The sequence below is a fragment of the Wohlfahrtiimonas sp. XWW7 genome (assembly GCF_056716055.1).
In genome coordinates this window covers 670,343-785,685 of record NZ_CP168032.1, presented here as the reverse complement: position 1 = coordinate 785,685, position 115,343 = coordinate 670,343, and the positions used below count along the sequence as shown (strand labels likewise).

Genomic DNA, 115,343 nt, shown 5'->3' with positions numbered 1-115,343 from the left:
TGCTTTTTCAATGCGCTCAGTGCCTTGCCCATGCATTTTTAATAATGCATTATCACAACTTGGACATTTATGTGGTAAAGGTTCGCTGTGCCCACAATGATGGCAACGTAAATTATGACTTTTACGGTAAACCGTTAACCGATATTCACATGCTTTGCATTCAGGCACCCAGCCACAAACTTCACACATCAAAACTGGTGAATAGCCACGACGATTAATATAGATGATTACTTGCTCTTTTCGCTCAATCGTCGCTTCTATGGCATTTAATAACTCTACAGAAATACCATCCATCACCATAGATTCATTCATATCAATGATCTGCCAATTAGGTGTTTGTCCTTTAGCACGTTCATTCAATGATAATAGCTGATAGCGCTTGCGTTCTACATTATGCAATGTTTCTAGAATGGGCGTTGCGGAACCTAATACTAATGGGATTTTTAATAAATGGGCTCGCTGAATTGCTGCATCATGTGCGGAATAGCGAACAGTATCACGCTGACGATAAGAACCATCATGCTCTTCATCAATCATGATCATGCCCAAATTATCAAATGGCGTAAACAATGCTGAGCGAGTGCCAATCACTAATGGTACAGTATGATGTTTAGCCGCTTCCCACGCTTGCATCTTTTGGTTCTCATTCACTTCAGAATGCACAACTACAAATGGAATATTCAGAATCTTTTGTACACGATCGATAAATTGTGGTGTTAACCCAATTTCTGGCACAAGAATTAAAACTTGCTGCCCTTTTGCTAAAACGCGTTTCACAAGCTCCAAATACACAGCTGTTTTTCCTGAGCCTGTCACACCTTCTAACAATGAAACTGAAAAACTTTGCAGCGCTATAGCATCAACAGCCTTGCGCTGCTCGTCATTCAAAATATAAGGTAACTCAGGAAAAGCATGTTCTCTGAAATCTACAGATTCCGCATAACGCGCGATATGTACAACAACATTATCAGCCATTAAAGCTTTTTCATGAGACTTAAAATTACTGAACAATCCACAAAACCTTGATCGTTCTACGGGCACATATTCCGCGAGCTGCTCAACCAAAGCCACGCGAGCTCTTTTATTTTTATTCTCTTCAATCCATGTGGAGAAATCATCAGATAATGTTAAATACGTTTCGCTACTACGCTCGTATGATTCACTCTTACGAAGCTTTTGTGGCAGCATCATACGAAAAACTAAGCCAATCGGTGAATGATAATAACTAGCAATCCATTGCCCTAATTGCAATAAATCGGCTGTTAAAATGGGGCGTTCATCTAATAGTTTTGCTTTTTTAAGTTTTTTATACTCACTCGATTCAACCACAGCAAGTACAACGCCCACTAATTGCTGTCGACCAAATGACACACTGACTCGACAACCAATCGGATCAATATCGCTTTCTAATTCATAATCAAATAGAGAATAGAGCGGACTTGGAATTGCAATTTGAACAATCATTTAAAAACTTTAGGCGCACCGCTATCAATATCTAGATCCAATTGGGCTAAATGCTTAAAGCCGAATAAACCTGCAATGATATTCATCGGAAACGATTCTCGATCAATGTTATAAAAAGTCACGCTGTCATTATAAGCCTGTCTTGCAAAAGCAATAGTATTTTCGATATGTACCAATTCCTCATGCAAAAGCTTCATTTGCTGATTCGCTTTTAACTCAGGATATGCTTCCACGTTGGCAAAAAATCCCTGCAATGCAGATGAAAATCCTACTTCGCTTTGCAATAACATCTGCATTGCAGCCAATGAGCCAATATCATCACGTGATGCATTTAAACAGTCTGAAGCACGCTGACGAGCACTGATGACCTTTTCTAATACAGCGGCTTCATGATCCAAATAACCTTGTGCAATAGAAACTAAATTAGGTACAAGATCATGGCGCTTCTTCAGCTGAACATCGATCTGTGCAAAGCTATTGCGACAATAATTACGCTTACGCACCAAGCGATTAAAAATCGCGATAATTGTCACAACAGCAAATGCTGAAATGATCCAAATAATAGTTGATGTCGTCATAGCTTTCCACCTTCTCTATTTTTATTTAATAAGAAAAACGAGATTGAATTTTTGCCAATACTTTTAACGCGCTTGAACGTAATGTTTTGCGTTCTACATAACCGACATGAATCACACGAAAACCATCCAATTTAGAGAGCAAATAAGCATCGCTTGTTTGTAATTCATCTACTAAATTTAACGTTAAAGCTTGTGAACCTAACCAATGTTCACCTGTTGCAATCTCATCGATGTTCACTTGTGGGCGATGCTGATTCACATACGCTTTGAAAATTGTATGAATATCTTCTAATTCTTCTTTAAATTTCTCACGGCCTTCCTCAGTATTTTCACCAAACATTGTCACTGTGCGCTTATATTTTCCTGCTGTAAACTGCTCATAATCAATGTCATATTTTTCCAATAGACGATGGAAATTTGGTAACTGAGCAACAACGCCAATTGAACCAATAATCGCAAATGGTGCGGCAACGATTTTATTCGCCACACAAGCCATTAAATAACCACCGCTTGCAGCAACTTCATCCACAGCAACCGTTAGGTTAAAATTCTTCTCTTTAAAGCGTTCTAATTGTGCAGCAGCTAAACCATAGCCATTCACAACACCACCTGGACTTTTTAAGCGCACAAATACTTCATCATTTTCTTTGGCAACACTCAGTACAGCATTCACTTCTTGCTTCAAGTTTTGTGCTGCATTTGCGGCCATATCACCATCAAAATCAATCACGAATAATTTCGGTAATGGCTTAGCATCTTCATCTTTGTCTACCGCTTTCTTTTTCCAGAATTGCCACCATTTTTTCTCTGATTTTTTGCTCGCTTTTTCCTCTTCTTCTGATTTTTCATCCGCGATGAGATCTTCATAAGATTCTTTCAATTCATCAAATTCATCAGACAAATCTTCAAAACAGATTGTTCCCTTTTTCTTTTTAAGATCTTTGCCACCTTTAATCACAATAAGAATGATTAAAAATGCCACTAAGATTGTGATGAGCTTGAAGAAAAACAAAAAGTAATTGGCTAAAAAATCCACTATATTCATTCCTAAGTACATAATAATAAAAAAGCCCAAATCAATGATTCAGGCTTTTGCAGTATTGATTTTATCTGAGCTTATTGAGCTTTATATTCAATGTTAATTTTTTGCTGAATCCCTTCGATTTTATCACGAAGTTGGTTAGCAATTAGAGAATCTTTGATGCGCTCTTTAGATACATCCAAAGAATCGATTGGTGTTTCACGCACTTCTTCCAAGTTAATAATGTGATAACCAAACTGAGTTTTAACTGGCTCAGCTGAAATTTCACCTGCTTTCATATTTTGTAATGCTGCACCAAATTCAGGCACCATTACTTGTGCTCTAAACCAACCTAATTCACCACCGTTCTCTTTTGAACCTGGATCTTTAGAGAATTTTTGGGCTGCTTTTGCGAATGACAACGGTTGTTTCTTGTCCTTTAATTTCGCCAAAATGTCTTTTGCTTCCGCTTCTGTTTCTACCAAAATATGCGCTGCACGATACTCGTTTTTATCAATCGCTTTGACTTGCTTGTCATATTCTGCTTTTACTGCTTCATCAGTGACTTTAATGTCATCGACAGTTTTCTTTAAAAACGCTTGTGACAAACCTAATCTTGCAGCATGCTCGATGAATTTTTTGTATTCATCTGTTTGATCTAGACCTTCTTGCTTAGCTTTGCTCGCCAACTTATCTTGCAATGCCAATTGAGAAATTAATTCATTCAATTGTTGCGCACTTTGAATAAACTCCAAATTATCTACGCCAACGATTGGTTCAACTGCTGCTTGAAAATTTGCTTTAGATAAAGGCTTGCCATCGATGACAGCAACAGGATCTGGAATCTCAAAAGTTTGAGCCAGACTCATTGAGCCTACAATACCACTCACAACTAATGCTGCACTAATTAACGTTTTTTTCATACTGAACGAGTCCTTTTATTTGTTTGGTACGGAAGCCTCGATGCTTAATGCATGTATATCGCTATGCATCATCGAATCTAGTGCTGCGTACACCATTCTATGACGTTGAACCAATGTTTTGCCTACAAATGCTTCAGAACAAATTTTTACAGTGAAATGTCCTGCACCATTTTTTGCTCCTGCATGACCAACATGATGGTGACTATCATCAATAATTTCAAGTAAATCAGGTGAAAAATTTTCACGAAGCAAAGACTCCATGCGCACTATTCTTTCTGCATTCATTACAATTCCCTTTAATGCTCGTTCTTTTCTGCCAACTCTCTATAACGCTTACTTTCACGATATAAATTTGCAATCATAATGACAGAAAATAATGTGGCTAAAATTGGCCCAATGATTGTTTTATAAATCACCCAGCCTTCATTAGAGATATTCAATACAACCAAAGCTGTATTGATCAATCCACTGATGAAGAAATAAACCATCCAAATAATATTTTGACGCAACCATACTGAATCAGGCAAATCTAATTCTAAATGCTTAGCAAATAAGTATTTGAAAGGCATAGTTTTAGAATAATACATCACAGCCAAACCAATACATAAAACTGCATTGATCACTGTTGGACGCCATTTAATAAATGCCTCATTATCAAAATACACAGTTAAACCTGAGAAAATCAATAAGCTGCCAAGCATTCCCCAAGTTTTCCAATTAGTTTTGCGCCAAAAAACTGCACAAAGAACAGCAGCAACAAGTGTTGCGCCTAACAAAACTTGGGTGGCAAAAATTAAGTCTTTACCACCAAAAAAGAATGCTAACAAAAAGGCAACAGATGTTAAACCCAGTGCAGTTTGTGGAATATTGATCTTATCCAAGATTTGTTACAACCTCATTTAATGATGTTTCACCATCAATGTTGAAAGATGTTGCTTCTTTGTTAATGCGCTTTGTTAAGCCCGTTAATACTTTACCTGGGCCACATTCAACCAATCTTGTAACGCCATTAGACATCATAGATTCAACTGTTTCCGTCCAACGCACAGGTTGATATAACTGCTCAACTAAACTTGCTTTGATCGCTAAAGCATCATCATGTGTTTTTACATCTACATTATGAATGACGGCAATGCTTGGAACAGCAAATGATAAGCCTTCCATTTCCACAGCTAAACGATCCGCAGCAGGTTTCATCAACATGCAATGTGATGGCACTGAAACTGGCAAAGGCATTGCTTTACGCGCACCTTTATCTTTAGCCATTGCACTTGCTCTTTCTACCGCTTTTGCAGTACCTGCAATCACAACTTGGCCAGGTGAATTAAAGTTTACAGCTGATAAAATTTCACCTTCCGCTGCTTCCTCACACAATGCAACCACTGCTGCATCTTCCATGCCCAAAATTGCAGCCATCGCACCTTCACCAGGTTGTACTGCTTCTTGCATGTAAGTCGCGCGTTTTGACACTAATTGCACCGCATCTTTAAAAGATAAAACACCTGCCGCGACTAAGGCAGAATATTCACCCAAGCTATGCCCTGCTAAAACTGCTGGGCGAATCTCACTTTTTTCACACCACAAACGCCACAAAGCAATGCTCACGGTCAAAATTGCAGGTTGTGTAATCACAGTTTTGCCCAACTCTTCTTTTGAGCCTTCCAAAATGATTGTGCGTAGATCATAACCCAAAGCATCATTTGCTTCTTGTAATGTCGCAGCTACAACTGGTTCATTCACAACATCAGCCAACATACCTTCTGTTTGCGAACCTTGGCCTGGAAAAATAAATGCTAAATCTTTCTGAATCATAAAAACCTCTATATTACATTCTGATCAAGGCTGAGCCCCATGTAAAACCACCACCAAATGCTTCTAATAGCACCAATTGACCTTCTTTCACACGGCCATCACGGCGTGCTGCATCTAATGCTAATGGAATGCTTGCTGCGGATGTATTGGCATGTTGATCAACGGTGATGATGATCTTGCTAGAATCTAACCCCATTTTTTTCGCTGTCGCATTAATAATGCGTAAGTTTGCTTGGTGAGGAATCAACCAATCCACTTGATCAGCTTCAATATTATTACTGGTTAATGTTTCTGCAACAATTTCATGTAATTTAGAAACTGCGTGCTTAAATACTTCACTGCCTTTCATCTGAACATAAGGATTACCATCCACATCGTCCGTATAAGGGCGATCGACTTGCAACAAATCTGCATGACGACCATCTGAATGGATATGTGTAGATAAAACACCTGCCTCTTCACTTGCCTCCAAGACAATTGCTGCGGCACCATCACCAAATAAAACACATGTCGAGCGATCATCCCAATTCAATAATCGAGAATATACTTCTGTACCAATGATCAATGCTTTTTTTGCTGATCCTGCTTTAATAAAGTTATCTGCAACGCTCAAAGCATAAATAAAGCCTGAACATGCTGCCGTTACATCAAATGACGGTGCACGACGATTACCTAATTCTGCTTGGATCAATGTTGCCGTTGAAGGATAGACTTTATCAGGCGTTGATGTTGCAACGATGATTAAATCTAGTTCTTCAGCATCAATACCTGCATTTTCTAAAGCAGAACGTGCAGCATTCACGCCAAAGCTTGTCGCTGTTTCGCCCTCTGCGGCAATGTAACGCTGATGAATTCCTGTGCGCTCAACAATCCAATCATGACTGGTTTCGATCTTTTTTTCCAAATCATAATTCGTGACCACATTTTCAGGCAAATAGTGACCTGTGCCAATAATCTTAGAGTACATGCCTAAACCCTTAACTTTGTTCCGAATCGGATGTTATACCATCTTCTTTTGAAAATTGCTTCTCGATTTGACCAACAACATCTTGCTCTGCAAGCTTCACCGCGATGTTGATAGCATTTTCAAAAGAGATACGATCAGCATTACCATGAGATTTCACAACAATGCCACGCAAACCTAATAAACTAGCACCGTTATAATTTCTTGGATCCACTTCTGCTTTCAATGAATTTAAAACAGGTTTTGAGATCAATGCTGCCATTTTAGTGAAGAAATTTTTCTTATAAGAGCGCTTTAAATATTCCGCAATTAACTTACAAGAACCTTCCAATGTTTTTAATGCAACATTACCTGAGAAACCATCACAGACAACAACATCCACATCATCAAAAAAGATGCCATCACCTTCCACAAATCCGATGTAATTCAAATCCGTCTGCTGCAACAGCTTGGCAGATTCACGGATTAAATTGTTGCCTTTGATGGCTTCTGAACCAATGTTCAACAATGCAACCTTAGGCGCTGGATTCTTATCCATCGCAGATGCTAACAGTGATCCCATAATTGCGAATTGTTGAAGGTGCTTCGGTTCTTCATCCACATTTGCACCTAAATCCAACATATGAACATGCTTATGTTTAGATTTTAACGATGGTAGAACTGTACAAATCGCAGGTCGATCAATGCCTGGCATGGTTTTCAACACAAAACGTGCTGTCGCCATTAATGCACCAGTATTTCCCGCAGAAACACATGCAGATGCCTGACCTGTTTTCACAAGATTAATGGCAACACGCATCGAAGAATCTTTTTTATTCTTCAACGCGCTTTGTGGTTGTTCATCCATTTCTACAACTTGTGTTGCATCTTGAATCTGAATTCGCCCTTCTTTATAAAGAGGATGCGCACTCAATTGCGCTTTCAATTTCTCTTCTTGGCCAACCGCGATCAACGTTAATTTTTCGTTGTTCATTGCAACGGAGATGACAGCGGGAAGAAGCTCTTCAGAGCCTTTATCACCGCTCATTACATCTACTGCAATCGTAATTTTCTGATTAAGTGACATATTATCCAAATAGAATTGTTCTAATAAAAAAACCCACGCGAATATAATCCACGTAGGTTTTACTTTATCAACTTTTGAGTAAAATTACTCTACTGTTGGTACGTTTTTATCAAAGTTCAATACTTGGCGACCACGATAAAAGCCATTAGCAGTGATGTGGTGACGACGATGTAATTCACCGCTTGTCGCATCTGTGCTTAATTGTGCGCTTGTTAAAAAGTCGTGTGCACGACGCATATTACGCTTTGAACGTGTAACTTTTGATTTCTGAACAGCCATGTTTATTTCCTCTTAAAATTTACTAAAGAAAAACTATTTTTTTAGTAATTCAGCAAGCTCTGCAAAAGGTTGTTTCTTTTCCTCTTGTGGTTTGAGCTTTTCTAAATAATCCTTCCCTTCACAATCATCATTTTGATCATGCTTTGGCACTAATGGCAACGTTAATAAAATTTCATCTTCTAATAATTCTAAAAGATTAATTTCATCACCTTCCACCAATAGAATTGCCTCATCATCACCAATTGACTCTTGATCAGACTCATCTTTGACAGGGATCCAGTGAATCGGTAGATCAAAATTCATTTGAAACGGCTCTAAGCATCGCTGACATATCATAGATAAATCAACTGCTACATTACCTTTAACCTCTTTCTGTCCTAACGGATTCGTTTCACCTTGAACCCGAAAACGAATGGGCGAATCGACAGAATGAACTGCCTCTTTTAGCCGAGGAAAATGCTCTACAGAGAGCGAATCTTCGTAAACTCGTCCTTCATTGACAGTTTTCTTGAGGGGAAACTCTGCGTATTTCACTTAAAATACCCTGCTAACAATCTCAAAAAAGATTGCTATTCTAATCTTTGCTGAATTTTTTGTCAAAATTTCTTCACTTTTCAGTACGTTTATAATGACCACTCTTACCACCGATCTTCTCAAGAAGCTCGATATTGCTGATCACCATTCCTTTATCGACAGCTTTCAACATATCATACACAGTCATTAATCCAACTGAAACACCAGTGATTGCTTCCATTTCAACGCCTGTTTTACCCACAGTTTCTGTTTGTACAATCATTTCCAAAGTACGATTTTCTAGATATTCAAATTCAACAGAAACATGCGTCAACGGCAAAGGATGACACAATGGAATCAATAAAGATGTCTGTTTTGTGGCTTGAATCGCCGCGATTCGCGCAATCCCTAAAACATCACCTTTTTTACTTTCGCCATTTTGCAAAGCATCGAAAGCAATTTGATTCATGGTAATAAAACCATGCGCAACTGCAATACGCTTTGTATCGCTTTTATCCGCAACATTCACCATGTGCGCTTCGCCTGCTTGATTAAAATGCGTTAATTCATGACTCACGCGTAAAATCTCCATCAATCATATAGTAGTGCAATGGCTTTTTCGTATCTTTCTCATGAATCAGTTGATGCTTAGAGACATCCACAAATTCACGCACTGTACTACGATCACCTGTTAATAAATAATGCCACTCTGGCAATGCTTGATCACGATAACGACGTGCATAAGCACAAGTTTCTGGCAGCCAATCAATCGTTGCCACCATTCGATATGTTAATTTAATGCAATCTGGTACGAATTTTTTACGATTCATATAGTTAGAACATTGGCAAGTTTCTAAATCAAGTAAATCGCATGCAACACGTGTTGTGTAAACTCGACCTGTATCCATGTCTTCAATTTTATTTAAACAACATAAACCACATCCATCACACAAAGCTTCCCACTCTTCTGCTGATAACTTTGCTAATGGTTTTTCCCAAAATGGACCTTGACTGTCCAACTTATTTCTCCTTATCCGTTTGAATGTTTCTTACGATCCATTCTTCACCATATTTATCTTTGGGTGAAATTGTTACCGTAATTGATGCAGGCACATGGCATTCGCCCTCTATTTTATTCGTCAATAATTGATGTGGATATTGCAACAAACAGGTTAAACGATTACCAATTAGTACAATTAACCATGTCAAATCCATCCAAATAAAGAACAAAATTACACTCGCAAAACCTGAGTAAATGCCAGAATATTTAGTGGATGTCGCAATGAAATCTGCAAACATTTTCCCCATAAATTGCCATGCGATCGCTGCAACTAAACCACCAATCAATGCAGGCACAATTTTAACTTTTGCATTCGTTAAAAAGAAGTAAAGCGCTGATAAAAAGAGCGTTAACACAACAACTGTCATGCCTTCACTGACGTATTCTGTTAACCAATTAGGTAAAGGGATCGAAAATGCTTTGAAAATAACAGCGCTAGAGATCATGGAAATTAATGAAAATATTAACACTGGTCCTAACAAAACAATCACCAAATAGTAGGAAATTCGCTGAGAAAAACTGCGGTTTCTTTCCACATTCCAGTTACCATTGAATGCAGCTTCAACCGTGCTGACCAAACTCACCACTGTATAAAAAAGCACTACAAAACCAATACTTCCCAGTAAACCTACTTGCACATTGTCCACGAAACCAATCAATGTATTCATGATAGTTTCATCTTGAATGCCTGTTGACTCAAACATTTTATTCAATGTTGGGATAAAGTTTTGATAAACCCCAAAACTTTTCAAAATCGAAAAACTTACCGCCATAAACGGTACAATCGATAAAATTGTTGTGTAAGCCAAAGCTTGAGAACGCGTGCGAATCCCTTCTTTAGAAACACTTTCGATTAAACGATAGATCAATCGACATAAGAATTTAAAAAAGTTACTGGGTTCTGCCCATAACCAAGCACTTAACTTATTCACTAAACTCATACTGCGTAATTCACTAACTCTGCGCGAATCTCAGCAGCTTTTGCTTCTAATTCTTCCCCATCATACATCAATGGTGCATCAAATTTACCCCAAATAGGTCCTGGCCATGCACCATCTTTTTCATAACGTGCAACAACATGAATGTGCAACTGCTTCACAATATTTCCTAAATTGGCCACATTCAATTTATCTGGATGAAATTTAGCCTTCATTAACTTAGAGACAATAGCAATCTCTCGCATCACTTGCTGCTGATCTTCCTCAGAAAGATCAATTAATTCAGATGCATTTTCTCTACGTGGCACTAAAACTAACCATGGAAAACGTGATTCATTCTGTAAATAAAGATTACATAAAGGCAATTCTGCAACAAAACATGTGCTGGTCAGAATTCGAGCATCAATGATCATGATCAAACCTTTTGAGACAATGCTTCATCTAACTTGTCATTCAATGAATCCACTTGCCCAACCCACTGTGAACGCAAGTTTTTTAATGAAGTTTCAGACTGCAATAATTCATCTGCCAAATTCAAACCTACCATAATTGCAGCTTGTTCTATAGACATTTTGCCACTTGAGCGCATCGTTGTTAATTTAGAATCCAACAACACAGCAGAACGCTTCAAAGAGTCGATTTTATCAGCGGGGCAACTAATCTTATAATCAATGCCCAAAATAGTAATTGTAATGAGTTCCATACATCCTTCCCCTTATTGAACACCTAAAGATTCTAAACGGCTCATAATCTTCTTCAAATGCATTGTTAATTCTGCATTGCGTGATTGAATCAATTCATTTTCATCTTGTAGATTCTGCACCGTTTGGGCAGATTCTGTTTGCAGCGTTTCCAACGCTTGAGATGATGCAGCCTGCAATGTTGCTAATGCTTGTGCAGATTCTGTTTGCAATGACTCAATTTTCTGAGCTGATTCAGCTTTAAGTGTTTCAATTGTATGACTAGATTCTGTCATACATTGACTCAAACTCTCTTTTAAAAGCGATAATTCAACTTTTAAACTCTTATTTTCTTCCAATAATTTGAAAATATTTGATTCTAATGTTTTGAACTTTTCTTCAATCATTCTTCATGGCCCTATTCATATCAAGGTTTAACAAATTTTGGAACATCCCCATAGTAGCCCATGGCAAATTTTGCCAATTCTCTTTTACCCAATGGAATCTTATCCGCCACTGTTAACCCAATGTTACGCAATTTATTCATCACAAAGTGGTCAGATCCACCGCTTCGCTTAAACACATCCATAGCGCCCATAACTAGCATATTATGCTTTTTACGACGTTTTTCGTACTGTTTCAATACCGCATCATCTGACAAATTCAAACCTTGTTCTCGAGCTTTCAATAACTCTTCTACCAATGTTGCGGCATCCAAAAATCCAATATTAACACCCAATCCTGCTAAAGGATGAATATTATGTGCAGCATCTCCTGCCAAAACAAAATGGTCACGATAATAATTACGAGCATGATTGAGTCGCAAAGGAAATGCTCCCAAACTCCAATCTGCATCAATGCGACCAAATCTTCCACCAAATGCATCAGTTAAACGCTGGCTAAACGCTTCTCGATCCAAAGCCAATAATTCATCTGCTTCTTGGTGCGTTGTATGCCAAGCCAATGAACAGCGGCCATCATTCAACGGCAATAAAGCCACAGGACCATTGGTTGTGAATTTTTGCCAACAAGTATTATCATGTCCGCGTTCAGGTTTGACTTGTCCAACAATTGTTTTTTGCCCGTAGCTCCAACCTGTACACGGAATATTCGCCCAATCACGAATCAATGAACGACCGCCATCTGCACCCACAACCAATTCAGCTTCGTACTTTTCACCATCATCCGTTTGAACAACTACACTGCCTGCTAGATTTTCAAAACTCACCAATTTACGCTGATCTAATAGTGTAATATTCGGCGCAACCTTAACGCGATCCAACAATGCGCCTTGCGTTGCTTCGTTATCTAGAATCCAGCCTAGTGCATCTGATCCTGTGCCATCTGCATCAAATTGTAATGCGCCATCACCAGCGCCATCCCAGACATACATATGCAAAAATGGTGTCATTCTACCGCTGTGTAATAACTGATCCCAAACACCAACATGCTCCAACCATTTGCGACTAGAAGGCGTGAATGCAGAAACTCGTAAGCCATAATCATCTTTAGGATACAATTTTTCAATGGGTGCAAACTCAACGATTAATATCTTCAACCCTGATTCAGCCAACGCTAAACCAATGCTTGAACCTACTAAACCTGCGCCATTAATGATGACATCAAATTTCTGCATATTTAATCTCCTAATAACCCATGCCGATCGTTGCTATTTTCTTTTTCATAAACGGCAAAGTTTTAACGCCCAACAACCCTAAGGAACGAGCTGTTTGTGCCATTGTTCCTTTCACACCAAATGCATTGACGAGAAAGTCTGTCGCGCCGACAGTTTTAATAATATCTTTGCGGCGCACTTCATTGAACTCGGCTAATACTGATTCTGTTGGATAGTGATGATGATTAAAAAGCTCAATGATCGCTTCGCAATCACGAATCCCCAAATTTAATCCTTGTCCTGCAATCGGATGCAAACCATGAGCGCTATTACCTGCCAACAATAATTTACCTGCCACCACTTTTTTGGGAATCATCAGTGTTAATGGCCAGATTTGACGATCACTCACTTCCGTAATATTCCCCAATCTTGCGCCAATGCGCGCAATGATTTCAGCAGCATAAGTTAAATCTGAAGCTTTTTGCCATTTGGCTGTTTCACGGCTATCTGCAATCAAAACAACGGCCATTTCACAATCATTCACAGGTAACAAAGCTAAAGGCCCTGATTCTGTAAAGCGTTCATAAGCTGTGTTACGATGAGGTTTTTCAAAGGCTGCACGCGCAATGACAGCCACTTGATCATAATCACGCGAAAAAGTTTCAACGCCAAAATTATTGCGCAGTACAGAATTAACACCTTCAGCAGCAATCAGCCAATCAAATTGTTGTGTAATGATTTCGCCATTTTGTTGGAAAGTAACTTCACCACAATTTAAACTGTGAGTTGGTATAATTTTACTGCCTAAAGATAAAGTCACGTTGTTTTGCGTTTGTAACTGCTCATACAATGCCAAAATCACTTGACCTTGAGGCACTAAAAAGCCGAAATGGTCAATGTCCTGCTTTTTAGCTTGCATCAACACTTCGACTTTACAGTGCTTCTGTGAAACATGAACAGCATCAATCGCTGTTGCATGTTCACTCATTGCATTCCAAACACCCAAACGTTTGAAAAACTCAACCGTTCGATGCGATAACGCCAACATACGACGATCATCCACCAAAATCGCTCGATCAATACTACTTTTTTGATCCAAAAGCGTTACTTGATGATTCGATTGCCCTAATCCTAATGCCAACGCTAATCCAATTGGACCTGCGCCTGAAATACAAAAAGAGAGTGAATGATCCGTCATAATATTATTGTCTTGGTAATGTTAAAATTTCATATCCCGTTGCTGTCACAAGAATTTGGTGCTCCCATTGTGCTGACAATGAGCGATCTCTTGTCACAACTGTCCAATGATCCCCTAAAACCTTACAAGTATGCTTACCAACATTCAACATTGGCTCAATAGTAAAAATCATACCTTCCTGCATAATGTCCGTCACTTTTGGTGAATCATAATGCAATACTAATGGTGCTTCGTGGAACTCAATGCCAACGCCATGACCACAAAAATCTTCTACAACAGAAAAATGGTTAGCATGCGCATGTTTTTGAATCACTTGACCAATTTCACGGAATGATGCACCAGGTTTCACAACCTCGATCCCTTTCATCATACATTCGTATGTTGTATCAATTAAACGCTTCGCTAATACAGAAGGCTCACCTGCTGTATACATACGACTGTTATCACCATAATAACCATCTAAAATCACTGTGACATCAATGTTTAAAATGTCACCTTTTTTTAGTGCTTTATCGTTAGGAATCCCATGACAAACAACGTGATTCAATGAAATACATGTATATTTAGGAAAACCTGGATCACCATAACCATAACACGCAGAAACAGCACCATGATCCACAATAAACTGATTCATGATGTTGTCTAATTCTTCAGTTGTGATGCCAACTTTAACGTGCTCACCGATCATATCCAAAACATCAGCCGCTAAACGACATGCTTTACGAATACCTTCGATTTGTTCTGGTGTTTTAATTCTAATGTCAGACATTACTATCCTTCTATTACGTTCTTGGTAGTGTTACACCCGTTTGACCTTGGTATTTACCACCACGATCTTTATAGGATGTTTCACAAATTTCATCAGATTCAAAAAAGAGCATTTGTGCCACGCCTTCGCCCGCATAGATTTTTGCAGGTAATGGTGTCGTATTAGAGAACTCTAATGTTACATGCCCTTCCCATTCAGGCTCCAATGGCGTTACATTTACAATAATCCCACAACGCGCGTAAGTGGACTTGCCTAAGCAAACCGTCAATACGCTACGTGGAATGCGGAAATATTCAACTGTTCTAGCCAACGCAAATGAGTTCGGTGGAATGATACAAACATCCGAAACCACATCCACAAATGTGCCATCTTCAAAGTTTTTAGGATCAACGATTGTGGAATTAATGTTTGTGAATACTTTGAACTCATTGCTACAACGAACATCATAACCATAGCTTGAAGTACCATAGCTGATGATGCGATTGTCATTGTCATCATAACGCACTTGGTTTGGCGCAAAAGGTTCAATCATGCCGTACTTTTCGGCTTGCTCACGGATCCAACGATCAGATTTAATGCTCATAATTTAGCTGTTCTCTACAACAATTTTAGGGAATTTGCCTGCCACATCTTTTGGTCTCTGTGACAAATGTGAAACCATTTTAAGTGCAATCTCTTGATAACGCAAAGCAATATCCGAATCATTTAGCGTTTGAACTTCACCATTATCCAATGCTTTACGCACACGAATATCTAATGGTAATTGACCTAATAATGGTACATGGCTATCTTGCGCTAACAATTTACCGCCATCTACGCCAAAAATTGCCTCTTCATGACCGCAGTTAGAACAAACATGTGTGCTCATATTTTCTACAACACCCAAAATTGGCACATCCACTTTTTCAAACATATCAATGCCTTTACGTGCATCAATCAATGCAATATCTTGTGGCGTTGTCACAATCACACTGCCAGCCACTGGAATTTTTTGTGACAATGTTAATTGAATGTCACCTGTTCCTGGCGGCATATCAATGATTAAATAATCAATGTCGCGCCAATTTGTATCATTCAATAATTGTGTTAAAGCACCCACAGCCATTGGTGCGCGCCAAATCATTGCATCTTTTTCATCCACTAAGAAACCAATGGACATTGCTTGCATACCATCGATTTCAATCGGCTCCATGCTCTTATTATCTTTCGATACGGGTTTATCTTTCGTGCCCAACATTTTTGGCATACTTGGACCATAAATATCCGCATCTAGAATACCCACGGAGAAACCTTCATTTTTCAGAGCATTCGCAATATTGATAGACGTTGTTGATTTACCAACGCCACCTTTGCCCGAACCCACTGCAATTATATTTTTAATATTTTTTAATGGTTTCAAACCATTTTGAACTTTATGCGCAACGTTTTTCGCTTTAATCTCAAAACGAACACTTTCGCCTGCTTTCAAAAGCGGCTGAATTGCTTCACCGCATGCCTTGAGTAAAGCATCATTGTAAGTTTTGCTTTCAAAATTGAGAGTAATCACTACAACATAAGTTTGATCTTTTTCTAACCAATCTACAGATGTAATGCGCAGTAAATCGCCAAGCTTCTTATTATCAAAGATAACTTTGACATCATTTAAAGCATTCATGATCTGTTCTTTCATACAACCCTCAACATAATTTTAGACAATTGCTCTTATTCTAGCACGGCTCAAGTCATCTAGACGAACTCTCAGGGCCTGATATTTATCACAAATATTACGAGTTATATGAATTGACGATTAAATTCAAATGATTGATTGTTTTTCCATGATATAATTTTCTGAATTACAATTTAAATCACCATAGATATATAGAGACAGGATAATTATGAAAAAAATAATCCCTTTGAGTATGGCAAGCTTAATCGTATTGTCTGGTTGTATTTGGCCTGCTGTAGATGGCGCCCCTGTTTACGGTGTTCCTTATAATCAACCCATCGCTGAACAACCAAAATACGATTATGAAAAATATAATGCATGGGAAGTTTCTGCCGTAGAACGCAACTCTTTAGACAGAGAAGTTGCTGATTTCAACCAGAATTCTTCTTATAAAATGCAAGAAACCTTAAGAAAATCTATTGTAGAAGTTAAGCAAAAATATCCTTTATTATTTAAAAAGCAAAATAATATTTTTGAAAATGATGTGTTCTTAGTCGGTGCATTAGTCAATGCTAAAGACATCAATAAAAGCGAAAAAGCTGGTCGCATCGTTGGCATGGGCTTAACAGATGCCATTGGTAAGACAGCGCGCGCTAAATACATTCGCTACAAACGCGATATGATTGCGGTACAAAATAAAATGGTTGTACCAACTGCGGAAGCATCAAGAGCTGCTGCGACATTTAACGCAGATGTTATCGTAATGGGTGCTTATACTGTCAATGCGGAAGATATTTCGATTCGTTACAATTTCTATGATGCAAAAACACGCGCCTTCTTAGCAGAAGGCAGTGCTGTGATTCCATTAGATCGCAATACAACTAAATTCGCATCAGACATCTAACATAGATATAACTTGTTGCCCAATCTTTGATTTGGGCAACAGTTGCATTGATAAGCTTTCTGCTCTTTCTAAAACTAATAATAAATCAGGTTCAGGCAAGGATTCCCCACCTTTTTCAGGCCATTCGATCAACCATACTTTATGATCATCTTCCAAAAAGCCTAAATCATACAGATCTTCTTCTTCAATACGATATAGATCAATGTGATCAATATTTAAATCACCCGCAACATAGCTTTCAATAATCGTATATGTTGGACTCTTAATGGTTTCTTCAACACCTAAAGCTTTCAAAAAATATTTTGAAAATGTTGTTTTCCCAGCGCCTAAATCACCAGATAAATATAACTTAAAGGCTTGTAAATTTTGTGATGCGATCACTACTGCAAGTTTTTCCGCAACTGCAGCAGTATCTGCTTCACTGAATAATTCAATTGTTAATGCGTCCATTCTAATCCTTCAATTGGGCGATGGCTTTTGGTAAGAACTCGATCACATCTGTCGCAATCACAGAGCGATAACCTTGTCCTGCACATAAATCCCCAGAAAAACCATGCAACCAAACACCTAAACGTGTTGCACGTCTCAAAGAAACGCCTTGCACAATTAATCCTGCAATAATTCCACTTAATGCATCGCCCATCCCAGCGCTTGCCATTGCAGGGTTGCCCGTTGTATTAATGCTTAAAAAGTCTGAATCACACACTAAAGAGCCTGCACCTTTTAACACAGTGATCCCAAATTTTTCTGACAATTGATAAGCAGAAACCAAACGATCTGCTTCCACATCATTCACAGTGCCATGCAATAAGCGTGCTGCTTCGACAGGATGCGGCGTAATGACATGATTATCTTTATTCTCTTCTAGTAGTTCTTTGGAAATCTTATCCTGAGCAATCAAATTCAAACCATCTGCATCGATGACGATTGGTTTGCCCGATGCCAATACCGCATTCATCAATTCAATGGACCATGCATCTGTCCCTAAACCACAGCCTAAAACGATACAAGTTGCAACTTCTAATAATGGCGCTAAATCTTCTGCGCCATACACGCCTCGCACCATCAATTCAGGATGATAAGGAATAACCGCTGTCGCATGATGAGGATGCGTTGCAATAGAAACTCTACCAGCACCAATGCGTAGTGCAGCATGACCTGCCAATAAAGCTGCACCTGCCATCCCCATATTTCCGCCCACGACGAGAATATGACCAAAATTACCTTTATGATTAAACTTCTTACGATCAGGAAACCACTCTGCCATCGTTGGTAGATTAAAACAACATGATGCCGCATGAATGGATTCAAAACACTCTTCTGGAATACCTAAATCAGAACAAATGACTTTACCCACATATTCAGGGCCTTTACCTGTATATAAGCCAGGCTTCTGTGCAATGAATGTAATGGTTTCTGTTGCTTTTACTGCTTCACTCAAAATGGCGCCAGTATTTGCATTTAAGCCTGATGGCACATCCAATGAAATCACAGGTTTTCCGCTACGATTAATTAACATCGCAGCACCCAACCATTCGCCAGATAATGCGCGGTTAACACCTGTTCCCATCATTGCATCGATGATTAAATCTGCATCATCTAAACAACTGGAAGAGAAAGATTCGCAAGGTACGCCCATGCCTTTCGCCGCTAAATAAGCCTTACGAACATCGTCCACCAAGTTATTGGGGTCTGCTAAATAAAATATTTTAACTTCAAATCCTGCACTCAATGCTTGCTGAGCAAAGAAATAACCATCACCACCATTACGGCCAGCGCCAACAATCACTGCAATTTTTTTAACATCTGGATAAGACTTATATAAGTAACCTAGCACAAAAAGCGCAGCACGCTGCATGAGTGTGATAGATGCAATATTGAGCACTTCTAGTGCGCGTTTCTCGATATCCTTGATGGCATGAATGTCATACAAAGGTGTTGAAGCGTTCTTCATAATACTTAACAATCCTATAAAATATGTGATTGAGCTAATTTAGAAACCTATAGGCCGACTAAAATAGTCCTAAGATTTGGAGCTGTATAGCATTAGAGCATTTTTTATACAGCGAACAGTGCTAATGTAGCGAAATGTTTCGGACATAACATAGAAATCAAAGTTGTCATTGACTTATGTCAAACCATACATCTGCCTCATTCGCTTAAACTGCCATTGCAAGCGTAAATTCGACAAAATTGCAGAACATGTTAAGCCCACAATCAATCCAATCCACACACCTTCTGCTTGCATATCTTTCGTTACAGCTAAATGATAACCAATTGGCAATGCAACTAACCAATAAGACGTAATCCCAATCACCATCGGTGCTTTTGTATCTTTCATACCACGCAAACAACCTGCTGCTGCAATCTGTAAACCATCTGGCAATTGGAAAATAATAGAGAACAACAACAAATGTGTCGTTAAGCTCAGAATTTCAGGATCATTCGTAAACACCATTGGTAAATATGATTTCAATGCAAATAGATAAATACCTGTGCAAATCATAATACCAAAACAAGTCAAACGCCCCATTTTTGCAATTCTAATCGCACCTTCATAATCTTTTCGACCAATTCTTTGGCCAATCAATGCAATTAAGGCAAACGAAGTACTGAGCGGCACCATGAACGTCAAACTTGTAATATTCAATGCAATTTGGTGACTATTGATCACAATTTCACCAAAGCGCCCCAAGATTAAACCAGAGACAGAGAACATTGCGATTTCAGCAAAAATAGATGCACCATTTGGCACGCCAATTTGTAACAATGCTTTCACTTGTTTAAAAACGCGGGCTCGGTAGCTGAATAGATTCAACTTCTTCAACCGTGGTTCAACGCGATAAAACATCAGCATACTCAATAGCATACTCCACATCGCAATTGCTGTACCTAAGCCCGAGCCGATAACACCATAACTATCCAAACCTATAGGCTCATAACCATAAACCAAAAGATAGTTCATCACACCATTCACAACAAAACCGATGAATGTCACAATCGTTACAGGAACTGGACGCGCAACACCTTCACACACACAACGCAATGTATTGAATAAGAAAATAGCAGGCACACCCATAGACAATGCACGTAAATAATCCACAGATAGAGGAATCACATCTTCTTGCACTTCAAAGAAACGCAAAATATGTTCTGATTGCCACATAATCGAAATTGCAATCGCAGCAAAAACCATAGCGACAGAAGCACCGCCATGAAAAATAATCGGTATACGTTTCACACGGTTTGCCCCGAACTGATGCGCCGTTAAAATTGTTACCGCCATCAATGTTCCGCTAGCAAACAATAAAATTGGGTTCCATACAAAAACCCCCATCGCAACACCTGATTGTACGAGTGCATCAAAATGCCCTGTGATTGCAATATCTGTTGTGCCCATGCCCACTTGTAACAACTGAGTACATAAAATAGGGAACGCCAACATGATGAGTGCTTTAAACTCAGCACCCACAAAAAGTTTCTTCATCCAAATTCCTTATAACAATAAAATTATTTCGCCAATGGTGCTTGATGTAATATTTCGAGCACACCATTAATGCAAAACTGTACGCCCATACAAACCAACAAGAAACCCATGACTCGAGAAATTGCATCTATACCACTTTGACCAATTTTCGCCACAATCTTTGCTGAACTTTTTAAACAGAACCATAAGAATAAGCATAGTCCAATAAATGAGATTATGGGTGCACTTAACATTACCCACATTGGCGCACCAAAACTTGGCAATGTCGATGCAATACTGATCACCATGGCGATGGTTCCTGGGCCTGCAAATCCTGGCATTGTTAAAGGGATAAACGCTAAACTCGAAGAACTTGTGCCTTTGCCTTTCAACTCATCTTTTTTGCTTTCTAATTCAGGAGAAGTCGATGAGCTTTGTGCAGGAAACAACATTTGAAAGCCAATCACCATGACAATCAAACCGCCCGCTATACGAAGCCCAGGAATTGAGATCCCAAAAACCTTCATCACCAAATGACCGCAATAAAAACTAATCAACATCACTGCCAGTGAATATTTCGCCGCCTGCTTTGCTTGCTTGTTTTTCTCCTCATCGGGCAGACGAGAACCTAAACTCATCATCAAAGTTACTGATACTAATGGATTAGCCAATGGCAACAACATAAAAAAAACAACAAAGATAATTTTTACAAATTCAAACATGCTATTTTCTCCTTTGATAAAAAAGATAAGGCAGGTTATGCCTGCCTTATCCTGAGTTTTAGTATAATAATTATTCTACTGTTTGATCTTCAGAAATCGGCTCTTCTAAACTCTCTGCATTTTCCTCTTCGACATCGTCAATCTCTTCTGCCTCAACCGCAGTTAAGCCCACCAATTTATCCGACTCATCCAAACGGATTAGACGAACGCCTTGAGTATTACGACCTAAAATAGAGATTTCTGAAACGCGTGTACGAACAAGAACGCCATTACTTGAAATTAGAATAACCTCTTCTTCCTCTTTCACCAAGCATGCACTGATGACATTACCATTACGCTCAGAAGTTTGAATACCAATCATGCCTTTACCACCACGACGATGACGTGTGAACTCTTCTGTGCGAGTACGTTTACCATAGCCATTTTCTGTGGCGATCAAAACAACGCTATCATCATTAGGAATGATCATAGATAGAATTGTTTGCTCATCTGTTAAATTCATAGATTTAACACCGCGCGCGCCACGACCAGTATCACGAACATCTTCCTCGCTAAAGCGATTCACTTTACCATCTGATGTAAAGAGCATAATGTCTTTTGTGCCATCAGTAATCGTTGTACCAATCAATTCATCACCTTCATCCAATGTGATTGCAATCACGCCTGTTGAACGCTGGCTTGCGAATTTATCCAATGTTGTCTTCTTGATTACACCAAGTTTCGTTGCCATCACGATATATTTATCAGCAACATATTCTTCCACTGGCATAATAGAGCTAATATATTCTCCTTCTGACAATGGCAACATATTCACGATTGGGCGACCTGTTGAACCACGACCTGCTTCTGGTAACTCATATGTATGCAACCAATAAACGCGACCAATTGAAGAGAAGCACATCAACTGTGAATGCGTGCTTGTCGTCATCATATTCACAACGTAATCTTCATCTTTAACTTTAGCTGCGGATTTACCACGGCCACCACGTTTTTGCGCTTGATACTCACCAAGCTGCTGATATTTCACATAACCACGACGAGATAATGTCACCACAACTTGCTCATCTGCAATTAAATCTAAGATATTAATATCTTCTGCAGCTTGGCAAATTTCAGTACGACGCTCATCATGATAATCAGAACGTACTTTTTCTAACTCTTCTAATACAACTTCACGTAAACGATCAGGATTCACTAAAATTTCAATGAATGCTGCAATTGCTTCTAATAAGCCTTCGTATTCACCGTGAATCTTATCTTGCTCTAAACCTGTTAAACGCTGTAAACGCATATCCAAGATCGCTTGCGCTTGTGTTTCTGTTAAGCGATAGCCTTCAGCCAATAAGCCAAAGCCTTCTAACTCGCTCATTTTTGCATTTTCATTCAAGTGTGCAGCGCGCTCTAACATTGGTACAACATCACCTGCTGCCCAAATCTTCGCAAGCATTTTAGTTTTCGCAGTTGCGCCATCTGGTGAGGAACGAATCAGTTCGATCATTTCATCGATGTTCGCCAACGCAACCGTTAAACCTTCTAACAAATGTGCGCGTTCACGAGCTTTACGCAAATCAAAAATTGTACGGCGTGTAATCACTTCGCGACGATGCGCCACGAATGCTTCTAATACTTGCTTCAAGTTCAACAATTTTGGCTGACCTTGGTCGATCGCAACCATGTTGATACTGAAGCTACTTTGCAATGAAGTGTGCTTGTAGAGTTGGTTCAATACAACCATCCCAGATTCACCGCGTTTCAATTCGATGACGATGCGCATACCGTCTTTATCGGATTCATCACGCAAGCCATCTGGCGCAATACCTTCAACAATTTTATCGCGGTGTAATTCAACAATTTTCTCAATCAAGCGAGCTTTGTTCACTTGATAAGGCAACTCTGAAACCACGATAACTTCACGATTACGTTTCTCATCGATTTCGATTTCACAACGTGCACGAATCACAACACGGCCACGGCCTGTGTGATACGCTTCACGGATTCCGCGTGTACCATTAATGATCGCAGCTGTTGGAAAATCTGGTGCAGGAATGTGCTCCATCAATCCATCAATTGTGATTTCAGGATCATTGATCAACGCAACACAAGCATTAATTGTTTCAGTCAAGTTGTGTGGAGGAATATTTGTCGCCATACCAACAGCAATCCCTGATGAACCATTCACCAATAAATTTGGAATTTGCGTTGGCAATACAGAAGGCTCGATTTCAGAACCATCATAGTTTGGAATGAATTCAACTGTATCTTTTTCAATGTCTTGTAATAAAGTATGTGCAATTTTGCTCATTCTAACTTCGGTATAACGCATTGCAGCGGGTGAGTCACCATCCACAGAGCCGAAGTTACCTTGACCATCCACCAACATGTAACGCATTGAGAATGGCTGTGCCATACGAACGATTGAATCATAAATCGCGCTATCACCATGCGGATGGTATTTACCCATCACATCACCCACGATACGTGCAGATTTTTTATAAGGCTTATTCCAATCGACATGAGCTTGGTTCATCGAATGCAAAATTCGACGATGGACAGGCTTCAATCCATCCCGAACATCTGGCAAAGCACGACCAATGATCACGCTCATTGCATAGTCGAGATAGGATTTCTTCATCTCTTCTTCTAAGTTGACCGAAACTATCTCTTTGGCAAACTCACTCATTGAATATCCTTTGTATAATAATTAACCGTATAACCGAAAAATTATATCACAAAAAGGTATTTTCTGCCCGAAATTCACAGATTGGAATTCCTTGATTTTTAGCAAGTTTTTACACAAATGGAATCACTTGATATCCAAGCATAATTAGCGAATGATAATATGAATAAAATAATCATTAAGTATAAGGTTTATAACAAATGAAAAAATTAGGTATTTTGCTTATTACTCTAAGCTTAATTAGCCCGATAGCATACTCACAAAACAATGATCTATTACCTGAACTACAAAAGTTCATGGAACTTAAACCATTAGATCAAACTCGCTTCAAAGGCAATGCTTATATTGCATTAATGGGTTTAACATATCCAAAAGATAATTGGCAAACGGCTTATGAAGAAATCCTAATTCATAATGACCCGATTATTCAACAAAGAGTGAAGAATGGCGCAATCTTAATGAATTATCCACAAGATCTTTTACAATTAGCTCTCAAAATTAAAGATGAAATGGATTCAGGTGCCGAAATAAACCAGCTTGCAATGTATAAACCAGCCAAAGATACATTACATTTAGATAATCTAACGACAGAAAAATTCTTGAAATTTCAGCAAACACCTTATCTCAATGAACAATTTTCACGAGCACAAGATTACTTTCTATGTCAGCAATATCGTAATACTAATTGTATTAATGAAATGCAAAAAAGAAAGGAATACATTCAACAAGTGATTAAGGACAACCAAGTCATACTAAAACGATTTAGGCACATAGTTTCAAGCGCTGATCACTATGATTTCATCATTATAGATGGACAAACCTTTTCAGATATAGGCTTGGCATTACCTACTTATCAACCCTACTTAAATATTTACCAACTCAATCTTGCTGATGCTATCCTAGATATTACAGAAAATAATGTAGAGTCAGGGATTCATAAGTTATGGCTAGCAAGACAATGGGTTGATCTATTCTATAAAGAAAAATCACAACCGACTTTGATCGACGCCATGATAATGGTAAACGCCACTCAATTTTTAGATCAAACCACAAATGCACTTTTAGATTCAGGGTTATTACAAAACTATTTAGATAATCCACAATTCAGAAAAGTCATTTCGCCTTATCCAAACTCTCTTAGCCAAAAAGCTTTTCAAACTGTGCTGTGGGACATTTCATATAGCTATAAATCCGTTTCTTATCCATTCATTAAAATATATAATGCACCAACGAATTTAGACCTTTCTAAAGAGCACGATCTAATTATTGCCACCTACTTAGAGCGATATGTTTCTAAATACGACTTACCACCCTCTTTAAAAAATCTTAGTGAAATATTATTACAAGAAGCAACACCCAATTGGTCAGAAGCAGAAGAATTATTCACATTGATGACATTGCACGATGATAACGTCAATACACGCATGACAGATTCCATTAATAATATCTCAACACCTCAAGATAAAGCCAATACTGAAAAATTACGTCAATCTTATAATGATTCAGAAAAGGCTATAGAACAATGGTATCAAAACTACTTTAAACGAATGAATTTCACAGAAAAAGATGCTATTACTTATTTAAATACAAAATATTCTTCTATCCCTTTCTATAACGATTTCTATCGAGCATTCCAAATTCTGACACAAGCTAATGATGACAATGTTTTACTCACTGATGATAAAATATCTGAACTACTGTCTAACAAAGTTGATCCAAAGCACTGGGCAGAAATTACTGATAACAAGAAACCTTCTTGGCTATATATCTATTGGGCAAGAGTAATGGAACCTCAAAATTATCATCAATTGGTTTATCTAAAATACCTTATTTTCAAAAATAAAATTTCTATAGACAACATCCCTGTATTTTTAGAATCTCAAAAGGATTTAGCAAAAAATATAGTAACAAAAGAACCTTATTCTTTTGATGTTGAAACAGGAATATTATCAACCCCATTACCAATAGATAATCGTCTTTTACCGAGTAATGTAAGGCATGCTCAAAATGATGATAAAACTATTCAAAATTTTGAAGTAAGAATTAAATAATCTGTAACAAATTAAATGCCCATTCAAAATGGGCATTTTCAGTTACTCATAACCAAATATCGACAGCGAATGTGCATTTGGATGATCGTGATTGGTTAGCTCCACAAATGGAATATTAAAGACCTCGCCAAGAATTCGGCCATCTTTCAATGATTGTGAATCATAAACGCCGTGCAATTCACCTTGCTTCAAAACAACACATTGATCCGCGGCATGGAGCGCCTGATTCAGATCATGCATCACACAAACGATCGTAATGCCCTTTTCTTGCAATGTTTTAAAGTATTTCAGCAAATGCTTTTGATGATACAAATCCAGATGATTAAAAGGCTCGTCCAATAGCAATAAGCGATCTTCTTGACTGATCGTCAACTCAAACAATACCTGAACTAAAACTCTGCCAATTTGCGTACGATGCTGTTCACCACCTGACAAAACCTGATAAGTTCGATCTAACAAATGTGTTAACTGCAATTGCTCTGCAACTTCCATTATGACAGCTCGTGCACCTTCATGACGATAACTCACGCCATGTGGCATTAAACCCATTGATAAAATAGCCATCACATTAATGGCGAATGGAATATGTTGCAATTGTGGTAGAACACAACGCTTTTGAGCCAGTTCCGCGATCGTATAATCCTGCAAAACATAACCATCTAAGCGAATCTCACCTGTTGTTGGTTGTTCATCGCCTGACAGCATATTCAATAGTGTTGTTTTACCTGCGCCATTTGGCCCGATCAAAGCTGTGAATTGATGCTTTGGAATCTGTAACTCAGGCACATTGACCAATGTACGATCGCCCTTACGAGTTTTGATCGCATAAGAGACATTTTTTAACGTAAACATCATAATCCCCTAGCGCATACCTGATTGGCGATAAACCAAGCAACCTAAGAATGGCGCACCAATGAAGGCTGTGAAAATACCGATTGGCACTTCTGCTGGTGCAGCTAAAGTTCTTGATAAGCTATCTGCAAACAGGAGCAACAAACCACCCGACATAAATGACAATGGCAAAACATAGCGATGATCTGAACCAAAAAACATGCGCACTAAATGGGGAATCACCAAGCCCACAAAACCAATCCCACCAGAGAATGCAACCGCGCTGCCTGTTAAGATTGCAACACCCCAGATTTGTTGTTTCTTCAATCGCTCTACATTCACACCTAAATGTTTTGCTTCACGTTCACCCAAAAGCATTGCATTCATCGCCCGAATCTTAAGTAAGAATAACGGCACTATGATTAACTGCAATACAAACAAGATTGTAATCTTTGTATAATCAAAACCACCTAAACTACCCAAAGACCAAAATGTCAATGAGCGCAGCTCTTCATCACTTGCGATGAAAGTTAATAATCCCAAAAGCGCCCCGATGAAAGCATTGATCGCAATGCCCACCAATAACATTGCGCTCACGCTAACACCGTGGTTGTGCTTTGAGAAATGGTATAAAAAAGCTGTCACAGCCCACCCACCAATGCAGGCTGCAACAGGTAGCGTATAATCGTTTAAGTATTCTATTAGTGCAGGAAATAGCTTACCACCCAAAACAATCGTCAACGCCACAAAAAAGGCCGCACCACTTGATACACCAATGATTCCTGGCTCCACCAAGGGATTGCGAAATAAACCTTGCATCACAGCACCAGAAATGGCGAATGCACCGCCCACTAACAATGCTGCAAGAATTCTTGGCAAGCGAACCTGCCAAAAGATATAACTATCTAAACTCTCAAAATTGAAAATTTCACGCCAATTAATGGTTAACGCGCCAAAATAACTAGAAACAACCACGGTTAACACAATTAAACCTGTCATAAAAAGCAGGCTTAATGATAAAGATTTACTGCCCACTACTGTTCCCCTAAGCACTCATCGATCATATGGCTTAGCGTCAAACCATCATCATACAAATGAACGCCGTAGACCAAAACATGGCTAATATCCACTTCAAATACACATTTTGGCTGTACTTGCTTTGGCCATCCAATGCTTGCCACATCTTTGCGAGTCACAGGGGCACTTTTTTCACCAAACTCTTTACGCGTACCAACCAAAACAATTTCTGCATCCTGCTGAATCTGCGTCTCTAAATTCACTGATTTATAGGACTTAAACTGGCTGGCAAATGGATTATGCAATCCCAACAAATCTATCAATGCTGTTGCACTTGTCTCTCCACCCGCAAAACTTTTAGATCCGCCACCGCCCATCTCTTCCATGATGAATAACGTATTACGCGCACCACGTTGCTCAATCGCTTTTTTCAAAAGATTATGTTTTGTCTCCAAAGATTGATTCAATGCTTCACTTTTGACAGGTTCATTAAAAATATCGCCCATCTGAAAAACCAAACCTTTCAACTCATCTAAATTACTTGGCTTAGCCAATACAAAGGATGGAATACCAGAATGATTAACTTGTTCAACAACATTTTTAGGACCAGAATCTGATGACCATAAAATTAATGAAGGTTTTAAGGACAACATGCCTTCCGTCGATAGTGCAATGCGATAACCCACATCTGGCAGTTTTTTTAAAGCCTCATTGTAGCGACTGGTTGTATCCGCACCCACCAATGTTTGAGCTTTGCCCAGCGCTTCCACAATTTGCGTAATGTATGCAGAAGTTGAAATCACTCGCTCTTCTGCCATCGAAGTATTCATTAACCCTGCCATTAAAAGTGCAGATAAAACCATTTTTTTCATTTTTTGCCCATTAGCCTTAGAAATTTACCGTCACAGAAATACCCGCATTAATGCCTGGCTCTGTACCACGCTCAATGGATCTTTGACTGGTTTGCCCCATGCGACTTCCCCAATTCCAATGTTTTTTGTCTAAAAGGTTATAGATACCTGCATTCACACGAACATTCTCTGTCGGCTTATATTCAGCCACTAAATCCAAAGTGCCATAACCTGGCATTTTTGTTACACCTAGATCACGCAATGATTTTGAAATATCTTTCTCTTTTTTCGGTGCGACCAATTTCCAATTTAAACCGACATAAGCTGTATCGCTGTATGCATAACCCAAGCCCAAAACAACGGTTAATGGCTCTACACTATTAATAGGCTCTTTTGTTTTATCATCCTTACCTTTGGCATAAGCTGCGCTTGCATTAAAGCGTAATTCTCCATCACCATTGTGTAATTCCATTACACGCAAACTTGTTTTAGCTTCTAAACCATAGATATAGCTTTTGTCTAAGTTAACGGATTGGAAAATCATTGAGCCCGTATTTGGATCTCTGCCCACCATTGCCATCTCTTCGATGAAATCACTATAACGCGTATAGAATGCTGCAACAGAAGCCGTATTCACATCATCGTTGTAATTCCAACCTAACTCAAAAGTCTTACTCTTTTCGGGTTTTAAATTAGGATTTGAGATCGTGGTATAACCATGTGCCAGATTTGAAAAGCCCATATTCACCGCACTGAATCCTGGTGCTTTAAAACCTTCAGCATAGTTTGCATACAATGTTTGTGTATCTGTTGGATAATATAAGATTGCCAAGCGCTTCGACAAATGACCTTTATTGATACTGGCTGGCGGCAATGTTCCAGGATTTGCCTCAATGAATGCACCCCCTTGCTTCACACGCAAAGAGTAATGATCGTAACGTAGCCCTGCAATCACTTCGATTGTGTTATTCAAGAAACCTATGCGATCTTGTACAAATAGACCATATTCTTGCACTTTAGAATCTGGAAAGCTCTTATTCGGGAATGTTTGAGATTCTGTTGATTGTCCTGTTGTACGATTGATCGTATCACCCAATCTCAATGTTTTAACTTTCGTATGTTTATAATTCGCACCGTAGGTTAGCTCATGAGAAATGTCTCCGAACATAATGCTCTTAGAAAATTCTGTAGAAAAACCAAATTGGTCATTATCGAAATTAGATTGTCTCCAACGATCAGAAATCGTGCCGTTGAAAGATTTTCTCGCTTCATTAACAACTTGGCGCGCCTTTGTAGATTGGTAATAAGCCATCCAATGACCTTTATCAAACATTGGCGTTGCAACATTAAAATCATGGCGTAAATTAAATTGTTTGCGTGTATTTTTCATACTGGATTTGTAATCATCAAAACGCGGTGCTATCGACATATTCATCGTTCGCTCACCAATTTGACTCAATCCTTTATCCCATGAACGACCATTATATATTTCATAACTCAATGCGAGTTTGTGCTCAGCATTTGGCTCATAAACAACTTTTGCCAATAAATTTCTGATGTTAGATTCTGCAGGATTTGGATGTTTACGATCGCCGCCCAACTCTGATTCACTGTAAGCCTTACCATAATAATTTTCGCGCTCGTAATGTTTACGGAATGATGCACGTACAAATGCAGATAATTCATCCGTCACTTTTGCCGCAGCTGTACCTGTAATCAATTGGTCACGATCCACAGAATTATAGCCCGTTTTAATTTCAAAACCTGTTCTTCTGCCTTCTTGGATAAAATCTTCAGGATCCTTCGTCTGCATAAAAATGCCGCCCGCTAAAGCACTACTGCCATACAACATGGAAACTGGACCTTTAATGATGTCAATGGACTTCATCGCATCTACATCGAAGTAACCTTGCCCAATATTGGTATAACCACCTGGAAAGGAAAATGCCATAGGGATTTGTGCGCCATCAATCGCGATCATCACGCGATCTTCACCCACACCACGAATACGCACATTATCCATTCGACCTGAAGATGTCATATCCACACTCACACCAGCTTCATAACGTAGAGCATTTCTTAAATCCGTCGCACCAATGCGATCCATCGTTTCGCTCGTCACTTGTGATAAGCTTGTGGCTGCTTCTTCAGCAACGCGATCATCTTTCAAAGCTGCGACAACCACGCGAGTTGTGCCAACTTCTTTCAATGCCTTTTCTTCAGCGTGAACAGATGAACCAAACAATGCTGTCGTGAGCATTGTGAACAACAAAGTGCGACGGTGATTATACATAACAATTCCCAAATGCAATTAAATATTAATATCAAATGATATTTATTCTCGTATGAGTATTATTTATATTTAATCGATATTGTCAATCAAAATTTATCGGGATCTTTTAAAAAATTAATGATCGATTGCCTTAACAAAAATCCCCATCACCCTTGTTTGCTTGATTACCATCAATTTTGTTCCAACAAATGAAGAATTCTATCTTTAAAAAATCCGTATCATGAGACACTCGCTATATCTAAAAATAATTTCGATATAAAAACGGTAACAAAGCGAGGGGAAATATGAAAAAACTCTTAATCAAACTGACAATATTCGGCATCATCGCCTTTATTGTTATATTTGCAGGCTCTTTTCTGATCATAAAAAATCGAACCAAAACATTTATTGAACTACCCAAAACGACACAAGAAACATTACAACGTGGTGAATATGTTGCACGCTTATCAGATTGCGCAGCCTGTCACACAGCACCAGGTGATCATGAATATGCTGGTGGTTTAGCAATGCAAACACCCTTCGGTGCAATCTATTCCACAAATATCACACCCGATAAAACAACGGGCATTGGTCACTATTCTTTAGAGGAATTTGGTAATGCGGTTAAGCATGGTATTCATCGCGATGGTGCAGCCCTTTACCCTGCAATGCCCTATGCTTCATATACATTAATGCCAGATGAAGACATCGCAGCAATGTATGCATATTTCATGGAATCTGTACCAGCAATTCACAAAGAGAACGCCGCTTCTACATTTCCTTGGATCATCAGCATGCGTTGGCCAGTTGCTTATTGGCAGATGCTGTTTGCACCTGTGCGTGAGTTTAAAAGCAATCCTCAGTTAACAGAATTACAGAATCACGGTGCTTATCTTGTTGAAGGACCAGGACATTGCGGTGCTTGTCATACACCGCGCGGTATTGCTTACCAAGAAAAAGCCCTGACTAATGATAAGAGCGATCTATTTTTATCTGGCGCATTAATTGATGGTTGGAGAGCGAAAAGTTTACGTGGCGAAGGTCAAGGTTTAAAAACTTGGAGCGAAGATGAAATCGTTGAATTCTTGAAAACTGGTCGTACAGATAAAGTTGCTGCATTTGGCGCAATGGCTGACGTTGTAGAGCACAGCTCACAATATTGGACAGAAAAAGATCTAAAAGCCACCGCAAGTTATTTAAAAACATTATCACCTGCCCCCAACAAATCTCTAGAATTGGCGACACAAAAAGATACAACAACAGATTTATTATTATCAGACAAATTCAGAGATCCAGGTGCCATCTTATACATGGAAAACTGTAATATTTGCCATAGAGCAGATGGCGCTGGCGTTCCACGCATCTTCCCTGCTTTGAATCAAAATACAGCAATTACAGCCCAAAATGCACAATCCGTCATACAAGTGACATTAGAAGGCGGAAAAATGCCTAATACACCAGCAGATAGAATGGCATTCGCTATGCCGAGTTTTAATCATTTAAGTGACAATGAGGTTGCACTAGTGATTAACTTCATTCGTAATTCTTGGAACAATGTTTCACCTGAAATCACAGCACAAGATGTTGCTGAAATTCGCCATTTCTTGGCCAACAAAGCTCCAAATATTTCCTCAGTAAAGGAGGATAAATAATGAAAAAACGTACTATTTTATCCTTAAGTGTCATAGCATTCATGCTCACAACAGCGTTAGCTTACACCTTAACAGCTGCCCAACCAACTGAGTTTTCTATGACTGATAAAGAAGGCAAACCTTTACCTGATTATGTTGTGCCATCTGATTTAGCAATCCTACAAGAACCTAATGCAGATGAAATTTTTTATGGCAAAGAGCTATTGAATAACACAAAACGATTACTACCTGAAAATGTCGGTGCCACAATGAACTGCAATAGCTGCCACATTGCAGAAGGTAAAGCAGAATTTGGTGCACCTTATTTAACGACAACGCATCAATATCCAAAAATTATGCCTCGCGCAGGTAAATTAGTCACAATTGAAGGTAGAATTAATGGCTGTTTCCAGCGATCAATGAACGGTAAACCATTGGCCCCTGAATCTCGAGAAATGAAGGCGATGATTGCTTATATGGATTGGCTCAGCCAAACGCAACCTGAAGGTGCGAAGGTCAAACTTGTGAATTCTGGTCCAATTGATCAATCCCTTATACCCAATATAGATAATGGACAGATCATTTATGCAGAACGCTGTGCATTATGTCATGGCAACGATGGCGAAGGATTGAAAGATCAACGCGGCAATCTCATTTTTCCGCCATTATGGGGCGATGAATCATTCAACATTGGCGCGGGCATGGCAAGAACATATAAAGCCGCTCAATTTGTTAAATACAATATGCCAATGGGCGTTGAAACCACAGGAATTTGGGGGCAAGGCGATCAAGGTACATTGACAGATCAAGAAGCCGTAGATGTTTCAGAATACTTCACACATATGCCAAGACCAGATTTTTCTGGGAAAGTTAATGATTGGCCAAAAGGCAACAAACCCAAAGATGCGAGATATTAATTTCGCTTAAAGTACAAGCCATTCTTCCCCCGAATGGCTTTTCTTTTCATGCATCCTTTATAATTGAAGATCATAGACTCTTCTAGGATTATTATTATGAAACTCCGCCTTTTTTCTACATTAGCATTGTCGATCATAATGACTGCATGTAATTCTTTGCCATCACAGGAGATCGAAACTCTCTCAGCAGAATCTCTTTACCATAAAGGTGTTGAATCGTTGGCAGGACATGGTGCACCGCGTGATACCAAAAAAGCATTACAATATTTTGAAGCTGCCAGTGAAAAAGGTTCTCCATCTGCTGATAATGCTATTGCTGTAATCTATGATGAAGGCATTGGCGTCAAATCTGATAAGCATAAAGCACTCAAATATTACGAAAAAGCAGCTGAATCACAAGAAACATCTGCACAATATAATTTAGCCGCATATTACTATGAGAATGATCCCAACCATCCAAAACTCCAAGAATATCTCAATCACACCGTAGCAAGTAAAGATACAGCTGCATTAAATCTACAAGCACGCATACAATTACGAAATAAAAATTTTAAAGAAGCATATCAACTATTCACTAAAGCTGCTTGGCAACAAAATCCTGAAGCATTCTTTTATCTCTACCTCATGAATCAAGAAGGTAAAGGCACGCAAAAAAATAAAACCAAAGCCCTCACTTATCTCAAAAAATCTGCGGAGCTTCAACAGCCCAATGCTCTATTCACATTAGGTTCAATGTACTTAAAAGGCGAAGGTGTGCACAAAAATCCTACAAAAGCATTTCAACTATTAACAGAAGCGGCAAAAGCAGGACATACTCAAGCAATTGTGAATCTCGCCATTATGTATAACAAAGGCGAAGGCGTCGAACAAAATTCACAAAAAGCGGGACAATTATTAGAAATTGCAGCAGCTCAAGGTGACCCACAAGCAATACGCGCGCTTAAAAATATATCCAACTGATTGATTCAAATAAAAATAATTATTTTTATAGATTTTTTATTAAAAAATGAACACGAGAAAATTGACTACATTCTAAATACAAAAATGAAGTCAATTTTTAAAAAACAATGCGTCAAATTATTTATAATCAAATAGTTATAATGTTTTTATGGTAATTTAACCTTATATTTATTGCTCCATATAAAAAATAAAGTGATTTTTATCATAGATAATATGAATTAAAAATTGACATAAATAGTAATTCTGATATTATGTCACTCGACATCTAGAAATTCTAGATGTTCTCCTCCATATCCTCCTTTGGTGGTTATTTTGCCGAAATTCAGTTTTCGGCTTTTTTTTGCCTGAAATTTATGATTACTCTAACTCAATAGAGAATGTGACTAAAATTGGAATAAATATGGGTTTATCTAATTTTTGTTAATATTTTTGCGAATCATCATGATTCCCTATTTCTTATAATTCATCGTTGTCTTATCTTTATAGTGTATATAATAAGGCTTATTACTATAAACACAAATTGCTATTCATTCTCATTATATGTTGTTTATCATATCCTTTTAATTATTAAATGCTAGAGAGCAACATTTAACTAAAGTTATCAATAAGTTAGTAAAATAAAAAGTCAGTATTTACATAAATTTAATGTATAATGAACCTTAGGTATTGCCAATATTTTAAATAAGGAGAACATCATGAAAGGAAGTCAAAAAGTCATCGATTACTTAAACGTATTATTAGCAGGCGAATTAGCTGCGCGTGATCAATACTTTATCCACTCAGCGATGTATCAAGAGTGGGGCTATAAAAAGTTATTCGATAGAATTCGCCACGAAATGGATGATGAAACAGAACATGCGCAATTGATCATCTCTCGCTTACTATTATTAGAAGCAACACCCAATATGATTCCTGATAAATTGGACATTGGTGCGGATGTCGTTGCAATGCTTGAAAGTGACTTACGTTTAGAATTAAGCGTACGTGAAGCATTGAAGAAAGGCATCAAACTGTGTGAAGAAGAACAAGATTATGTCACTCGTGATATGTTAGTGGTTCAATTAAAAGACACTGAAGAAGATCATGCACATTGGCTAGAAACTCAGCTACGTTTAATCAAAACGATTTCTTTACCAAACTATCTTCAAGACCAATTGAACGGCTAGGAGGAAGTTTATGAAAGTTGATCGCGTTGTAATTCAACAGTTGAACAAAGTGTTAGGTCAGTATCTTATTTCTATCAATCAATATTTTTTACATGGTCGTATTTTGAAAAACTGGGGCTTTGAAGCTTTGGGCAAAACGATCTATAAAAAATCTATTGAAGATATGAAAGAATCAGATGATTTGATCGAACGTATTTTATTATTGGAAGGTTTACCGAATCTACAAGATTTGGGCAAAATCTTAATTGGTGAAGAAGTGCCAGAAGTGATCAGCAGCGACTTAACTTGCGAATATAACAAACGCACAGTTTTAGTTGAAGCGATTCGTGTTTGTGAAGAAAAAGAAGATTATGTTTCTCGCGACTTACTAACGCATTTGCTAGAAGAGAGTGAAGAGCATATTGATTACTTAGAAACACAGCAAGAATTGTTAGCTGAATTAGGCTCTGAGAAATATCATCAATCTATTATCTAATATTAGAATATTTATGAGTTACAAAAACCGCCAATAGGCGGTTTTTTATTATGTTTAAATCACAATTTGCTAGCCTTCTGGCCAAATGAAACGCCCTTTGATTTCAGGATCAGTTTCAATGAATGTTTTTAACTCTTCTGATTGGAAAGATTTCTTCACATCTTTTGCCCAAGCTGTCTCTAAATCAGCTTTTTTCACTGTTACTAATAACTCTAAATCAGGCAGAAATGTTTCATGCGCCAAAGTATGTTCAGAGCCAATGCCCGCTAACAATGCAACGCCGCCAGGCATAATGCCATAATCAATTTCTTGCAATAAGCGCGGGATCAATGCAGAATCTACTTCCTTAAATTCCAAGTTGTGTGGATTATTCGTAATATCTCTTTGCGTCAAAGTTGCAATTTCAGCCTTTGGATTCACTTCAATCCAACCAATTTTTGCCAATAAAGCATAAGCACGCGCAGCATTCGACGGATCATTCGGAATTAAAACACCATCTTTATCCTGCACATTGTCTAAATTAGACTGTTTAAGAGAATAGATAAACGCGGGAATAGATGGCGTATGTACAAGAGAAACTAAATCATTATTTGTTTCACGATTATAAACATTCAAATACGCTTGATGTTGCGCGGTATGGAAATCAATGCCACCACTGACTAATGCTTCATTCGCATCACGCAATGTATTAAAATTTAATAACTCAACTGTATAACCTTGTTTTTCCAATTGAGGCTTCACCACTTTTTCGACTAAAATATTGTGTGCGCTTGGCGGCAAACCTACTTTCAATGATTTCTTATCCGTTGTATTTTCCAAATCTTGCTGGCCACAAGCTGATAAAATCAAACCAAATACTAGTGCCATCAATGGATACCAAAATTTTTTCACATAAACCTCCATAGTCTAAAATTATAATATACAAAACATATATGTAATATATTAATTATTTCTCACTGTATAGCAACTTATTTTTCATTTAAAGTAATTCTTTTTAACTGAGACAAAATTATGAGCAATCGTTGTGGCTGGTGCGGTAACGAAAAAATCTATCAAGATTATCATGATCAAGAATGGGGCGAGCCACTCTATGACGATCAAGCACTGTTTGAATTATTCATTTTAGAAACCTTACAAGCAGGTTTATCGTGGATTACAGTACTTAGAAAACGCGATGCTTATCGTGCTGCTTTGGATAATTTTGACGCTGAAAAAATTGCACAATATGATGAAGCAAAATATGAAGCTCTAATGCAACATCCCGATCTCATCAAGAATAAACTAAAAATGCGTGCAATCATCCACAATGCACAATGTTATTTAACCTTAAAAACCGAACATGGCAGCTTTTCTGATTGGCTTTGGCAATATGTAGATCATAAACCTATTATCAATGGCTTTCAGCAATTATCTGATGTGCCTGTCACAACAAACATTTCGGATCAACTCAGTAAAGACCTTAAAAAACTAGGCTTTAAATTTGTGGGCAGCGTGACCATTTATGCTTTTATGCAAGCGATGGGCATGGTGAATGATCATGTGAGTGACTGCTTTAAATATCAAGCTAAACCTAAAACCGAACACAAAGATGTGTAAATTAACAGCAGGAACACACGACTTCCGTTACAATGTTGAGCATTAATATTCTCTATAGATAAGGAAATTCCAATGAAAAAAGCATTCCTTACATCACTTTTTTTGATGTTGCCATTTGGCATCCATGCAAATGCACAAGAGTCTTACAGCGTGGGCATTGGCTTAGGTTATCAACAAAAACCTTACGTCGGTGATAACTCTAACTGGATTCCTGTGCCGCATTTTGAATATCAAAATGGTAATTTATTCATTAAAGGCTTAAAAGCAGGTTTATATCTATTCAACACGCCAACAACGAAGTTTGATGCTCACTTGCGTTACCAATCATTAAGTTTTAAACCGAGTGATTCGCATGGTGCATTAACTGGCTTAGATCGCCGTAAATCCACCATTGAATTAGGTGTTGGCTTTCAACACTATTTTCCCAATCAAGTTTTTGTCAGCACAGATATCGATGCAGATATCTTAGGTCGAAGTGATGGTTTTAATATTGATGCTGGCGTTGGTATGGTTCATCAGATCAATGATCACTTTAAAGTGATGCCAAAAATTGGTGGTATTTGGTCAAGTAAAGATCACAATGATTACTATTATGGCGTTTCACATTCAGAAGCTAATCGTACGGGTATTTCAGCTTATAATCCTAGCAGCAGCTTCACACCATATATTGGTGTTGGCACGGTGGTGAACGCGACAGAGAATCTCCATATCTTTGGTGGTGCTCAATTTAAGTTTTTACCTAGCGAAGTTAAAGATAGCCCAATGACAGATCGATCGACCTTGTCAAATTTTGCGATTGGTATTAACTACAATTTCTAAATCATTCTATAATGAGATCAACAAACGTATGGGCACAACAATCTGTGCCCTTTTTTATACTTTCATTAATGGCTTATATTTAAATCACTATGAATACAACGAATACACCTGCACCACAAAATGGATTATATTATTTCTCCCAAGGCTGGAAACTCATGCTAGAGCCTGGTTTAAAGCGTTATATCTTTATGCCAATCTTGATCAATATATTAATCATCGGCGGCGCATTTTTCTATATCTATACACAAGCAAGCGACATGGTGAATTGGGCGCTAAGTTATCTGCCATCATGGCTTCATTGGCTAAGCTATGTTTTATGGCCATTAATTCTCATCAGCGTATTAATTTTCTTTGGTTATTTCTTCACAACGCTGGCCAATATCATCGCAGCGCCTTTTAATGGAATGTTATCTGCTAAATTAGAAAGCATGCTCACCAATACAACAGCAGAAGATGATTCATGGTCAACCTTTGCCAAAGATTTTGCAAGAAGCATCCAAAGAGAATTACAGAATTTAGCCTATTACATTCCACGCTTGATCGGCATTTTACTGCTTTTTCTCGTGCCTGTAATCGGTACGATTGTGGCACCCATCTTACTATTTTTATTCAATGCATGGATGATGTCCATCCAATATAATGATTATGCATTTGATAATAATCGTGTCAGTTTTCCAATTATGAGACAACGATTAAAGCAAGATCGCTTCAATAATTTAGTTTTTGGCTCGCTCATTAATATCTTTACCATGATTCCTTTCGTAAACTTAGTGATAATGCCCGCTGCTGTTTGTGGTGGTACATTACAGTGGGTCAAAAAATATCGCAGCGATTTTGTCAAATAAACTTGGTTTTAACTAGCCTTTGTGGAACAATAGAGCCATTAATTTTATTCAAGGTTTACATTATGATTGACAATGACGGCTATCGCTCGAATGTTGGAATCATCTTGTGTAATCGGGACAAAAAACTATTTTGGGGTCATAGAATAGGACATTTAGATTCATGGCAATTTCCTCAGGGCGGCATCGACGATGGCGAAACCCCCGAAGAGGCAATGTTTCGAGAATTGAAGGAAGAAGTAGGATTATCTTCTGATGATGTAAAAATTTTAGGAAAAACTAAAAGTTGGTTAAGGTACCGTTTACCACAACGACTGATTCGTAGAAATAATACGCCTCGTTGTATTGGGCAGAAACAGATTTGGTTCCTATTAGAACTCACTTCTGATGATGACGCTATCAATTTAGCATTTTTTGATACGCCTGAATTTGATCACTGGAAATGGGTGGAATATTGGAAACCGATTGAAGATGTCATATACTTCAAGCGCAAAGTTTACAACAGAGCATTGGTTGAATTAGCGCCGTTACTCTTTAAAGGCACATCAATTCCAGATAAACCTTTATACGAAAAACGCGTCGATTTCAGACCCAAACCAAAAGTAAGACGCTCTTTATATCGTATGAAGAGTAGAAGCTAAAAACTCAAATAGCCCATGATTTCATGGGCTATTTTGTTATTGATCACTTAGAAAACAACTGCTCTTTCTCTGCGGTAATCCAAGCCAAATCTGCACATAAAGATTTATGAAAGGCTTTGGCTTCAGGTTTAAATTTTTTCCATTCTTGATCGCCTAAATATTTTATATCTTTGTAGTTCCGACCAATATTGAATGTGAATACACTTTTTGACACAATTTTTGCCATTTCCAATTTAAAATCGCCCGATGCTCGATCAATGATTTTATGGAAATCATTGGCGGAAAACTCTGTCACATTGCCTTTTGTTTTAATCGCTTTACCCAATGTTCGCGTTGCATCTGTGTGCGTATTATCCAACATCGTGATCAACTGAGAATTGCCATCCAATTGTGCTTTCACAACATTCACAAATTGAGAATGCAACGAATCCATCAATGTCATCGCCTCTTTTTCTCGCTGTGGTAATTTCTGTACGATGAAAGCAACTAATGCTTTAACTTTGTTCTGCTCTGCTTTCGATAAATCTAGCTTTGCACCATTCAAAGATACTTCGCCCGTTTGATGCAAAATATAACGCTTTCGTCCTTCAGTCATTTCAACAAAATTTGCAAATGCTGCCATATTATAAGTTGGATCTTTTTCGCAAACAGATTTCGCAAAGCTAATGGATGATGGATAAATTGCACAAAATAATACTAATAATTTTATAAATCGCATAACAAGTTATATTTAAGAGATATGAACTCACAGGTTACTATAAAAATGATATTTTTCCCACAAAACAGAGACTAATGAATTTTACTAATCACACAAATAAAATAAGCTACACTGAAATTACATTTCTTCGCTGAGGTTAAGTATGCACATTGTTATCGCCCCCGATTCATTCAAAGAGAGCTTAAGCGCATTAGAAATTGCCAATATCATCGAACAAGGTTTTCAATCAGTTTTTCCTGAAGCAACTTTTTCTAAAATCCCTGTTGCGGATGGTGGTGAAGGCACATTACAAGCCATTGTTGATGCAAAAGATGGTCGATTAGTAGCCATTGAAGTGAATGATCCGCTACAGCGCAAAGTCACTGCTCATTATGGATTAGTGGATAATGATTCTATTGCCATCATTGAAATGGCAACTGCAAGCGGATTGACGTTATTATCTACTGATGAACGTGATCCATTGATCACTACAACTTATGGCACAGGTGAGTTAATTCGACATGCTTTGGATCATGGTGCCAAAAAGATCATTCTCGCGATTGGTGGTAGTGCAACCAATGACGGTGGCGCTGGTATGCTACAAGCATTAGGCGCACAATTTCTCGATCGCAATCAACAACCTTTATCCGCGGGCGGTGCTGCATTACAGCAACTTCATACCATTGATCTCAGTAATTTTGATGTGCGTATTCAAGAATGTGAATTTGAAATTGCATGCGATGTGGATAATCCATTGGTCGGCGAGCGTGGTGCTTCTGCAATTTTTGGGCCACAAAAAGGCGCCACCGAAGAAAATGTACAAACATTAGATTCAGCCTTAGATCATTATGCGAATATCACAACTGCCCTATTCAATGAGGATCATCGCTTTGCTCATGGCGCAGGTGCTGCTGGCGGAATGGGATTTGCAGCCTTAGCATTCCTTAAAGGACAATTAAAACCTGGTATTAGCATTGTCATGGATATTGTGAATTTGGCAGATGCAGTAAAGGATGCTGATCTTGTGATTACAGGCGAGGGCAAAATTGACCGCCAAACGATTTTTGGCAAAACTCCGATTGGTGTTGCTAAAATCGCTAAGAAATTTGATAAGCCTGTGATTGGTATTGCTGGATCACTTGGACACGATGCTTATCATGTTCATGATTATGGCATTGATGCTGTATTTACCGTGACACAGCGCCCCGAAACTTTAGAAAAAGCATTAAAAGATACGGGGAATAACCTGTTATCATTATCCAGAAACATTGCTATCCTTTATCAACTTGGAATGAAAACAAGAGGTTAATATGACTTACAAAGCAATCTTGATTGATAAAAATCCTGATTACACAGCAACATTAACAAATTTGAATGAAGATCAGCTGCCCGAAGGTGACGTTCAAATTGATGTCATTGCATCCACTATGAATTACAAGGATGCTTTAGCAATCACTAATAAAAGCCCTGTGGTTCGTACATTCCCGTTAACGCCAGGCATTGATTTAGTGGGTAAAGTCACTGAGAGCCAAACAAATCGTTTCAAAATTGGTGATACTGTTGTACTAAATGGCTTTGGCGTTGGTGAAGTTCATTCTGGTGGATTAGCAGAAAAAGCATCTTTAAAATCTGAATGGCTCATTCATCTACCTAAATCTATTTCTCCTGTAGATGCTATGACAATTGGTACAGCTGGCTATACAGCAATGCTATCCATTATTGCATTAGAAAAACACGGTTTAACGCCAGAATCAGGCAAAATTTTAGTCACAGGTGCAACGGGTGGCGTTGGCAGTTTTGCAGTTTCTCTTTTAACAAAATTGGGTTATCACGTAATCGCCGCAACTGGTAAAGCGAGCGAACATGAATACCTTTATCAATTAGGTGCAAAAGAGATCATTGATCGCCATGAGTTATCTGATAAAGGCAAACCACTACAAAAAATGCGCTGGATTGGTGCCATTGATTCTGTGGGTAGCAATACGCTTGTGAATGTATTGGCTTCCACTGAATATGGTGGTTGTGTTGCGGCTTGCGGTTTAGCACAGGGCTTCGATCTCGATGGTACAGTCATGCCATTCATTCTCCGCAATGTGACTTTGCGTGGTGTTGATAGCGTTATGCGCCCATTACCTGATCGTATAGAAGCTTGGAGCAGATTAGCTGAACTGATTGACCCTGCAACCTTGGCAAATATCCGTACAGAAATCGCATTGGATGATGTCATAGAAAGCGCGGATAAGATCATCAATGGTGAAATCAAAGGCCGACTAGTTGTGAAAATTTAATTCACAAACTTATCCACAAGATCTTTGGATAACCCACTTTTTAGTGGGTTATTTTTTATCTAATTCATCTGGTAAAAATATTTTTCCCATTCTTTGACAAACTTCTATATTTTTCTGTGTACCACTTTTGCGACTTTGGTCTGAATTAAAATCATAAGCTAGATAATGTGTGCAATCCTTTAAAGTTGCCTGATCACGTTCCCAATTATTGCTGTAACCTCCAATAAATTTCCATTCGTTCACATAAGTCCTAAATTGATCAGGTACATATCGTGCTCGGCTTCCCATGTGATGCACCATTACATTTGGTGTTCTACATTTTAAATACTCCATTGCCAATACATCTACACCGCGAAAATCACACACTAAAAAATGTGCATCAGAATTCTTTTCTAATAGCTTATTCAATGCTGTTGCATAGTAATGACAAAAATCCTCAAAAGACAAATTGCCATTACCACCAATAAAAACTTTCATTATTTTGATCCCTGAACCTTGCATCACCTATTGGTAACAATAGTTATACAACCAAACGCCCCACTCGATCAGCAATGCTAATCTCAGCTGTGACGCCTGTTCTAAATTCTAAAAAATCATCTTCAATACCATCACTGAATATCACACCATAATCTGCCATTTGCGAGGTGATTTTAAGGTGTACTGAAGGATATATATTACCTGCAACAATAGATACGGATGAATGTCTGCTTGGAAATGGCTCTCGTACTGCGAATTGCAATAATGGAACATCCCAACGCATACCATCGCTAATATCCTTAGTATTGTCCTCTGATGTCAAACCAAAAGCCTTCGCAATGCCCATCGAGCCACTTTTAATACTCTTCATCCAACCTGTTGAACCTAGCCCTGTAGAAACAATGATCCCACTTGAACTTTGCGCTTCTTCTTCACCATCAATCGACAAAATGTAGCGCGCCGATGTATGAGTTTTTGGCCCAATGAATAGATCATTCACCGCATATAATTCCTGCCCATCACTTAAGCTCGCTTTTGCCATACTGATATTTTCACAATCACGATGACCATCGGCGACTTCTGGCAGAATTTTATCAACATCGACACTCAAAAATGGCAGTAAAACACCATCATATTGCGAGGGATCAGGATTAATGCCAATGAGCGGCTGCCCATCTAAATATTTTAAAACATTGGCCACCAATCCATCTTGCCCCAATGTCATCACAATATCATTCTCCCCAAAAATAAAATTGGGCAAATAAGTGCGATCCAACAGTTGATATCGTCCCCATTTTTCAAGCATACCAATGATGTTTGCTTTAGTGGTTTGATAATTATGATGTGCCACTTCATACTCATGAATATCCATCCCCAATTGCGCCATATAAAATCTCGCTTGATCCAATGTCTGATATTTAATGATCAACTCCTCCAGTTGGGTTCGTCGTGTAATCAACACAATTTTTCGATCATGAGCATCCATATTTCCTCCTACTTCTTACGAGGTTGTTGTCTTGTTGGTTCAGCCAATAATGTTTGCAATAAATCAGGTGATAAATTTAATTGCCCGATTTTATCTGCTTTATCTGCAATCCCTGTAAATGCTTGAGCAATTAATTGTGCAGGTTGCATTCCGCTCGCAGTTAATGCCTGAATCACACGAGGATCAGCAACTTTAATGGCTTCGATCATGCTCGAAATTCGATAAGCATCTACTTCTGCCATTGTGCGTTCATTGCCTGCTTTACGTGCCACAAAGGTTTTACGTTCTTCTTCTAACTCAATTTCAGCGAGTAAATTTTGTTTATTAATTTCTTGCTGCTTTTGCTGAATACTTGCATCCGCATCGATTTCAGCTTCTCTGATGTTCCGTTTTTTGAGCTCAACCGCTATTTGTGTATCGAGCTCATTTTCACGAATCAATCGTTCATTTTCTACCGCTGCATTTCGTCTTAAAAAGATTGCATCATCAGCCGCTTTTAAAATTGCTTCTCTTGCTTCTGCTTCCAATGCTCTTGCTGTTTCGGGTTGTGGATGAATTCGCATAATCGCAACACTGATAATGGATAAACCCAAAGCAACAATGAACTGACCCCATAAACTTGGACAGTTTATAAATTATAAAGACAAGGACTGATTTCGATATTCTATCGGACTCAGTCCTTTTAGTTTGAGCTTAATTCGATCATTATTGTAATAATCGATGTACTCATGAATCTCTTTCTCTAATTGATCGATAGATTCAAATTTTTTCACATGAAATAGCTCTGATTTCAAAACACCAAAGAAGTTCTCAATCACAGCATTATCATAGCAATTGCCTTTGCGTGACATGCTTTGTCTAACTTTGTGATCTTTTAAAGATTGTTGGTACTGTTTCATTTGATATTGCCAACCTTGATCAGAATGTAAAATCAGTTTCTTGCGTCCTTTCTTATGTAACTTTAAATGCTTCAATGCCTTATTCAGCATTTTACCCACCAACTCATATTTGGAGTTTTTAGCAACTTCATAGCTAATAATTTCCTGATTATATAGATCTAAAATCGGAGATAAATACAGCTTTTCACCGTTCACTTTAAACTCTGTGACATCTGTTACCCATTTTTGGTTGGGCCTTTGAGCCTTAAAATTACGCTTCAAAATATTCTTCGCTATTTTTCCAACTTTTCCTTTATAAGATTGGTATTTCTTCGGTCTTACTAAAGATTTAAGATTCAGTAATCGCATGATTCTTTGAACTTTTTTATGGTTAATGGGGAAATCTTTTTGTAATATCGCAGTGATGCGACGATAACCATATCGACCTTTATGCTCATGAAAAAGGGCTGTTATCCTTGCTTTAAGGCTTTCATCTGAATCAGGCTTAGCCAATACTGCCTTATGATAGTAATAAGTGCTTTTGGCTAGATTCATGATTTTCAGTAACGATGACAATGAATGCTTTACTTTGAGTTCTTCTGCGATGATTGTTTGCGCCTGAGCGCTTCTTCCTTCTCGTCCAATTCCTGAAACTTTTTTAACACATCATTCTCCGCACGAAGATAGGCTAATTCAGCTTGAAGTTGATCTATCAACTTTTCTTGTTCAGTGCGATTATCAGGTTTTTTGGGCAATCTCATCTTTTTAGGTCTTCCTTTTTGACGTGGTTCAAGTGCACTCAAACCACCTTCTTTAAACAGTGATTGCCATTCTAATATAGAAGTAAATGCTGGAATATTAAAATATGAAGCCGCTTCGCGGGCAGAGTAATAATGATCTGACATAAACTTCAATACATAATATTTGAATTCAGCAGAATATAATCGTTTTGTTGTTCTTGGCTGAATCCCTGATTGACCATGATACTGATAAGCTTTGACCCACTTTTTAACGGTGGAGTGATCAATATTAAAATGATCAGCTGTAGAGCTATATCCATTTCCTTTTTGATAAAACTTAACAACTTTTAATTTGAAATCAAAAGAATACTTCGCCATATAAAAACACCCCAAAGTTGTGTCCAACTTTTGGGGTGCAGTTCACAATCTCAGGGTGATTTTTAGCTTCATCAAAAATCTGATCACCCAAAGCATTATTCGCTAACAATGCTTCACGTAATTTCCACTGCAAAACAATCTTTTGAGATAAGCCTTCAATGATTTTCACAACCTTGGCTGATAATTTTTGTGGATCATCTGAAATGTAGCTTTGATTATCTTTCATCGCAAAGTTTAAACGCTCCGCCATTTTCACAGGATCAGCAATGCGATAAGAGACTTGCCCTTGGATCGTAATGGATTGGAAATCCGCACAGTTTTGCTCAAACATAAAATCACGATTGAAACTGCTTAAAGGCACAACGCTAATCGTGGATGTTGGCATATAACTTAAAAAAGATAAGCCTGTGCCTTCTCTCACAATCGAACCATTCTTATGCACAATCACATAATGTGTTGGCTGTGTTTTAATGAATTTGAATCCTAACATTTTGTACTCCTTCTTATAGTTGCTCTGAGCAACTTATATAATTAAATTTTTGATTATCTTTCTTCAATTTATAAATTCCAAGCATTGAGATTCAATTTTCTTAGCTTTTTCCTTGGAAGATTGTGTAATCGCATTATGAAATTATCCAAACTATCTCTATTAATATTCTTTGCTAAAAGCTCTATAAATTTATCGACCTTAATATAACTCGAGAGGTACTGCTTTTGATTATCCAATTGCACAGAACTATCATCATCCCAGTAAAGATATGTTGAACGCCTTTCTTGCATATAAAATACTATATGAATAGATATCACATTGCAGTAAAGTACTACTTTTATTTCCGCCCTATTGCCGCTGTATACATCGCAACATGGCTCGCGTCCATAAGAAAAATTATTGCGAACCTCAACAACCTTTTTACCCTGTAAAATATGACTAAAGGTTTGCTCGTGCGCCTTACTTTTAAGCATCGCAGTCCAAAACTCTGAGATATTAAAAATAGTTGTACATTCTTGCCCTTTAGAAAAACATAAACTGTCATTTTTTGAATCATAACTTATATTCATGTGCCATTCCTTATTAGTTGTATTGCGCAACTTAATAAGTTGCACTATACTACTTTTAAATTTACCGTCAACTTTTTTATAAAAGAAAGCCAACAACCATGCATAAATACGTCCTGCCAGAAATCATTCGCCCGCTTGTTACTGTTGATATTGCTATATTCACAGTTAAAAATCAGCAATTACAGGTTTTATTAGTGAAGCGCCCTGACAAGAAAGATGAGCCTTTTGCCAATCAATGGGCATTGCCTGGTGGATTTTTGCATGTTGAACTAGATGATGATCTCGATGCTTGCGCTGTTCGTAAACTCAAAGAAAAAACCAATGTTGAAGCACCATATTTAGAACAAGTGGGTGCTTATGGCAGTCGCACACGTGATCCACGCGATTGGTCAATTACGCATGTTTATTTTTCATTATTGAATGAAGCAGCGATCACCTTACAAAAAGGCGGTAATGCAGCCGAATTAGCTTGGTTTCCTATCGACAAAGCCACTGAATTAACTCTTGCCTTTGATCATTCCAAACTATTGAATGCTGCCATTGAAAGATTACATGCCAAAGTGGAATATACATCTTTGCCTGTTTATTTATTACCAGCAGAATTTACGTTGCCTGATTTACAAGAAGCTTATGAAATTGTTTTGAATCGCCCCTTAGATAAAAGCTCGTTCCGTACACGAATTTTAAACAGTGATTTAATCACAGCATTGGACAATCAATTCAGAAAAACCACCAATCGCCCCGCCCAACTCTATCGATTAACAACACCAAATCAAGTCACATATTTTCCACGAAGTTTTAAATATAATGAAAGTACATAATCATAAAATACACCAACAAAAAAACCGAGCAATGCTCGGTTCTCCATTCAATTCTCTATCACTTGTTTACAAAGTACATGCACCGCCTGCGCAGCCTTTGTCTTCTACTTCTTCGTAATCATTCTTTTGAGTTCTTGCAAGTGTAATTCTATCATCAGCACAAAAAACACAATCGTCACCAGATTGTTCATTGAAGAATGCAACCATCAACTCTTTCCCACATGTATGACATTTTTTCATTATATTTGCCCTGTTTATAGTGTTTGAAAGTGCACTATTATAGCCCTCAATTGTTAAGACTTGGTGAAATTACATGAATGATAGACAAATATCATCTTGTTAGTGATTACTCTTTAATACTGTGGTATACGCACTTCAAAATGCTGAACATTACTATCATTCAGTCGTAAAATCTTGATATGAGAAGGTAAATTTTTATTCGTGCGTGGCAAAGGCGTGGAAAGCTTTTGTAAAAGACGATCATATTGATAAGGCACTTTAGTGATTGTATTCTCAGCATAATGTCCCATTGATCGCAAAAATTTTGATACGTCTTTAGAAGCAATTTTATCTTTCATGATTAAATATTTTAAATAGACCAATTGATGATAGTTTTGTTGCTCGTATAGACGCATCCAATAACTGTCAAAATTACTATAAGCAATCAATGATTGCGTGAAAGTTAAAGTTTCAGGATGAACTTGATCTTGTAAAATCATATTCAATGTTTCAGATGATAAATGCTGCTTTAAATTATCTTCTTCCGATAAAATCGTTAAGAGCTTATGATAATCATTATAAAACTGTGTCGATGGATAACGATCATTCAGATAAAAGAGCGCCTCTTTTGGCATCATGCCAATCTTCTGAAAATATTGTCGATACCAATCATTCAAGACTTGTATAAATTTTTCATGGCTATGATGTAAAAACTCCAACTCTCCTTCCTCATCTGCAACATAAGGACGAAGATCTTGTTTTTGATGCACTGCATTAAACCACATCTTATCGATAGGTTTTGTTGCTTTTAATAAATCTTTTAATTGCGCCCAATCACTTGTTTTAGCTTGCTTCTTACGCGCTTGATAAAGTTCATTCAAGGATGGTGATAAAATCACACCAAAGTTTTTCAAAAATGACAAAATAATATATTCATCCTCTTCTGTCAGCGTAATATTTTGTACAGAAGTGTGATAAACCTTTATATAAGGATAGGCAAAATCTTTAAAATTTTGTTGTATTTCAAATAGAACAACTTCATTGAGTTTTTGTCCAATATCATTAGGATACGGCCGCACAATAAAACTTACTCGCTCATCATCCAATGATTGATCCAATAAATGTTCATCCAATAATACATCCATGGTTTGATCTAAAAATTGCGTTACTGAGATATTCACAAAAAAGTGCAATAACGATGTTTTAGATTTTTCGTGGAACATTAAATCTATCCAACGGCGCACGATCACTAATTGATCCAATCCTTCATCCACTTTGCCATCTGCAATCTTCATCATAGCTTCTGTCAAATAAAGCTGAATTAATTTTGCCATACCTGAACTTGGGATCACATCCAGCGATGCATTATAATCATTATAAAAAAGCGCATAATTATATTGAGAAACTTGAACCAACTCTTCAAAACGATCTAACAAAACCCTGTTTTCTCGAATGGTTTGGTGAATATAATCACGGCGCTCTTTCATTGTGTCGAAGCATTGATCATCCGAATAATCAGCACATACAAAAAAATCTTGCGTATAACGATACCTTTTATTTTCAAAAACACCTTGCCTCACAGCAAGTAACTTATGAGAGTCTAAACCATCTTCAAGATTCATTAATCCATCATCTTCTCCAAAAAGATTCTGCATGAAAGTTTGATCACTGGATAATTGAAAAATTGCCTGACGAGGATTCGCAAAATAGTTTGTGAGTAACTTACCGCCTTCAACACGCTCATTCAATACCGCATCATTCGCTTGAAAAACCTTTTTATACGCTGTCAGCCAATTATCTTTAGGGTACATTAAACCCATCCAACCAATATAAGCATTATTATCAAAATACTCTTCTGGTATCGGCTTTAATGTCATGAAGCTGTCTAATTCAGGCGATAACTTATCCGTAGTATTGGCAGATGCAATACTACTGAGCAACACTACAATACTCACAACTTTTTTCATGATAATTCCATTAAGTTTATGAGAATTAACTCAATCATTAATAAATATTATGTTATTTAATATATCTTCCGCCGATATATTGTATTACTAAAATTTACATAAAAAAATATATATTAATAATTTATGGATATATATCAATATCTCACCGTGGCTACTTTCATCCACAAAAAAACCGAGATGACTCTCGGTTCTTTAATCATATTAAAATATATTATTCAGCAGCAGGTGCATCAACATCTTTCATTGTTAAGCGAATACGGCCTTGCTTATCAATTTCCAATACTTTAACACGCACAACTTGGCCAACTTTCAAATGATCAGATACATTTTGGATGCGCTCTTCAGAAGGGATCTGAGAAACGTGAACCATACCATCGCGGCCTGGCATCAAGTTAACGAATGCACCGAAATCCATGATACGAACGATTGGTGATTCATAGATCTTACCAACTTCGATATCTGCTGTGATTTCTTCAATGCGTTTTTTAGCTTCCGCTGCTTGATCAGCATTAGCTGCTGCAATTTTGATTGTGCCATCATCTTCGATTTCGATTACAGCGCCAGTTTCTTCTGTGATACCACGAATTGTTACGCCGCCTTTACCGATAACATCACGGATCTTATCAGGATTGATGCGGAAAATTGTGAAGCGTGGTGCAAATTCAGAGATTTCTTCACGAGAAGTATTCAACGTGCTGCTCATTTCGTTGATGATATGTAAACGCGCAACTTTAGCTTGTGCTAATGCTTGTTCCATAATTTCTTTCGTGATGCCTGTGATTTTGATGTCCATTTGAAGAGCAGAAATACCATCCGTTGTCCCTGCTACTTTAAAGTCCATATCACCTAAATGATCTTCATCACCTAAAATATCTGTCAATACAGCAAAACGATCGCCTTCTTTGATCAAGCCCATTGCGATACCCGCAACTGGTGCTTTCAAAGGAACACCTGCATCCATTAATGACAATGATGCACCACAAACTGATGCCATTGAGCTTGAACCGTTAGATTCAGTGATTTCAGATACAACGCGAACTGTGTATGGATATTCTTCCATGCTTGGCAATACAGCTTGAACACCACGCTTAGCTAAACGGCCATGACCGATTTCACGACGCTTAGGTGAACCAACCATACCAGTTTCACCTACAGAATATGGAGGGAAATTGTAATGGAACAAGAATTTATCTTTGTATTCACCATCTAATGCATCGATGATTTGCGCATCACGATCTGTACCCAAAGTTGTCACAACCAATGCTTGAGTTTCGCCACGTGTGAACAATGCAGAACCATGTGTACGTGGTAAAACGCCAACGCGAGAAATGATTGGACGAACTGTTGTTGTATCACGACCATCAATACGTGGCTTGCCATCTAAGATGTGATCACGTACTAGACGATAGCTCATGTCATCAATTACAGCATTGATAGCATCTTTTGTGAAACCATTCTCTTCAGTGATCAAAGTTTCGATTGCTTCAGCACGCAATGCATCGATTGCAGCATAACGATCTGCTTTCACAGAAATTGTGTAAGCCGCTTCTAGTTTATCTGTACCAAATGCTTTAACAGCTGCTTCTAATTCAGCATTTTTTTGTACTGTTTCGTATTCAAATTTAGTGACACCAACTTCTGCACATAATGCATTGATGTTATCAACCACAACTTGCATTGACTCATGACCGAACATTACAGCGCCCAACATTACGTCTTCGCTCAATAATTCAGCTTCTGATTCAACCATCAATACAGCATCTTTAGTACCTGCTACAACTAAATCCAATTTAGAAGTTGCCAATTGTTCTTTAGATGGGTTCAACAAGTATTCGCCATTGTCATAGCCAACACGCGCAGCACCTAAAGGACCTTCAAATGGCAAACCTGCTAATGATACAGCAGCTGATGCACCGATCATTGCTGGGATATCAGCACTAACTTCTGGGTTGATTGATACAACTGTTGCGATTACTTGAGTTTCGTTTGTGAAACCCTCTGCAAATAATGGACGCAATGGACGATCGATCAAACGAGCGATCAATGTTTCACCTTCGGAAGGACGTCCTTCACGACGGAAGAAACCACCAGGAATTTTACCTGCTGCGTATGTACGCTCTTGATAATTCACAGTCAATGGAAAGAAATCACGAGTAGGATCAAACTTTGTAGATGCAACACATGTTACAAATACTACAGTACCTTCAACGTCAACTTTAACCGCTGCATTTGCTTGGCGAGCAATTTCACCAACTTCTAACACAACCTTTTGGTTGCCATACATAAACTCTTTTCTAGTTGCTTTTAATTCCATAATTTTTACCTTTCATATAGTTTTAAAAAATAAATTCGGTAAAAGTTCTTGATACCAAGGGAGCTGACAAAATATTCTGTAAATTACTTAATCATATTAGCTATCTTCACATTCATCGCCGTAGGCGAGGAATGTTATTTTAAAGAATACTTCCTATACAAAATACTCTGTCAGAACCCTTCAAAACCCTTTTACCACAAAAGAATGAAAGCCCTTACAGAAAAACTGCAAGGGCTGTTCACTACATATTCATACGCATAATATTCAATATTAGCGACGTAATTGTAAACGCTCAATCAAAGTTTGATAACGCGCTAAATCTTTACGCTTCAAGTAATCCAACAATTTACGACGTTGGTTTACCATTTGCAACAAACCGCGGCGAGAATGATGATCTTTCTTATGAGCATCAAAGTGAGCACGCAATGCGTTGATGTTGTTAGTCAATAGTGCAACTTGTACTTCAGGAGAACCTGTGTCGTTTTCACCACGTGCGAATTCAGCTACGATTGCTGCTTTTTTTTCTGTTGTTAACATAAAAAATAAAACTCCAAATAAATAATATGTGTGTCAATGGCGATGACAGCATAATTGTCGACGATTATACCGATTATTTTGTTAAAACAAAAGTCTAATCTATCTTTTTCAGTTGATCACCAATTTCAATTCCTAAGCGTTTTCTTTCACCTTTGCCGATCTCTAGCACATACTTACCTGGTGCTTTTGAAGGATATGATGGGCAATGATCTTGCAAACATGGTACTGCTTCTGCAAAATCAACCAAAACACCGTGTTCATTAAAGTACAAAATATCCAGCGGAATCTTTGTATTTTTCATCCAAAAGCTCAAAGGCTGTATCTGCTCAAATACAAATAACATGCCTTGATTCTCAGGCAAGATAAAACGATTCATTAAGCCATAAGACTGCGTTTGTCGTGTTGTTGCCAACTCTACCTGAATGGTCTTGTCATTGATAACAACATCAGCCAAGGGCAATTTTGATTGAACATGCTGTTCATCTCGTTCTTGCCAAAATTCGCCTGCTGTTGCGCATGATAATGAAAGTGCCAATAGCACTATCAAACTTTGTTTCCACTTAGTGATCATGATCGCAATCACCATCGCATTCATCGTGATCGTGATCATCACCATCAAAGAATGCCAAAATACCTTGGTTCACTAAATCCACAACAAATTCTGCTGCGACTTCATCTTTCAAAAACTGCAACATTTTACCTGGGCTATATTGGCGATTTTCACATAAGAACTGAACCAATTTAGTGTGTTTTTTGTCTAATGCAAAGCATTCACCATTGGCATACATCACAACTTCATCTACTGTTTCGCGGAAATACAATGAAACAGTTGGCACACGTTCGATATCTGCACCATCTTCCAATAAACCTTGAACTTCATCTGCGCTAAACTCTTCATCTAAAGTTTCAGGCTCTTGTCCTTCTTTACATTCACTCATGAAACGGCCAAACCAATCTGCCACTAAATCACGATTATTAGATAAGCCTTCTTGAATCACTTTCATTACGCGATCAATATCATCATCATTCAGTTCAGCTGAGAACTCACGTGGCAATAAATCAGCATCAGAATAACGCTCATCTGCGCCTGTGAATTGAATAATATCTTCCACAAAGTCATGAATCATTTCGCGATGTTTAGGTGCCCTAAAACCAACAGACCAAGTCATGCTCTCGCCAATCGCAACACCAAAGTGCCCAACTCTTGGTGGCAAATATAATAAATCGCCTGGTTCCACGATCCATTCTTCATGAACGTTGAATTTCTCAATTAAACGAATTGGCAAACCTTCCACAAAATCATTTTCAGAAACTTCATCATAGCTGATTTGCCATTTCTTTTTGCCCATGCCTTGAATCAAAAATACATCATAATCATCCCAATGCGCACCAACTGTACCTTCATCTACAGCATAACTCACTTGAAGATCATCCATTCTCCATTCAGGAATAAATCTAAAAGGATCTGATAAAACACGCATTTGCGGCATGAATTTTTCAACATCATTCACTAATAAAACCCATTTCTTCTCAGGCAAATTAGCAAAGTCTTTTTCTGCAAAAGGTCCACATTTTAATTCCCAATTGCGTTCTTCAAACACAAAACGGGAAGGTACACCTTCTTCACAACTTAAGCCCGCCACTTCATCTGGTGACATTGGGTCAACAAAATCATTAAATGCGTTCTTAACAAATAGCGGTTTTTTCTGCCAATAATCTCTGAAAAACTCTTCAATCGTCAATCCACCCAAAACTTTCATAGGTTTATTCGATTTTGTCATAAGAACATATCCTTTTTCGCTTTTTGATCTGAAATATAATTCGTCACTTCTTCCATAGAAGCGAGCGGTAAATAAAAATAGAATGTCGTACCAACATTTTCTTCTGAATCATAATGAATTGTGCCGCCCATTCTTTCAATAAAGGCTTTAGAAATACTTAAGCCCAAGCCTGTACCTTTAGAGCGATGCTTCGCATCATCAGCTTGTGCAAACTTCATAAAGACTTTATTTTTGAAACTTTCTGGAATGCCAACACCATAATCCTGAATTTCTACACGAACTCTTTTACCTTCTAAAATCACTCGTACATCAATCTTACTATCAGGTTTAGAGAATTTAGCTGCATTCGACAATAAATTACTCATCACTTGTGTTAAACGATCAGAATCACCCATCACATAAATTGGATAAGATGGTAACTCACCATCAATTTTAACACCTAAGTTTTGAGCATAAAGCTCATTAACTTCGATCGATTGACGTACAACGGTTACAATATCTGTTGTTTTTAAATGAAAATCTAAAGTACCCAATTGAATCTTCTGAATATCTAAAATATCATTCACTAAGCTTAAAAGACGTTCACTGTTACGCGTTGCTAGCTCTAGCAATTTTTGTGCTTTAATAGGAATTTCACCTGTGATACCACTACTCATCAAACCTAATGAGCCTTTAATAGATGTAATGGGGGTACGCAATTCATGAGAAACCGTCGCCACAAATTCTTGTGTAATAAATTCTGCACGTTTTTGGTCACTAATATCACGAATAATACATGCAAAACTATTATGATGATCTGACGCATTCAAACGTGAGAATAATAACGCTGTTGGAATGCCGTTATATCGTGGATTATTTGATGTCAAAACACACTCTAACTGACTAGATTCTCGTGTATTCACTAAAGCTCTAAAAATTTCTTTAGTATTAATCTGAGCACCGCCATGCGCTAAATCATATTTAAAATAGTGTTCAAGCGTTGCTGAATCTTCCACTGCTTCCAAATTAAAGAAATTCAATGCTGTACTATTTGCCGTAATGAGATGCCCATCTTCATCTGTAGATACAATACCGATCTGTAAACCATCCAATAAGACTTTTAGCTGTTCTTCACTGTCTCGTAAATCTGCCCAAATTTTTTCTTTCTCATTCATCTCCTGTGCTAAACGAAGATTAGAAATCACAAGCTTCTTGGTACGATCAGCAACATTCAAGTTTAAAGTTCGGTTCGCTTCTTTTAACCTAAAATGTATTTGTGCAATTGTGTATAAAAATATCACGCTGACCATCGCAAAAGAGAGTGCGATCGGCGAATACCAATAATTTTGAAAATAGAATAGAACAAAGGCACTCAGCGTTAGAAATATAATATAGAGGAGCAATAAAGCAACGGTCACTAAAGGCGATGCAAAAATTGCCACAACTGCGATCGCAGTAATGGATACAACCGTGACAACGCTATCAAATAATCCACTTGAATATTCTGTGATTGCCTTTTCGCGCAATGCTTCAAAAATAGAGGCTTGAACTTCCACACCTGTTTTAAAAGTGCTGTTTCGCAATGATGAACTTCTTAATCTCTCGCCAATGCCTGTTGCGCTTACGCCCACAAAAACAATTTTATCTTTGAACTCTGAAGGGTCAATTCTACCCATCAACACATCAGAAAATGAATAGGTTGGATAAGTTCGTTCAGAAGAATAAACATAACGAATGGGCTCATCTAATTGATCTTCATATAATTCTCTTGCCGTTTGCTTAGTTGGATCAACATCTGCAATGGCATTTAAAATGGCAAAAGAAAAACTCCGCATGCCATCCAAATAAGGATCAACAGAACGAACAACACCATCGCTATCAATATTAACTTCCACGTGTCCAAAATGAGCAATATCTTCAAAAGGCACTAAACCATCAGACGAAAAGAAAAGAGGTTTGGGTAGAACAACCGCCCCGTGTTTATCAATCGCTTTTGCAAGAATGGCATCACTTGAGCTGCTTTCAGTGAATAAAATATCATACGCAATCACTTTTACGCCCATGCGAGTTAATTCAGTAATTAATCCCGCATGATATGCTCGTGGCCATGGCCAAATTTTCTCCAATGCACGAATACTTTTATCATCGATGACAATCATGACAAGATCATTATCCTTATTCAAAGGCTTAGCTTTTTTTTCTATAAAGAAATCATACAAAGAATACGAAAGATTCTTGGTTACTGAAGAAGATTTAAAAAAGAAATACATCCCCATCATTGAGAATATCAAAATGCAGGCTGTTATTATAAGTCGAAAGCGACCTTTATCTTTATCGAACCAATTACGAACCAATGGATTAAGCCTCGTCGTTTTGCCGTCCTATTCGTACGACATTATCTAATTTTTTTAAATGTCGAAATACATTCGCTAAGAAAATTCTATCAGGTACATGTATAACCATCCAGATATGGCTGAAATCTCCATTGATCGACTGCGAACGTAAGTCGTTTATATTTATATCCATATCCACCAATGCCTTTGTAATTTCTGCAATCACACCACGCTGATTGCGAATAACGAAACAAAGCTTAACTGGGAATAGGGCCTTTTCTGTATTATGATTCCACGTTAATGGATAACAACGTTCTAAATGTTTTAATGCTTCTACTGCAATCTGACAATCTGTTCTATGTACAACTAATTTACTATGACGCGGTTGCCAATATCCCATAATATTATCACCAGGAATAGGATAGCAACAATCCCCAAAGACTAATTCTCTACCATTCGCACCATCAATTGTACCGCTATTTTGTTCTGTGTAATGTGAATGATTGAATTCTACATCCACATCCAAACCATGTGCTTCCAATCTATTAATAATGAAGGATGCTGGTCTTTTACCTGAACCAATCTCAGCATACATATCCTCCACTGATTCAATTTGTAATTCTTTGGCTAAACGATTCAACACAGCATCTGTTAAATGTGCCATTGGAATATTTTTCTGCTTCATAGCATTTTCTAATAAATTCTGTCCGATGACAACTGTATCATCACGACTTAATTTACTTAAATAACTACGAATAGCTGAACGTGCCTTTGCTGTTCTAACAAACTCCAGCCACATTGGATTTGGCTGAGCACTTTGAGATGTTTGAATCTCAACCGTTTGCCCTGTAATCAGGACTTGTGATACTGGTGCAAATTTAGCATCTACTTTAGCTGAAATACAATGGTTCCCGATATCCGAGTGAATTGCATATGCAAAATCTACCGCTGTGGATCCACGTGGCAATTCCATGATCCGACCATTGGGTGTAAACACATAGATCTCTGAAGGGAAAAGATCTTCCTTCATGGAAGCCATAAACTCTTCAGAAGATAACATGCTATTTTGCAACTCTGTGACGTAATTAAGCCATTCGCGTGTTTTATTTTTTGTATAAGTCTGTTCACGATACGCTTCGCCATAACGCCAATGCGCAGCCGCACCAGCTTCGGCAATAATATGCATCTCTCTTGTACGAATTTGCACTTCTACTGGCAGCATATTTGCGCCAAAAACAACGGTGTGCAAACTCTGATAACCATTCACTTTAGGAATGGCAATAAAATCTTTAAATCTTCCGATGATTGGCTTATTCAAACTATGAACAATGCCCAATACTCGATAACATTCATCCACACTATTCACAATGATTCTAATGGAGAAAATGTCAGATAACTGGCTCACAGCGCCACGTTTCTCTAATTTTTTATATAAACTCCAAGCATGCTTTTCACGAATAGAAATTCGTGCAGAAATCCCAACTGTGCTAAGTTTTTCTTGAATGGCATCACGAATAGTCTGAACCGTTGGACCTTGTGAAAAACGCTTCTTATTCACAAACTCCTGCAAAACACGATAACGCATGGGATAAATATTTTCAAAACAGAGATTTTCCAATTCAATCTGTAATGCAAACATCCCCAATCTTGCAGCGATTGGCGTATAGATATCCAAAGTATCACGCGCAATTCTACGCTTTTTATAAGGCGCCAAAGCACCCAATGTACGCATATTGTGTAATCGGTCAGCAAGTTTAACCATAATGACACGTAAATCTTTTGTCATCGCGAGAATCATTTTTCTAAAGTTCTCGGCTTTTGCTTCCAACTTAGAACTAAAACGAATCTTGGTTAATTTACTTACACCATCAACAATTTCTGCGGTTTCTCTACCAAATTTATCTTTAATTTCATCAAATGAGATATCTGTATCTTCAATCACATCATGAAGTACTGCACCTACAATTGAATGAATATCCAATTGAACTAACGTCAAAATTAACGCAACTTCAATGGGATGAAAAATATAAGGCTCACCAGAACTTCTTGATTGTCCTTGATGAGCCCAAGCTCCAAAAATACATGCTTCCCTAACCTTAGCTGTTTCAGCTTTAGTCATATATCGGCTAACACGGGATTCTAACTCTGCAACTTTCGCAAAAAATGCTTCATTCCAGAGTGCCATTTCTTCAGGGAGCTTGATTGGTTCCATCATAAGATCCAATACGCTAATTAAAATTCAAACGCTGTTTCTGGTTTGAAACTTTCAACAATCACTGGTTTTGGCTTCACATTCAGCTTTTTAATTTCATCGATCGTAATGAGTTCTTCGGCAATTTCACGAAGCGCCATGACAGTCACTTTTTCTTGGGTTGGTGGCAATTTAGTTTCTGCACCTAATGCTAATTGATGAGCACGACGAGAAGCCAATAATACCAATTGGAAACGGTTCTCTACTTTATCTAAACAATCTTCTACGGTTACACGTGCCATAAAATAAAACTCCTAAATTCTTACAGTATCTGTATTAATAATAACTAAAATATTAAGTTAGCGTATTGAAATATTATGATTGCAACAGTGATGAGATCAATAATTGATGACGTACTTTCTGATGATCTGCCTTTAAGCGCTCTGCCATAATGATCGAGCGTAAATTGGCTAATGCTAAATCAAAATCATCATTCACTACTAAATAATCAAAATCTTTATAATGCATGATCTGATTACTTGCATCTTTCATTCTATTTTCAACAACGGCAACACTATCTTCATTACGCGCAAACAATCGTGCACGCAATGTTTCTAATGATGGTGGCAAAATAAAAATAGTAATCGCTTCTGGATGGCTGATTCGCACTTGCTCAGCACCTTGCCAATCGATCACTAAAATAACATCCATGCCATGTCTCAATTTGGCTTTAACTTCTTTCCAAGATGTCCCATAGTGAGAGTTAAAAACCTGTGCTGTTTCAACAAATCCGCCTTCTTCTTTGAGTGCTAAAAATTCATCAGAAGATACAAAATGATAATGAATACCATTTTTTTCATTCGGTCTTGGCGCTCGTGTTGTATGTGTTACCACTCGGCTAATATCTGGTGTACATTCAAGTAATTGGCTGACCAAAGTCGTTTTCCCACCACCTGAAGGTGATGAAATGACGTAAAGATTGCCTAAGAACTTTTCGCGCTCACACATTTTTCACTCACTTTCTCTCGTATTTTAAGGAGCGACTATTATACAAAAATTACCTGCAACTTGTAAGACCAAACCTATAGAAAACTTCTTGAATACAAAGGATTTACCTTGATTTCATAACAAATATGCGTAGAATAATTCAACAGTTGACTATTTTTAACTTCATTTTAATGAGGATACTATGTTTAAAAAAGTAATGGCAGCAACGTTGATCTCTTCTGCACTATTAGTAGGTACAAATGCTCAACAAGCAAATGACTCAGTTTATAAAAAGAAATTCCAAGATTGGACTGTTGAATGTTTTGCAGGTAACAACGGAAAACAAGATTGCCAAATGTTCCACCAATCTACAATGGTTGCACCAGCGGACAAAGGTAAGAAAAAAGAAGAACAAAGACATGTGCCAATTTTAAGAGCATCTGTGACGTTGTTTGATAAAAATCCTGTCATGGTTTTTGCAGCACCTTTAGATGTTCAATTAAGCGAAGGTTTACAAATTCGTTTAAATAGCAATGATGATAAAGGTAAAATTTACATCACTGTTAAAGGCGAAGATGAAGCTGGTAAAGCTAAAGATATTGATACTGATATTGCACAAATCAACTTTGAGCGTTGTACAAACTTCGGCTGTATCGCAGCATTACCAATGGATGTAGACACAAAAGGTAAATTGTTAGATCAATTCAAAAAAGCTAACAACATGTTTGTAAACTTCACATTTGATGCAAATGCTAAAAAAGATAGCGAATTACACATCAAAGCAAAAGTACCATTAAGTGGCTTCTCAGCAGCTTATGCAGATTTATTAGAACAAGCTAAATAAATCTGAAGCGAGTCTTATGAATAAAAAAACCTGATGTTTAACATCAGGTTTTTTGTGGCAAAAATTTAATTATCCACTTACTTATCCACAATCTTATTCACAACATAACTTGCCATCATCATGCCCATTGTTGCTGTCATCATCACAATAGAACCATAACCAGCACAATTTAAACCACCCTTTCCTTTATGAGAACCTTGCATATTTTCTGTAGAAAATATCACGGGAACATTAAGCTTCCCCCCTTCTTTTCCTAAATGGTATTTCTTTTTTAAAGTTGCTTTTAAACTTGCACATAAAGGATCGTGATATGTTTTTGATAAATCATCCAACTTAAATGACTGCGCATCAATCTTTCCACCTGCTGCACCGCTGACAATAATCTTAAACTTATGACGCTTTGCCCAAGCAATGAGTGCCGCTTTTACGCGAACATTGTCAATTGCATCCACAATCCAACTGTTTTTATGATCAAAATGTCCTAATAATTCATCCAGATTTTCTTCTGTTAGAAAGTCATCTATCAATGTCACATGACAATTTTCATTAATTTCTTGAATACGCTGAGCCATCACTTCTATTTTAGATTCTCCCAAGGTTGAAGATAATGCTGGCAGCTGTCGATTGATATTACTTTCAGCAACAACATCCAAATCTATCAATATTAAATGACCAATACCTGATCGAGCTAATGCTTCAACACACCATGATCCCACGCCACCAACACCTGCAACAATAACGTGTGCTTGCTGTAAAATATCTGTCGCATCTTTCTGATATAAACGATTTAAGCCTGAAAAACGGCGCTCATAATCCATAATATTTCCCAATAAAAAAGCACCAATAACATTGCTATCAGTGCTTGATTTCATTATTCAAATAAATTAATACTCTTTTAATTTAAACTTTGCTTCAGCTTTTAAGTCTTCACGGCTGACACCACGAACATCACCCATACGAATGCGTAATGATACGTTATTTTTAGAGTCTGCATTCGCGATCGCTTCATCTGCAGAAATTAAGCCTTTAACATACATATCATACAATGCTTGGTCAAATGTACGCATACCTGTTGTACCACCATTTTCCATTGCATCTGGAATCGTATCTAACTTACCTTTCATGATTAATTCTTGAATGTATGGCGTGTTCAACATCACTTCTACCGCTGGTAATAATTTACCATCCACACCTTTCACTAAACGCTGAGAAATAATCGCCTTAATATTTAATGACAAGTCCACTAACAACTGTGCTCGTGCAGATTCAGGAAAAAAGTTCACAATTCTATCTAAAGCACCAATTGCATTATTCGCATGCAATGTGGTTAAACATAAGTGCCCCGTGATGGAGAAGTTAATCACAGCTTTCATAATTTCAGTGTTACGAACCTCACCCACCAAAATTACATCGGGAGCTTCACGCATTGCTGATTCCAATGCTTTTTCATAACTATGTGTATCTAAACCTACTTCACGTTGCCCAATAATCGAACGTTTGTGTTCATATACAAATTCAATGGGATCTTCTACTGTTAAAATATGACCTGCTGTATGAGTCGCACGATAATCAATCATGGAGGCTAAACTGGTTGATTTACCACTTCCTGTTGAACCCACAACTAAAATTAAGCCACGCTTTTCCATAATGATATCTTTAAATATCTCTGGAACATGGAGATCTTCCATTTTTGGAATCACAGCTTTAACATAACGAATCACCATACCATATTCGTTACGCTGTTTAAAAATATTCACCCTAAAACGTGAACCATCATCCAATTTAATTGCAAAATTCAATTCCAGTTCTTGGTTGAATTCAGCAGCCTGCGCTTCTGTCAATAGCGCAAAAATCGCACTTTTAACGGCATCTGCGGATAATGTTTCACGGCTTAACGGATGTACAACACCACTTAATTTGATACAAATAGGTGCATTCGGATACATAAAAAGATCCGAACCATTCTTTTCTACCATAAAGCGGAGAAAGGGAGAAATGTCCATTATACGATTCCCTATTTATAAATTATTTATTGATAATCTATTCTAACTTTCTTTGCGACCTTATCAAGAACACCATTAATAAATTTATAACTTTGATCCCCACCAAACTTTTTCGCTAAATTTACTGATTCATTGATGATCACTTTATATGGCGTTTCTGGATGCGTTAATAACTCATAGCAACCCAACCATAATACAGCTTTTTCTACTAAATCTAATTGATCAATTGGACGATCCAATAATGGTTCAATTAATTCATTTGCCTCAGCTTGGCCTCGAATTGCACCACGAACCATATTTGAGAATGCTTCTCTGTTTGCTTTAACAAAATCAGGGTTTTCTGCAAGATGACGTTCGACTTCTTCCACTTGGCATTGTGATACTTGCCACTCATATAAACCCTGAAGAGCAAAACGTCTAGCCCACATCATGCGTTCAAATTCACGTTTATTTGACATCCTATTTTCCTCATAAACAATAAAAGCATCTAGGAGTAGATGCTTTTATAATGATATTTAAAACTCTGTATTACTCAGCACTGATGAATAATTCTGTGCCTTCGTGCTCTTGTTCTCTCTCTTTACGGCGCTCATCATGATAAGCCAAACCCGTACCAGCAGGGATCAAACGACCAACAATTACGTTCTCTTTCAAACCACGTAATTCATCACGTAAGCCACGTACAGATGCTTCTGTTAACACGCGAGTCGTTTCTTGGAACGATGCCGCAGAGATGAAGCTTTCTGTCGCCAATGATGCTTTCGTAATACCCAATAAAATTGGTTCATACGTTGCAGGTACTTTACCTTCTTTAATCAAGCGAGCATTTTCACGAAGCATTTGAGTTTTTTCAACTTGCTCACCTTTGATGTACTCAGAATCATTTGCTTCCACGATTTCAACTTTACGCAACATCTGGCGAATGATCACTTCAATATGTTTATCAGAGATTTTTACACCTTGTAAACGGTAAACGTCTTGAATTTCTTTCACTAAGTAAGCAGCCAATTCTTTAACGCCTAACAAACGCAAAATATCGTGTGAGCTCAATTCACCATCAACGATGATTTCACCTTTCTCAACGCTTTCACCTTCAAACACGTTGATAGTACGCCATTTAGGAATCAACTCTTCGTAAGTATTACCTTCACGATCCGTTAATACCAAACGCTGCTTACCTTTAGTTTCCTTACCAAAGCTCACGATACCTGAAATTTCTGCCAAGATAGCAGCTTCTTTAGGACGACGTGCTTCAAACAAGTCCGCAACGCGTGGCAAACCACCCGTGATATCACGTGTTTTCGATGATTCTTGTGGAATACGTGCTAATACATCACCTACAGATACTGGTGCATTATCATTCAACGAAACGATCGCACCTACTGGCAATGTATAGATCGCAGCGATGTCAGTACCTGGCAATGTTAATGCATCACCATTGGCATCCACAACATGAATTGCAGGACGTTTATCCTTACCTGCGCCACGTGATTTAGAATCCAATACGCTTAAGTGAGTTAAACCTGTAATTTCATCCGTTTGTTTCTGAACATTGATACCTTCATCAAAGTCTTCAAACTTAACAAAACCTGTCACTTCTACAACTACTGGATATGTATGCGGATCCCATGTTGCAACAATATCACCAACATTAACTGTTTCGCCTTCGCCTACTGCTAAAGTAGAACCGTAAGGTACTTTATAGCGTTCGCGGTTACGACCGAATTCATCCGTAATGATGATTTCACCTGAACGAGATGTTGATACCAATTGATTTTCTGTATTTTTAACAGTTTTCATCTTAACAAGTTTCAACAAACCTTTTGTTTTAACTTGTACACTTGAAACAGCTGCAGAACTAGATGCTGTACCACCGATATGGAACGTACGCATTGTTAACTGAGTACCTGGTTCACCGATTGATTGTGCTGCGATAACACCTACAGATTCACCTGGGTTCACCAAATGACCACGACCTAAGTCACGGCCATAACATTTAGCACACAAACCGTGTAAGTTGTCACATGTGATAGCAGAGCGAACGATCATTTCATCCACACCTTTATCATCTAACATTTCAGCCGCAGCTTCGTCGATCAATGTACCCGCTGGGAACAATACTTCATCAGAACCTGGAATGTAAACGTCTTGAGCTGTTACTAAACCTAATACACGCTCACTCAAACGTTCGATAACATCGCCACCTTCAACAGTTGGAGTCATCAATAAGCCATCTGTTGTACCACAATCTTCGCTCACAACCACTAAGTCTTGCGCAACGTCAACTAAACGACGTGTCAAGTAACCTGAGTTTGCTGTTTTCAATGCCGTATCCGCCAAACCTTTACGAGCACCATGCGTTGATACGAAGTATTGAAGAACGTCTAGACCTTCACGGAAGTTTGCTGTGATTGGCGTTTCAATGATCGAACCATCTGGTTTTGCCATCAAACCACGCATACCAGCTAACTGACGAATCTGCGCCGCACTACCACGAGCACCAGAGTCGGCCATCATAAAGATAGAGTTAAATGAATCTTCTAAGATTTCATTGCCATCTGCATCAATATTGCGATCTTTACTCAAGTTTTTCATCATCGTTTTGGCAACTTCTTCATTTGTACGAGACCAAATATCGATAACTTTATTATAACGCTCACCGTTTGTTACCAAACCTTGTGCATATTGTTCTTGAACTTCTTTTACTTCTGCTTCTGCATCACTGATAATGCCAGCTTTTTCATCTGGAATCACCATATCCTCATAACCAACTGAAGAACCTGAACGCATTGCGTAATAGAAACCTGTATACATCAAACGGTCAGCAAAGATAACTGTATCTTTCAAACCTAAACGACGATACGCTTGGTTAATTAAATTAGAAATGACTTTCTTAGTCAATGCACGATCAATCAACGCAAAAGGTAAGCCTTTTGGTAATACATCTGATAATAATACGCGACCAACTGTTGTTTCAACACGACGTACTTTTTCGCCTTCTTGTGCATCTTCAAACATATAAGCAGGTAAACGCACTTGAATTTTCGCATGTACCGCAACTTCTTTCGCTTGGTATGCACGCAATACTTCTGCGTAATCAGCGAAGATCATACCTTCACCTTTTACACGAGCACGGTCACGAGTCATATAGTACAAGCCCAAAACAACGTCCTGTGAAGGAACGATGATTGGTTCACCATTTGCTGGTGACAAAATGTTATTTGAAGACATCATCAATGCGCGAGCTTCTAATTGCGCTTCGATTGACAAAGGTACGTGAACCGCCATTTGGTCACCATCGAAGTCGGCATTGAACGCTGTACATACTAATGGATGCAACTGGATTGCTTTACCTTCAATCAAAATTGGTTCAAACGCTTGAATACCCAATCTATGCAATGTAGGTGCACGGTTCAATAATACTGGATGTTCTGAAATCACCTCTTCCAAAACGTCCCAAACTTCTGGCGCTTCTTTCTCTACTAATTTCTTAGCTGCTTTAATTTTTACAGCAATACCACGAGAAATCAATTTAGAGAAGATGAATGGTTTGAATAATTCCAAAGCCATTTTTTTCGGTAAGCCACACTGGTGTAAACGTAACGTAGGACCAACTACGATTACAGAACGACCTGAGTAGTCAACACGTTTACCCAATAAGTTCTGGCGGAAACGACCTTGCTTACCTTTGATCATATCTGCCAAAGATTTCAATGGACGTTTGTTAGTACCCGTAATTGCACGGCCACGACGTCCATTGTCTAACAATGAGTCTACAGCTTCTTGCAACATACGTTTTTCGTTACGAACGATGATATCTGGTGCGCTTAATTCCAATAAACGCTTCAAACGATTATTACGGTTGATAACGCGACGATACAAATCATTCAAGTCTGATGTTGCAAAACGACCACCATCCAAAGCAACCAATGGACGTAAATCTGGTGGTAATACTGGCAATACAGTCAAGATCATCCATTCTGGCTTATTACCAGATTGAATGAATGATTCGATCAATTTCAAACGTTTAGATAAACGTTTGAATTTAGTTTCTGAACCTGTTTCTTCCAATTCTTCACGTAGTCGAGAAACTTCTTGTTCCATATCCAAAGCTTTCAATAGATCTAGAATTGCTTCTGCACCCATTTTTGCTTCAAATTCATCACCATGCTCTTCAATGATGTCTAAGAATTCTTCATCCGTTAAGATTTGACCTTGCTCTAATGGTGTCATCCCTGGATCTGTAACAACGAATGATTCGAAATATAAGATTTTTTCGATATCACGCAATGTCATATCCAATAACAAGCCGATACGGCTTGGTAATGATTTCAAATACCAAATGTGTGCAACTGGAGCAGCTAAATCAATGTGCCCCATTCTTTCACGACGCACTTTAGCAACTGTAACTTCTACACCACATTTCTCACACACTACACCGCGGTGTTTCAAACGTTTGTATTTACCACACAAACATTCGTAATCTTTTACTGGCCCGAAGATACGAGCACAGAATAGACCATCACGCTCTGGTCTAAATGTACGGTAGTTGATTGTTTCTGGCTTTTTAACTTCACCAAATGACCACGAACGGATCATTTCTGGTGATGCTAAACCGATTTTAATCGCATCAAAGTTCTTAACATTGTCCGAACTTTTAAATAAATTCATTAAATCTTTCATTGTTCATTAGTTCCTATGCTTAAAGAGATTACTCACCATCTAACTCTACATTGATACCAAGAGAACGAATCTCTTTAACGAGAACGTTGAACGATTCTGGCATACCCGTATCCATACGATGCTCTCCATTCACAATACTCTTATAAACTTCCGTACGACCAACAACGTCATCCGACTTAACTGTCAACATTTCTTGTAATGTATATGATGCACCATAAGCTTCCAACGCCCAAACTTCCATCTCACCGAAACGCTGACCACCAAACTGAGCTTTACCACCCAATGGCTGCTGCGTTACTAATGAGTAAGGGCCTGTAGAACGAGCATGCATCTTATCATCAACTAAGTGATTCAATTTCAACATGTACATGTAACCAATTGTTACAGGACGATCAAACGCATCACCTGTGCGACCATCGAACAATGTGATTTGACCAGATTCTGGTAAATCAGCCAAACGCAACATGCGACGCATTTCTTCTTCAGATGCACCATCAAATACTGGCGTTGCCATTGGCACACCATTTTTCAAGTTGTGGCACAATTCTAAGAATTGATCATCATTGAAATCATTCAAATCAACCTTCTGCGCACTTTCATCTTTGTTATAAATTTCATCAATAAAACCACGTAGATCAGTCATCGCAGACTTCTCTTCCAACATCTTCTGGATCTTATTACCTAAACCTTTTGCAGCCCAGCCTAAATGTGTTTCCAAAATCTGTCCGATGTTCATACGCGAAGGAACACCCAATGGATTCAAACAGATATCAACTGGTGTACCATCTTCCATGTATGGCATATCTTCTTCTGGAACAATCATAGAAACAACACCTTTGTTTCCGTGACGACCAGCCATCTTATCACCTGGTTGAATACGACGTTTAACCGCAAGATAAACTTTCACCATTTTCAATACGCCTGGCGCTAATTCATCACTTTGGATTAATTTTTCACGTTTTTCTTCAAATTGCTTGTCGAACTCTTTACGTTGCTGTGACATCAATTCTTTCAATTGTGCCAAGTCATTTGCGGCATCTTCTTCTTTCAATGCTAAGCTCAACCATTCTTCACGGTTTAGACCCAATAAGTAATCTTCAGTGAAGTTGCTACCTGCTTTGAATCCTCTGTTACCCGCAGCTGCGACATTTGACATCAACAAGCGTTGTGCGCGATCGAACAAGTCATCTTCCAAAATACGCAATTGATCGTTCAAATCTTTACGAACACGTTTTAATTCAGTGGCTTCGATTTCACGAGTACGGCTATCTTTTTCGATGCCATCGCGTGTAAATACACGCACATCAATAACAGTACCATCCATACCAGTTGGTACACGTAAAGATGTATCTTTAACATCTGATGCTTTATCACCAAAGATCGCGCGCAATAATTTTTCTTCTGGCGTTAATTGTGTTTCACCTTTTGGAGAAACTTTACCCACCAAAATATCACCAGCTTTAACTTCAGCACCGATGAATGCCATACCAGCTTCATCTAATTTTGTTAATGCAGCTTCTGATACGTTAGGGATATCCGAAGAAATCTCTTCTGGGCCTAACTTAGTATCACGTGCCACACATGTTAATTCTTCAATGTGGATTGTTGTGAAACGATCTTCACGAACAACGCGTTCAGAGATCAAGATGGAATCTTCGTAGTTATAACCATTCCATGGCATGAATGCTACTAAGATGTTTTGACCCAATGCCAATTCACCTAAATCTGTTGATGGACCATCTGCCATAACATCTTTAGCTGATACACGATCACCTACTTTTACTAATGTACGTTGGTTGATACATGTGCTCTGGTTAGAACGCATATATTTCGTCAAGTTATAGATATCAACACCAGCTTCGCCAGCTTTAGTCTCTTCTTCATTAACACGAACAACGATGCGAGTCGCATCTACATAATCAACGATACCGCCACGTTTAGCAACAATACATACACCTGAGTCACGAGCAACTGTACTTTCAATACCTGTACCAACCAATGGCTTATCAGAACGCAATGTTGGAACCGCTTGACGTTGCATGTTCGATCCCATCAATGCACGGTTAGCATCGTCGTGTTCCAAGAATGGAATCAATGCAGCGGCAACTGATACGATCTGACGTGGTGAAACGTCCATGTATTGAATTTGATTTTGTGTCAAAAGAATGAATTCACCGTTCACATGCGATGCAATTAAGTCATCCATGAACTCGCCCTGTTCATTCAAGCGAGCATTTGCCTGAGCGATACCAAATTCCATTTCTTCATAGGCTGACAAGTATTCAATTTCATTCGTTACTTTGCCATCGATCACTTTACGATATGGTGTTTCTAAGAAACCATATTCATTAGTACGCGCATAACATGCTAATGAGTTGATCAAACCGATGTTTGGACCTTCAGGTGTTTCGATTGGACATACACGACCATAGTGAGTTGTATGAACGTCTCGAACTTCAAAGCCCGCACGCTCACGCGTCAAACCACCAGGACCTAATGCTGAAATACGGCGTTTATGCGTGATTTCTGACAATGGGTTGTTCTGATCCATAAACTGAGACAACTGAGAAGAACCAAAGAATTCTTTCATTGCTGCTGCAACGGGTTTTGCATTCACTAATTCATGTGGCGTCAAACCTTCTGCTTCAGCCAATAATAAACGTTCTTTAACAGCACGTTCAATACGAACTAAACCAATACGGAATGTATTTTCAGCCATTTCACCAACACAACGCACACGACGGTTACCTAAGTGATCCACGTCATCTACAGTGCCATTACCGTTACGAATGTCTACCAATGTTTTGATAACTTCGATGATATCTTCGTTCGATAATGTACCTTCACCAACATCAGTGCCACGACCTAAACGACGATTAAATTTCATACGGCCAACAGCAGATAAATCATAACGATCAATATCAAAGAACAAGCTGTGGAACAATGTTTCTGCAACTTCTTTCGCTGGTGGTTCGCCAGGACGCATCATGCGGTAAATTTCAACTTGTGCTTCTAACTGAGTTTTAGTTAAATCAGCACGTAAAGTATCAGAAATATAAGAACCACGATCAACATCATTTGTATACAATACATTGATACGCTTGATATTTTTCTGTGCCAAACGCTCAACAATTAAATCATATGTTAATACTTCGTTCGCCAACAACAATACTTCGCCTGTATCTTCATCAAAGATATCTTCAGCAATCACTTTACCAATCAAATATTCAACTGGCACTTCTAATTTTTCAACACCCGCTTTTGTTAATTCGCGAATGTGTTTCGCAGTAATACGACGGCCACGCTCAGCAACCAATTGACCATCCACCATGATGTCAAATGCAGCAATTTCACCACGTAAACGATCTGCGATCAATTCTAAGTAAACTTTACCATCTTCAAATAGGAATGCATTCTTCTCAAAGAATGTATTCAAAATTTCTGTATCGCTCATACCTAATGCACGAAGCAAGATAGTCGCGTGCAATTTACGACGACGATCGATACGAACAAATAATAAATCTTTAATATCGAATTCAAAATCTAACCACGAACCACGATAAGGAATCACACGAGCAGAGAATAATAATTTACCTGAGGAATGGCTTTTCCCTTTATCATGATCAAAAAACACACCTGGTGAACGATGTAACTGAGATACAACAACACGCTCAGTACCATTGATTACAAATGTACCATTTTCTGTCATTAGCGGTAATTCACCTAGATAAACACCACCACGACCGAAACGATCAATGCTCGCTTCGCGAACTTCTTTAATCACACCTGTATCAGCATCAGAAATTCTTAAGCGCATACCAACACGCAACGGTGCTGAATAAGTTACGCCGCGCAACTGACATTCACGAACATCAAATTCTGGCTCGCCCATGTGATAATCAACAAATTCCAAGCTCAACGTATAACCTGGTGCAGTCGGCGTCTTTGCTTTTGTTGTTGTAATAGGGAAAATAGATTCGAAGGCAGCTTGTAAGCCTTGGTTTTTACGCTTCTTACGATTTTCACCCTGTTGAAGGAAATTTTCGTATGAATCTAATTGAATCGATAAAAGATATGGAACATCTAAAACACTGGATTGTTTCCCAAAATCTTTACGGATACGTTTTTTTTCTGTAAAAGAATACATTATCAAATCCTCAAGGCTTACTAAATTAAAGGGTAAACTAGAAAAAGAATATCGTTATTGTTATCTTGAGACTGATACACTTTTTCTAGTTTACAATAGAGACAAGCTACTAAAGGCCAGTGGTTTTCCACTAGCCTTTGTCGTAAACATATCTCTAGATATAAATCATCAAATTACAAATTTCCTAAACAATTAGACAGAAATTCAGTCTATTACTAGAAACAGTAATTATTTCAATTCTACTGCAGCACCAGCTTCTTCAAGTTGTTTCTTGATTTCTTCTGCTTCAGCTTTTTCAACGCCTTCTTTAACAGTTGCAGGAACGCCTTCAACCATTGCTTTAGCTTCACCTAGGCCTAAACCTGTGATACCACGAACAACTTTGATTACGTTTACTTTGTTAGAACCAAAGCTTGTCATAACAACGTCAAAATCTGTTTTTTCTTCAGCAGCAGCAGCACCAGCAGCAGGACCAGCAGCTACAGCTACAGCAGCAGTTACGCCGAATTTTTCTTCGATTGCAGAAATCAATTCCATGATTTCAGCAGTTTTCATTTCTTCAATTGCATTTAAAATATCATCTTTAGAAATAGACATTTTAGACTCCTAAAAAATTAATAAATAATAATCTGTTTAAAACAAATAGCATTAAGCTGCTTCTTTCTGATCGCGAACTGCTGCCAAAGTAGCTGCCAATTTTTGTACAGGCGCTTTGAGCACAGCAAGGAACATAGAGATAGCTTGATCTTTCGTTGGAAGAGATGCGATACGCTCAAGAGCGCTACCATCATAAAGCTCACCATCATGAACAATTGCTTTCACAACCATTTTTTCGTGTGCTTTTTCTTTCAAGAACTCGTGGATTGCACGAACACCTGATACTGGATCTTCTTCGTTCAAAGAGAACGCAAGAATGATAGGACCAGTTAGTTGATCGTTAATACTTTCAAAACTGCTATTTGTTAACGCACGCTTAGCTAAGCTGTTTTTTACAACACGGAGATAAACATCACTTTGACGAGCTTTTTCACGTAAAGTCGACAATTGTGATACTGTTAATCCATGATATTCAGCAGCAACTAATGAATGCGCACGACCTGCAATTTCAGAAACTTCAGCAACAACTGCTTGTTTTTCTTGTAAAGTTAACATACGTCACCATAAGTAGTTATTAAACATCCCTTATTCGGGGCCTTACGGATCACTATTAGTTAGGTCACCGTCTACGTAGAACATTAAGCCTTGCGGCATCTACGGTCTCAGACACTTCCTGCCATATTGCTACAGCAAGAAGTTCTAATCTGAATTAGATTGATGAAGCATCAACCATTAAGCCTGGACCCATCGTTGAAGATATAGTCACACGCTTCAAATAAACACCTTTAGCAGATGATGGCTTCAAACGGTTTACTTCAGTGATCAATGCTTTCAAGTTTTCTTGCAATTTAACTGCGTCGAAATCTACTTTACCGATTGATGCATGAACAATACCGTTTTTGTCAGTTCTGAAACGAACCTGACCAGATTTAGCATTTTTTACCGCACCAGCAACATCTGGAGTTACTGTACCAACTTTAGGGTTAGGCATTAAACCACGTGGACCTAATACTTGACCCAATTGGCCTACAATACGCATTGCATCTGGAGAAGCGATCACAACATCGAAATCCATGTTGCCAGCTTTGATGCTTTCTGCTAAATCTTCGAAACCTACTACGTCTGCACCAGCAGCTTTAGCTGCTTCTGCATTTGCGCCTTGAGCAAATACAGCTACGCGAACTGTCTTACCAGTACCGTTAGGCATAACTGTAGCACCACGAACCACTTGATCGCTTTTACGTGGATCTACACCCAAGTTCAAAGCAACATCAACTGATTCTAAAAATTTCGCTTGTGGCAATTTAGCCAACAATTCAAAAGCTTCTACCGCTGAGTAAACTTTTTGACCATCTACTAATTCGCTGATAGCTTTTGCACGCTTAGTTAATTGCTTAGCCATATTATAGACCCTCCACTTCAATACCCATTGAACGAGCAGAACCCGCTAATGTACGTACTTTTGCTTCTAATGTTGCGCCAGAAAGATCTGCACCTTTAGTTTCTGCAATTTCCTCTAACTGTTGGCGAGTTACTTTACCAACTTTTTTAGTATTAGGATTTGAGCTACCAGATTTCAATCCTGCTGCTTTTTTCAACAAATAAGCTGCTGGTGGAGTTTTCTTGATGAACGTAAATGAACGATCGTTGTAAACGGTAATTACAACTGGCAATGGCATGCCAACTTCCATTTGCTGAGTTTCAGCATTGAAAGCTTTACAGAATTCCATAATATTTACACCATGTTGACCCAATGCTGGACCAATTGGTGGAGCAGGGTTAGCTTTACCAGCTGGAACCTGCAATTTGATATAAGCCGTTACTTTCTTGGCCATGTCTATCTCCTAAAAACGGGTCAACGCAACTTTCATTGCTCCCCAATAACAAAAGGTTTGAGATTATACATAATATATTCTCAAACCACAATTTAAATATTTTATCAACCTTTTTCGACTTGGAAAAATTCCAATTCAACTGGCGTAGCACGACCAAAAATCATCACAGATACAATTAGACGGCCTTTTTCTGGTAAAATCTCTTCAACTACACCATTAAATTCTGCAAATGGACCATCAATAACACGAACTGACTCACCCACTTCAAATAGAACTTTCAACTTAGGACCTTCTTCTGCCTCAGCCATTCTATCTAAAATACGATTGGCTTCTTTTGTAGTAATTGGCATCGGACGATCACCTGTTCCCCCAATAAAACCAATAACTTTTGGTGTATTTTTCACCAAGTGCCACGTATCATCATTCATTTCCATCTCAACTAATACATAACCAGGAAAGAATTTACGTTCACTTTTACGTTTTTTTCCATCACGAACATCTACAACTTCTTCAGATGGAACAATAATTTCACCAAAAAAATCATCCAAACCTGCACGAGCAACATATTCTTTGAGTGCTTTCATTACCTGATTTTCATAACCAGAGTAAGCTTGAATCACATACCAACGCATCTCTTAACCCCCAAAGCGTGCTAATAAAAATGATACTAACCAACCCAGAACCCAATCAGAAAACAATAAAAATACTAAGAATAGCGCCATTACTACCAACACCATTAAAGTCATTTTCTTAGTTTCATCCCAACTAGGCCAAACTACGCGGCGCAACTCAATGCGAGCCTCTTTAAAAAACAGAATCAAATTCTTTCCAGTCACCGACGTCAAGAACACAGCTAAGAATGATGCAACGCCTACACCCAATGACACAAATGCCAACACAAGCTTTGTTTCCATTAAATAATAGTAGCCAAACACACCTGCTAACAACAAAATAACAGACGCCCAAACTTGCAACTTCCCTTTCTCAGCCTTTTCCTTGGCCACAACCTGATTCTCTTTCTTACTCATAGTCATTTCTCGGAACTAAATTGTTCATTATACATATTTTTCTGAAATTAAAAAAGCAGCCTAGTGCTGCTTTTTTAATAAATGGCGGGCTGGGAAGGACTCGAACCCTCAACTTACGGTTTTGGAAACCGTTGCTCTACCAATTGAACTACCAACCCATTATTTAATTATGCAATGATCTTAGCCACAACACCAGCACCAACAGTACGGCCACCTTCGCGAATCGCGAAACGTAAACCTTCATCCATTGCGATTGGGTTGATCAACTCAACTACCATCTTGATGTTATCACCAGGCATAACCATTTCTACGCCTTCTGGCAATTCTACAGCACCAGTTACGTCAGTTGTACGGAAGTAAAACTGCGGACGGTAACCTTTAAAGAATGGAGTATGACGACCGCCTTCATCTTTAGACAATACATATACTTCAGCTTCAAATTTAGTATGAGGCTTAATTGAACCTGGTTTTGCTAATACTTGACCACGCTGAACTTCTTCACGCTTAGTACCACGCAACAACACACCAACGTTATCACCAGCTTGACCTTGATCCAATAATTTACGGAACATTTCAACACCAGTACAAGTTGTTTTCATTGTTGGAGTAATACCAACGATTTCTAATTCTTCACCAACTTTAACAATACCTGATTCGATACGGCCAGTGATTACTGTACCACGACCAGAGATTGAGAACACATCTTCGATTGGCATCAAGAATGGCTTGTCAATTTCACGCTCTGGCTCAGGAATGTAAGAATCCAATGCATCTACTAATTTAACAATTGCTGGAACACCAATTTCTGACTCATCGCCTTCCAATGCTTTCAAAGCAGAACCAACGATAATAGGAGTATCATCACCTGGGAAATCGTAAGTGCTTAACAAGTCACGAACTTCCATTTCAACCAATTCGATTAACTCAGCATCATCAACCATATCAGCTTTGTTCAAGAATACAACGATGTACGGAACACCTACTTGACGTGACAACAAGATGTGTTCGCGAGTTTGAGGCATAGGACCATCAGCTGCTGAACAAACCAAGATAGCGCCATCCATCTGAGCAGCACCAGTGATCATGTTTTTAACATAGTCCGCATGCCCAGGACAGTCAACGTGTGCATAATGACGTGTATCTGATTCATATTCTACGTGCGATGTAGAGATTGTAATACCACGCGCTCTTTCTTCTGGAGCTTTATCGATTTGATCGTATGCTTGAGAAGCGCCACCGAAACGGTCTGCACCAACTTTAGTCAACGCAGCTGTTAATGTTGTTTTACCATGATCAACGTGGCCAATTGTACCTACGTTAACATGTGGTTTACTACGACTAAATTTTTCCTTTGACATAATCAAATCACTCTATGTAAAAAAGGGGATTAATGGTGCTCATAGCCGGAATCGAACTGGCGACCTCACCCTTACCAAGGGTGTGCTCTACCAACTGAGCTATATGAGCGCTTAGAAAAATGGAGCGGGTGAAGGGAATCGAACCCTCACAATCAGCTTGGAAGGCTGAGGTTCTACCATTGAACTACACCCGCTTTTTTCAATCTTATAATTTGGTGGTGGGAGAAGGATTCGAACCTTCGAAGGCTTAGCCAGCAGATTTACAGTCTGCCCTCGTTGACCGCTTGAGTATCCCACCCGAGAGAGTTGCCATTATATGGATTCTTTCTTTTGTGTCAAATTTTTTTTACAGATTGTCTGATAATTTAGCAATTTTCTGTTGTAACGCACCATCACGATCATAAATATCGGAACGATAAACCAGCTCATCATCCCCATTTACAGCGGCTGTCATGTAAATTGTATACACTGGAAAGCGCATATCTTCTTTTAATCGTACTGTACGCTCAGAACTACCATCATAAGCCTTCTTGATCTTATCCAATTTCCAATCTTGATCTTTTAAAAAGTACTCAGCAAGCTCGATTGGGTTTTCAATACGAATACAACCAGAACTGAATGTACGTTCTGTTTTGCCAAACAAACTTTTTTGTGGGGTATCGTGCAGATAGATCGCATGTTTATTAGGGAACATGAATTTAACTTTCCCTAATGCGTTGTATGTACCTGGATCTTGACGCAAACGATATGGGAAATTGTTATTGTTGTATTGTGACCAATCCACCATTACTGGATCAATCTCATTGCCATCTTTATCGTAGATACGAATATTAGAACGCGCTAAACGCTCAGGATCTCTTTTCAGCTTAGGCAACTGGTCTTTCACAGCCATTGATCGTGGCACATGCCAATATGGTGCAAATACAATATGATTCATTGGCGCCATAAATACGGGCGTGGAACGTTGCGATTTACCAACAATCGTTTTAGCACGCACAGTTTCTTTGCCATCCTTCACAACGTAGTATTCAAAACTTGGAATGTCCACCATCAGATAATGTTGCCCCAAATCTTTCGGCATCCAACGCCATCTTTCAATATTAGCAATCAACTGTGTTGCACGATCTTTCTGTGTTTTATTAAGCTCTTGCTGCGTGCGACGACCAACAACCCCATCTGGCTCTAACAAGTGCGTTCTTTGGAATTTTTGCACAGCCTCTTTCGTCATTGCATCGAACTTTTGCTGATCCTGATGATCTGTCGCTAAATAACCCAATTCAATTAAACGATTATTCAACAATACAACATTAGTACCTTGATCATTCAACGATAACTTTCCACCAACTTTCACTTGAGTTTCTGGCGCAGAAAAATCTGTTTGGCTCAATAAAGTTTGTAAATTTTTTACCAATGTTTGGTATTGATGATGTTTTGGCTCAACTAATGCCGCTTGCTGCTCTAGATCTTCAGCAGTAATAATATTCAGTAATTCTACTGCGCTATCAAATGAATCACGTGGTAATAACCAATTTTTCTTTTCCACCACAATTAATTCTGGCTGTCCCACAGATACATCTCGCAAATAACTCAACATTGCATCGGTCATTAAAAGATCTAAAAGTTTTTGGTTATCCACATTACTCATATCGCCCTGCAATAAAGCTTGCATTTCGGCAATGTGATAATTATTGGAAAACAAGCCCTTTTGATCACTTTTTTCCAATAACGCCAAAGCTTTTTGACCTTGTTTCGATAATTTATCTTTCACTAACCAGACTTGTTCCGCACTAGGATTTGCGAGCGCATAATCAGCATAAAATTTAGTCACATCGCCTTTATTTGCACGAAGTTTTAAATTATTTTCTTTCACAATTGCCTGCACAGAAATTTGTGAAAATGCTGGCGTTTCTGTCGCAACATTATTGGCAAAAACAGCAGGAGAAGTCAGAGCTATAACACAGAATAATATTGTTTTTTTCATAGGTATCCATAATCTAAAGATGGCTTGAATAGAAGCATGTTATCATACGAGTATTTTACATTCAGCGGTTATTCAAATGTCACAACAATCTATACCAAAAGCGACTGCAATTAAAAGAATTTTAGCTTTTATTTATGATTTATTTCTAATCATTCCCTTGATGATGCTTTCCGCTCTAATATGGCTTCCATTTAATAACGGATTGGCAATTGAACCAGGCAATTCACTTTATCCTTTCATGATATCCACAGCAACGATCCTCACACCCACATTATTTTATGCCTACTTTTGGCACAAAGGCGGACAAACTCTTGGGATGCGTAGCTGGCGCTTACGCATTGTGAATGTTGCGGGCAATCCTCTTTCACCTCGTCAAAGCGCAACGCGCGCAGTGCTACTAATCTTATCATTAGTGCTCATTTCTGTAGGATTCAATATGGCTTTCGCTTTAAATTTCACAATAAAGGCGATCATCCCTTTGGCTTTAGCATTAATTTCTCTCTTTGGAATGTGTCAAACATTTACTGCCAAGCGAGTTTCACTGATAGATGTATTAACGCATACAAGAATTGTTCAGCTGCCAAAGGTTGAAAAACAGAAAAAGTGACTACACTATATATACCTAACCTAATTCCAGCTTTTGTTTAGTTATACATTAACTGCTACACTACAAAACTTGGAATACCCACCAAAGTACATTTAATTGGAGATTTAATCATGGCTTTTACATTACCAGATTTACCATATGCACACGATGCACTTGAACCACACATCGATACTGAAACAATGCATTTGCATCATGACAAGCATCACAATACATATGTAAACAACTTGAATGCAGCAATCGAAAAATATCCAGAATTGGCTGAAAAATCTATCGAAGATTTAATCGCTGACATGGAAAAAATTCCTGCTGATATTCGTACAGCCGTACAAAACAATGGCGGTGGTCACGCGAACCACGCTTTGTTCTGGGAAATTATGGCACCTAATGCTGGTGGCGAACCAGTTGGCGAAATCAAAGCAGCAATTGATGCAACTTTTGGTAGCTTTGATGCATTCAAAGAAAAATTTGCAGCAGCAGCAACTAGCCGTTTTGGTTCTGGTTGGGCATGGTTAGCAGTCAACAAAGATGGTTCTATTGAAATCATGTCTACAGCAAACCAAGATTCACCGTTGATGGTTGGTAAAACTCCTGTATTAGCATTGGATGTTTGGGAACACGCTTACTATAAAAAATACAGCAATGTTCGTCCTGATTACATCAAAGCATTCTGGAACGTCGTTAACTGGAATGAAGTTAATAAGCGTTTCTTAGCAGCTAAATAATTCATTATTTAGTTATTTAACACTCAAAGATGCAAAAGCCCAATAGAAATATTGGGCTTTTGCATCTTAAAATTTTTATCAATTAATCATATATCTCTGCAATCGTATTTTCACCCAATGCTGGCGCGATGCTCATGCCTAATCCTGTACGCATGAGCATTGCTGTTACATGTGTATCCACTTGAATTTTAGAATAAGATTCATCCACACCTGCACCATATTCACCAACCCAGCGTTCAACAATCTCCAATGGAACACCTAAAGTTTCTTTGGCCAAATTCAATAAAATATCATCGATTGCTTCGCTACTAAATGGCCGAGGATACTGCGAATATTCATGAGAATCCCCCACAATAAATTCACCATAAGGCGTTGGTGTTACTAGCAAATGAATACCATGTTGTACATATTCAGGATAGTCGTTCTCTATTGCAAACTTTAATGTTTCGGTCTCTGGCAAATCTCGAAATGCTTCATAATGCATGCAACTTAACCCTGTAAATACAGCATGTTTTAAAGGAAATTCTATTTTTGGTTTCACTCTCATCATTTGTAATCGACAAACCGTCGGTGTAAGCACCTTCAACTCTTCTGCCAACAATGTTTGATAATCATGCCCTGAACACACGATAATGTGCTCCGCAATAAATGTGCCTTGAGTTGTTCTCAGTTGGCTTGCACCTGCATTAATATCTTTGACTAAAGTTGAAAATTTCATCGTAACATTTGGTAACGATGATAAATATTTCACTAGCTGAGGAATGGCTTCTCGTGAAAATACCACTTGATCTGATCTACCGTGCAAAACCGTAGAGTATCGAGAAAATCGCCCTTGATACAATTCATCAATCTCTTTTTGGCTCAACAACTTACAATTGTAATCATATTCATTCGCTTTATTGGCCATAAAAGACTCTAAAACAGCAGCCTCTAGTTGATTTCTAGCAATCAATAAAGATCCTTCTCTTCTTGCATGAACACCAACTTCTGATATCCAATCGCCCCAGATATCAAGACTTTGCAGCGCAAGATTTAGCATCTCACCCTCTTTTTGCCCCAAAATCACACCGAATCCAAAATTGCGAATGGACGCACCCAATGGTGTATCTGTTCGCTCACATACTAAAACTTTCAAACCTCTTTTTGCAGCAGCATAAGCGTGGCTTAACCCAATGATTCCCGCGCCCACAATCGCAACATCATATTTCATAGTTTTACCCACAATTTTAGTCAAAAAATGGTAGCAGTCTAAACAGTAGTTATGTCAAAAATATGACAATTGCTAACGATTCTTCATAAATTAATTTTTCATATCGTTGTCATATTCAGCCCCTATATTCTTCTAGATATATCGAAATGTACTGCTGATCAAATCATTAGGAGCTAGCATGGATCGTGATCCAATCTTATTAACCCCTGGACCATTAACAACAACATTACGCACAAAGAAAGCAATGTTAAAAGACTGGGGTTCATGGGATATTGATTTTAATAAAATCACTAAAAGAATTCGTTCCCAATTATTGTCTATCATTCATGGGCATGACGATTATGTTGTTGTACCAATGCAGGGTAGCGGCACATTTGCAGTAGAAGCCTCCATCAACAGTATCTTGCCGCCAAACGGCCATCTTTTAGTCTTAAATAATGGTGCTTACTGTCAACGCATGGCAACACTTACGACTAAAATGGGGCGCAAAGCAACACTATTATCATTCAATGAAAGAGAGCCTGTTTCCCCAGAAGCACTGAAAAAAGCTCTCATCAATGATGCATCCATCACACATGTTGGCTTAATTCATTGTGAAACTGGTGCAGGCGTTTTAAATCCTTTAAAGGAGATCAGTGACATCTGCAAAGAATTCAATGTGGGTTTAATCGTAGATGCTATGAGTTCATTCGGTGCTTTGCCCATTTCCACAAGAGATATTCAATTTGATGCTTTAATCTCTGCGAGTGGCAAATGTTTGGAGAGCGTTCCTGGCATGGGTTTTATTTTTATTCGCAAAGCAATTTTAGAAAGCATGCAAGGCAATAGCCAGTCGTTATCTTTAGATTTATATGATCAACACCAATATATGGAAAAAACGGGACAATGGCGCTTTACACCACCAACACACATCGTTGCCGCATTGGCTGAAGCATTAGATCAATTTGAAGAGGAAGGTGGGCAACCTGAAAGATTGGCTCGCTATACAAATAATTGCCAAACATTAGTCAGTGGATTATCGAAAATTGGTTTAGAGCCATTTCTAGATGAAGACAATATCACACCCATCATCGTGACATTTTTAGCGCCCAAATATGATCAATACAATTTTAAATCCTTCTACGATGCCGTAAAAAACGAAGGTTTCATCTTATATCCAGGAAAATTAACTGAAATCGAAACATTTCGTGTAGGTTGCATCGGCGCAATCAATCACAAAGAGATGCGCCAAGTGGTTGCCAGCATAAAATATGTTCTAGAACAAATGATGACAGTCCGATAAATCTTTAGGAGAAATATTCATGCAAAATGATCAAAAAATTTCGGCCATTGTCTTCGATTGGGCAGGAACCATCGTTGATTATGGTTCATGTGCGCCCATGGGAGCATTTGTTAAATTGTTTGAAAAATTCAATATTCCTTTAACGATTGAACAAGCTCGAGGTCCAATGGGCTCTGCAAAGTTAGATCATATCAAAACATTATTGGCCTTACCTGAAATTAAAACAGCTTGGACAAAAGAACATGGCAGTGCGCCCACAAATTTAGATGCACAAATGCTCTACGATGTTTTCATCCCTATGAATTTGGCAGCCATTGATGATTATTCTGATCCTATTCCTGGAGCCGTTGAGTTATTCAAAAATCTTCGTGAACGCAACATTAAAATAGGTTCAACCACAGGCTACAACAGAGAAATTGCAGAAAAAGTTCAACGCTTAGCAAAAACACATGGCATTGATCCTGAAAGTGTAATGTGTGCAGGTGATTTTGAAATGGGCCGCCCTGCTCCATTCATGATGTTCCAAACCTTTAATAATTTAGGTGTTTGGCATCCATATACTGTCATCAAAGTAGATGATACGGCAGTTGGTATTGCAGAAGGTTTAAATGCAGGTACTTGGACAGTTGCAGTGACAGTAAGCGGCAATGAAATTGGCATGACAGAGATTGAGTGGAATGCTTTATCCACAACCGAACAAGATCAATTACGAGAACAAGCAACTGAAGCACTGAAAAAGTCAGGTGCACATTACATCATTGATTCTGTGGCTGATCTTGAACCTATTATCAATTCCATTGAGCAACGCATTCAATCAGGTGAAAAACCATAATCAGCCATATATAATCTATCCCCATTATTCAGCCAATATTATAAAATAATATTGGCTTTTTTTATCACGTCATATTCTTGTCATATTCCGAGCATATATTAAGTACATCTTTTAACTACAGGTATTTAAATATGATTTCCCAACATTACATCGATACATTGTCTAACGTTTTTCATGCATTTGAATTAAAATTATCAATGATACATTTTGAACACATCATGAATTTAAAACAAACTCAGCACATTCAAGCATTATTAGCGTTACCTGAAATCGCAGATGCTTGGCATCAAGAATATGGTTTCATCCCAACAACTGAAGATGAGCAAAATCTTACAGAGCTTTATGCAACACAAGTTCAACATCTACAAGCAATGGGATTACAGTAATCTCTCTGCCGTAAACAATACTTTTGGCTCAATGATCTGAGCTTGTTCACGCACTAAAGATAAATCATGTGAACCATTCGGTGTATCTTTCACCAAAGCATATAAAGTTGATGTCGTATATGTGATCGCTTTTTCGACGCTATCACCATTCAAAGTATGCGCTAAATACAATGCTGTAAATGTGTCACCTGTGCCGCTTGGCATTGGCACATAATGGCAACGTGGCGTTATCACTTTCCATGCTTCATCCGCTGTGATTGCTAATGTCATCAACTCATCATCCGTATCATTCACTCGAAAACTTGTGATCAACACAGTTTTCAAATAGTGATTATTTGCAATCAGTTTGCGTGCTTCAATACAAGCATCTTCCAAAGTTTTAACAGGCTTTCCGCACAATACTTCAAATTCAAAATAGTTCGGTGTGATGATCGTTGCACTTTCCAATGCTTCTTTCATCAAAGGTGGAATCGTTTCATCCACAAAAAAGCCAACACCATCTTCTTTATCACCCATCACAGGATCACAAACATACATTGCATTTGGATTGTGCTTACGAATTTCGCGCACAACATCATGAATCACTTGCCCAACGCCAACTTTGCCAATGTAACCAGAAATCACAGCATCCACTTTTTCTAAGAAATGATTTTCACGTAAACCGCGGATTACTTCTGCAATCTGCTCTGCTGTAAATACTTGCCCAGTAAACAGATCATAACCACTATGATTAGAGAATTGCACAGTATTAATCGGCATCGCTTCAATGCCCATTCGTTGTAATGTAAATACAGCTGCCGAGTTGCCAACATGTCCAAAAGCAACATGGGATTGGATAGTTAAAACGCGTTTTGGTTGGTTTGTCACGATGATCTCACTTTGCTACATCTTTTAATTTGATGCTCGATTATAACGCAATGATTTTAATTTTGGGATTAAGTCCGCGAACCTAAATCATGATCGCTCGCATTGCCTTTTAATCCATTGTTACTAAAAAGTTCACATCATTCGTTTTACCTGTTCATACGATAAACGATTGAATGATGTTAACCACTCAATCGCTGCTTATATCAATCCAATATCCCGTTATTTTAAGGATTCACATTTTTGGCTCATATATGGCAAAGCTCGAATTGCCGAATCTCTAAAGACCATCCAATCATGATCACCATCTATCACTCTATATTCCACATCATTCGGTTGATAGTCATGAAGTGTCCAATACAATTGCGCAGCAGCTAAAACAATACCTAAAGCATCATTATCACCTGATTCAATCCACATTGGAACGGTCGTATCTTTTTTGTAATAACCATCTAATCGCGCAGTATATAAAGAATCTGTCCATGATTTTGCATCAAACTCACCATCTTTAGTAAATTGTGGCGTTTTACGTGATGCTGAAGTTTCTGGTGGCAAAGGATCATAAATAGCAGGACTTAAAACACCTGCCGCACAAAACAGTTGTGGATATGAAAGACTCAAATTCAATGCGCCATATCCACCCATAGATAATCCACCCACGGATCTTCCTGCACGGTCATTGCGCACATTAAACTGTTTTTCTACAAAAGGAATAAACTCTTCAACAAATGCAGTCTCAGCTTGATCTGCATTACCATTTGTATACCACGTCGCAGGACCAAATGTCGGCATAACAATGACAGAATCTCGCAATTGACCCCGTGCCATCAGTTGATCCGCAGTAACTTTCATCCCACCTTTAACCAACCAATCCGTATCTGAACCTCCTGCACCATGCAACATATAAACTACAGAATACTGATCTTCTTTATTTTTATCATAACCATCAGGCAAATAAACTTGCATCGTAATATCACGATTTAAAATATCTGAATTAAAAGAACTTTCTACAACTTCACTCTCTGCAAAAGATAGACTCATTGATAATACTATCGCCCCAGAAACACTCAACAAAAACCTCATTAATCCTCCTTAATCATATGATTATAAATATCTGCTGATATATTATTGAGCCAATAAATTTAGACCCATTTTCAATATCAGCTTATTATTTTTAACACAAAAATAATCGTGATTAACAAATTTTCTAGATCATTTAGATAACGCCATGATGTTGTATTTATGTAGCAAAATATAATGCTAAACAAATAATATTTATCCTATTACTCTGTAATTTAAAACTCAATAGAGGATTCTTTCTGCCACTACTGAATGCCTAATGCTTTTGCAAAAAAAAGCCTTCGTGATGGAAGGCTCTAGTAGTTGATCGTTGATGTTAATTAGCGCATCTGAAACATCTCTTGATGAAATATAGGCGCGCCAGATTGATAACGAACCGCCAAATCGCGCTTAATCGTTTTTGCAAACTGGCTTGGGCCACAGAACCAAATATCTGAAATAGGTTGATTAATATTATCCATAACTTTATCGACAGTTAAATATCCGTCTTGATCGCTATAATGTACATGCAATGTCACATTCGGCAAGTTCTCACAGAGATCTTGTAAATATTGTGCATAATCCGCATCTTTGTCATTACACACACAGTAGTAGAACTCAACTTGTGTCTTATAATCTTGTTTTTGAATCATGGATTCAATCCATGCAATGAATGGCGTAATACCAATGCCGCCGCCAATCCAAAGCTGATGAGCATCAGCTGAACGCTGATAGTCAAATAAACCATAAGGGCCTTCGACTTCTACACGATCACCTTGCTGAATATTTTTCTGTAAATATTGTGTGTAATCACCCAATGCTTTAATGGAAAAACGAATGGTGTTATTCCCTTCATCCGCAGATGAAATTGTAAAAGGATGTGCGCCTTCTAATCGATCATGTCTAAAGAATGCGTATTGCCCAGCCTTATGTTGCCACTCACCTGATAACTGACATGTAACTTCCACACAGTTACCTAAATGCTTCACTTCAACCACTTTCCCAGCATGAGTAGATGTTTTACCAATCAAACCCAACATTGAGATCACAGCAGCAATAGATCCAATCATACATGCAAGGCCGATTAAAATACCTAAAGGCTGGAACCAATAATGCCAAGGCGTTAAAACGACAGCATGAATTGCTAACAACAGGAATACAGGCGCCATTAATTTATGTAAATAGCGCCACAATTTATACGAAAATTTGTTCCATAATGTTAGCGCTAAGACAACAAATAAGAAGTAAACACTCCATTCCCCTACATCTTTTGCAAAACCTACAAATTGATCCAACCAACCTTCTAAGCCTGTTAACTGTGGTCTCGCGCCCCTCATCCTTGGACCTTGCTCAAAGAAAAATTGCAAAACTGGTTTACCAAGCTTAATAGCATAGTGCAATCCTGCAAAAACAATCGCCCAAATACCTGCCCATTTATGTAAATGGTACATTTTGTCTAATCCGAGATATTGATCTAACCATCGTGGGCGAATGGCTAATAACATAATCAACCCCATCATTAAAAATGAGATCACACCTGTAATATTGATGAGTTCCTTACGAAGAGGAAATGCCCCTGCTTTGATAGGATAGATATAAAGATTAATGACCCAAGCCATCATAGCAACCCCAATAATTCCTATAATAACTCGCTGACTTCTGCTCATGAAATGCCTCTCTTATTTATTATCTTAATATTGTCATAATGAATATATTGTTTCATTAAGTCATATATTAACTCTGCAAATATTAGAATATTTCAAAAGTTGTAAAGTTCTGATCAATTTTCGATAATGATAATCATTATGCTAATGGTATTACCAAAAAAATTTCGCACATAAAAAAACCGCAACATTGTGCGGTTTTGGTATCACTTTAAATGATTACTCTTCGTGCATGATTTGTAATACTAAAGTTTCGATGTCTTCTGCTGGAATATGACCATTTGGCGTCATAGGCACTGCGCCCCAAACACCAGAACCACCTGTTGTAACTTTCTCAATCAAGTAATCAACAGCGCCATCATCACCTTGATATTTTTCGTAAACTTCATCATACGAAGGTCCGATTAATTTTTCGCTTTGCTTGTGGCAAGCCAAACAACCGCTTTGCGCAGCCAATGCTTCGTCGATTTGTGCAAATGCTTGTGTAGAAGCTACACCAAAACCCAACAACGCTAATGTTAAAACGTGTTTTTTCATTATGACAACCTCTTTATCAATAATATTCAAAACAAAAATTTGTACTAAATGGTAATACAATTTTAGCGTATATTACCATTTCCATATTATTTTCCCCAATAATTTATTTTTTAGTGGGTCTTTTCCAATTTTGGATTTGGCGCAAAGTTGCTCTTGTAATCGCCAATGCACCTTCTGAAATTGATGATGTAATTGTGCTACCCGCACCAATAGTTGCACCTTTTTTAATCTCAACTGGCGCAACTAAAGAACTGTTTGAACCAATGAAAGCATCATCTTCAATGATTGTTTGATGTTTATAAGCACCATCATAATTACAGGTAATTGTGCCAGCGCCGATATTCACGCCTTTACCAATCGTCGCATCACCTAAATACGTTAAATGATTCGCTTTCGAGCCTTCACCCAATGTCACATTTTTTGTTTCTACAAAATTACCCACTTTGCTATGTTCTTTCAACACACTATTGGTACGCAAACGCGCATAAGGCCCAACTGCAACATTATTATAAAGTAACGATGATTCAATCATCGAATACGGATGAACTTCAACGTCATCACACAATTTTGCATTCGTAATATGAGAACCTTGTCCAATACGAACATTATTTCCCAAAGAAACAACGCCAGCTAATGTCACATTAGGTTCAATCACAATATCCAAGCCTTTTAATTTAATCTCACCTTGGATAAACACAGTTTCAGGTGCAATCATCGTAACGCCAGCCAACATTAATGATTTGCGTTGCTGATTTTGATAAATCGCTTCTAATTCCGATAACTGTACGCGATCATTCACACCGCGCAACAATGTAAAATCTCCTGCGGCTGTTTGAATGGTTAAACCATCTTCCAATGCCAATGTCACAACATCTGTTAAGTAAAATTCTTTTTGCTGATTATCATCACTCAAACGTGGCAATGTTACTGACAATACATCGCTAGATACAGCAAATAAACCACTATTCACTTCTGTGATTGCTTTTTGCGTACTATTAGCATCTTTCTCTTCAACGATGGCAACCATATTACCTGCATCATTGCGAATGATTCTGCCATAACCAAAAGGCTGATCTGCTTCTACCGTTAACCAACATAAGTTTTTTTCATCCACTTTTTCTAACATGGATTGTAAAGTTTTAACATCAATCAATGGTGTATCTGCATATAAGACTAATACATTACTGTCAGGCAGGATTGCTGGCATTGCGTATTTCATAGCATCACCAGTGCCTAAGAATGTTTTCTGTTCAACCCACGTAATGTCTGACGCATCTTCATAAGCAGCTTTGAGTTTTTCGCCTTCATGACCATAAATGACGATCAGTTGCGCAGGATCTAATTCGCGCGCCGTAGATAAAACATGAGACAACATTGGTTTGCCACCAATTTCATGCAGTGGCTTTGGCAAAGCTGATTTCATTCTTGTGCCTTTACCTGCTGCCAAAATAACGACTGATAGAGCTTTCATATATCCCCTTTTTCGATTATCCATTGCGCCCGATTCTACACTATTTTTTTAAAACAAAGATGACATCGCATAAAAATGCTTGAAAATCTGAAAATGGGCAGGATACTATGTAGAGATAACAACCAAATTCCAAATGTTAAAAGGATATTACTATGACTTCTCCATTGCATAATCGCCACTTGCTCACACTTTTAAATCATACGCCAGATGAGATTCGTTACCTCTTAACGCTTGCGCGCGACTTAAAAGAAGCAAAGCGAAAAAATGAAGAAGTGAAGCATCTCCTTGGTAAAAACATAGCGCTCATTTTTGAAAAAACATCTACTCGCACACGCTGTGCTTTTGAAGTAGCTGCTTATGATCAAGGTGCTCATGTAACTTATTTAGATCCTGTGAGTTCACAAGTTGGCCATAAAGAAAGCATTGCTGATACCGCTCGTGTTTTGGGTCGTTTTTATGATGCGATTGAATTTCGTGGTGCTGCCCATTCAATCGTTGAAGATTTAGCCAAATTCTCTGGCGTACCGATATTCAATGGATTAACCGATGAGTTTCATCCAACACAATCACTTGCAGATGTTTTAACCATCCAAGAGCATACAAACAAACCACTCGATAAAGTCAAACTCGCTTATGTTGGCGACTCAGATAATAATGTTGCGATCTCATTAATGATCATTGCGGCAAAATTAGGTATGACCATTCATTTTGCTGCACCTGAAGCACTTTTACCGAAAAAAGCATTAGTGGATCAATGCCAAGCAATTGCCAATGAAACAGGTAGCAATATTGTCTGTTTTACAGATGCAAAAGAAGCTGTGAAAGGTGTTGATTTCATCTATACAGATGTTTGGGTTTCTATGGGTGAAGCTAAAGAAATATGGGCTGAACGCATTAAATTATTATTCCCCTACCAAGTAAATCAGGCATTAATAGATGCAGCGGACAACCCTGAGGTTAAGTTTTTACACTGTTTACCAGCATTCCATGACAATAAAACCACAGAAGGTGCAAAATTAATGGCCGACTTCCCTGAGCTTAAAGATGGCGTTGAAGTGACAGATGAGGTCTTTGAAAGCGCGCATTCTATCGTCTTTGATCAAGCGGAAAATCGTTTACACACAATCAAAGCAGTAATGGTTTCATCCTTATCGTAAATTCAGTATCATTCAGAGCGTAAAATTGCGATAATCTTGCGCTTAATACTAAATTAATCTAGGAGTTTGTTGTGTTAAAACATCTATTGACTTGTGTTGGCATTGCCACACTTGCATTCCAAGTTTCTGTTGCGGAAACAGAAGTTGTTACTGCTGAACAATCAGAAGTCATTGCACCAATCTATGTTGAAATGACAACCAATAAGGGCAACATTACCTTAGAATTGAATCCAGAAAAAGCACCGAATACTGTCGGCAACTTCATCCAATATGTGGTAGATGGCCATTATGAAGGTTTAGTTTTTCATCGCGTCATCCCTAATTTTATGATCCAAGGCGGTGGCTGGGATAAGGATTTAGTGCAAAAGAAAACCCGTGAATCTGTCAATATTGAATCAGACAATGGTTTAAAAAATGACAAAGGCACAATTGCCATGGCAAGAACAATGGATCCAAATTCTGCAACTAGCCAATTTTTCATCAACACAGTGAATAACGACTTCCTCAACTATACAAGCGATCAAAACCCTGGCTATACAGTGTTTGGACACGTTGTTGATGGCATGGATGTTGTTGAAACAATTGAGCAAGTCAAAACAACAAGCCATGGTAGAGGACGTGATGATGTTCCCGTTGAACCTGTCATCATCGAAAAAATGTCTCTAATCGAGAAGCCTGAAGCAACTACAGAATCCGTAGAAACAGTTGAAACAACAGAAGCCGCACCTGCGGAACCTACAACTGAATCTACAACTGAATCTACAAAGAAATAGTAATCATTGAATTTTAAGGAGATACATTATGATTAAATTCCATACAAATAAAGGTACATTTGCAATCGAATTGGATTTCGATAATGCACCTAATACAGCTGCTAACTTTGAACAATATGCTAAAGATGGTTTCTTTGAAGGCACTTTGTTCCACCGTGTCATCCCAGGTTTTATGGTTCAAGGTGGTGGTTTATTGCCAGGTATGGACAACAAAATGGAAGGCCAGCGTGCACCCATTAAAAATGAAGCAAATAATGGTTTGAAAAATGTTCGTGGTTCTTTAGCAATGGCGAGAACAATGGATCCTCATTCTGCAACTAACCAATTCTTTGTCAATACAGTAGACAATGGCTTTTTAGATTTCAAAAGCGAATCACCACAAGGTTGGGGCTATGCTGTATTTGGTAAAGTTGTTGAAGGTATGGATATTATCGATGCAATCGAAAAAGTTGAAACAACTTCTCGTCGTGGCCACAGCGATGTACCTGCTGAAGACATCATCATTGAACGCGTAGAAATCGTTTAATCGAAGGATACAAACTATGCAAAGACATGAAGATCACATTGCTTATTTTATTGCTGATCTTCATCTCACATCTAGCCGCCCAGAACTGTGTGCGGCTTTTTTTGATCTTTTACCGAAAATTGCAGAAGATGCCACAGATTTATTCATCTTGGGTGACTTCTTTAATTTTTGGGTGGGTGATGACGTTCTATCGCCCTTTACGCAAAAAGTTGCAGACGAACTATCTAAAATAGCAACGCAAGGTATTAATATCTATTTTCAACATGGCAATCGTGACTTTGCTGTTGGACAAAATTATGCCAAGTTGTGCCACATGTCTTTATTACCTGAAATTTACACATTGGCATTTGCGCCAAAAATTATCGTATTGCATGGTGATCAGCTATGTTTATCAGATATAAAATATCAGCGTTATCGTAAAATCATTCGTCATCCTTTGGTGCTCAAATTTTTACACGCACTTCCAAAAACCTTTCGACTTCGCATTGCTATGCGCTTGAGAGAAGCTAGTAAAAAAGCAAAGCGTCATACATGCATCGAACATCAGCAATGTTATTGTGATGTGACAGACAGCGCCGTTGAGTCAACACTCATGGAACACAATGCAAATACAATGATTCATGGACATACGCATAAGCCTAATATCCATCAACATATCAATGGCACACGATGGGTTTTAAGCGATTGGGAAAAAACTGGCGATTACTTAAAATGGGATTCCACAAATGGCTTAACTCGCCATACATTTATCATTCCACCTGTGGAATAGTTCTCTGAATGTGCTATAAATACTGCACGATACACAAGGAGAACATACATGAATATTACTGATGTGATTAAATCCCGTAAAACGTGCAAAGCTTACGACGCATCTCGCCGTTTAACTGCTGAACAAATTGAAGACATTAAAGCATTATTACGCTTTTCACCTTCATCCGTGAATTCCCAGCCTTGGCATTATTTCATCATCGAAAGTGATTCTGCTAAAGAAAAAATCTTACCAGGCATCATGGAATTTAACCGTGCAAAAGTTTTAGATTCAACATTAACTGTGATTTTTACGGTTAAAAACTCATTGGGCGATGCTCACTCAGCATTAATCACAGAACAAGAAGATCAAGATCAACGCTTCCCTGATACAGCAAGCAAAGATGCTGTTGCTGCAGGTCGACAAAACTTCATTGGTCTTAACTCTGACAATCAAGAGCACCTAAATAAATGGTGTGAAAAACAAGCATACATCGCTTTGGGCACATTATTATTAGGCGCTGGCGCAATGGGTATTGATGCAACACCAATTGAAGGTATTTTGACAGCAGAGTTGGATAAAATCCTCGATCTACCAAGCCAAGATCTACACTCTGTCGTTGCCGTTACAATCGGCTATGCAAGCGAAGATGATTACAATGCAAAATTGCCAAAATCTCGTTTGCCAGAAGATAAGATTTTTACAACGCTGTAATCTTTGAAATTATTCAACCCAATCCTCTAATGATTGGGTTGAGATTGAAGTGTTATCATTTCGACATAACCATGCTAACCTAGATCATCATATATAAAATAATTAATGTTCGATTTATATTTAGGGAACAATAAGCATGAGAAAATCACTAATATTCGTTTCGTTATTATCATCTTTTGCATTTGCAACAGGTCCTTCCATGGTGGATGCAAGAATTCAACCTTTATCCATTAACGATCACGGCGCTCTTTTATATAAATACATCACCACAGAAAATCCAACAGGTACTCATTCTGGGCATCCTATGATTGTTGGCATTGGAATTTTCAACAATGGAGAATATACAGCGCTGACTCAAGAGATTCTAGAAATTGATCCTACTATCGATAGCTCAGAAGCGGCTTATTGGGCAAAGCGTGGGCAAAAAGAAGCATGGTTCAATCAAGCCTGTGAACTAGAAGATCTCACAGACGGTTTCACAGCATGCAATACTCAAACTCACCATAAAGATCAATGGTTCACATTGACAGAGTTTACGAACAATTACGGCATAGATCTACTCAAATCGCCTGTCATCACATTACATCCTAGCGATCTTTATGCTTCTAATCAAGATCGTGTTTATGTTGAGTATGAGTTTGCGCCTTTTGTATTGCTACAATTTAAAGCAGAATCCTGCTTCAATGATGGAATGGCAGAACTCATCGTGGCAAATACAATCATGAATGATCAAGCAAATGATCGTAACAGCATTGACCCTGTGCCGTTCGACTGTACAGTTGCCTCAGCCATTGTGCCAAAATAACACCATCATCGGCAATAAAAAAAGCGCCGCTCTAATTTGAGTCGCGCTCTCTTGATTCTCTCGTGATTAGTTTAATTTTAGTATCAAATCACCCTCTTTAATCCACAATTTTTTACGCATCCAATAGGCTAACAACAAGCTAATAGCGATCGGTAATAAGACATGAAAAACTGCCACTAATAATGTCGTTTTAATGGAAAAGCCCATCGTTTCAAATGCCATGAATTGCCCAACAAATCCGCTCGTGCCCATTCCTGCACCTGCTTTATTATTGATCATTTCAAAAAATACAATTGCAACGGGGGCTGTGATCAAGCCTGCAAATGTTGGTGGAACTAAGATCCAAGGGTTTTTAACAATATTTCCAATTTGTAACATAGAAGTACCAATGCCTTGTGCGATTGCTCCTGAGATTCCATTTTCACGATAACTAATGGCTGCGAAACCGACCATCTGAGCACTACAACCAATCACAGCAGCACCTGCTGCAACACCATCTAATCCCAGCATAAAAGATAATGCTGCACTTGAGATCGGTGCTGTTAATGCCAATCCCATCACTGTTGCTACAATCATAGACATGACAAATGGATGCTGCGTTGTCGCCCAATTAATTGTATTGCCTAAATAACTCATTAACTCATTTAACGGTACACCAACTAATGTTGCACTGAAATACCCCATCATAATCATAAAAAATGGGATCAATAAGATATCTAGTTTAGTCGTTTGATAGAGCAATTTTGCCAATTCAATCGTAACCACAACTGCAAAATAACTACCTGCAACACCTGCAATACTATTACCAAAAGCCCCCACAAACACTGCACCAAATAATAGTAATGGCGGTGCTTTTAAAGCATATGCAACTGCAACGCCAATCGCCGCGCCGACAATTTTACTATCCATCGCAAATGAACCTAGCTCTATCAGTACATCAATTGACAACTTGGTTCCGATGGTTTTAATGATTAAACCAATCAACAGTGATGAGAAAAGACCCAGTGCCATATAACTCAAAGCATCAATAAAATAACTTCGTGATGAACACATCACGCCTTTTCTCTTCAAATACTCCAACATTTACTCTCTCCATCCCAAATATGGTTATGACTGCATTCCTCCCGTTGCGACAGCATTGATCGGATTTTTATCAGATTCCACATAAAGCGTACGCGATGGAAACGCAAAATCTGCACCATGTTTATGTACAATTTCAATAATTCCGAGGTAAACATCTTGCTGTGCAGCTAACCATTCTGCCCATTTTGTAGTTTTAGTAAAGCAGTAGATCATGATATTCAGGGAAGAGTCTGCAAAATCATTGAAGTAAACCAATAATGTCTGATTTTGGTCGATTTTGATATTTTGCTCTAACATCGTTCGGATATCATTCACGATTACACCGATTTTATCAGCATCTTCGTAACGTAAGCCAATCTCCGTTTTAATGCGTCGATTAATCATACGCCCTGGATTTTCTACACTAATGGATGAAAATGCAGCATTAGGTACATATAAAGGGCGATGATCAAACGTCATAATTTTGGTTAAGCGCCAGCCCACTTCTACAACAGTGCCTTCAATTTGACGATCTGGTGAACTGATCCAATCACCAATATTAAAGGGGCGATCGAAATATAACATTACACCAGAAAAGAAATTGCTCAGGATATCTTTACCTGCCATACCAATGGCAATACCACCGATACCACCAAATGCCATTAATCCAGATAAGCTCATCCCAAAATGCTCACCAAACAAGAGAACAATCGTCATGAAAATGGCAATTTTAAACACCCTTGCAATGATCTTTGCAGATGTAGGATCACCATGCTTCTTAATTTGTGCTGTTTCTAAACGATTAATGATCTGAAATAGACGATTCATTAAGATAATCACGATCAAAATACTGGATGTCAGGTTCACCATTTTTGGCGTGATCGCTTTGATCTCAAATTCCACCAAAGCCAACATGACATATTGTGTGATGACAGCTACAATTACACACAAAATAATTGATTTAAAAATGCGTGCTGCAATACCTTTTTTCTGTTCTTTATATTTACGACCAATCACTGTGAGGATTAAATACAGCACCATGCCGATGATAATCGTGCCACTACCAATGGCATATTTCATTAATAATTCTTCTATCATAAATTACCTATTTTGAATAAATGTCCGATTCATTTTACATCTATAAATCATATTCTGTGGTGCGATGCTGACATTTATCTCAATACAATATAAAAACCATAATTAATCACGTGGTTAATTTAAAATTTTTTATAAAAATGCACAAAATTACAATATTTATCATTATAAACATTGCAATTCGTCTCAATAAAAGGTAATTATATTAGTTACAAACTAACTACATAACAATAAGAAAACACCGACTTCACTATATTGCCCCCTGAAATATCGGGGGCTTTTTTTATTTCCATTTATTCGGTGAGTAAGAAAATACAGGCAATGACCAATTCCAGTAAATTGCAGCTAAACGAATACTTAAACCCACTACAAAAGATACAGCCATATTAATATTTTCATTCACATCTAGATATTTTAAACCAAGATATAATAGCGCAACTAATAGCGAAACACTCGCATATAGTTCATGACGCAATACTTGTGGCGTACGATTACATAAAATATCACGTAAAATACCACCACCAACACCTGTCATCATTCCTGCCATAATCACAACAATCGTACTGTAGTGATATTGTGGTTCTAAATTCAATGCAACATTACAACCTATGATTGTAAATGCAATCAATCCCATCGCATCCAAGACTAAAAACATATTATTTAATTTCTGCATATAGCGCGCCACTAACATGGTGAGCAATCCTGCTGAAATGGTGAGATAAATATATGGAGGATGTTGTGTCCAAGAAATTGGATAATTGCCCAAAATAATGTCACGAATCGTACCACCGCCCAAAGCTGTTAAAAACGCGATGAGCGCCACGCCGAACATATCCATGTTTCTACGACCAGCGGCGAGCGCACCTGACATTGCCTCCGCTGTGATGGCCACAATATAAATATAGAAAAGCACAAAAACTCCTATTGAGTATTTTGCCCCTCCCTCTGTCCTTGATACCTGAGAGTTTATGCAGCTTGCGCTGTTTGCTCCTTCGGTGGAAACATTGTTTCTCTCTCCAGTTGGCACAATTAAATGATTGCAGTACATGAGCCTGAGCGTTTATGGGAGTTTGCGCCTTCGGCGGAGGTAATCTCTCTCTCCTGCAAACTGCATATTATACGAATTACCTATGTTTTGGGAAGCCCACAACAAAGAAAAATCTTTCGATAATCAGCCATTTATTAATGGTACTTTTGATTATCCTCTGGTGCTAAGTTTCGTAGGATCTGACAAACTTTGAAATCGTTCAATCGCCTTTAATTCAAAAATTACCACGATCAAACATCTTTAGGGGCATAAATGATTAGCCTCTGATGTTTCTCAGAATCAAAAATCAATGATGTATAATCATAAAGCTCTATTTCACCATTCTTATTCAATGCTCTCTGCCCTGTACAAGATTGATAAATTTCATATTGATGCCACATATTATTAAATATTGGTGATTGTCTAGAAAGTGATGCAATCATCTCTTGAACGTAAGAATTATTCTGCGATCTTGCATAATCCCTACGAAAGCTTGATAGTAATAAATAGGCATCCTTCTCCCATTCTGCTAGTAATTTTTGGTAATGCGGGTTCAAAAATAGTTGCCACAAAAAATTGCGTTCAGCTTGCGCCAACTCTGAGAATTGAAAACATTCATCCGCTTGCTGATTAAACCCTAAAATATCCCAGTGAAGATTCAAAACATAACAGAGATAATTATGGGGCAATACTGACATAATTTTCTCAATCACAGCAGGGACTTGATGCTGTGTTTCGCCTGTTGCTAACGGTGATCGCATATGCGCCAAGAGATATAAATGTTCTCTTTCAGCATTGTTGAGCTGAAACACCTTAGATAAATTATCTAAGAATTGTGTAGAAACACCAATATTTCTGCCTTGCTCTAACCAAGTATACCAAGTTAAACCAACGCCTGATAACGCAGCAACCTCTTCTCTCCTTAAGCCTGGCGTTCGCCTTCTACCTGTACGCGGAATATTAAACGATTCAGGATTTAAACTTTCCCGCTTTGTCTTTAAAAAATTGGCCAATTCTGGATTGGTTCTTTCACGTCGATTTTTCATCATATGCCTATTAGTACTAGTATAATTGACAAAATTGTACCATGTTAAAGTCAAGATTATAGTATGCTTTTTATAATAATCAGGACGTATCATGCAACCTCAACAACGCTATGCACTCCTTGCATTAATACTCGCTGGGTTCATCACCATATTTGATCTCTTTGTAGTTAACATCGCCATGGTGAGTATTCAACGCTCTTTATCCGCTAATTTAGTGGAAGTCACTTTAGTTTTAGTCATTTATGAATTAGCGTTTGGAATACTATTGATTACAGGTGGTCGCTTGGGCGATATCTATGGTCGCCGACATTTATATCAGATCGGAATGTTCTGCTTTATGATCACATCCATATTATGTGCTGTTGCCACAACACCATTAATCTTAATCATTGCGAGATTCTTTCAGGGGTTATCATCTGCCCTACTTTTCCCACAAGTTTATGCCAGTATCCGCAGTAACTTCGATGATCACCAAGCCAAAAAAGCTTTTGCTTATCTGGGGATGAGCTTAGGTTTAGCTGCAATTGCAGGGCAAGTTTTAGGTGGTTTTCTCATAGAGTGGAATATCTTCAATTTAGGCTGGCGAACCATTTTCCTCATTAATGTTCCGATTGGTATCATTGCTATCATCTGCTCTTGTCATTTACAAGATCCTCAATTAAAACAAAACCTCAGTTTAGATTTATTAGGTGTTGTAATCTCTGGATCAGGCATTTGTTTATTTTTACTCCCCATTGTTCTCTTACCTATTTGGGGATGGAATGTCCGTAGTACCATCATGTTAATGTTAGGTATTACAACCTTATATTTATTTATATTACATGAACAACATTATATGAAAATACAACGCACCCCACTTTTTAATTTAACTCTATTCAAAAACCACTCATTTATTTTAGGTGCTATCGCTATACTTTGCATCTATTCAACATCTAGCGCCTTTCCAATGAGTATTGCACTCTTTTATCAATCAGGCTTTAATCTCAATCCATTCCAAGCAGGATTATTATTCATGCCAGCAAGTGTAGGATTTGTTGCATCATCATTAATGACACCAAAATGGCAAGCACGCTATGGTAATCGTACGCTATTCATTGGAGCCCTTGCTTATACTTTCTCTTATCTCATTTTAATTCTGATGAATGCCTACTTTGCCACAAAATTATCACCTTACGCTCTCATTCCCATCATGATGATCATCGGTTTTACACAAGGGATGATTATGACGCCCGTTCTAAATTGGACCTTAAGCTTTGTACCATTACATTTAATTGGTATTGCATCAGGATTAACGGCAACCTTACAACAAATTGGCGCTGCTATCGGCGCTGCAATTGTCAGCACAATTATGCAAATATACTTACAAACCACTATGGATCATTCTATTCTGTCACAATTTCAAACTGCATTTATTCACAGCCTATTCTTTAATGTAATCATCATGCTCGTTGCTTCTATTATTATTTATCAACTAATGCACCAATCTAGTCACTCACAGTGATTTATCATCATAATTAAATGGTTTATATTAAAAGCTTCACCAAAGGAGCAATAATGACAAAACAATATATTTTTCCGCCTGCTGAGCCTGCCTCGATTCCCATCAAAGGCAGTACGCAATTTTTCCCAATTCATCGCATATTTTGTGTTGGCCGTAACTACATGGCACATGCTAAAGAAATGGGAACAACTGTGGATAAAAGCCAGCAAGAACCCTTTTATTTTTTAAAACACCCAAGCAGTTATGTACCTAATGATGCAACGATTCCTTATCCAACACGCACGCAAAATTTCCATTATGAAATGGAATTTGTGGTGGCCATCGGTAAAGCTGGAGCAAATATTTCACAAGCTGAAGCCATCAATCATATTTTTGGCTATGCATGTGGATTAGATATGACACGCCGTGATCTTCAAGCCAAAGCAAAAGATAATCGTCATCCTTGGGATATTGCAAAAGACTTTGAAAATGCCGCAGTCATTTCCGAAATTGTGCCAATTGCACAATCAGGAGAAATTACAGAAGGTACCATTGAATTAGCAGTGAATGGCGAAATTCGTCAATCTTCTAATTTGAATAATATGATCTGGAATGTGAATGAAATTATTGAGCATTTATCCACATTATATACGTTACAACCTGGGGATATTATTATGACAGGCACACCAGAAGGCGTTGGTGCAGTCAATCCTAATGATCATTTAATAGGCTCTGTCGCAGGTGCAGGTGAATTATCACTCAAAATTAGATAAGTTCAATTTCTAACTATACGAAAAGCCAATCTTCATATGGATTGGTTTTTCTTATACACAATATTTTAGTTACTTAGAAATACCCCAATATTTCAATAGAGACTTATATAACATCTCCGCACTAATTTCATAGCCTAATGATGTTAAATGAACCAGATCTTTCTCAGCCAAGCCTTCCACATACCATTTTGATATATTACAGCTGCCGCCCATTGCTTTCTGCCAATCCCAATATAAAAGGCTTTCAGAGCGAGCAACTTCCATTTGAGTTGTTTTAACCTTTTCATAGGATACTGGCACACGCTCAGCACATGAACCTTGAGCTTTGCCTTTCACCATTAAATCTGGTGGGCTTAATAATAAGATTACGGCATTAGGTAATTGTTTACGGATTCGCTTCACGCTCGATACTAGATTTTTACGATACTCTTTAACATCTAAATTTGTATCCAGTGCTTCATTCGTACCATATTCTAAAATAACTAAATCACTATTCGTCGTTTGTAATTCTGACAACCATTGTGGCGACCATTGATTCCATGAAGCCAACTGTGCATCTTTCATACCAATGGCTGAAACAATCACACCAGCTTCATCATGTTTTTGCAACCATAATCCACCCAGTTCCACCTGATTATCTGCTTTAATGGTAAATGGCATTGTGGTGACTGCATTCATTACGCGCCACTGATTCGGGGCGAGATTCAACATGCTATATGTGAGATCTGCTCGTCCATTTGCATCAATGATAGAAACTGGAACAGTCGTTTTACCTTTCACCATCAAACGAATATCCCACAAACCTTTTTCACGTTTAGCCGAATTTAATACAACTTTAATTTCCGCGCCATTACGCTTAGGTTTAGCGATATAACCACCCATTGGAAAATCTGTTTGTATGGCTGAATGACTGCTAACAACATCCCATTGATAAGCACTACGTTTGACAGCAATATCTTTTTGTTCAGTAATACCAACGGGTGTGACCCAACCTATACCAGCATTACCAAAACGATGTTGCATTAACTGACGAAAAGTCTGCGTAAAATAACCTGTAGAAGTATGTGCATCACCAAATTGGACAATACTGACAACAGTATTTTTGTCCGTCAATAATTGCTGCATTTTTGCTTTTAAAAGCTCGCTGTTTGGATTGCCATAATCAATGATCCCATAACCATGCTCTCGATTAAAAGTCTGACAACTCGCCAATATCATCGCAATCGTAATGATTCCACAGCTTCTCACTAACTTTTTCATGCATCAATTCCCACAAATACAACTAACTCATTGTAAGTCTTATATTTTACGGACTTAAAAATATATCGCCACACATCATGATCAAATAATATCCAGATTATTTTGCGAGGTATTCTACTCTGATCGTTACAGCTTTCAATATGTTATAAAAATATATTTGAAGTACTTTTAATCGCTTAATAGATGCAAAAAAGCCCGCTGTTTAGCGGGCTTTAGAGCTTTTGTTTGGTACCGAAGGAGAGATTGTAAGGGGTATTTCATATAACTCTACAGTACCAAATCCATTAATATGGCTATATTTAACGTAATTTAGAGAACAATCAAATAAGGCTTAGTTGGTACTATTTTTGAACAAAGAAATTTATTTTATAATTTTGTAATGCTACTCATCGCGTGATAGATCTTCAATTTCAATTCTTCAGAGTAATCATCTTCATATAAAATAGAGTCTATAATCTCGAATAATAGTTCTTTACTAATCACATTATCAGCGACTAGTACTGCGATATTTTCCATTTTTTGGACAAAAATATTAATAATAAAGTCATACCCATTAATTTTCAAAAAGTATGCCCCCAAGGCTAAGGATGACCTTTTATTACCATCATTAAATGCATGATTTTTATTAATTGCATACACAAGATGAGTTAATTTATCAGTCATTGAAGGATAATAGTCATCATTCTGAATATGTTCTAATGGACTTTCTAAATAACCAATATTTAAAATACCTTCTCGCCCTCCAGTATTTTGTATAATCCAATCGTGTGTCAAAATACAGTGATGAACATCAAAATAGAAAAATTGCAATTTTGTCACAACATTACCTCTCGATGAATTATCGATCTTTTAATCTTCTAAAGACATTTAATGTGTCTGGATCACTCAATTGTTCTTCTAGTGACTTACTTTTCTCTCCCAAAAATTTTTCAAAATCCATTTCTGGTACTGAGCGAATATAATCTTCCAGTTTATGATGTAAGGCGTCCCGAAAACAAAGGTCTCTACTTGCCATTTTTGTTCTAGCATCTAAAATTAAAGGTAAAAATAAAGGATGACATTCAAATTCTAAAATAATTTTTTCAGCCTCTTGCTGAGAAAGCTTCCTACCTATTCGATTTGATTCTGATTTAAATTCATGTGCTAACCCTGATTCAAAACTAGCAATTAGAGTTAAAATTTCTGAATACATCGTTTCTCTTATTTTATCTTTCGCTGCCAACTTCAGGATTTTCTTATACTCAGTAGCATTCTCATGAAAAATACTTTGGTAAATTAAATTAGTAAACCTTGCAAATTTCCATTGGTTTCCTTCTACATATTGCTCTACAGCATCTGTAAATAGTTTACGGTAATTTTCTTCTTGTAATGCTGAAAGCAAATAATTTTCATCTCGTTGATTAATATATTTTGTTTCACCACCTGTTTTTTGCATCATTACATCTATGACGATATCCAAAATTTTAGATCGTAATTCTTTAGCCTTTTCACTTTCTGTCAACAACATGCCCATATTAAGAACAGTTCTAAATGTAAATAAGCCTATTATTGATATTTTGGTACCCTCATTGATGAGGGTACCATTATCCAACTCTTTGAATTCTTTAAGACTCTTTCCTTTTAGAACTATATAACCATTATTTTTTAACTCATCTGCATGATTAGCTAAATATCGTTCAATAGTGACTTCGCTAATATCAAATAATTGCGCTACTTGTTGTTTGGTAAAAACAGTTTCACCACGATATTTAAAGCCACCTAACTCTAAATACTTCTCAGTTTGCTCCAAAACAAATTTATTATTCAAAATGTTTTGTCGCTCATGTATAGAAGAAGTTAAATCAGTTTTTGCCATTATAAAATTCCAAAATAGTATTAATTTTAAGAATAAAAGATCTATGAATTTACAAGGTTTATAAGAAAACCATCATAACTCATAATTGTATTTTGCTCTACTTAGTACATATTTGCATATTCCAACTTTATGTTTTTTTATTATTGGTAGCTAATGTATTAATACTTATTTTTCGTTATACCTAAATGTGCAAAAACCCAGTCAAAGACTGGGTTTTAATATCCGTGGTACCGAAGGAGAGACTCGAACTCTCACGCTTTTAAAGGCAGAGGATTTTGAATCCTCCGTGTCTACCATTCCACCACTCCGGCAAGTGAGGTGCTCATTTTATATTTTTTTCATGATCTGTCAAGTGTTTCTATAAAATTTTTATAGATTTTCCACCTACAAAAACTTGATTTACCTTAACTGTATGAATTTTTTTGCAATTTATTACGAATGGATTTTGATCCAATACAATAAAATCTGCAAATTTGCCTGTTTCCAATGAGCCAATATTCTTTTCCTGCCCTAACATATAAGCCGCATCTATCGTAGCTGAACGCAAAACCTCTTTAGCGGTTAATTGTCGATCATTGACATGTTGGTAATCACAATCCATCAGTTGTCTTGTTATCCCTAATTGGAAATGTGCCCATAAATCCAAATGATCAATCGGCCAATCACTGCCATATGCAACTTTCACACCAGCATCATAAAAGCGCCCTGCACATTCAAAATATGCCATGCGTTCTTCACCCAATAATGCGGTGAAGGTTGCATCTGTCTCATCACAAATTGCGCCCCATTGTAGGGATTGCGTAGCAATCACATTTAATTGGCGAAAACGCGGATAATGATCTGGCGCCGTTAATTCATTGTGCGCAAACCCAGCTCGCACTTCTAAATTTGGGAGTTTTTCTTGAGATCCTTCAATACAATCCAAAGCAAAATCAATACCCGCATCACCCACTGTGTGCATGTGAGGATGCCAGCCCAATCGATTCGTTTGGCTCAATAATTCTGTGAGCAATGCTTTGTCATAGTAACAATCACCATATTGTTCAATGCCATCTAAATGATAAGGCTTTCTCAATAATGCAGTATGTAATGGCGCTTGCAATACACCATCAATGAAGAATTTAATATGTGAGATCGTTGTGGTCGGCTGTAATGCTGTTTGTTTCTGTGAAAATTCTGCCATAAATTCTTGAGTTGCGGCAATGGCTTCAGGAATCATTGTCATCGTGGCAAATGTTTTCGCGGGAATTTCTTTCGCACCCAACACTCGTAATGTTAGTTCATTTGAGAGCGCCAAAGATCGAAATGCCCTGAATGTTACAGCATCCGCTCGTGCATCCATCACTGTTGTTACGCCTTGTTCATTCAATAAGGATTGTGCTTTTCTGGCAACTTTCAACGCATAATCCGCCGAATATCGTGTAATTTCATCAAAAGCCTGCATCGCAGGACCATCTTCTAAAACACCTTTAGCCAAAGCATCTTGTGTAATATCCACAGTTTGAAATGATCGTAAAGCTAAACCATTACACACTAATAAATGACAATCATTAGAAAACACTATGATGGGATAATCTTGTGAAATTTCATCAAGATCTGTAGATGTTAATTCGCTGCCTATTGGCAACATATCAGGCTGCATCCAACCACGCACAATGATCCATCCATCTTTATGCTCTGATATATAGCGCTCTGTATAACTGGTAATTTTTGCCAATACTTCCTGTTTGCTCAACGCTTGATGTTTTAAATCACAACTTAAAGATTGAGAAGCACCCCAAAAAGGATGAAGATGCGAATCCACCAAGCCTGGCATCACAAATTGCCCCTGCAAATTTATCAATTGCGTCGATTCATCTTGATACTGCAATACAGCTTCATCATCGCCCATTGCGACAATTGTCCCTTCTGCAATAGCCATTGCTGAATAAAAAGTATCATGTGCATCTACACTGTAGATCTTACCGTTAAAATAGATAGCATCTGCTTTAACCATCATTTCCCTCTTAAATCTCAATCATTCATGATTAAACGAGGGCTAATCATAGACAAAAACAGTGTAAATAGAAAATGTTATTCATAGAATATTCCATTTATTGAATATTTATCTTAATCTCATAGCATCGTATTTTTAATGCATTTTTCTATGAATATTCAAGCTTATCTTGGTTCTTTAGCTGTATTGGCAGCAGCTTTAATTTGGGGCACAACAGGCACAGCGGCAGCTTATGCACCTAACGTCAGTCCTTTAGCGATTGGCGCATTTGCTATGGGCTTTGGTGGATTATTACAAGCATTCATTGCCAAAAAATCTATCCAAAAATATTGGCGGGCAATATTACAACAGCGTTTTCTATTAATGGCAGGTGTATTATCTGTCGCAATTTATCCCTTAGCCTTTTATTCATCCATGCATTATGCAGGCATCACGATTGGCACAGTGATTTCCATTGGCACATCACCCATTTTCTCCGCATTATTAGAGAAATTATTTAATCATCAATCCTTATCCATTCGCTGGATGATTAGCTTTATTTTGGGAATAGTCGGCGTTGTTTTATTAACATTAAGCGAGAATCATGCGAGTAATACAGCTGACGCGGTCACTGCTTTAAATAAACCTTTGGGCATTATTTTAGGCTTAGTTGCTGGTGCAACCTACAGCACATATTCATGGGCAGCGAAACAGTTCATCAATCAAGGCTTCGATGCTAAAGCAGCAATGGGCAGTATTTTTGGTTTAGCAGCATTTATCTTAATTCCATCGCTATTTTGGACTGCACAAAACTTATTCGATGAAGTGCGTAATCTCTATGTTGTGACTTATATGGCAGCGATCCCAATGTTTCTAGGCTATATCTTGTTTGGCTATGGATTAAAAACAGTTTCTGCCAGTTATGCCACAACATTGACTCTGTTTGAACCTGTTGTTGCCGCATTTTTTGCAGCTATTTTAATTGGTGAAAAGATCGCGACACTTGGCTGGGTCGGCATTATCATGATCTTTGCATGTTTGTTGATATTATCTTCTCGGAAAAATTGAGCATCCATCCAATCAAAAACACCCCAAAGTTGTATCCAACTTTTGGGGTGCAGTTCATAACAAGTTTTTAGGTTATATTGTTATTTCTGGGCTCTAATCTTCAAAGTTTGTGGCGCCACCATTAAATTGCGCAATTCTGGAATATACATATCTTCCAAAATTGTCACAGGCATTTGGTATTCACCAGGCACTTGTGCCTCTAAAATATAAGCAAAACGATATTCCTGACCTGCTTTTAAATTAAATGCTGCAACATAACGATCAAAACGATATTCTTCATTTTCCAACACTGAACGAGTTAAATTCGTCAAATCATATTGTTCATAAAATGTATCCACATCATCTGTTAATAAGTTTGGATTCACCAAAGTGAAACCCGTTGGAATATAATCCACTAACAATGCATTCGGTAAATTTTTCTTCGACTTAATCGTTAAATACACAACAAAACGATCACCCACATCCAATGTATTGGTTGGGCCGATCCAATAACTTTTATTAAATTCTGTTTTAAAATTACGAGAATCTACAGCATGCTTTGGATAACCTGAAATCTGATATTCATAAAAAATATCTTCATTCGCACTGATGGATTGCACATCATTAATCAACATCGGTTGATTCGTTACAACATCTTTTTGCTGATCATTTAGATTTAAACTCACTTCCGATGGCTCTTTGGACACAGCTAAACCAACTTTAATCAATGCATAACGCTCTTGCGTGCTGAAATATTGCTTTTGATCCAAAGCAGACATTAAATCCATGTTCAACTGTTGTGCCAATCTACCATTGTCTAACAAACCGCGATCCGTCATTTGATTCAATACATCAATGGATAATGCCAATGCAGAAACACGCGTTTGATAAGTACCAAAACCACGTTCCCAATTGTTAAAATCGAGGTTCGCTAAATATTGCTTAGCCGTTTTTTGATCACTTAAAATCAAATTTGCACCTGCTAAGTAAACACGACTCAATGGGCTAATGGTGTAATCAAAACCTTTCATAAAGGCAATATCAGCACTGAAAATTTGACCTTCTCTTGCTAACAGCCAAATACCATAACTTAAATTATTGAGATGATATTCACTCAAATATGATGATCCACGATTAGAATGGCTCTTATAAGTTTCTGATAAACGGTTTTTCACATATTTAAAACCTTTTTCCAAACTTTCTTGTGGCACCAATGTCGGGTCTTGTTTCGCCAATTGTGCTAAAAAATCCAAAGCATAAACAGATGATGGGAAATAACTGCTGCCCGTTGACCAGAAAGCAAAACCACCATCATGGTGTTGTCGATCCAATAAACGCTTCACTGTATCACGCATCATTTCTTGTTCCCAAGCTGCGTATTCTAGCGTTGGCGTTACATCATTATTCATCTCTTGGTTTTTAACATATGCTGTATAAACCGCTTGTTTTTCCGCATTCAATAACTGGTTGGATTTGAATAACCAAGGAAATGCGCGACTTGTTGTTTGCTCTGTGCAACCATAAGGATAGCTAAATAATCCATCTGTATATGACAATACATTAATGAAAGGATGATGAGAAACAGTGAAGTTTTCAGTGAACCCTTTCGCATAGTTTTGTCGATTGGCAGGCTGTTGCCACACAGAATCTTTCGTCAATAAGTTACGCACATATTCTGTTGTCTTAACAGAAACCGCATCTGTACCAATTCGATAAGTACGTTTTGCTTGGTAATCACTCGAATCAATCGCCAATTCAACTTCTGCAAAGTTTGTAAAGGTTGGCAATGAAATTGGGATCAAACGATAAGCACCTTCGCCATCTGCTAATGGTACCGTTTCATCCAATTTCACATCAAATTGCTCGCTGGAAATGGTTACTTTTACATCATCATTTTTGCCACTCATGTTATGCAATGATAGAGATAAATTGGTTTCATCGCCCACACGCACAAATTTTGGAGTGATCACATCTGCAACGATCGGTGCACGAATCGTCATTTGCTGATCAAATTCACCCACGCGCTCTTTCGAGAATACTTTCACTACAACTTTTGCTTCACCATTAAAATCAGGCAGATCAAAAGCGACTTCTCCTCGACCTTTATCATCCAAAGCAATCAACGAGCTCATTAATGACACAGTTTTCATTTCTGTCATATTATCAGCAGATGCTTCTTCGCCTTGAACTTCACCATCGCCACCAAATTTTGGCACCAACATCGAATAAGCACCACGTTTGAATAAACGATTATAATAATCAATGATGTCGATCTGATATTTACGGTGCTTAAAGAAGGCATCAAAAATTGATTCACTTTCCATAGGAATCATATTCAAAATGCCTTGATCCGTTACACTCACTGTTGCATAAAGCTGCTCATTTTTAGCAACATTTGGCACTTCAATTTTCACAGTAGTTTTACGATCAGGTAATGCGATCGCATCGAATGATAATTTTGGTTCTAATTTACGATCCAAACGATTCAAATGAATTGGAATTAAACCCAAAGAACGAACCACTTCATCTTGCTTAGTTTTGGATAAGAGTAAACCTGATAAATATAAATCGTGACGATTCCAATGTTTTTCCATCGGAATGGAAACATTATTTTTACCTTGTTTCACTTCTAAGTTTTTAGAATATAAAAGATCAGAACCTTCCATCATCAACGTTAAATTACCTGCAAAAGGTGCATCGATTGTTAATTTTATGGTTTCGCCCGTTGTATATGTAGCTTTATCAGTTGTTAATGCCAAAGCATTAGGTTTAACGGCGGGCAATTGTCCTGATGAAGTATTGCGCCATGCTGCACTGAACGGATATTGCGTCACCATGCCAGAAGCCAAATCTTCCACTTCTAAAATATAGTTGCCCCAACTATTTGGCGACATTGAATATTCCACAGCATCACGGCTCGTTTTAATCACTTTTTGTTCACGAATTTGATATTTATAATTCTCATGGCAATCCCAACCAGAATTTGGATTATAAACCCAAGTACAAGCATCATCTTTATAACGAAGTGTTAACTTTAACTCGGCATTGCCTAAATTGCCCGCCATATTTGCTGTAAAAATTTCAAAACTAGCTTCAGAACCGTAGCTTAAATCATCTTTGCCAAACATTGGACGAATTACTGGTACTGGCTGCGTTGGCCAAAAACTCGTTTTAAAACTACGCGAGATGCCACTTGTGCCACTGTCGAGCACTGTCACATCACCTTTTAATCCTAATACAGCAGAAATATTCTTCGCCAATGGCCCTTCTAAGCCCAAATATAAAGGATGCTCTGCATGACCTTCCGCATTCAATTGCTGATCATATTTGATTTCATCAGGGATAAATTCTGATGGAAAAGATGTTTTACCCACATACCAATCTTTGTGAGCCGCAAAAGGTGTACGATTCACCGTCAATTTACCTTGAACGGTATAATCGTTATTTTTTGCAGGCGCACCAAATAGATAACGGCTATCCACTTTCAGATCAATAGAATCCTTCATATCATAGTTATCTTTCACACCTGATAATGTTAATTCCATTCGTTCTGGCATAAACTCTTCAATGAACAGAGGAAGCTCACCATTTGGCTTAGCAGATGTTGCATCTGTTCGCGCTTCTACACGCCAGCGACCAGTTTTATCATCCGCATTTGTATATAAATATGTGCTATAAAAACCATCCGTTGTCGCTTCTAATGTATTTTCGTACACAACTTTATTTTCAGGGTTGATCAATTTAATGTTAATCGGCTGTTGAGGTAAAACCTTACCATCTTGATCGCGCAACACAATATTCACAGGCACAGATTCACCTGGGCGATACAATTCTCGGTTACTGTAAACATACGCAACTTGATCACTGTAAACTTTACCATCCACGGCAAAATCATTGAGATCTAGGGCGATTTCCTTCAATGGCAAGATCGAAACTTCATTGCCATATTTTGCGACGACAATATCATCACGTGACAATTTCTGTTGGATTTCACAAATGCCATAATCAAACATACAGAGATCTTCTGTAATCTTCACTTGTCCTTTCTCATTGCGCCAAACTTCAACCACAGCACCATCAACAGGTTTCCCTGATGTAAAATAATTGCCCACAATCACAGTTTTATTGGGGTACAAACGTGCATGCAATCCCATATCTGTGATGAATAAAATTCGAGTATCTAATGTGCGCTCAATCTGTCCTGAGGGGCTCACTGTTACAATATAAGCACCTGATTGAATGTTCTTATCCACAGGAACATTGTGGAAAGATTTCGTTTCACGTGGAACATTATTGGGAATTTTATAACGGAAAATACCTTCTGGCGTCATTTCCTTCACAGCACGATTCAAATCCCAACGATCAATGTTCGAGCCAATATAATATTGATCTAAAAATCTCGGCAAATTATCAATTTTAAAAAATTCAATATCGACTTCATCTGTACCAATCATCTCTAATGGTAATGTGCCCTGATTCAATGGCATCACGGGGCCACGACCAACGATCTTCACCGCTTCAGAATCCTTACCAAGATAAATATATTCACTGTAAGAATTATTATTACGATCTTTAAACTCGCCTGAACTGATGTGATAATCACCTGCACCTACAGGATAATAAGATAATCGATAACCATCTTTGCTTAAGTGCCATTTGCCTTTTGTATATGGTTTTCTGACCCAATCATCATAATCATATTGATCAATTTTAAATAAGTTCTGTAATTGATCCGTTTTAAAGACTTGTGGAGATTCAAAAAATACAGTGATCGTCTCTTGATCATTGAATTTTGCGAGATTAATTGATTCCACTTGAGCATAAGCAAACATGGGGAGCATGGATAACGAAGCTGCAAGCAAAGATTTTCTAAAAGTTATCATTAGTATCTTCCTAATCGCATTTTATAAAATACTCTCATTATCTCATAAAGTTTCATCATCATTATGCAATTCAATAATAAGCATTATTTATATCAAATAATTCAACCAAAAATCTATGATATTAATATTTAACAAAATATTTTATAACACAAGATAATTTAAAAAAGTTATCCACATATTTAACAAGTTAATAATAAATTTATTTTATAAGAGAGAGATAAACTCTTAATTAGCCAGCACTGCGTTCATTCACTAGAATCTAGCCATTCCTCAATAAATATTAACTTAACTCAGGGAGAAAATGTTCATGAGCAAAACAATTTTAACAAGCGCAAGTGGCGCACCAATCGCAGATAATCAAAACTCTATCACAGCTGGGCGCCGTGGCCCTGTTTCATTAGAAGATTATCATTTAGTTGAAAAATTAGCGCATTTTAATCGTGAGAATATTCCAGAACGCCGTGTTCATGCAAAAGGTGGTGGTGCACATGGCATTTTCACTGTAACAGGTGATGTTACAAAATATTCACATGCGTCATTCTTATCGGAAATTGGCAAAGAAACACCGATGTTTGTGCGTTTCTCTACAGTTGGTGGTGAACGTGGTTCAGCAGATACAGCACGTGATCCTCGTGGTTTTGCTGTGAAATTTTATACGGAAGAAGGAAACTTTGACGTTGTGGGTAACAACACACCTGTATTCTTCATTCGTGATGCCATTAAATTCCCTGATTTTATTCATACACAAAAACGTGATCCTCGCACCAACTTGAAATCGCCTCGTGCTATGTGGGATTTCTGGTCCTTATCGCCTGAATCATTGCATCAAGTGACAATCTTGTTCTCTGATCGTGGTATTCCAGATGGTTTCCGTCACATGCATGGTTATGGTAGCCATACTTATAGCTTAGTGAATAAAGATGGTGTGCGCACTTGGATCAAATGGCACTTTAGAACCAAGCAAGGCATCAAAAATATTCATCCAAAAGATGCAGAAACATTAGGCGGTACAAACCCTGATTACGCACAAGACGATTTATACCACGCAATCGAATCAGGCAACTATCCAAAATGGGGTGTTTACATCCAAGTAATGAGCGAAAATGACGCTGCAAATCGTGCTGAAAATCCTTTTGATGTCACAAAAGTTTGGTCACACAAAGATTATCCATTAATCGAAGTGGGCGAGTTTGTGTTAAACCGTAACCCTGATAACTATTTCGCAGATGTTGAACAAGTGGCAATGTCGCCAAGCAATGTGATTCCTGGTACAGGTTTATCACCAGATCGCATGTTGCAAGGTCGCGTATTTGCTTATGCGGATGCTCAACGCTATCGCATTGGTACAAATTATCAGCAGTTGCCAGTAAATGCGCCAAAATGCCCGTATCATAATTACCAACGTGATGGATCGATGCGTTTTGATGGCAATCAAGGCAGTGCACCAAACTACGAGCCAAATAGCTTTGATAATGCACCAAAACAAACCAACCAAAAAAATCCTGCTTATAACAAAGATCAAGATGGTGCGGTTTATCAATATGATCATCGTGAAGATACAGATTACTATAGCCAAGCAGGTGATTTATTCCGCTTAATGAATGATGAACAAAAGCAATTGTTGATTGATAACATCGTGGGATCAATGACAGGTATTGATGAATATATTCAACGAGCACAAATTGCACATTTCCTAAAAGCCGATCAAGCTTATGGTGAAAGCGTTGCTAAAGGCTTAGGGTTGTCTCTCTAATTGACCCATAATATAAATATTAGATAAAGAAAAACCCTGATGATTTATGAACTGACCCCATAAACTTGGACAGTTTATAAATTATAAAGACAAGGACTGATTTCGATATTCTATCGGACTCAGTCCTTTTAGTTTGAGCTTAATTCGATCATTATTGTAATAATCGATGTACTCATGAATCTCTTTCTCTAATTGATCGATAGATTCAAATTTTTTCACATGAAATAGCTCTGATTTCAAAACACCAAAGAAGTTCTCAATCACAGCATTATCATAGCAATTGCCTTTGCGTGACATGCTTTGTCTAACTTTGTGATCTTTTAAAGATTGTTGGTACTGTTTCATTTGATATTGCCAACCTTGATCAGAATGTAAAATCAGTTTCTTGCGTCCTTTCTTATGTAACTTTAAATGCTTCAATGCCTTATTCAGCATTTTACCCACCAACTCATATTTGGAGTTTTTAGCAACTTCATAGCTAATAATTTCCTGATTATATAGATCTAAAATCGGAGATAAATACAGCTTTTCACCGTTCACTTTAAACTCTGTGACATCTGTTACCCATTTTTGGTTGGGCCTTTGAGCCTTAAAATTACGCTTCAAAATATTCTTCGCTATTTTTCCAACTTTTCCTTTATAAGATTGGTATTTCTTCGGTCTTACTAAAGATTTAAGATTCAGTAATCGCATGATTCTTTGAACTTTTTTATGGTTAATGGGGAAATCTTTTTGTAATATCGCAGTGATGCGACGATAACCATATCGACCTTTATGCTCATGAAAAAGGGCTGTTATCCTTGCTTTAAGGCTTTCATCTGAATCAGGCTTAGCCAATACTGCCTTATGATAGTAATAAGTGCTTTTGGCTAGATTCATGATTTTCAGTAACGATGACAATGAATGCTTTACTTTGAGTTCTTCTGCGATGATTGTTTGCGCCTGAGCGCTTCTTCCTTCTCGTCCAATTCCTGAAACTTTTTTAACACATCATTCTCCGCACGAAGATAGGCTAATTCAGCTTGAAGTTGATCTATCAACTTTTCTTGTTCAGTGCGATTATCAGGTTTTTTGGGCAATCTCATCTTTTTAGGTCTTCCTTTTTGACGTGGTTCAAGTGCACTCAAACCACCTTCTTTAAACAGTGATTGCCATTCTAATATAGAAGTAAATGCTGGAATATTAAAATATGAAGCCGCTTCGCGGGCAGAGTAATAATGATCTGACATAAACTTCAATACATAATATTTGAATTCAGCA

At 38.0% G+C, this 115,343-nt stretch carries 108 protein-coding genes, 5 tRNA genes and 2 riboswitches (2 of these 115 running past the window's edge); of the genes, 30 read left to right on the top strand and 83 right to left on the bottom strand.

Translation table 11 applies throughout. The annotated features are described in order from the left end of the window. From ACA100_RS03790 to apbC, 22 genes are all read right to left on the bottom strand, one after another. A protein-coding gene (locus tag ACA100_RS03790; protein WP_481078670.1) for a primosomal protein N' crosses the window boundary here: on the bottom strand, positions 1–1,464 show its 5' portion. 699 nt of this gene lie to the left of the window's left edge; 1,464 of the gene's 2,163 nt are visible here — the first part of the coding sequence; it begins with the start codon at positions 1,462–1,464; the stop codon falls past the left edge of the window. Then, entirely contained in the window at positions 1,461–2,042 is a 582-nt protein-coding gene (locus tag ACA100_RS03785; protein ID WP_481078669.1) for a LemA family protein, read from the bottom strand. The genes ACA100_RS03790 and ACA100_RS03785 overlap by 4 nt, the downstream gene beginning before the upstream one ends. A 25-nt stretch (positions 2,043–2,067) precedes the next feature. Then, positions 2,068–3,087, bottom strand: a complete 1,020-nt coding sequence (sohB, locus tag ACA100_RS03780; protein WP_481078668.1) for a protease SohB — start codon at positions 3,085–3,087, stop codon at positions 2,068–2,070. A 71-nt stretch (positions 3,088–3,158) separates the two neighbouring features. Further along, positions 3,159–3,986: a peptidylprolyl isomerase gene (locus tag ACA100_RS03775; protein ID WP_481078667.1), complete on the bottom strand. Its 828-nt coding sequence runs from the start codon at positions 3,984–3,986 to the stop codon at positions 3,159–3,161. A gap of 15 nt (positions 3,987–4,001) precedes the next feature. Beyond that, positions 4,002–4,271, bottom strand: a complete 270-nt coding sequence (locus ACA100_RS03770) for a BolA family protein (RefSeq protein ID WP_481078666.1) — start codon at positions 4,269–4,271, stop codon at positions 4,002–4,004. A gap of 11 nt (positions 4,272–4,282) precedes the next feature. Continuing rightward, a complete protein-coding gene (locus tag ACA100_RS03765; RefSeq protein WP_481078665.1) occupies positions 4,283–4,867 on the bottom strand; it encodes an inner membrane-spanning protein YciB in 585 nt (194 codons plus the stop codon). Then, on the bottom strand, positions 4,860–5,798 hold the full coding sequence (fabD, locus tag ACA100_RS03760) for an ACP S-malonyltransferase (RefSeq protein WP_481078664.1): 939 nt from the start codon (positions 5,796–5,798) through the stop codon (positions 4,860–4,862). Before fabD ends, ACA100_RS03765 begins: the two co-directional genes overlap by 8 nt. 13 nt (positions 5,799–5,811) lie before the next feature. Continuing rightward, positions 5,812–6,765, bottom strand: coding sequence for a beta-ketoacyl-ACP synthase III (locus ACA100_RS03755; protein WP_481078663.1), 954 nt, complete (start codon positions 6,763–6,765; stop codon positions 5,812–5,814). A 10-nt stretch (positions 6,766–6,775) separates the two neighbouring features. Beyond that, on the bottom strand, positions 6,776–7,828 hold the full coding sequence (plsX, locus tag ACA100_RS03750) for a phosphate acyltransferase PlsX (protein WP_481078662.1): 1,053 nt from the start codon (positions 7,826–7,828) through the stop codon (positions 6,776–6,778). Positions 7,829–7,912: 84 nt separating this feature from the next. Beyond that, the gene (gene rpmF, locus ACA100_RS03745) at positions 7,913–8,107 is read right to left on the bottom strand and encodes a 50S ribosomal protein L32 (RefSeq protein WP_008315565.1); all 195 of its coding nucleotides are present in this window, start codon (positions 8,105–8,107) and stop codon (positions 7,913–7,915) included. Positions 8,108–8,140: 33 nt separating this feature from the next. Beyond that, positions 8,141–8,641 (bottom strand): YceD family protein, encoded by a 501-nt coding sequence (locus ACA100_RS03740; RefSeq protein ID WP_481078661.1) that lies wholly within the window; start codon positions 8,639–8,641, stop codon positions 8,141–8,143. Positions 8,642–8,714: 73 nt separating this feature from the next. Beyond that, positions 8,715–9,212 (bottom strand): cyclic pyranopterin monophosphate synthase MoaC, encoded by a 498-nt coding sequence (moaC, locus tag ACA100_RS03735; RefSeq protein WP_481078660.1) that lies wholly within the window; start codon positions 9,210–9,212, stop codon positions 8,715–8,717. Next, positions 9,187–9,639, bottom strand: a complete 453-nt coding sequence (locus tag ACA100_RS03730) for a YcgN family cysteine cluster protein (protein WP_481078659.1) — start codon at positions 9,637–9,639, stop codon at positions 9,187–9,189. Before ACA100_RS03730 ends, moaC begins: the two co-directional genes overlap by 26 nt. 1 nt (position 9,640) lies before the next feature. Beyond that, complete coding sequence (locus ACA100_RS03725; protein ID WP_481078658.1) at positions 9,641–10,621, bottom strand: YihY/virulence factor BrkB family protein; 981 nt, start codon at positions 10,619–10,621, stop codon at positions 9,641–9,643. After that, entirely contained in the window at positions 10,618–11,031 is a 414-nt protein-coding gene (locus ACA100_RS03720; protein WP_481078657.1) for an HIT family protein, read from the bottom strand. Before ACA100_RS03720 ends, ACA100_RS03725 begins: the two co-directional genes overlap by 4 nt. A 2-nt stretch (positions 11,032–11,033) precedes the next feature. Beyond that, entirely contained in the window at positions 11,034–11,321 is a 288-nt protein-coding gene (locus ACA100_RS03715; RefSeq protein ID WP_481078656.1) for a cell division protein ZapA, read from the bottom strand. 12 nt (positions 11,322–11,333) lie between these two features. Next, the gene (locus ACA100_RS03710; RefSeq protein ID WP_481078655.1) at positions 11,334–11,705 is read right to left on the bottom strand and encodes a hypothetical protein; all 372 of its coding nucleotides are present in this window, start codon (positions 11,703–11,705) and stop codon (positions 11,334–11,336) included. Positions 11,706–11,725: 20 nt separating this feature from the next. After that, positions 11,726–12,934, bottom strand: a complete 1,209-nt coding sequence (locus ACA100_RS03705) for a UbiH/UbiF/VisC/COQ6 family ubiquinone biosynthesis hydroxylase (protein ID WP_481078654.1) — start codon at positions 12,932–12,934, stop codon at positions 11,726–11,728. A 10-nt stretch (positions 12,935–12,944) separates the two neighbouring features. Next, positions 12,945–14,111, bottom strand: coding sequence for an FAD-dependent monooxygenase (locus ACA100_RS03700; RefSeq protein ID WP_481078653.1), 1,167 nt, complete (start codon positions 14,109–14,111; stop codon positions 12,945–12,947). 4 nt (positions 14,112–14,115) lie between these two features. After that, positions 14,116–14,880 carry a type I methionyl aminopeptidase gene (gene map / locus ACA100_RS03695; RefSeq protein ID WP_481078652.1) on the bottom strand — a complete coding sequence of 255 codons (765 nt, stop codon included), beginning with the start codon at positions 14,878–14,880 and terminating at the stop codon, positions 14,116–14,118. Positions 14,881–14,893: 13 nt separating this feature from the next. Then, positions 14,894–15,463: a dCTP deaminase gene (gene dcd / locus ACA100_RS03690; protein ID WP_481078651.1), complete on the bottom strand. Its 570-nt coding sequence runs from the start codon at positions 15,461–15,463 to the stop codon at positions 14,894–14,896. 3 nt (positions 15,464–15,466) lie between these two features. Further along, entirely contained in the window at positions 15,467–16,549 is a 1,083-nt protein-coding gene (apbC, locus tag ACA100_RS03685) for an iron-sulfur cluster carrier protein ApbC (protein WP_481078650.1), read from the bottom strand. A gap of 205 nt (positions 16,550–16,754) precedes the next feature. Here apbC and ACA100_RS03680 point away from each other — a divergent pair, with 205 nt between their 5' ends. Beyond that, positions 16,755–17,429, top strand: a complete 675-nt coding sequence (locus ACA100_RS03680) for a hypothetical protein (RefSeq protein ID WP_481078649.1) — start codon at positions 16,755–16,757, stop codon at positions 17,427–17,429. Here ACA100_RS03680 and tsaE read toward each other — a convergent pair. The 5 genes from tsaE to gyrA form a co-directional block, all read right to left on the bottom strand. Then, positions 17,418–17,879, bottom strand: a complete 462-nt coding sequence (tsaE, locus tag ACA100_RS03675) for a tRNA (adenosine(37)-N6)-threonylcarbamoyltransferase complex ATPase subunit type 1 TsaE (protein ID WP_481078648.1) — start codon at positions 17,877–17,879, stop codon at positions 17,418–17,420. The genes ACA100_RS03680 and tsaE overlap by 12 nt on opposite strands. A 1-nt stretch (position 17,880) precedes the next feature. Then, positions 17,881–19,383 (bottom strand): NAD(P)H-hydrate dehydratase, encoded by a 1,503-nt coding sequence (locus tag ACA100_RS03670; protein WP_481078647.1) that lies wholly within the window; start codon positions 19,381–19,383, stop codon positions 17,881–17,883. A 174-nt stretch (positions 19,384–19,557) separates the two neighbouring features. Then, positions 19,558–20,916 carry an MATE family efflux transporter gene (locus ACA100_RS03665; RefSeq protein ID WP_481078646.1) on the bottom strand — a complete coding sequence of 453 codons (1,359 nt, stop codon included), beginning with the start codon at positions 20,914–20,916 and terminating at the stop codon, positions 19,558–19,560. Between the two features lie 23 nt (positions 20,917–20,939). Then, a complete protein-coding gene (locus ACA100_RS03660; protein ID WP_481078645.1) occupies positions 20,940–21,617 on the bottom strand; it encodes a MarC family NAAT transporter in 678 nt (225 codons plus the stop codon). Positions 21,618–21,687: 70 nt separating this feature from the next. Beyond that, positions 21,688–24,297: a DNA gyrase subunit A gene (gyrA, locus tag ACA100_RS03655; RefSeq protein WP_481078644.1), complete on the bottom strand. Its 2,610-nt coding sequence runs from the start codon at positions 24,295–24,297 to the stop codon at positions 21,688–21,690. A gap of 197 nt (positions 24,298–24,494) precedes the next feature. On the opposite strand from gyrA, the gene ACA100_RS03650 reads away from it, so the two are divergent. Then, positions 24,495–26,345 carry a hypothetical protein gene (locus ACA100_RS03650; RefSeq protein WP_481078643.1) on the top strand — a complete coding sequence of 617 codons (1,851 nt, stop codon included), beginning with the start codon at positions 24,495–24,497 and terminating at the stop codon, positions 26,343–26,345. Between the two features lie 42 nt (positions 26,346–26,387). Here the strand turns inward: ACA100_RS03650 and ACA100_RS03645 are convergent, their stop codons facing one another. Genes ACA100_RS03645 through ACA100_RS03630 form a run of 4 tightly spaced genes read right to left on the bottom strand, consistent with a single transcriptional unit; the run spans position 26,388 to position 31,337 of the window. Continuing rightward, positions 26,388–27,200, bottom strand: coding sequence for an ABC transporter ATP-binding protein (locus ACA100_RS03645; RefSeq protein ID WP_481078642.1), 813 nt, complete (start codon positions 27,198–27,200; stop codon positions 26,388–26,390). 6 nt (positions 27,201–27,206) lie between these two features. Beyond that, the gene (locus tag ACA100_RS03640; protein WP_481078641.1) at positions 27,207–28,211 is read right to left on the bottom strand and encodes a FecCD family ABC transporter permease; all 1,005 of its coding nucleotides are present in this window, start codon (positions 28,209–28,211) and stop codon (positions 27,207–27,209) included. After that, positions 28,211–29,065, bottom strand: a complete 855-nt coding sequence (locus ACA100_RS03635) for a heme/hemin ABC transporter substrate-binding protein (RefSeq protein WP_481078640.1) — start codon at positions 29,063–29,065, stop codon at positions 28,211–28,213. The genes ACA100_RS03640 and ACA100_RS03635 overlap by 1 nt, the downstream gene beginning before the upstream one ends. A 16-nt stretch (positions 29,066–29,081) precedes the next feature. Continuing rightward, complete coding sequence (locus ACA100_RS03630) at positions 29,082–31,337, bottom strand: TonB-dependent hemoglobin/transferrin/lactoferrin family receptor (protein ID WP_481078639.1); 2,256 nt, start codon at positions 31,335–31,337, stop codon at positions 29,082–29,084. A 284-nt stretch (positions 31,338–31,621) separates the two neighbouring features. Between ACA100_RS03630 and ACA100_RS03625 the strand changes: the two genes are divergently transcribed. The 5 genes from ACA100_RS03625 (at position 31,622) to bfr (ACA100_RS03605) (ending at position 36,465) form a co-directional block, all read left to right on the top strand. Beyond that, positions 31,622–32,968, top strand: coding sequence for a c-type cytochrome (locus ACA100_RS03625; RefSeq protein WP_481078638.1), 1,347 nt, complete (start codon positions 31,622–31,624; stop codon positions 32,966–32,968). Beyond that, positions 32,968–33,864, top strand: a complete 897-nt coding sequence (locus tag ACA100_RS03620; protein ID WP_481078637.1) for a c-type cytochrome — start codon at positions 32,968–32,970, stop codon at positions 33,862–33,864. The genes ACA100_RS03625 and ACA100_RS03620 overlap by 1 nt, the downstream gene beginning before the upstream one ends. Positions 33,865–33,960: 96 nt before the next feature. Continuing rightward, the gene (locus ACA100_RS03615) at positions 33,961–34,824 is read left to right on the top strand and encodes a tetratricopeptide repeat protein (protein WP_481078636.1); all 864 of its coding nucleotides are present in this window, start codon (positions 33,961–33,963) and stop codon (positions 34,822–34,824) included. Positions 34,825–35,519: 695 nt separating this feature from the next. Then, a complete protein-coding gene (gene bfr / locus ACA100_RS03610) occupies positions 35,520–35,990 on the top strand; it encodes a bacterioferritin (protein ID WP_481078635.1) in 471 nt (156 codons plus the stop codon). Positions 35,991–36,000: 10 nt separating this feature from the next. Next, positions 36,001–36,465, top strand: coding sequence for a bacterioferritin (gene bfr / locus ACA100_RS03605; protein WP_481078634.1), 465 nt, complete (start codon positions 36,001–36,003; stop codon positions 36,463–36,465). A gap of 69 nt (positions 36,466–36,534) precedes the next feature. Here bfr (ACA100_RS03605) and ACA100_RS03600 read toward each other — a convergent pair whose 3' ends face one another. After that, positions 36,535–37,356 carry a MetQ/NlpA family ABC transporter substrate-binding protein gene (locus ACA100_RS03600; protein WP_481078633.1) on the bottom strand — a complete coding sequence of 274 codons (822 nt, stop codon included), beginning with the start codon at positions 37,354–37,356 and terminating at the stop codon, positions 36,535–36,537. 120 nt (positions 37,357–37,476) lie between these two features. On the opposite strand from ACA100_RS03600, the gene ACA100_RS03595 reads away from it, so the two are divergent. The 4 genes from ACA100_RS03595 (at position 37,477) to ACA100_RS03580 (ending at position 40,363) form a co-directional block, all read left to right on the top strand. Continuing rightward, a complete protein-coding gene (locus ACA100_RS03595) occupies positions 37,477–38,061 on the top strand; it encodes a DNA-3-methyladenine glycosylase I (protein ID WP_481078632.1) in 585 nt (194 codons plus the stop codon). A gap of 72 nt (positions 38,062–38,133) precedes the next feature. Next, entirely contained in the window at positions 38,134–38,880 is a 747-nt protein-coding gene (locus ACA100_RS03590; RefSeq protein WP_481078631.1) for a MipA/OmpV family protein, read from the top strand. Between the two features lie 89 nt (positions 38,881–38,969). After that, a complete protein-coding gene (gene cysZ, locus ACA100_RS03585) occupies positions 38,970–39,725 on the top strand; it encodes a sulfate transporter CysZ (RefSeq protein ID WP_481078630.1) in 756 nt (251 codons plus the stop codon). 62 nt (positions 39,726–39,787) lie between these two features. Further along, positions 39,788–40,363, top strand: a complete 576-nt coding sequence (locus ACA100_RS03580) for an RNA pyrophosphohydrolase (protein WP_481078629.1) — start codon at positions 39,788–39,790, stop codon at positions 40,361–40,363. Between the two features lie 43 nt (positions 40,364–40,406). Here the strand turns inward: ACA100_RS03580 and ACA100_RS03575 are convergent, their stop codons facing one another. Next, positions 40,407–41,081: a DUF2884 family protein gene (locus ACA100_RS03575; protein WP_481078628.1), complete on the bottom strand. Its 675-nt coding sequence runs from the start codon at positions 41,079–41,081 to the stop codon at positions 40,407–40,409. Between the two features lie 142 nt (positions 41,082–41,223). Between ACA100_RS03575 and ACA100_RS03570 the strand changes: the two genes are divergently transcribed. Beyond that, positions 41,224–42,369 carry a glycerate kinase gene (locus ACA100_RS03570; protein WP_481078627.1) on the top strand — a complete coding sequence of 382 codons (1,146 nt, stop codon included), beginning with the start codon at positions 41,224–41,226 and terminating at the stop codon, positions 42,367–42,369. Position 42,370: 1 nt separating this feature from the next. Beyond that, positions 42,371–43,348, top strand: coding sequence for an acrylyl-CoA reductase (NADPH) (gene acuI / locus ACA100_RS03565; protein WP_481078626.1), 978 nt, complete (start codon positions 42,371–42,373; stop codon positions 43,346–43,348). 48 nt (positions 43,349–43,396) lie between these two features. On the opposite strand, the gene ACA100_RS03560 is transcribed toward acuI, so the two are convergent. From ACA100_RS03560 to ACA100_RS03535, 6 genes are all read right to left on the bottom strand, one after another. Next, the gene (locus ACA100_RS03560) at positions 43,397–43,825 is read right to left on the bottom strand and encodes a hypothetical protein (RefSeq protein ID WP_481078625.1); all 429 of its coding nucleotides are present in this window, start codon (positions 43,823–43,825) and stop codon (positions 43,397–43,399) included. Positions 43,826–43,868: 43 nt separating this feature from the next. Next, positions 43,869–44,810 carry a diacylglycerol kinase catalytic domain-containing protein gene (locus tag ACA100_RS03555; RefSeq protein WP_481078624.1) on the bottom strand — a complete coding sequence of 314 codons (942 nt, stop codon included), beginning with the start codon at positions 44,808–44,810 and terminating at the stop codon, positions 43,869–43,871. An 8-nt stretch (positions 44,811–44,818) separates the two neighbouring features. After that, a complete protein-coding gene (locus tag ACA100_RS03550) occupies positions 44,819–45,373 on the bottom strand; it encodes a hypothetical protein (RefSeq protein ID WP_481078623.1) in 555 nt (184 codons plus the stop codon). 72 nt (positions 45,374–45,445) lie between these two features. Then, positions 45,446–46,806 (bottom strand): IS3 family transposase gene (locus ACA100_RS03545; protein WP_481076906.1). Its coding sequence is split into 2 segments (ribosomal slippage): positions 45,446–46,326 and positions 46,326–46,806, totalling 1,362 coding nucleotides; the frame shifts between segments, so codons are not numbered across the junction. Further along, a complete protein-coding gene (locus ACA100_RS03540) occupies positions 46,787–47,296 on the bottom strand; it encodes an SPFH domain-containing protein (protein WP_481078622.1) in 510 nt (169 codons plus the stop codon). Before ACA100_RS03540 ends, ACA100_RS03545 begins: the two co-directional genes overlap by 20 nt. A gap of 68 nt (positions 47,297–47,364) precedes the next feature. Then, positions 47,365–47,865, bottom strand: coding sequence for a hypothetical protein (locus ACA100_RS03535; protein WP_481078621.1), 501 nt, complete (start codon positions 47,863–47,865; stop codon positions 47,365–47,367). Between the two features lie 98 nt (positions 47,866–47,963). On the opposite strand from ACA100_RS03535, the gene ACA100_RS03530 reads away from it, so the two are divergent. Beyond that, positions 47,964–48,686 carry an NUDIX hydrolase gene (locus ACA100_RS03530; RefSeq protein ID WP_481078620.1) on the top strand — a complete coding sequence of 241 codons (723 nt, stop codon included), beginning with the start codon at positions 47,964–47,966 and terminating at the stop codon, positions 48,684–48,686. Positions 48,687–48,752: 66 nt separating this feature from the next. Here the strand turns inward: ACA100_RS03530 and ACA100_RS03525 are convergent, their stop codons facing one another. The 10 genes from ACA100_RS03525 to gmk form a co-directional block, all read right to left on the bottom strand. After that, entirely contained in the window at positions 48,753–48,926 is a 174-nt protein-coding gene (locus ACA100_RS03525; protein ID WP_481078619.1) for a hypothetical protein, read from the bottom strand. Positions 48,927–49,039: 113 nt separating this feature from the next. Further along, positions 49,040–50,872, bottom strand: coding sequence for a hypothetical protein (locus tag ACA100_RS03520; protein ID WP_481078618.1), 1,833 nt, complete (start codon positions 50,870–50,872; stop codon positions 49,040–49,042). Between the two features lie 211 nt (positions 50,873–51,083). After that, a complete protein-coding gene (pnp, locus tag ACA100_RS03515) occupies positions 51,084–53,186 on the bottom strand; it encodes a polyribonucleotide nucleotidyltransferase (protein WP_481078617.1) in 2,103 nt (700 codons plus the stop codon). A gap of 270 nt (positions 53,187–53,456) precedes the next feature. Continuing rightward, a complete protein-coding gene (rpsO, locus tag ACA100_RS03510) occupies positions 53,457–53,723 on the bottom strand; it encodes a 30S ribosomal protein S15 (RefSeq protein ID WP_077925807.1) in 267 nt (88 codons plus the stop codon). Positions 53,724–53,817: 94 nt separating this feature from the next. Continuing rightward, positions 53,818–54,333, bottom strand: coding sequence for a DUF192 domain-containing protein (locus ACA100_RS03505; RefSeq protein ID WP_481078616.1), 516 nt, complete (start codon positions 54,331–54,333; stop codon positions 53,818–53,820). Beyond that, positions 54,284–55,504: a ribosomal protein uL16 3-hydroxylase gene (locus ACA100_RS03500; protein WP_481078615.1), complete on the bottom strand. Its 1,221-nt coding sequence runs from the start codon at positions 55,502–55,504 to the stop codon at positions 54,284–54,286. Before ACA100_RS03500 ends, ACA100_RS03505 begins: the two co-directional genes overlap by 50 nt. Further along, entirely contained in the window at positions 55,501–57,753 is a 2,253-nt protein-coding gene (locus ACA100_RS03495) for a CHASE2 domain-containing protein (protein WP_481078614.1), read from the bottom strand. Before ACA100_RS03495 ends, ACA100_RS03500 begins: the two co-directional genes overlap by 4 nt. Before the next feature lie 88 nt (positions 57,754–57,841). Next, positions 57,842–60,031, bottom strand: coding sequence for a RelA/SpoT family protein (locus ACA100_RS03490; RefSeq protein ID WP_481078613.1), 2,190 nt, complete (start codon positions 60,029–60,031; stop codon positions 57,842–57,844). 17 nt (positions 60,032–60,048) lie between these two features. Then, entirely contained in the window at positions 60,049–60,309 is a 261-nt protein-coding gene (rpoZ, locus tag ACA100_RS03485; protein ID WP_481078612.1) for a DNA-directed RNA polymerase subunit omega, read from the bottom strand. A gap of 73 nt (positions 60,310–60,382) precedes the next feature. Next, complete coding sequence (gene gmk / locus ACA100_RS03480) at positions 60,383–61,015, bottom strand: guanylate kinase (protein ID WP_481078611.1); 633 nt, start codon at positions 61,013–61,015, stop codon at positions 60,383–60,385. A gap of 181 nt (positions 61,016–61,196) precedes the next feature. On the opposite strand from gmk, the gene ACA100_RS03475 reads away from it, so the two are divergent. Then, entirely contained in the window at positions 61,197–61,838 is a 642-nt protein-coding gene (locus ACA100_RS03475; protein WP_481078610.1) for an invasion associated locus B family protein, read from the top strand. Positions 61,839–61,915: 77 nt separating this feature from the next. Here ACA100_RS03475 and ACA100_RS03470 read toward each other — a convergent pair whose 3' ends face one another. The 17 genes from ACA100_RS03470 to ACA100_RS03390 form a co-directional block, all read right to left on the bottom strand. Then, positions 61,916–62,656 (bottom strand): tRNA threonylcarbamoyladenosine dehydratase, encoded by a 741-nt coding sequence (locus ACA100_RS03470; RefSeq protein WP_481078609.1) that lies wholly within the window; start codon positions 62,654–62,656, stop codon positions 61,916–61,918. A 66-nt stretch (positions 62,657–62,722) separates the two neighbouring features. Continuing rightward, complete coding sequence (locus ACA100_RS03465) at positions 62,723–63,841, bottom strand: PilT/PilU family type 4a pilus ATPase (protein ID WP_481078608.1); 1,119 nt, start codon at positions 63,839–63,841, stop codon at positions 62,723–62,725. Between the two features lie 26 nt (positions 63,842–63,867). After that, on the bottom strand, positions 63,868–64,299 hold the full coding sequence (nusB, locus tag ACA100_RS03460; protein WP_481078607.1) for a transcription antitermination factor NusB: 432 nt from the start codon (positions 64,297–64,299) through the stop codon (positions 63,868–63,870). 70 nt (positions 64,300–64,369) lie between these two features. Then, complete coding sequence (gene rpoC, locus ACA100_RS03455) at positions 64,370–68,524, bottom strand: DNA-directed RNA polymerase subunit beta' (RefSeq protein WP_481078606.1); 4,155 nt, start codon at positions 68,522–68,524, stop codon at positions 64,370–64,372. Between the two features lie 28 nt (positions 68,525–68,552). Beyond that, complete coding sequence (gene rpoB, locus ACA100_RS03450) at positions 68,553–72,674, bottom strand: DNA-directed RNA polymerase subunit beta (RefSeq protein WP_481079098.1); 4,122 nt, start codon at positions 72,672–72,674, stop codon at positions 68,553–68,555. A gap of 225 nt (positions 72,675–72,899) precedes the next feature. Next, positions 72,900–73,268, bottom strand: a complete 369-nt coding sequence (gene rplL / locus ACA100_RS03445) for a 50S ribosomal protein L7/L12 (RefSeq protein WP_481078605.1) — start codon at positions 73,266–73,268, stop codon at positions 72,900–72,902. Between the two features lie 51 nt (positions 73,269–73,319). After that, positions 73,320–73,823 carry a 50S ribosomal protein L10 gene (gene rplJ / locus ACA100_RS03440; protein ID WP_481078604.1) on the bottom strand — a complete coding sequence of 168 codons (504 nt, stop codon included), beginning with the start codon at positions 73,821–73,823 and terminating at the stop codon, positions 73,320–73,322. Positions 73,824–73,977: 154 nt separating this feature from the next. Continuing rightward, positions 73,978–74,670, bottom strand: a complete 693-nt coding sequence (rplA, locus tag ACA100_RS03435) for a 50S ribosomal protein L1 (RefSeq protein WP_481078603.1) — start codon at positions 74,668–74,670, stop codon at positions 73,978–73,980. A gap of 1 nt (position 74,671) precedes the next feature. Then, a complete protein-coding gene (gene rplK / locus ACA100_RS03430; RefSeq protein WP_077925822.1) occupies positions 74,672–75,103 on the bottom strand; it encodes a 50S ribosomal protein L11 in 432 nt (143 codons plus the stop codon). A 104-nt stretch (positions 75,104–75,207) separates the two neighbouring features. After that, entirely contained in the window at positions 75,208–75,735 is a 528-nt protein-coding gene (nusG, locus tag ACA100_RS03425) for a transcription termination/antitermination protein NusG (RefSeq protein ID WP_481078602.1), read from the bottom strand. Between the two features lie 3 nt (positions 75,736–75,738). Then, positions 75,739–76,131, bottom strand: a complete 393-nt coding sequence (gene secE / locus ACA100_RS03420; RefSeq protein WP_481078601.1) for a preprotein translocase subunit SecE — start codon at positions 76,129–76,131, stop codon at positions 75,739–75,741. Between the two features lie 82 nt (positions 76,132–76,213). Then, positions 76,214–76,289 (bottom strand) — tRNA-Trp (locus ACA100_RS03415). A gap of 9 nt (positions 76,290–76,298) precedes the next feature. After that, on the bottom strand, positions 76,299–77,489 hold the full coding sequence (gene tuf / locus ACA100_RS03410; RefSeq protein ID WP_481078600.1) for an elongation factor Tu: 1,191 nt from the start codon (positions 77,487–77,489) through the stop codon (positions 76,299–76,301). Between the two features lie 33 nt (positions 77,490–77,522). Further along, positions 77,523–77,598: transfer RNA gene (locus tag ACA100_RS03405), tRNA-Thr, on the bottom strand. Positions 77,599–77,609: 11 nt separating this feature from the next. Beyond that, positions 77,610–77,683 (bottom strand) — tRNA-Gly (locus ACA100_RS03400). A 19-nt stretch (positions 77,684–77,702) separates the two neighbouring features. Next, positions 77,703–77,787, bottom strand: a tRNA-Tyr gene (locus tag ACA100_RS03395). Positions 77,788–77,835: 48 nt separating this feature from the next. Further along, positions 77,836–79,470: a L,D-transpeptidase family protein gene (locus ACA100_RS03390; protein ID WP_481078599.1), complete on the bottom strand. Its 1,635-nt coding sequence runs from the start codon at positions 79,468–79,470 to the stop codon at positions 77,836–77,838. A 76-nt stretch (positions 79,471–79,546) separates the two neighbouring features. Here ACA100_RS03390 and ACA100_RS03385 point away from each other — a divergent pair, with 76 nt between their 5' ends. Further along, a complete protein-coding gene (locus ACA100_RS03385) occupies positions 79,547–80,077 on the top strand; it encodes an RDD family protein (protein WP_481078598.1) in 531 nt (176 codons plus the stop codon). Between the two features lie 110 nt (positions 80,078–80,187). Continuing rightward, positions 80,188–80,799, top strand: coding sequence for a superoxide dismutase (locus ACA100_RS03380; RefSeq protein ID WP_481078597.1), 612 nt, complete (start codon positions 80,188–80,190; stop codon positions 80,797–80,799). 82 nt (positions 80,800–80,881) lie between these two features. On the opposite strand, the gene ACA100_RS03375 is transcribed toward ACA100_RS03380, so the two are convergent. After that, on the bottom strand, positions 80,882–82,009 hold the full coding sequence (locus tag ACA100_RS03375) for a TIGR03364 family FAD-dependent oxidoreductase (protein WP_481078596.1): 1,128 nt from the start codon (positions 82,007–82,009) through the stop codon (positions 80,882–80,884). Between the two features lie 178 nt (positions 82,010–82,187). Here ACA100_RS03375 and ACA100_RS03370 point away from each other — a divergent pair, with 178 nt between their 5' ends. From ACA100_RS03370 to ACA100_RS03360, 3 genes are all read left to right on the top strand, one after another. Beyond that, the gene (locus tag ACA100_RS03370; protein WP_481078595.1) at positions 82,188–83,291 is read left to right on the top strand and encodes a 2-aminoethylphosphonate--pyruvate transaminase; all 1,104 of its coding nucleotides are present in this window, start codon (positions 82,188–82,190) and stop codon (positions 83,289–83,291) included. A 19-nt stretch (positions 83,292–83,310) separates the two neighbouring features. After that, positions 83,311–84,123, top strand: coding sequence for a phosphonoacetaldehyde hydrolase (phnX, locus tag ACA100_RS03365; protein ID WP_481078594.1), 813 nt, complete (start codon positions 83,311–83,313; stop codon positions 84,121–84,123). Between the two features lie 131 nt (positions 84,124–84,254). Further along, entirely contained in the window at positions 84,255–84,509 is a 255-nt protein-coding gene (locus tag ACA100_RS03360) for a hypothetical protein (protein ID WP_481078593.1), read from the top strand. On the opposite strand, the gene pdxY is transcribed toward ACA100_RS03360, so the two are convergent. From pdxY to glmU, 5 genes are all read right to left on the bottom strand, one after another. Next, positions 84,501–85,376 (bottom strand): pyridoxal kinase PdxY, encoded by an 876-nt coding sequence (gene pdxY, locus ACA100_RS03355; RefSeq protein ID WP_481078592.1) that lies wholly within the window; start codon positions 85,374–85,376, stop codon positions 84,501–84,503. The genes ACA100_RS03360 and pdxY overlap by 9 nt on opposite strands. A gap of 219 nt (positions 85,377–85,595) precedes the next feature. Beyond that, on the bottom strand, positions 85,596–86,456 hold the full coding sequence (locus ACA100_RS03350; RefSeq protein WP_481078591.1) for an alpha/beta hydrolase: 861 nt from the start codon (positions 86,454–86,456) through the stop codon (positions 85,596–85,598). 317 nt (positions 86,457–86,773) lie between these two features. Next, entirely contained in the window at positions 86,774–88,099 is a 1,326-nt protein-coding gene (locus ACA100_RS03345; protein ID WP_481078590.1) for a ferredoxin reductase family protein, read from the bottom strand. Between the two features lie 216 nt (positions 88,100–88,315). Then, positions 88,316–88,633, bottom strand: coding sequence for a c-type cytochrome (locus ACA100_RS03340; RefSeq protein WP_481078589.1), 318 nt, complete (start codon positions 88,631–88,633; stop codon positions 88,316–88,318). Between the two features lie 103 nt (positions 88,634–88,736). Continuing rightward, positions 88,737–90,104 (bottom strand): bifunctional UDP-N-acetylglucosamine diphosphorylase/glucosamine-1-phosphate N-acetyltransferase GlmU, encoded by a 1,368-nt coding sequence (gene glmU, locus ACA100_RS03335; protein ID WP_481078588.1) that lies wholly within the window; start codon positions 90,102–90,104, stop codon positions 88,737–88,739. A 152-nt stretch (positions 90,105–90,256) separates the two neighbouring features. On the opposite strand from glmU, the gene argF reads away from it, so the two are divergent. The 6 genes from argF (at position 90,257) to ACA100_RS03305 (ending at position 94,827) form a co-directional block, all read left to right on the top strand. Then, positions 90,257–91,261, top strand: coding sequence for an ornithine carbamoyltransferase (gene argF, locus ACA100_RS03330; RefSeq protein WP_481078587.1), 1,005 nt, complete (start codon positions 90,257–90,259; stop codon positions 91,259–91,261). 71 nt (positions 91,262–91,332) lie between these two features. After that, a complete protein-coding gene (locus ACA100_RS03325) occupies positions 91,333–92,034 on the top strand; it encodes a peptidylprolyl isomerase (RefSeq protein WP_481078586.1) in 702 nt (233 codons plus the stop codon). A 28-nt stretch (positions 92,035–92,062) separates the two neighbouring features. Continuing rightward, on the top strand, positions 92,063–92,560 hold the full coding sequence (locus ACA100_RS03320) for a peptidylprolyl isomerase (protein ID WP_481078585.1): 498 nt from the start codon (positions 92,063–92,065) through the stop codon (positions 92,558–92,560). 16 nt (positions 92,561–92,576) lie between these two features. Beyond that, a complete protein-coding gene (locus tag ACA100_RS03315; protein ID WP_481078584.1) occupies positions 92,577–93,329 on the top strand; it encodes a UDP-2,3-diacylglucosamine diphosphatase in 753 nt (250 codons plus the stop codon). Positions 93,330–93,377: 48 nt separating this feature from the next. Next, complete coding sequence (gene nfsB, locus ACA100_RS03310) at positions 93,378–94,022, top strand: oxygen-insensitive NAD(P)H nitroreductase (protein ID WP_481078583.1); 645 nt, start codon at positions 93,378–93,380, stop codon at positions 94,020–94,022. A gap of 136 nt (positions 94,023–94,158) precedes the next feature. After that, positions 94,159–94,827, top strand: coding sequence for a hypothetical protein (locus ACA100_RS03305; protein WP_481078582.1), 669 nt, complete (start codon positions 94,159–94,161; stop codon positions 94,825–94,827). Between the two features lie 66 nt (positions 94,828–94,893). On the opposite strand, the gene ACA100_RS03300 is transcribed toward ACA100_RS03305, so the two are convergent. From ACA100_RS03300 to ACA100_RS03285, 4 genes are all read right to left on the bottom strand, one after another. Continuing rightward, the gene (locus tag ACA100_RS03300; RefSeq protein ID WP_481078581.1) at positions 94,894–95,910 is read right to left on the bottom strand and encodes a PTS sugar transporter subunit IIC; all 1,017 of its coding nucleotides are present in this window, start codon (positions 95,908–95,910) and stop codon (positions 94,894–94,896) included. A gap of 24 nt (positions 95,911–95,934) precedes the next feature. Then, the gene (locus tag ACA100_RS03295) at positions 95,935–96,987 is read right to left on the bottom strand and encodes a mechanosensitive ion channel family protein (protein WP_481078580.1); all 1,053 of its coding nucleotides are present in this window, start codon (positions 96,985–96,987) and stop codon (positions 95,935–95,937) included. Positions 96,988–97,267: 280 nt separating this feature from the next. Further along, a complete protein-coding gene (locus ACA100_RS03290) occupies positions 97,268–97,897 on the bottom strand; it encodes a trimeric intracellular cation channel family protein (protein WP_481078579.1) in 630 nt (209 codons plus the stop codon). Between the two features lie 22 nt (positions 97,898–97,919). Next, positions 97,920–98,014, bottom strand: a riboswitch (glycine riboswitch). Continuing rightward, positions 98,015–98,098: riboswitch (glycine riboswitch) on the bottom strand. 164 nt (positions 98,099–98,262) lie between these two features. Beyond that, positions 98,263–99,057, bottom strand: a complete 795-nt coding sequence (locus ACA100_RS03285) for a helix-turn-helix transcriptional regulator (protein ID WP_481078578.1) — start codon at positions 99,055–99,057, stop codon at positions 98,263–98,265. Positions 99,058–99,148: 91 nt separating this feature from the next. On the opposite strand from ACA100_RS03285, the gene ACA100_RS03280 reads away from it, so the two are divergent. Then, positions 99,149–100,558: an MFS transporter gene (locus ACA100_RS03280; RefSeq protein ID WP_481078577.1), complete on the top strand. Its 1,410-nt coding sequence runs from the start codon at positions 99,149–99,151 to the stop codon at positions 100,556–100,558. Positions 100,559–100,611: 53 nt separating this feature from the next. Further along, positions 100,612–101,310, top strand: a complete 699-nt coding sequence (locus tag ACA100_RS03275) for a fumarylacetoacetate hydrolase family protein (RefSeq protein ID WP_481078576.1) — start codon at positions 100,612–100,614, stop codon at positions 101,308–101,310. Between the two features lie 69 nt (positions 101,311–101,379). Here ACA100_RS03275 and ACA100_RS03270 read toward each other — a convergent pair whose 3' ends face one another. The 5 genes from ACA100_RS03270 to ACA100_RS03250 form a co-directional block, all read right to left on the bottom strand. After that, positions 101,380–102,570, bottom strand: coding sequence for a GDSL-type esterase/lipase family protein (locus ACA100_RS03270; protein ID WP_481078575.1), 1,191 nt, complete (start codon positions 102,568–102,570; stop codon positions 101,380–101,382). A gap of 366 nt (positions 102,571–102,936) precedes the next feature. Continuing rightward, positions 102,937–103,389 (bottom strand): type II toxin-antitoxin system death-on-curing family toxin, encoded by a 453-nt coding sequence (locus tag ACA100_RS03265; protein ID WP_481078574.1) that lies wholly within the window; start codon positions 103,387–103,389, stop codon positions 102,937–102,939. Between the two features lie 19 nt (positions 103,390–103,408). Then, positions 103,409–104,425: a DNA-binding protein gene (locus ACA100_RS03260; RefSeq protein WP_481078573.1), complete on the bottom strand. Its 1,017-nt coding sequence runs from the start codon at positions 104,423–104,425 to the stop codon at positions 103,409–103,411. 225 nt (positions 104,426–104,650) lie between these two features. Beyond that, a tRNA-Leu gene (locus ACA100_RS03255) sits at positions 104,651–104,736 on the bottom strand. A gap of 47 nt (positions 104,737–104,783) precedes the next feature. Next, on the bottom strand, positions 104,784–106,424 hold the full coding sequence (locus ACA100_RS03250; RefSeq protein WP_481078572.1) for an amidohydrolase: 1,641 nt from the start codon (positions 106,422–106,424) through the stop codon (positions 104,784–104,786). A gap of 135 nt (positions 106,425–106,559) precedes the next feature. On the opposite strand from ACA100_RS03250, the gene ACA100_RS03245 reads away from it, so the two are divergent. Next, the gene (locus ACA100_RS03245) at positions 106,560–107,468 is read left to right on the top strand and encodes a DMT family transporter (protein WP_481078571.1); all 909 of its coding nucleotides are present in this window, start codon (positions 106,560–106,562) and stop codon (positions 107,466–107,468) included. An 80-nt stretch (positions 107,469–107,548) separates the two neighbouring features. Here ACA100_RS03245 and ACA100_RS03240 read toward each other — a convergent pair whose 3' ends face one another. Further along, entirely contained in the window at positions 107,549–112,330 is a 4,782-nt protein-coding gene (locus ACA100_RS03240) for an alpha-2-macroglobulin family protein (RefSeq protein WP_481078570.1), read from the bottom strand. Positions 112,331–112,637: 307 nt separating this feature from the next. On the opposite strand from ACA100_RS03240, the gene ACA100_RS03235 reads away from it, so the two are divergent. Then, on the top strand, positions 112,638–114,083 hold the full coding sequence (locus ACA100_RS03235) for a catalase (protein WP_481078569.1): 1,446 nt from the start codon (positions 112,638–112,640) through the stop codon (positions 114,081–114,083). Positions 114,084–114,164: 81 nt separating this feature from the next. Here the strand turns inward: ACA100_RS03235 and ACA100_RS03230 are convergent. After that, positions 114,165–115,343, bottom strand: a protein-coding gene (locus ACA100_RS03230) for an IS3 family transposase (protein WP_481076906.1) whose coding sequence is annotated in 2 segments (ribosomal slippage) — positions 114,165–115,045 and positions 115,045–115,343 — 1,362 coding nt in all; it runs 182 nt beyond the window's last position. Because the reading frame shifts where the segments join, the coding sequence is not laid out codon by codon here.

What these genes read in the sequence shown, in the direction of transcription:
- ACA100_RS03650 (WP_481078643.1), top strand. Translation starts at nt 24,495, where the DNA reads ATGAAAAAATTAGGTATTTTGCTTATTACTCTAAGCTTAATTAGCCCG.
- phnX (WP_481078594.1), top strand. Translation starts at nt 83,311, where the DNA reads ATGCAAAATGATCAAAAAATTTCGGCCATTGTCTTCGATTGGGCAGGA.
- ACA100_RS03490 (WP_481078613.1), bottom strand. Translation starts at nt 60,031, where the DNA reads ATGATGGAACCAATCAAGCTCCCTGAAGAAATGGCACTCTGGAATGAA.
- ACA100_RS03235 (WP_481078569.1), top strand. Translation starts at nt 112,638, where the DNA reads ATGAGCAAAACAATTTTAACAAGCGCAAGTGGCGCACCAATCGCAGAT.
- ACA100_RS03635 (WP_481078640.1), bottom strand. Translation starts at nt 29,065, where the DNA reads ATGAAAAAAATGGTTTTATCTGCACTTTTAATGGCAGGGTTAATGAAT.
- apbC (WP_481078650.1), bottom strand. Translation starts at nt 16,549, where the DNA reads ATGAAAGAACAGATCATGAATGCTTTAAATGATGTCAAAGTTATCTTT.
- ACA100_RS03785 (WP_481078669.1), bottom strand. Translation starts at nt 2,042, where the DNA reads ATGACGACATCAACTATTATTTGGATCATTTCAGCATTTGCTGTTGTG.
- ACA100_RS03525 (WP_481078619.1), bottom strand. Translation starts at nt 48,926, where the DNA reads ATGAAAAAATGTCATACATGTGGGAAAGAGTTGATGGTTGCATTCTTC.
- rplL (WP_481078605.1), bottom strand. Translation starts at nt 73,268, where the DNA reads ATGTCTATTTCTAAAGATGATATTTTAAATGCAATTGAAGAAATGAAA.
- ACA100_RS03520 (WP_481078618.1), bottom strand. Translation starts at nt 50,872, where the DNA reads ATGAAAAAAGTTGTGAGTATTGTAGTGTTGCTCAGTAGTATTGCATCT.
- secE (WP_481078601.1), bottom strand. Translation starts at nt 76,131, where the DNA reads ATGAGTAAGAAAGAGAATCAGGTTGTGGCCAAGGAAAAGGCTGAGAAA.
- rpmF (WP_008315565.1), bottom strand. Translation starts at nt 8,107, where the DNA reads ATGGCTGTTCAGAAATCAAAAGTTACACGTTCAAAGCGTAATATGCGT.
- ACA100_RS03315 (WP_481078584.1), top strand. Translation starts at nt 92,577, where the DNA reads ATGCAAAGACATGAAGATCACATTGCTTATTTTATTGCTGATCTTCAT.
- ACA100_RS03360 (WP_481078593.1), top strand. Translation starts at nt 84,255, where the DNA reads ATGATTTCCCAACATTACATCGATACATTGTCTAACGTTTTTCATGCA.
- ACA100_RS03380 (WP_481078597.1), top strand. Translation starts at nt 80,188, where the DNA reads ATGGCTTTTACATTACCAGATTTACCATATGCACACGATGCACTTGAA.
- ACA100_RS03320 (WP_481078585.1), top strand. Translation starts at nt 92,063, where the DNA reads ATGATTAAATTCCATACAAATAAAGGTACATTTGCAATCGAATTGGAT.
- sohB (WP_481078668.1), bottom strand. Translation starts at nt 3,087, where the DNA reads ATGAATATAGTGGATTTTTTAGCCAATTACTTTTTGTTTTTCTTCAAG.
- rpoC (WP_481078606.1), bottom strand. Translation starts at nt 68,524, where the DNA reads ATGAAAGATTTAATGAATTTATTTAAAAGTTCGGACAATGTTAAGAAC.
- ACA100_RS03500 (WP_481078615.1), bottom strand. Translation starts at nt 55,504, where the DNA reads ATGACAAAATCGAATAAACCTATGAAAGTTTTGGGTGGATTGACGATT.
- ACA100_RS03345 (WP_481078590.1), bottom strand. Translation starts at nt 88,099, where the DNA reads ATGAGCAGAAGTCAGCGAGTTATTATAGGAATTATTGGGGTTGCTATG.
- ACA100_RS03390 (WP_481078599.1), bottom strand. Translation starts at nt 79,470, where the DNA reads ATGAAAAAAACAATATTATTCTGTGTTATAGCTCTGACTTCTCCTGCT.
- ACA100_RS03295 (WP_481078580.1), bottom strand. Translation starts at nt 96,987, where the DNA reads ATGATAGAAGAATTATTAATGAAATATGCCATTGGTAGTGGCACGATT.
- ACA100_RS03275 (WP_481078576.1), top strand. Translation starts at nt 100,612, where the DNA reads ATGACAAAACAATATATTTTTCCGCCTGCTGAGCCTGCCTCGATTCCC.
- glmU (WP_481078588.1), bottom strand. Translation starts at nt 90,104, where the DNA reads ATGAAAGCTCTATCAGTCGTTATTTTGGCAGCAGGTAAAGGCACAAGA.
- gyrA (WP_481078644.1), bottom strand. Translation starts at nt 24,297, where the DNA reads ATGAGTGAGTTTGCCAAAGAGATAGTTTCGGTCAACTTAGAAGAAGAG.
- dcd (WP_481078651.1), bottom strand. Translation starts at nt 15,463, where the DNA reads ATGAGCATTAAATCTGATCGTTGGATCCGTGAGCAAGCCGAAAAGTAC.
- ACA100_RS03560 (WP_481078625.1), bottom strand. Translation starts at nt 43,825, where the DNA reads ATGAAAGTTTTTATTGGTGGTAATGGCAATTTGTCTTTTGAGGATTTT.
- ACA100_RS03660 (WP_481078645.1), bottom strand. Translation starts at nt 21,617, where the DNA reads ATGTTTGAATTTGTAAAAATTATCTTTGTTGTTTTTTTTATGTTGTTG.
- ACA100_RS03270 (WP_481078575.1), bottom strand. Translation starts at nt 102,570, where the DNA reads ATGAAAAAGTTAGTGAGAAGCTGTGGAATCATTACGATTGCGATGATA.
- nusG (WP_481078602.1), bottom strand. Translation starts at nt 75,735, where the DNA reads ATGCGTTGGTATGTGATTCAAGCTTACTCTGGTTATGAAAATCAGGTA.
- ACA100_RS03465 (WP_481078608.1), bottom strand. Translation starts at nt 63,841, where the DNA reads ATGGACATTTCTCCCTTTCTCCGCTTTATGGTAGAAAAGAATGGTTCG.
- moaC (WP_481078660.1), bottom strand. Translation starts at nt 9,212, where the DNA reads ATGGAGATTTTACGCGTGAGTCATGAATTAACGCATTTTAATCAAGCA.
- pnp (WP_481078617.1), bottom strand. Translation starts at nt 53,186, where the DNA reads ATGGAATTAAAAGCAACTAGAAAAGAGTTTATGTATGGCAACCAAAAG.
- tsaE (WP_481078648.1), bottom strand. Translation starts at nt 17,879, where the DNA reads ATGGACGCATTAACAATTGAATTATTCAGTGAAGCAGATACTGCTGCA.
- ACA100_RS03575 (WP_481078628.1), bottom strand. Translation starts at nt 41,081, where the DNA reads ATGCGATTTATAAAATTATTAGTATTATTTTGTGCAATTTATCCATCA.
- fabD (WP_481078664.1), bottom strand. Translation starts at nt 5,798, where the DNA reads ATGATTCAGAAAGATTTAGCATTTATTTTTCCAGGCCAAGGTTCGCAA.
- ACA100_RS03670 (WP_481078647.1), bottom strand. Translation starts at nt 19,383, where the DNA reads ATGAAGAACGCTTCAACACCTTTGTATGACATTCATGCCATCAAGGAT.
- ACA100_RS03285 (WP_481078578.1), bottom strand. Translation starts at nt 99,057, where the DNA reads ATGAAAAATCGACGTGAAAGAACCAATCCAGAATTGGCCAATTTTTTA.
- ACA100_RS03350 (WP_481078591.1), bottom strand. Translation starts at nt 86,456, where the DNA reads ATGAGGTTTTTGTTGAGTGTTTCTGGGGCGATAGTATTATCAATGAGT.
- ACA100_RS03550 (WP_481078623.1), bottom strand. Translation starts at nt 45,373, where the DNA reads ATGCGAATTCATCCACAACCCGAAACAGCAAGAGCATTGGAAGCAGAA.
- ACA100_RS03370 (WP_481078595.1), top strand. Translation starts at nt 82,188, where the DNA reads ATGGATCGTGATCCAATCTTATTAACCCCTGGACCATTAACAACAACA.
- ACA100_RS03700 (WP_481078653.1), bottom strand. Translation starts at nt 14,111, where the DNA reads ATGACGGATCATTCACTCTCTTTTTGTATTTCAGGCGCAGGTCCAATT.
- ACA100_RS03240 (WP_481078570.1), bottom strand. Translation starts at nt 112,330, where the DNA reads ATGATAACTTTTAGAAAATCTTTGCTTGCAGCTTCGTTATCCATGCTC.
- ACA100_RS03280 (WP_481078577.1), top strand. Translation starts at nt 99,149, where the DNA reads ATGCAACCTCAACAACGCTATGCACTCCTTGCATTAATACTCGCTGGG.
- ACA100_RS03475 (WP_481078610.1), top strand. Translation starts at nt 61,197, where the DNA reads ATGTTTAAAAAAGTAATGGCAGCAACGTTGATCTCTTCTGCACTATTA.
- ACA100_RS03300 (WP_481078581.1), bottom strand. Translation starts at nt 95,910, where the DNA reads ATGTTGGAGTATTTGAAGAGAAAAGGCGTGATGTGTTCATCACGAAGT.
- ACA100_RS03590 (WP_481078631.1), top strand. Translation starts at nt 38,134, where the DNA reads ATGAAAAAAGCATTCCTTACATCACTTTTTTTGATGTTGCCATTTGGC.
- rpsO (WP_077925807.1), bottom strand. Translation starts at nt 53,723, where the DNA reads ATGTTAACAACAGAAAAAAAAGCAGCAATCGTAGCTGAATTCGCACGT.
- ACA100_RS03625 (WP_481078638.1), top strand. Translation starts at nt 31,622, where the DNA reads ATGAAAAAACTCTTAATCAAACTGACAATATTCGGCATCATCGCCTTT.
- ACA100_RS03385 (WP_481078598.1), top strand. Translation starts at nt 79,547, where the DNA reads ATGTCACAACAATCTATACCAAAAGCGACTGCAATTAAAAGAATTTTA.
- ACA100_RS03555 (WP_481078624.1), bottom strand. Translation starts at nt 44,810, where the DNA reads ATGGATGCTCATGATCGAAAAATTGTGTTGATTACACGACGAACCCAA.
- ACA100_RS03710 (WP_481078655.1), bottom strand. Translation starts at nt 11,705, where the DNA reads ATGATTGAAGAAAAGTTCAAAACATTAGAATCAAATATTTTCAAATTA.
- ACA100_RS03470 (WP_481078609.1), bottom strand. Translation starts at nt 62,656, where the DNA reads ATGGATTATGAGCGCCGTTTTTCAGGCTTAAATCGTTTATATCAGAAA.
- ACA100_RS03570 (WP_481078627.1), top strand. Translation starts at nt 41,224, where the DNA reads ATGCACATTGTTATCGCCCCCGATTCATTCAAAGAGAGCTTAAGCGCA.
- argF (WP_481078587.1), top strand. Translation starts at nt 90,257, where the DNA reads ATGACTTCTCCATTGCATAATCGCCACTTGCTCACACTTTTAAATCAT.
- ACA100_RS03725 (WP_481078658.1), bottom strand. Translation starts at nt 10,621, where the DNA reads ATGAGTTTAGTGAATAAGTTAAGTGCTTGGTTATGGGCAGAACCCAGT.
- map (WP_481078652.1), bottom strand. Translation starts at nt 14,880, where the DNA reads ATGTCTGACATTAGAATTAAAACACCAGAACAAATCGAAGGTATTCGT.
- tuf (WP_481078600.1), bottom strand. Translation starts at nt 77,489, where the DNA reads ATGTCAAAGGAAAAATTTAGTCGTAGTAAACCACATGTTAACGTAGGT.
- rplJ (WP_481078604.1), bottom strand. Translation starts at nt 73,823, where the DNA reads ATGTTAACTTTACAAGAAAAACAAGCAGTTGTTGCTGAAGTTTCTGAA.
- ACA100_RS03620 (WP_481078637.1), top strand. Translation starts at nt 32,968, where the DNA reads ATGAAAAAACGTACTATTTTATCCTTAAGTGTCATAGCATTCATGCTC.
- ACA100_RS03715 (WP_481078656.1), bottom strand. Translation starts at nt 11,321, where the DNA reads ATGGAACTCATTACAATTACTATTTTGGGCATTGATTATAAGATTAGT.
- ACA100_RS03645 (WP_481078642.1), bottom strand. Translation starts at nt 27,200, where the DNA reads ATGATGTTTACGTTAAAAAATGTCTCTTATGCGATCAAAACTCGTAAG.
- cysZ (WP_481078630.1), top strand. Translation starts at nt 38,970, where the DNA reads ATGAATACAACGAATACACCTGCACCACAAAATGGATTATATTATTTC.
- ACA100_RS03720 (WP_481078657.1), bottom strand. Translation starts at nt 11,031, where the DNA reads ATGATCATTGATGCTCGAATTCTGACCAGCACATGTTTTGTTGCAGAA.
- ACA100_RS03245 (WP_481078571.1), top strand. Translation starts at nt 106,560, where the DNA reads ATGCATTTTTCTATGAATATTCAAGCTTATCTTGGTTCTTTAGCTGTA.
- bfr (WP_481078634.1), top strand. Translation starts at nt 36,001, where the DNA reads ATGAAAGTTGATCGCGTTGTAATTCAACAGTTGAACAAAGTGTTAGGT.
- rpoZ (WP_481078612.1), bottom strand. Translation starts at nt 60,309, where the DNA reads ATGGCACGTGTAACCGTAGAAGATTGTTTAGATAAAGTAGAGAACCGT.
- nfsB (WP_481078583.1), top strand. Translation starts at nt 93,378, where the DNA reads ATGAATATTACTGATGTGATTAAATCCCGTAAAACGTGCAAAGCTTAC.
- ACA100_RS03340 (WP_481078589.1), bottom strand. Translation starts at nt 88,633, where the DNA reads ATGAAAAAACACGTTTTAACATTAGCGTTGTTGGGTTTTGGTGTAGCT.
- ACA100_RS03665 (WP_481078646.1), bottom strand. Translation starts at nt 20,916, where the DNA reads ATGAAGAAACTTTTTGTGGGTGCTGAGTTTAAAGCACTCATCATGTTG.
- ACA100_RS03775 (WP_481078667.1), bottom strand. Translation starts at nt 3,986, where the DNA reads ATGAAAAAAACGTTAATTAGTGCAGCATTAGTTGTGAGTGGTATTGTA.
- ACA100_RS03580 (WP_481078629.1), top strand. Translation starts at nt 39,788, where the DNA reads ATGATTGACAATGACGGCTATCGCTCGAATGTTGGAATCATCTTGTGT.
- ACA100_RS03250 (WP_481078572.1), bottom strand. Translation starts at nt 106,424, where the DNA reads ATGATGGTTAAAGCAGATGCTATCTATTTTAACGGTAAGATCTACAGT.
- ACA100_RS03535 (WP_481078621.1), bottom strand. Translation starts at nt 47,865, where the DNA reads ATGAATATAAGTTATGATTCAAAAAATGACAGTTTATGTTTTTCTAAA.
- bfr (WP_481078635.1), top strand. Translation starts at nt 35,520, where the DNA reads ATGAAAGGAAGTCAAAAAGTCATCGATTACTTAAACGTATTATTAGCA.
- ACA100_RS03755 (WP_481078663.1), bottom strand. Translation starts at nt 6,765, where the DNA reads ATGTACTCTAAGATTATTGGCACAGGTCACTATTTGCCTGAAAATGTG.
- ACA100_RS03530 (WP_481078620.1), top strand. Translation starts at nt 47,964, where the DNA reads ATGCATAAATACGTCCTGCCAGAAATCATTCGCCCGCTTGTTACTGTT.
- ACA100_RS03705 (WP_481078654.1), bottom strand. Translation starts at nt 12,934, where the DNA reads ATGCAGAAATTTGATGTCATCATTAATGGCGCAGGTTTAGTAGGTTCA.
- ACA100_RS03595 (WP_481078632.1), top strand. Translation starts at nt 37,477, where the DNA reads ATGAGCAATCGTTGTGGCTGGTGCGGTAACGAAAAAATCTATCAAGAT.
- ACA100_RS03680 (WP_481078649.1), top strand. Translation starts at nt 16,755, where the DNA reads ATGAAAAAAATAATCCCTTTGAGTATGGCAAGCTTAATCGTATTGTCT.
- ACA100_RS03260 (WP_481078573.1), bottom strand. Translation starts at nt 104,425, where the DNA reads ATGGCAAAAACTGATTTAACTTCTTCTATACATGAGCGACAAAACATT.
- gmk (WP_481078611.1), bottom strand. Translation starts at nt 61,015, where the DNA reads ATGTGTGAGCGCGAAAAGTTCTTAGGCAATCTTTACGTCATTTCATCA.
- ACA100_RS03540 (WP_481078622.1), bottom strand. Translation starts at nt 47,296, where the DNA reads ATGTTAGGATTCAAATTCATTAAAACACAGCCAACACATTATGTGATT.
- nusB (WP_481078607.1), bottom strand. Translation starts at nt 64,299, where the DNA reads ATGTCAAATAAACGTGAATTTGAACGCATGATGTGGGCTAGACGTTTT.
- acuI (WP_481078626.1), top strand. Translation starts at nt 42,371, where the DNA reads ATGACTTACAAAGCAATCTTGATTGATAAAAATCCTGATTACACAGCA.
- rplA (WP_481078603.1), bottom strand. Translation starts at nt 74,670, where the DNA reads ATGGCTAAGCAATTAACTAAGCGTGCAAAAGCTATCAGCGAATTAGTA.
- ACA100_RS03630 (WP_481078639.1), bottom strand. Translation starts at nt 31,337, where the DNA reads ATGTATAATCACCGTCGCACTTTGTTGTTCACAATGCTCACGACAGCA.
- ACA100_RS03375 (WP_481078596.1), bottom strand. Translation starts at nt 82,009, where the DNA reads ATGAAATATGATGTTGCGATTGTGGGCGCGGGAATCATTGGGTTAAGC.
- ACA100_RS03770 (WP_481078666.1), bottom strand. Translation starts at nt 4,271, where the DNA reads ATGAATGCAGAAAGAATAGTGCGCATGGAGTCTTTGCTTCGTGAAAAT.
- ACA100_RS03305 (WP_481078582.1), top strand. Translation starts at nt 94,159, where the DNA reads ATGAGAAAATCACTAATATTCGTTTCGTTATTATCATCTTTTGCATTT.
- ACA100_RS03505 (WP_481078616.1), bottom strand. Translation starts at nt 54,333, where the DNA reads ATGATCACGATCACGATGAATGCGATGGTGATTGCGATCATGATCACT.
- plsX (WP_481078662.1), bottom strand. Translation starts at nt 7,828, where the DNA reads ATGTCACTTAATCAGAAAATTACGATTGCAGTAGATGTAATGAGCGGT.
- ACA100_RS03615 (WP_481078636.1), top strand. Translation starts at nt 33,961, where the DNA reads ATGAAACTCCGCCTTTTTTCTACATTAGCATTGTCGATCATAATGACT.
- rplK (WP_077925822.1), bottom strand. Translation starts at nt 75,103, where the DNA reads ATGGCCAAGAAAGTAACGGCTTATATCAAATTGCAGGTTCCAGCTGGT.
- ACA100_RS03495 (WP_481078614.1), bottom strand. Translation starts at nt 57,753, where the DNA reads ATGTATTTCTTTTTTAAATCTTCTTCAGTAACCAAGAATCTTTCGTAT.